This window comes from Occallatibacter riparius (assembly GCF_025264625.1).
GTDB classification, from domain to species: domain Bacteria; phylum Acidobacteriota; class Terriglobia; order Terriglobales; family Acidobacteriaceae; genus Telmatobacter; species Telmatobacter riparius.
Window position 1 is genome coordinate 230,686 of record NZ_CP093313.1, and the last position, 115,343, is coordinate 346,028.

At 61.0% G+C, this 115,343-nt stretch carries 76 protein-coding genes and 1 tRNA gene (2 of these 77 only partly in view); 40 read left to right on the forward strand and 37 right to left on the reverse strand.

What is annotated here, in order from left to right; genetic code table 11:
• Positions 1-720, forward strand: the 3' portion of a protein-coding gene (locus MOP44_RS00830; RefSeq protein ID WP_260793998.1) for a phosphotransferase enzyme family protein. Its footprint begins 384 nt before the window's first position; 720 of the gene's 1,104 nt are visible here — the last part of the coding sequence; the start codon falls outside the window, past its left edge; its stop codon occupies positions 718-720.
• 115 nt (positions 721-835) lie between these two features.
• Positions 836-1,609: a Bax inhibitor-1/YccA family protein gene (locus MOP44_RS00835; RefSeq protein ID WP_260793999.1), complete on the forward strand. Its 774-nt coding sequence runs from the start codon at positions 836-838 to the stop codon at positions 1,607-1,609.
• A 78-nt stretch (positions 1,610-1,687) separates the two neighbouring features.
• Here the strand turns inward: MOP44_RS00835 and MOP44_RS00840 are convergent, their stop codons facing one another.
• Complete coding sequence (locus MOP44_RS00840; RefSeq protein ID WP_260794000.1) at positions 1,688-2,473, reverse strand: DeoR/GlpR family DNA-binding transcription regulator; 786 nt, start codon at positions 2,471-2,473, stop codon at positions 1,688-1,690.
• Between the two features lie 287 nt (positions 2,474-2,760).
• Between MOP44_RS00840 and MOP44_RS00845 the strand changes: the two genes are divergently transcribed.
• Positions 2,761-4,446 (forward strand): amidase, encoded by a 1,686-nt coding sequence (locus MOP44_RS00845; RefSeq protein WP_260794001.1) that lies wholly within the window; start codon positions 2,761-2,763, stop codon positions 4,444-4,446.
• 48 nt (positions 4,447-4,494) lie between these two features.
• Here MOP44_RS00845 and MOP44_RS00850 read toward each other — a convergent pair whose 3' ends face one another.
• Both MOP44_RS00850 and MOP44_RS00855 read right to left on the reverse strand, forming a co-directional pair.
• On the reverse strand, positions 4,495-6,702 hold the full coding sequence (locus MOP44_RS00850) for a xanthine dehydrogenase family protein molybdopterin-binding subunit (protein ID WP_260794002.1): 2,208 nt from the start codon (positions 6,700-6,702) through the stop codon (positions 4,495-4,497).
• An 11-nt stretch (positions 6,703-6,713) separates the two neighbouring features.
• A complete protein-coding gene (locus tag MOP44_RS00855) occupies positions 6,714-7,202 on the reverse strand; it encodes a (2Fe-2S)-binding protein (RefSeq protein ID WP_260794003.1) in 489 nt (162 codons plus the stop codon).
• A 252-nt stretch (positions 7,203-7,454) separates the two neighbouring features.
• Between MOP44_RS00855 and MOP44_RS00860 the strand changes: the two genes are divergently transcribed.
• From MOP44_RS00860 to MOP44_RS00870, 3 genes are all read left to right on the forward strand, one after another.
• Positions 7,455-8,036: a hypothetical protein gene (locus MOP44_RS00860; protein ID WP_260794004.1), complete on the forward strand. Its 582-nt coding sequence runs from the start codon at positions 7,455-7,457 to the stop codon at positions 8,034-8,036.
• Positions 8,037-8,062: 26 nt separating this feature from the next.
• Positions 8,063-8,545 carry an aminoacyl-tRNA deacylase gene (locus tag MOP44_RS00865; RefSeq protein WP_260794005.1) on the forward strand — a complete coding sequence of 161 codons (483 nt, stop codon included), beginning with the start codon at positions 8,063-8,065 and terminating at the stop codon, positions 8,543-8,545.
• Between the two features lie 78 nt (positions 8,546-8,623).
• Complete coding sequence (locus MOP44_RS00870) at positions 8,624-9,085, forward strand: YbhB/YbcL family Raf kinase inhibitor-like protein (protein WP_260794006.1); 462 nt, start codon at positions 8,624-8,626, stop codon at positions 9,083-9,085.
• Between the two features lie 69 nt (positions 9,086-9,154).
• On the opposite strand, the gene rbsK is transcribed toward MOP44_RS00870, so the two are convergent.
• From rbsK to MOP44_RS00895, 5 genes are all read right to left on the reverse strand, one after another.
• Entirely contained in the window at positions 9,155-10,084 is a 930-nt protein-coding gene (gene rbsK, locus MOP44_RS00875) for a ribokinase (protein ID WP_260794007.1), read from the reverse strand.
• 8 nt (positions 10,085-10,092) lie between these two features.
• Complete coding sequence (locus MOP44_RS00880) at positions 10,093-11,085, reverse strand: GRP family sugar transporter (protein WP_260794008.1); 993 nt, start codon at positions 11,083-11,085, stop codon at positions 10,093-10,095.
• 61 nt (positions 11,086-11,146) lie between these two features.
• Complete coding sequence (locus MOP44_RS00885) at positions 11,147-13,930, reverse strand: ATP-dependent helicase (protein WP_260794009.1); 2,784 nt, start codon at positions 13,928-13,930, stop codon at positions 11,147-11,149.
• A gap of 97 nt (positions 13,931-14,027) precedes the next feature.
• A complete protein-coding gene (locus tag MOP44_RS00890) occupies positions 14,028-14,987 on the reverse strand; it encodes a Nif3-like dinuclear metal center hexameric protein (protein WP_260794010.1) in 960 nt (319 codons plus the stop codon).
• Positions 14,988-15,016: 29 nt separating this feature from the next.
• Positions 15,017-15,850: a Nif3-like dinuclear metal center hexameric protein gene (locus MOP44_RS00895; protein ID WP_260794011.1), complete on the reverse strand. Its 834-nt coding sequence runs from the start codon at positions 15,848-15,850 to the stop codon at positions 15,017-15,019.
• 152 nt (positions 15,851-16,002) lie between these two features.
• On the opposite strand from MOP44_RS00895, the gene MOP44_RS00900 reads away from it, so the two are divergent.
• From MOP44_RS00900 to MOP44_RS00925, 6 genes are all read left to right on the forward strand, one after another.
• Positions 16,003-16,383 (forward strand): CidA/LrgA family protein, encoded by a 381-nt coding sequence (locus tag MOP44_RS00900; protein ID WP_260794012.1) that lies wholly within the window; start codon positions 16,003-16,005, stop codon positions 16,381-16,383.
• Positions 16,380-17,069, forward strand: coding sequence for an LrgB family protein (locus tag MOP44_RS00905; protein ID WP_260794013.1), 690 nt, complete (start codon positions 16,380-16,382; stop codon positions 17,067-17,069). Before MOP44_RS00900 ends, MOP44_RS00905 begins: the two co-directional genes overlap by 4 nt.
• A 142-nt stretch (positions 17,070-17,211) precedes the next feature.
• Positions 17,212-18,807: a DHA2 family efflux MFS transporter permease subunit gene (locus MOP44_RS00910; protein WP_260794014.1), complete on the forward strand. Its 1,596-nt coding sequence runs from the start codon at positions 17,212-17,214 to the stop codon at positions 18,805-18,807.
• A 17-nt stretch (positions 18,808-18,824) separates the two neighbouring features.
• On the forward strand, positions 18,825-19,412 hold the full coding sequence (locus MOP44_RS00915) for an LOG family protein (protein WP_260794015.1): 588 nt from the start codon (positions 18,825-18,827) through the stop codon (positions 19,410-19,412).
• Positions 19,413-19,423: 11 nt separating this feature from the next.
• Positions 19,424-20,236 carry a sulfite exporter TauE/SafE family protein gene (locus MOP44_RS00920; protein WP_260794016.1) on the forward strand — a complete coding sequence of 271 codons (813 nt, stop codon included), beginning with the start codon at positions 19,424-19,426 and terminating at the stop codon, positions 20,234-20,236.
• A 54-nt stretch (positions 20,237-20,290) separates the two neighbouring features.
• Positions 20,291-20,746: a DUF971 domain-containing protein gene (locus MOP44_RS00925; RefSeq protein ID WP_260794017.1), complete on the forward strand. Its 456-nt coding sequence runs from the start codon at positions 20,291-20,293 to the stop codon at positions 20,744-20,746.
• A 101-nt stretch (positions 20,747-20,847) separates the two neighbouring features.
• Here the strand turns inward: MOP44_RS00925 and MOP44_RS00930 are convergent, their stop codons facing one another.
• Positions 20,848-21,348, reverse strand: coding sequence for an SRPBCC domain-containing protein (locus MOP44_RS00930; RefSeq protein WP_260794018.1), 501 nt, complete (start codon positions 21,346-21,348; stop codon positions 20,848-20,850).
• A gap of 29 nt (positions 21,349-21,377) precedes the next feature.
• Positions 21,378-21,701: an ArsR/SmtB family transcription factor gene (locus MOP44_RS00935; RefSeq protein ID WP_260794019.1), complete on the reverse strand. Its 324-nt coding sequence runs from the start codon at positions 21,699-21,701 to the stop codon at positions 21,378-21,380.
• A gap of 357 nt (positions 21,702-22,058) precedes the next feature.
• Between MOP44_RS00935 and MOP44_RS00940 the strand changes: the two genes are divergently transcribed.
• The 3 genes from MOP44_RS00940 (at position 22,059) to MOP44_RS00950 (ending at position 26,619) form a co-directional block, all read left to right on the forward strand.
• Positions 22,059-22,538, forward strand: coding sequence for an Hsp20/alpha crystallin family protein (locus tag MOP44_RS00940; protein ID WP_260794020.1), 480 nt, complete (start codon positions 22,059-22,061; stop codon positions 22,536-22,538).
• Positions 22,539-22,721: 183 nt separating this feature from the next.
• On the forward strand, positions 22,722-25,352 hold the full coding sequence (clpB, locus tag MOP44_RS00945) for an ATP-dependent chaperone ClpB (protein ID WP_260794021.1): 2,631 nt from the start codon (positions 22,722-22,724) through the stop codon (positions 25,350-25,352).
• 307 nt (positions 25,353-25,659) lie between these two features.
• Positions 25,660-26,619: an IS110 family RNA-guided transposase gene (locus MOP44_RS00950; protein ID WP_260794022.1), complete on the forward strand. Its 960-nt coding sequence runs from the start codon at positions 25,660-25,662 to the stop codon at positions 26,617-26,619.
• A 187-nt stretch (positions 26,620-26,806) separates the two neighbouring features.
• On the opposite strand, the gene MOP44_RS00955 is transcribed toward MOP44_RS00950, so the two are convergent.
• The gene (locus MOP44_RS00955; RefSeq protein ID WP_260794023.1) at positions 26,807-27,370 is read right to left on the reverse strand and encodes a glutathione peroxidase; all 564 of its coding nucleotides are present in this window, start codon (positions 27,368-27,370) and stop codon (positions 26,807-26,809) included.
• 514 nt (positions 27,371-27,884) lie between these two features.
• On the opposite strand from MOP44_RS00955, the gene MOP44_RS00960 reads away from it, so the two are divergent.
• Positions 27,885-30,437, forward strand: a complete 2,553-nt coding sequence (locus tag MOP44_RS00960) for an FG-GAP-like repeat-containing protein (RefSeq protein ID WP_260794024.1) — start codon at positions 27,885-27,887, stop codon at positions 30,435-30,437.
• A 35-nt stretch (positions 30,438-30,472) separates the two neighbouring features.
• Positions 30,473-31,384, forward strand: coding sequence for an SCO family protein (locus tag MOP44_RS00965; protein WP_260794025.1), 912 nt, complete (start codon positions 30,473-30,475; stop codon positions 31,382-31,384).
• A gap of 9 nt (positions 31,385-31,393) precedes the next feature.
• On the opposite strand, the gene MOP44_RS00970 is transcribed toward MOP44_RS00965, so the two are convergent.
• From MOP44_RS00970 to MOP44_RS00980, 3 genes are all read right to left on the reverse strand, one after another.
• Complete coding sequence (locus tag MOP44_RS00970) at positions 31,394-33,283, reverse strand: hypothetical protein (RefSeq protein ID WP_260794026.1); 1,890 nt, start codon at positions 33,281-33,283, stop codon at positions 31,394-31,396.
• Between the two features lie 156 nt (positions 33,284-33,439).
• Positions 33,440-35,926 (reverse strand): endonuclease MutS2, encoded by a 2,487-nt coding sequence (locus tag MOP44_RS00975; RefSeq protein WP_260794027.1) that lies wholly within the window; start codon positions 35,924-35,926, stop codon positions 33,440-33,442.
• A gap of 60 nt (positions 35,927-35,986) precedes the next feature.
• On the reverse strand, positions 35,987-36,388 hold the full coding sequence (locus tag MOP44_RS00980; RefSeq protein WP_260794028.1) for a hypothetical protein: 402 nt from the start codon (positions 36,386-36,388) through the stop codon (positions 35,987-35,989).
• A 462-nt stretch (positions 36,389-36,850) separates the two neighbouring features.
• Here MOP44_RS00980 and MOP44_RS00985 point away from each other — a divergent pair, with 462 nt between their 5' ends.
• The 3 genes from MOP44_RS00985 (at position 36,851) to MOP44_RS00995 (ending at position 39,472) form a co-directional block, all read left to right on the forward strand.
• A complete protein-coding gene (locus MOP44_RS00985; RefSeq protein WP_260794029.1) occupies positions 36,851-37,831 on the forward strand; it encodes a hypothetical protein in 981 nt (326 codons plus the stop codon).
• A 148-nt stretch (positions 37,832-37,979) separates the two neighbouring features.
• Positions 37,980-38,792, forward strand: coding sequence for an FRG domain-containing protein (locus tag MOP44_RS00990; protein WP_260794030.1), 813 nt, complete (start codon positions 37,980-37,982; stop codon positions 38,790-38,792).
• Positions 38,793-39,001: 209 nt separating this feature from the next.
• A complete protein-coding gene (locus MOP44_RS00995; protein WP_260794031.1) occupies positions 39,002-39,472 on the forward strand; it encodes a hypothetical protein in 471 nt (156 codons plus the stop codon).
• A 144-nt stretch (positions 39,473-39,616) separates the two neighbouring features.
• On the opposite strand, the gene MOP44_RS01000 is transcribed toward MOP44_RS00995, so the two are convergent.
• Entirely contained in the window at positions 39,617-42,496 is a 2,880-nt protein-coding gene (locus tag MOP44_RS01000) for a putative Ig domain-containing protein (protein ID WP_260794032.1), read from the reverse strand.
• A gap of 235 nt (positions 42,497-42,731) precedes the next feature.
• On the opposite strand from MOP44_RS01000, the gene MOP44_RS01005 reads away from it, so the two are divergent.
• From MOP44_RS01005 to MOP44_RS01015, 3 genes are all read left to right on the forward strand, one after another.
• Positions 42,732-43,892: a hypothetical protein gene (locus MOP44_RS01005; RefSeq protein ID WP_260794033.1), complete on the forward strand. Its 1,161-nt coding sequence runs from the start codon at positions 42,732-42,734 to the stop codon at positions 43,890-43,892.
• Positions 43,893-44,129: 237 nt separating this feature from the next.
• Positions 44,130-44,732, forward strand: coding sequence for a hypothetical protein (locus MOP44_RS01010; protein ID WP_260794034.1), 603 nt, complete (start codon positions 44,130-44,132; stop codon positions 44,730-44,732).
• Positions 44,733-45,000: 268 nt separating this feature from the next.
• Positions 45,001-45,159 carry a hypothetical protein gene (locus tag MOP44_RS01015; protein ID WP_260794035.1) on the forward strand — a complete coding sequence of 53 codons (159 nt, stop codon included), beginning with the start codon at positions 45,001-45,003 and terminating at the stop codon, positions 45,157-45,159.
• Between the two features lie 71 nt (positions 45,160-45,230).
• On the opposite strand, the gene MOP44_RS01020 is transcribed toward MOP44_RS01015, so the two are convergent.
• Entirely contained in the window at positions 45,231-49,922 is a 4,692-nt protein-coding gene (locus MOP44_RS01020) for a 2-oxoacid:acceptor oxidoreductase family protein (protein WP_260794036.1), read from the reverse strand.
• 403 nt (positions 49,923-50,325) lie between these two features.
• The gene (locus MOP44_RS01025; RefSeq protein ID WP_260794037.1) at positions 50,326-50,712 is read right to left on the reverse strand and encodes a hypothetical protein; all 387 of its coding nucleotides are present in this window, start codon (positions 50,710-50,712) and stop codon (positions 50,326-50,328) included.
• 364 nt (positions 50,713-51,076) lie between these two features.
• Here MOP44_RS01025 and MOP44_RS01030 point away from each other — a divergent pair, with 364 nt between their 5' ends.
• Positions 51,077-51,850 (forward strand): SDR family NAD(P)-dependent oxidoreductase, encoded by a 774-nt coding sequence (locus MOP44_RS01030; protein ID WP_260794038.1) that lies wholly within the window; start codon positions 51,077-51,079, stop codon positions 51,848-51,850.
• A 196-nt stretch (positions 51,851-52,046) separates the two neighbouring features.
• The gene (locus tag MOP44_RS01035) at positions 52,047-53,984 is read left to right on the forward strand and encodes an alpha,alpha-trehalase (RefSeq protein ID WP_260794039.1); all 1,938 of its coding nucleotides are present in this window, start codon (positions 52,047-52,049) and stop codon (positions 53,982-53,984) included.
• Between the two features lie 78 nt (positions 53,985-54,062).
• Here MOP44_RS01035 and MOP44_RS01040 read toward each other — a convergent pair whose 3' ends face one another.
• The 6 genes from MOP44_RS01040 to MOP44_RS01065 all read right to left on the reverse strand — a co-directional run bounded on the left by MOP44_RS01040 (position 54,063) and on the right by MOP44_RS01065 (position 64,713).
• The gene (locus MOP44_RS01040; RefSeq protein ID WP_260794040.1) at positions 54,063-55,739 is read right to left on the reverse strand and encodes a Gfo/Idh/MocA family oxidoreductase; all 1,677 of its coding nucleotides are present in this window, start codon (positions 55,737-55,739) and stop codon (positions 54,063-54,065) included.
• A 181-nt stretch (positions 55,740-55,920) separates the two neighbouring features.
• Complete coding sequence (locus MOP44_RS01045; RefSeq protein ID WP_260794041.1) at positions 55,921-56,304, reverse strand: YidH family protein; 384 nt, start codon at positions 56,302-56,304, stop codon at positions 55,921-55,923.
• 52 nt (positions 56,305-56,356) lie between these two features.
• Positions 56,357-57,505: a butyrate kinase gene (gene buk / locus MOP44_RS01050; RefSeq protein WP_260794042.1), complete on the reverse strand. Its 1,149-nt coding sequence runs from the start codon at positions 57,503-57,505 to the stop codon at positions 56,357-56,359.
• A 286-nt stretch (positions 57,506-57,791) separates the two neighbouring features.
• On the reverse strand, positions 57,792-59,291 hold the full coding sequence (locus MOP44_RS01055; RefSeq protein WP_260794043.1) for a GAF domain-containing SpoIIE family protein phosphatase: 1,500 nt from the start codon (positions 59,289-59,291) through the stop codon (positions 57,792-57,794).
• A gap of 5 nt (positions 59,292-59,296) precedes the next feature.
• On the reverse strand, positions 59,297-59,683 hold the full coding sequence (locus tag MOP44_RS01060) for a response regulator transcription factor (protein WP_260794044.1): 387 nt from the start codon (positions 59,681-59,683) through the stop codon (positions 59,297-59,299).
• Positions 59,680-64,713: a GAF domain-containing protein gene (locus MOP44_RS01065; protein ID WP_260794045.1), complete on the reverse strand. Its 5,034-nt coding sequence runs from the start codon at positions 64,711-64,713 to the stop codon at positions 59,680-59,682. Before MOP44_RS01065 ends, MOP44_RS01060 begins: the two co-directional genes overlap by 4 nt.
• A gap of 310 nt (positions 64,714-65,023) precedes the next feature.
• On the opposite strand from MOP44_RS01065, the gene MOP44_RS01070 reads away from it, so the two are divergent.
• On the forward strand, positions 65,024-66,589 hold the full coding sequence (locus MOP44_RS01070) for a hypothetical protein (protein WP_260794046.1): 1,566 nt from the start codon (positions 65,024-65,026) through the stop codon (positions 66,587-66,589).
• A gap of 12 nt (positions 66,590-66,601) precedes the next feature.
• Here MOP44_RS01070 and MOP44_RS01075 read toward each other — a convergent pair whose 3' ends face one another.
• Both MOP44_RS01075 and MOP44_RS01080 read right to left on the reverse strand, forming a co-directional pair.
• Positions 66,602-67,834: a DUF1501 domain-containing protein gene (locus tag MOP44_RS01075; protein WP_260794047.1), complete on the reverse strand. Its 1,233-nt coding sequence runs from the start codon at positions 67,832-67,834 to the stop codon at positions 66,602-66,604.
• Between the two features lie 13 nt (positions 67,835-67,847).
• A complete protein-coding gene (locus tag MOP44_RS01080) occupies positions 67,848-69,824 on the reverse strand; it encodes a DUF1800 domain-containing protein (RefSeq protein WP_260794048.1) in 1,977 nt (658 codons plus the stop codon).
• 277 nt (positions 69,825-70,101) lie between these two features.
• Between MOP44_RS01080 and katG the strand changes: the two genes are divergently transcribed.
• The 10 genes from katG (at position 70,102) to MOP44_RS01130 (ending at position 96,651) form a co-directional block, all read left to right on the forward strand.
• A complete protein-coding gene (gene katG / locus MOP44_RS01085; RefSeq protein WP_260794049.1) occupies positions 70,102-72,336 on the forward strand; it encodes a catalase/peroxidase HPI in 2,235 nt (744 codons plus the stop codon).
• Between the two features lie 267 nt (positions 72,337-72,603).
• Complete coding sequence (locus tag MOP44_RS01090; RefSeq protein ID WP_260796717.1) at positions 72,604-73,476, forward strand: ABC transporter ATP-binding protein; 873 nt, start codon at positions 72,604-72,606, stop codon at positions 73,474-73,476.
• Positions 73,477-73,486: 10 nt separating this feature from the next.
• Positions 73,487-77,074 (forward strand): ABC transporter permease/M1 family aminopeptidase, encoded by a 3,588-nt coding sequence (locus MOP44_RS01095; RefSeq protein ID WP_260794050.1) that lies wholly within the window; start codon positions 73,487-73,489, stop codon positions 77,072-77,074.
• Between the two features lie 614 nt (positions 77,075-77,688).
• On the forward strand, positions 77,689-78,720 hold the full coding sequence (locus MOP44_RS01100; protein WP_260794051.1) for a DNA recombination/repair protein RecA: 1,032 nt from the start codon (positions 77,689-77,691) through the stop codon (positions 78,718-78,720).
• A complete protein-coding gene (locus tag MOP44_RS01105) occupies positions 78,717-80,225 on the forward strand; it encodes a DNA polymerase Y family protein (protein ID WP_260794052.1) in 1,509 nt (502 codons plus the stop codon). Before MOP44_RS01100 ends, MOP44_RS01105 begins: the two co-directional genes overlap by 4 nt.
• Positions 80,218-83,433 carry a DNA polymerase III subunit alpha gene (locus MOP44_RS01110; protein WP_260794053.1) on the forward strand — a complete coding sequence of 1,072 codons (3,216 nt, stop codon included), beginning with the start codon at positions 80,218-80,220 and terminating at the stop codon, positions 83,431-83,433. Before MOP44_RS01105 ends, MOP44_RS01110 begins: the two co-directional genes overlap by 8 nt.
• A 646-nt stretch (positions 83,434-84,079) precedes the next feature.
• Positions 84,080-85,453, forward strand: a complete 1,374-nt coding sequence (locus MOP44_RS01115; RefSeq protein WP_260794054.1) for an efflux RND transporter periplasmic adaptor subunit — start codon at positions 84,080-84,082, stop codon at positions 85,451-85,453.
• Positions 85,453-88,686, forward strand: coding sequence for an efflux RND transporter permease subunit (locus tag MOP44_RS01120; protein ID WP_260794055.1), 3,234 nt, complete (start codon positions 85,453-85,455; stop codon positions 88,684-88,686). The genes MOP44_RS01115 and MOP44_RS01120 overlap by 1 nt, the downstream gene beginning before the upstream one ends.
• A complete protein-coding gene (locus tag MOP44_RS01125; RefSeq protein ID WP_260794056.1) occupies positions 88,683-90,092 on the forward strand; it encodes a TolC family protein in 1,410 nt (469 codons plus the stop codon). Before MOP44_RS01120 ends, MOP44_RS01125 begins: the two co-directional genes overlap by 4 nt.
• A gap of 1,174 nt (positions 90,093-91,266) precedes the next feature.
• A complete protein-coding gene (locus MOP44_RS01130) occupies positions 91,267-96,651 on the forward strand; it encodes an FG-GAP-like repeat-containing protein (RefSeq protein WP_260794057.1) in 5,385 nt (1,794 codons plus the stop codon).
• Positions 96,652-96,875: 224 nt separating this feature from the next.
• On the opposite strand, the gene MOP44_RS01135 is transcribed toward MOP44_RS01130, so the two are convergent.
• Positions 96,876-96,952, reverse strand: a tRNA-Pro gene (locus tag MOP44_RS01135).
• A 345-nt stretch (positions 96,953-97,297) separates the two neighbouring features.
• Here MOP44_RS01135 and MOP44_RS01140 point away from each other — a divergent pair.
• On the forward strand, positions 97,298-97,798 hold the full coding sequence (locus tag MOP44_RS01140) for a hypothetical protein (RefSeq protein WP_260794058.1): 501 nt from the start codon (positions 97,298-97,300) through the stop codon (positions 97,796-97,798).
• A 312-nt stretch (positions 97,799-98,110) separates the two neighbouring features.
• Here the strand turns inward: MOP44_RS01140 and MOP44_RS01145 are convergent, their stop codons facing one another.
• From MOP44_RS01145 to MOP44_RS01155, 3 genes are all read right to left on the reverse strand, one after another.
• Positions 98,111-98,473: a hypothetical protein gene (locus MOP44_RS01145; RefSeq protein WP_260794059.1), complete on the reverse strand. Its 363-nt coding sequence runs from the start codon at positions 98,471-98,473 to the stop codon at positions 98,111-98,113.
• Between the two features lie 660 nt (positions 98,474-99,133).
• Complete coding sequence (locus MOP44_RS01150) at positions 99,134-99,895, reverse strand: glucose 1-dehydrogenase (protein ID WP_260794060.1); 762 nt, start codon at positions 99,893-99,895, stop codon at positions 99,134-99,136.
• Positions 99,896-100,251: 356 nt separating this feature from the next.
• Positions 100,252-100,545 (reverse strand): c-type cytochrome, encoded by a 294-nt coding sequence (locus MOP44_RS01155; RefSeq protein WP_260794061.1) that lies wholly within the window; start codon positions 100,543-100,545, stop codon positions 100,252-100,254.
• 393 nt (positions 100,546-100,938) lie between these two features.
• Here MOP44_RS01155 and MOP44_RS01160 point away from each other — a divergent pair, with 393 nt between their 5' ends.
• Positions 100,939-101,874: a DUF2971 domain-containing protein gene (locus MOP44_RS01160; RefSeq protein ID WP_260794062.1), complete on the forward strand. Its 936-nt coding sequence runs from the start codon at positions 100,939-100,941 to the stop codon at positions 101,872-101,874.
• 597 nt (positions 101,875-102,471) lie between these two features.
• On the opposite strand, the gene MOP44_RS01165 is transcribed toward MOP44_RS01160, so the two are convergent.
• From MOP44_RS01165 to MOP44_RS01180, 4 genes are all read right to left on the reverse strand, one after another.
• Entirely contained in the window at positions 102,472-104,277 is a 1,806-nt protein-coding gene (locus MOP44_RS01165; RefSeq protein ID WP_260794063.1) for a M20/M25/M40 family metallo-hydrolase, read from the reverse strand.
• A gap of 347 nt (positions 104,278-104,624) precedes the next feature.
• Positions 104,625-105,242 carry a hypothetical protein gene (locus MOP44_RS01170; protein WP_260794064.1) on the reverse strand — a complete coding sequence of 206 codons (618 nt, stop codon included), beginning with the start codon at positions 105,240-105,242 and terminating at the stop codon, positions 104,625-104,627.
• 533 nt (positions 105,243-105,775) lie between these two features.
• Positions 105,776-105,898: a hypothetical protein gene (locus MOP44_RS01175; protein WP_260794065.1), complete on the reverse strand. Its 123-nt coding sequence runs from the start codon at positions 105,896-105,898 to the stop codon at positions 105,776-105,778.
• A gap of 90 nt (positions 105,899-105,988) precedes the next feature.
• Positions 105,989-106,606 (reverse strand): TetR/AcrR family transcriptional regulator, encoded by a 618-nt coding sequence (locus MOP44_RS01180; protein WP_260794066.1) that lies wholly within the window; start codon positions 106,604-106,606, stop codon positions 105,989-105,991.
• A gap of 109 nt (positions 106,607-106,715) precedes the next feature.
• Here MOP44_RS01180 and MOP44_RS01185 point away from each other — a divergent pair, with 109 nt between their 5' ends.
• Positions 106,716-107,159 (forward strand): DUF6640 family protein, encoded by a 444-nt coding sequence (locus MOP44_RS01185; protein ID WP_260794067.1) that lies wholly within the window; start codon positions 106,716-106,718, stop codon positions 107,157-107,159.
• A 10-nt stretch (positions 107,160-107,169) separates the two neighbouring features.
• Here MOP44_RS01185 and MOP44_RS01190 read toward each other — a convergent pair whose 3' ends face one another.
• The 4 genes from MOP44_RS01190 to MOP44_RS01205 all read right to left on the reverse strand — a co-directional run bounded on the left by MOP44_RS01190 (position 107,170) and on the right by MOP44_RS01205 (position 113,945).
• Complete coding sequence (locus MOP44_RS01190; RefSeq protein WP_260794068.1) at positions 107,170-107,487, reverse strand: hypothetical protein; 318 nt, start codon at positions 107,485-107,487, stop codon at positions 107,170-107,172.
• A 296-nt stretch (positions 107,488-107,783) separates the two neighbouring features.
• Positions 107,784-111,125 carry an alpha-mannosidase gene (locus MOP44_RS01195; RefSeq protein ID WP_260794069.1) on the reverse strand — a complete coding sequence of 1,114 codons (3,342 nt, stop codon included), beginning with the start codon at positions 111,123-111,125 and terminating at the stop codon, positions 107,784-107,786.
• A gap of 156 nt (positions 111,126-111,281) precedes the next feature.
• Positions 111,282-112,682: a S53 family peptidase gene (locus MOP44_RS01200; RefSeq protein ID WP_260794070.1), complete on the reverse strand. Its 1,401-nt coding sequence runs from the start codon at positions 112,680-112,682 to the stop codon at positions 111,282-111,284.
• Positions 112,683-113,315: 633 nt separating this feature from the next.
• Complete coding sequence (locus MOP44_RS01205; RefSeq protein WP_260794071.1) at positions 113,316-113,945, reverse strand: response regulator; 630 nt, start codon at positions 113,943-113,945, stop codon at positions 113,316-113,318.
• Between the two features lie 285 nt (positions 113,946-114,230).
• Between MOP44_RS01205 and MOP44_RS01210 the strand changes: the two genes are divergently transcribed.
• A protein-coding gene (locus tag MOP44_RS01210; RefSeq protein ID WP_260794072.1) for a tannase/feruloyl esterase family alpha/beta hydrolase crosses the window boundary here: on the forward strand, positions 114,231-115,343 show its 5' portion. The gene runs 438 nt beyond the window's last position; 1,113 of the gene's 1,551 nt are visible here — the first part of the coding sequence; it begins with the start codon at positions 114,231-114,233; its stop codon lies beyond the right edge, outside the window.

Sequence of the window (115,343 nt, forward strand, 5' to 3'; positions counted from 1 at the left end):
CAGATTGAGAGCGCGGAGCAGTGCTTCACGGTGGCGCGCGCGTTCGGCGATTTTCAACTTCAGCTCGCTTCCCTTCCCTTGCCGCGTCTGCACGACACCATTCCGGGCTTTCACGACACGCCGAATCGCATCCGCACTTTGGAGCGGGCGATTGCCGCCGATGCTGCCGGTCGCGTGAAACTCGCGGGGCCGGAGATCGATTTCGTGAACGCGCGTCTGGCGTTGGCGCGAGTGCTTCTGGATCGGGACATGCCCGAACGCGTTACGCACAACGACACCAAAATCAATAATGTTCTGCTGGATGCCGGGACGGGCGAGGCGGTCTGCGTGATTGATCTCGATACGGTGATGCCGGGGCTGGCTGTGTATGACTTTGGCGACATGGTGCGTACGGCGACCTGCCAGGCGGCCGAGGACGAGCGGGACCTCGGCAAGGTTCACGCGCGCTTCGACTACTTCGAGGCGCTCGCGCGCGGGTACCTGGCGGGCGCTGGTGAGATGCTCACACGAGATGAGAAGGAGTCGGTCACGGCGGCGGGAAAGCTAATCACGTTCGAGCAGGGGGTCCGCTTCCTCACGGACTATCTGGGAGGCGACACGTACTATCCCGTTTCCCGCGACAGCCACAATCTGGATCGCACGCGGACGCAGTTCCGGCTGCTTGAATCAATCGAGGCCCAGGAACGTCTAATGGAACAGGTGGTTCAGTCACTCATATAAGTTGAGTGCCTGGGTGCTCGGGCAGCGAACAAATGCCTATGGCACTAGAATGAAAGATACGGGGTTGCGATCCTTAACGGGATCTGCAATGCCTTGGAAACACGGAGCTTACAAAATGCCTTTGTTGAAGACCTCGAATCCGGCCCTTGGTGAGAACACATTCCGCAACGCCGGCGGCGGCTACGGCGGCGGACTGATCGACGCGACAGCGCGGATGACCCTCAGCGGCACAGTGAACAAGACCGGGCTGCTGCTGATTCTGGCGTTCGCCTCGGGAGCGTGGACGTGGTTTAAGTACCTTTCCGCTGGAAATCCGGGCGCAGTTGGTGGGCTGATGATGCTGGGCGTCTTCGGCGGGTTTATCTGCGCCATGGTCACCATCTTCAAGAAGGAATGGGCGCCGGTGACCGCGCCGCTCTACGCGCTCATGGAAGGCCTGTTTCTGGGCGGCATCTCGGCCATGTTCGATCAGCGCTACCCGGGCATCGCGATCCAGGCAGTGGGCCTGACGTTCGGAACATTGTTGGCGCTCCTGCTGGCTTACAGCGCACGCATCATCAAGGTGACGCAGAAGTTCGCGCTAGGTATTGTCGCGGCGACGGGCGGCATCGCGCTGTTCTACTTCGCGCAGATGATCCTGGGCTTCTTCCACATCCAGTTCCTCTCGAGTGTGAACGGCTCGGGGACGATCGGCATCCTGTTCAGCCTGTTCGTCGTTGCCATTGCCGCTCTGAACCTGGTGCTCGACTTCGACTTCATCGAGCGCGGCGTGAACTACGGTGCGCCCAAGTACATGGAGTGGTACGGCGCGTTCGGCATCATGGTTACCCTGGTGTGGCTGTACCTGGAGATTCTGCGGCTGCTGGCCAAGACGCGCAGCCGCGACTAAGCAGCCAGGTGGCTCCATTTCAAAAGCCTGCGATCCGGTTCGGTCGCAGGCTTTGCTGTTTCTGGACGTTGTTTAGGCTTAGACGCGGACGACCTTGATTCCAAGCTTTTCGAAGGGAGTCACGGCTTCCTGCGTGGCTCCTGAATCTGTGATCAGCACCTGAACCTCATTCGCCGGACAGATAAACGCGGGGCTGACTTTGCCAAGCTTGCTTGAGTCGGCCGCGATGATCACGGACTTGGACTGCTTGATCATCTTGCGATAGACGAGAGCTTCGTCCGCCTCCAGCGAGGTGGCTCCGCGTTCAGCGTCGAAGCCGGTGACGCTGAGGAAGACCTTGTCCATGTACATGTTTTCAAGGAAGTTGAGCGCGGCGTTTCCGCAGAGCGCGAAGGACCACGCCCACAGAACTACGCCACCGGTCAGGTAAGTGCGGATGGCGGTCTGGTTGCAGAGCTCCATGCCGATGTTGATGGCGTTGGTCACCACCTGGATCTGGTCGCGATGGCGCAGGCTGCGGCCGATGTGCGTTGTGGTGGTGCCGGCCGAGAGGCCCACGGTTTCGCCTGCCTCAATCAGCTCGGCTGCCGCGAGGCCGATGCGGCGCTTTTCGTCTGCATGGCGCTGCTCTCGGGCGAGAAATGAGCTGTCATAGCGGAAGGGCTCGTAGAGCAGGGGCTCTACCAGCTCCGCACCCCCGTGGGTGCGGCGGATGAGACCGCGCGCCTCAAGACGCGCGAGATCGCGGCGGATGCTTGGCGCGGACGATCCCGCGACGGCCAGCAACTCCTCGATCGTCGCCGATCCGGAGCGAAGCAGGTACTTCACGATTTGCTCGGAACGGCGAGTTATCGATTCGGACATGATGGCTCTGCAGCGTTCTCCCTCGAAATAAAGGCCTTCAGGTCGGCGCTTGAATCATACATGAGCGTTGCCGTTTCGATCGATCTCTTTCAATGAAGTGATCATTTTCGTCGCAATTTGACAGGCTGGAGCGGCCGGAATGGGGTTGGCAGCCTTGGCCTGCAGCCGGTAGATTCGGATTCAAGCTCCCTGATTTCTGAATTCATCCGAGTTGAGGGTACAGTCAGTTGACGAATCGAAAAAGGCTTAGAGGCGTCGTTGCTTGCGCGGTTTTGTCCGCTGGCTTTATGACGTTCGCGCAGAATCCGAGAGTGGCGGAGGCGGCGTCCGGCTCCGACATGGATCGCGATCTGCTTGAGGTTTCGGTTCCGCAGCTCGAGCAGTTTTATAGCGGACATCGATATACCGTTACCCAGGTTGTGAACTGGTACATCGCGCGGATCCGGCGGTACAACGGGGTGTATGGCGCGATTGAGGATCTTGATGTGAAGGGCGCGCTGGAGACGGCCGCGCGGCTGGATTCGGATGGGAGCTCACCGGCGAATCGCGGACCGCTCTGGGGCGTGCCCATCGTGATCAAGGAGAACACCAGCGTTGAAGGGCTCGTGACCACGGATGGCTGGAAGGGCTACGTCATTCCGGGGCATGAGTTTGTGGCTCCCAAAGACGCGACGATTGTGGCCAAGCTGCGTGCAGCCGGGGGGGTGATTCTGGGCAAGACCAATATGCCCGATTTTGCGGCGAGCGACACGAACCGCAGCAGTTCTTATGGGCGGACCGGGAATGCCTATGATGTGCGATTCAGCCCGGGTGGGTCGTCGGGCGGAACCGTCACTGCGGTCACTGCGAACATGGCGTTGCTGGGGAATGGGACGGATACGGGCAACTCGATCCGCATGCCAGCGGCGACCAGCGCCGTTGTTGGGGTGTTTCCTACGCGCGGGCTGGTCAGTATTGCGGGGATCGCGCCGCTGGATTGGCTGCTGGACAACACGGGGCCGATCGCCCGGAATGTCACCGATGCGGCGATTGCACTGACGGTGATGGCTGGACCTGATCCGCTGGACCCGGCGACGGCCGAGTCCAAGACGAAGGCACAGCCGGGACCGTACACCGAATACCTGAAGACGGATGCGCTGAAGGGAAAGCGGTTTGGCGTTCCGGCTTTCATCCTGGCGGGCGCGGGGATTCCGTTCCAGGGGATTCCGGCGGGGGAGAGCCGCGAGCAGGCGGCAGAGGATCGCCGGTCGGCCGAGATTCCGCTACGGCCCGAGACACGCGCGGCGTTCATGAAGGCGATTGAGGCACTGCGGGCAGCGGGTGCGACGGTGGTGTTCGATGACTCGATTCTTCCCGGCAGTTTTGCGGAGACGGCTTCGCACATCGGCACGCTGCCCTACATCCGCGAGGGCACGGAGAAGTACCTCGCCGAGTTTGGGCCGGCTCAGTATCGGTCGCCGGAGGAGTACGAGCGGGCGCTGGGATCGCCGCTGCCGCCGGTCATCATCGGCGGAGGCAAGCCAGGGACGCTGACGGTGGATCCGCGCCCGGTGGTGAAGCAGCAGCGGTTCGAGGGCAATCCGCAGGCGGAGGCAGATGTGCTTGGGCCGCGGCGGCGCGCGCTGGCGATGTATGACGAGACGCTGGACCGGATGCACCTGGATGGGTATGTGTATCCGGCGATTCAGATGCCGCCGCCAGATGAGACCTTGCCGCAGGACGGCAGGATCAGCGAAGGCCCGCACAGCGATACGAGCTGGGTGAACATGCTGGGCGTGCCTGCAGTGGTGGTGCCGGCGGGCTTCTACGAGAGCGGGCTGCCGTTCGGGCTCGAGATTTCAGCGAGGCGGTGGCGCGACGGCGATCTGCTGGGCTGGGCGTATGCCTTCGAGCAGGCGACGCACCTGCGCAGGCCACCGGTCCTGGTGGACAAGGGACTGCTGCCGATCAATCCCTTGCGAGTCGAACGATAGGCCTGCGGCATGTTGCGGCTCAGCCGCGATCAGCCGCACCGCAGGTGCTTACGCGAAGCTGAAGCCGCTCCTTGTGATCGGCAGGTTGCGTATGCGCTTGCCCGTGGCCGCGAAAATGGCATTGCAGACCGCTGGAATGACCGGCGGCATGGCCGGCTCGCCCAGGCCGGTGGGCGAGTTATCGGTGATCCGCCACGAGATGTGCATCCGCGGAGCCTGGCGCATGCGGGGCCAATGGTATTGCGTGAAGTTGGTCTGCTCGACGCGGCCAGCGGCGAGCGTCACCTCCACATTCATGTGGCCGATCCCTTCCATGATGGCGCCTTCGACCTGGGCGCGCGCGCCCGATGGATTGATGATCTGGCGGCCTACGTCGCACACGGCCCAGACCTGGTTCACGCGGACGCGGTTCGCCGAATCGACGGTGACCTCGGCAACTTCGGCGCAATAGCCCAAATGGCAGGAGTAAGCCGCGATGCCCATGCCAGTTCCCTTCTCCCGCCGGCGATTGCTCCAGTTGGATTCTTTGGCGACCTGCTTGAGAACTGCGGCGAGCCGCTCGGGCTTAAATCCGTTGTTGCCGCCGGATTGGGGCTTGGCGGCCAACAGCTCCAGTTGAAGGTCGAGCGGATCGCGGCCGGCTGCGAGAGCGACTTCATCGAGGAAGGACTGCCCGACAAAGGCATAGGCGTTCGCTCCCGGAGCGCGCATGGCCCCCGTGCGCAGCCAGAGAGGCATGGCGGAATGGCCAATGAGGTAATTCGGCACGCGGCCCGACGGGAACTCGTCGCCGCCGATGTCGCCGCTGGGGCAGGTCTGCTTGCCCTGTCCGTAGGTGACCAGATGCTGCTGCCAGGCGACGATCTTGCCCTGAGCGTCGAGACCAGCCTTAAGTCCGTGCCAGCCGCCGGGACGGTAGGCATCGTGGGTGAAGTCGTCTTCGCGCGACCAGAGGACCTGCACGGGCGCCTTGACCTCGCGGGAGATCCAGGCTGCCTCCGTCATATAATCGTTCATGAGACGACGCCCGAAGCCACCGCCGGCGCGGACGAGGTGGATGGTGATGTCGGTCTCGGGGATTCCGAGCTGATGGGCAACAAGCTGACGCCCGCCGCTGGGGGTCTGGCTCGTGGTCCAGATTTCGAGCTTGCCGTTTTCGAACTTCGCAGTGGTGTTCTGCGGCTCGAGGGTTGCGTGGTTCAGGAAGGGATAGGAGTAGGTCGCCTCGATGGTTTTGGCTGCGGACTTGAGTGCGGCAGCCGGATCGCCATAGGTGCGGATGGTGTGGTCAGGAGCCGCGGTGAGCAGCTTCTCCGCCTGGTCAGCGAAGGCCTTGCTGCTCATGGAGGGAGCAGAGTCTGAGCCCGCGGCGAAATCCCAGTCGACCTTGAGCGCTTTGCGGGCTGTGTGCGCCTGCCACCAGGTGTCGGCAACAATGGCGATGCCCGGTTCGAGGCCGGGGTCGCTTTCGACGACAGCGACCGGCTTCACCTTTCCCTCGACCACAAAGGCGTGGTGCACGCCGGGCATGCTGCGGATCTGGTCCAGATTGGCGGACTTGACCTTACCCGCGAAGACCGGACACTTCTGATAAACCGCGTACAGCATCCCGGGCAGTTTCACGTCGATGCCGAAGATGGGCTTGCCGGTGAAGATGGCGTTGTTGTCGATGCCGGGCAGGGGCTTGCCGATGATGCGGTAGTCCTTGGGGTCTTTCAGCTTGAGTTGCGAGGCGTCGGGCAGAGGGAGAGCGGCCGCGTCCTGCGCGAGTTCGCCATAGCCGAGCGAGCGGTTCGATGATGCGTGGACCACTTTGCCGGCCTTGGTGGAGCACTCGGTTTCGGGAACGCTCCACTTGCGCGAGGCTGCGGTGATCAGCAACTGGCGCGCGGCTGCGCCGACGTGCCGCAACGGGTCCCAATTGAGCGGGGTGGACATGGAGCCGCCGGCAAACTGCGGACCGAAAGCGGGCTCATTGAGGCCGGCTTGCTGGACGCGCACCTGGGACCAGTCGACGTCGAGCTCTTCGGCGATCAGCATGGGGAGCATGGTGCTGACACCCTGGCCGATCTCGGGGTTCTTGGACTTAATCGTCACGGTTCCATCAGCGTGGATCTCGAGGAAGGCGCGCGGCGAAAGGCCCGCTCGTGGGGATTGCGCAGCGGCGAAGGCACCGGTGAGGGGCTTGTCGTAGAGGCCGAGGGCGAGTCCGCCGCCGGCGAGAGCACTCAACTGCAGAAAGTGGCGTCGGTTCATGGAATCCTCCCTCAGTCGCGCAATGTGGCTTGCAGTTGATCCGTGGTCAGCTGACCGGCGGCGCGGTGAATGGCCCTGCGGACGCGCGCGTAGGTTCCACAGCGGCACAGATTGCCCTGCATGGCGGTGTCGATCTGCTCGTCGGTCGGCTTGGGGGTGCGCTCAAGCAGCGCGACGGCGGCCATGATCTGGCCGGACTGGCAGTAGCCGCATTGCGGAACGTCGACCTCGTGCCATGCCTTCTGGATGGGGTGGGTGCCGTCGGGCGAGAGGCCCTCGATGGTGGTGATCTTCGCGTTGGCGACGGCGGAGATGGGCGTGATGCAGGACCGCACCGGGCGGCTGTCGACCAGGACCATACAGGACCCGCACGAGCCCACGCCGCAGCCGAACTTGGCGCCTTTGAGGTCGAGATGATCGCGAAGGACCCAGAGCAGGGGCGTGTCTGGCGACGCATCCACCTGAACTGCCTTTTGATTCACCGTGAGCTTGAGAGACACGCGCCCTCCTTCAGCCGCGGCAGCGCGGCGATTCTCCGAGTCTCGTCAACCCAACCCCGTGAAGGCAGTGATGTGCATCACGACGGCCCCGCCCGGCCCTCCGTCTCATCAAAAACTCGCGTGCTGCCTCGCAGACCGTGATGAACGTCACTGAACGGTTGCCGCTTTGGCCAAGAATGTTTGTGCTCGTCTTTCGCACGGAGGAAGTGCCGTCCAGCGCATAGAGCCGCGACCATGCGGATCGGAGGAACGATGATCACTGCTTCGGAATTGCACGAGGGCATGGCGCTTCGCATCGACCACCAGATCTACAAGGTGCTTGACGTCGCATCCCGCGCCGGTGCGGCCAAGATGAGCGGCAACGTTCAGGCCAGGCTCTGCAATGTGCACAGCGGACGTCTCTGGGACCAGCACTTCCGTCCCCAGGAGCGACTGGAAGACGTAGCATTCGAAAGACGGAACCTGGAGTTCCTCTACAGCAGCGGCGGCACATGTGTGTTTCAGCGTCTCGACACCTTCGAGCAGGTTGAGTTCCCGTCCGCATCGCTCGGCCTCGCAGAACAACTGCTGCCTCCAGGAACCGAACTGATCGGCGAGTTCGCTGGCGACGAACCTGTCAGCGTACTTCTTCCCAACACCGTTGAGGCCCGCATCGCCAGCACCGCTGCGCCAGCCCGCGCGCAGCCCGATTCAGGAACGAAGGAGGCATCGCTCGACAACGGCCGTCACATTCAGGTTCCCCTCTTCATAGCCCCAGGCGAACTCGTCACCATCGACATCCGGACCGGCCGGTACGTGGAGCGGGTCAGGACACAACGCAAGAAGGGCACTTAAACACGCAGACTCGAAAGAGGTAGAGTATGGCGCTCGCAACTTTGACTGAATACCTCGACCGAAACAACATCCAATATGAGCTCATTCCGCACACGCCGGCCTTCAGTGCACAGTGCATCGCTGGCCTGGCGCACATTCCGGGAAAGGAGCTCGCCAAGGCCGTCATGGTCGTCCTCGACGGCAATCTGGCGATGGCAGTCCTCCCGGCCAATCTGCGCGTGGATCTCTTCACCCTCAAGAAAGCTGTCAACGCGGAGTATGCATCGCTGGCAGCGGAGGAAGACTTTTACGATAAGTTTCCTTACTGCGAAACCGGAGCGATGCCTCCATTCGGCAATCTCTACGGCATTCCCGTATATGTTGAGGAGAGCCTGACCAAAGACACTGAGATCGCATTCAACGCGGGCACCCATCGCGAACTCATGCGCATGGCATGGCGCGATTATGAGAGATTGGTGTCACCGAAAATCATGTGCTTCGCTGCCGGGCACCACGTTGAAGCAGCTTGAAGCATTGAGCCTAAGTAAAGGCGGCGGATGGACCAGGTTGGCACTCCGCCGCGCAGCGGACAAACAGGAGGCTCAACCATGTCATTCACAGTTCGGACGGATGCATTCGGAAACGGCGCCGCGATTCCTGCGAAGTACACGTGTTCAGGCGCGGACGTATCGCCGGCGCTGCAATGGAGCGACGCGCCGGCAGGGGCGAAATCGCTGGCACTTATCGTCGATGACCCGGACGCGCCGGGCGGCACATGGACGCACTGGGTGCTGTGGGATGTGCCTGCGCAATCCGGCGGGTTGCCAGAGGGTGTTCCGCCTGAGGAGTCGCTGCCTGGCGGCGCGCGTCAGGGCAAGAACGACTTCGGCAAGGTGGGTTATGGCGGGCCGTGTCCGCCGCCTGGCAAGGCGCATCGCTACTTCTTCCGGCTCTATGCGCTGGACAAGGTGCTTGAGTTGATGGCCGGCAGCGAGCGCCCCGACCTGGAAGACGCGATGAAGCGGCACATCCTGGCACAGGCGGAGTGGATGGGGACGTTCAAGCGGTAAAGCAGGGAACAGGCAAAAGCGATCAGGGAACAGAAGGCAACGGCCGTTGCCCAAATGGCTCATTACGAGTCAGTGAGCCTGCAAGAGCGTGTTCACTTCGGCCTCCGTGGGCATGGCGGGCTGCGCTCCTGCGCGCGTGACCGACACCGCCGCTACGGCCGCGCCGAAGCGGACTGCCTCCTCGATCGCCATGCGCCGCATCAACGCTACGGCCATGCCGCCGTTGAAGGCATCGCCGGCGGCGGTGGAGTCGACTACCTTTACCTTGAAGCTTGGAACCATGCGGCGGAGGCCATCGCGAGTGGCGATGAATGCGCCGCGGGCTCCCATTTTGATGATGACGTTGGCGGGTCCCTTGGCGAGGAGATCTTCGGCACATTCGCGCGCGGCGGACTGGTTGAGGTCGCGATTAGGGATGCCGCGCAGGGCGCACGCTTCAGTTTCGTTAGGTGTGAGATAGGTGACCTGGCGCAGAATTTTGCGCGACAACGCCCGCGCGGGAGCGGGATCGAGCATAAGAGGAACCTGGAGGCGCTGGGCGAGGTCGCACAGGTGCTCCACGGTTTCGAGCGGTGTTTCAAGCTGAGTAAGGATGATGCCGGCGGAGCGAAGCTGTGGAAGGCTGGCGTCGAGATCGTGCGGGGTCAGTGTTCCGTTGGCACCTGGAATGACGGTGATGCTGTTCTGGCCTTTGCGGTCGACGGAGATCAGCGCGACGCCGGAGGCTGTTCCGGCAGCCGTACCTACGGAGCGCACGTTCACACCGGCTTCGCGCAGGCCCTGGCGCAGTCGCTTCCCGAAGTCGTCATCGCCGACTTTGGCGATCATGCTGACTGGGTGACCGAGGCGGCCGACGGCGACCGCCTGATTGGCTCCCTTGCCGCCGTGAAACGTCTGGAAGCTGTCTCCGGTCAGCGTCTCGCCGGGCGCGGGGATTCTCTTAGCGGTTGAAACTAGGTCGAGGTTCACGCTTCCGACTACTACGATGGGACGGCTCATATAGGCACCTAGAAACTCACGATGGGGGCCATGGCGACTCCGCTGAGCCCGAGGAGGAAGAAGAGGAACATGAGGCCGATTAGCCTGCGCGCGGTGGGGGGCGCTCCGGCGAACTCGCGCCAGACAAAGACGCCCCAGATGGCCGAGACCATGGTGGCCCCCTGGCCAAGGGCGTAGGCGGCGGCGGGGCCAACCATCTGCGCATAAGAGGCGACGAAGTTCGAGATCATGCCGATGCCCCAGATGATGCCGCCGAGCAGTCCCCAGAAGTGAAACGCACCGCTGCCGCGGAAGTAGTCGCGCATGGCCACGGGCTGGCCGGAGATGGGCTTGCGCATGAAGAGGTAATTAACAGGGATGGTGCACGCCAGAACGCCGAGCGAGAAGACGAACGCGACAGCGTAGGGGCCGAGGTGATTCTCGCCGGTGGTGGCTTTGGCAACGAAGGGGTAGAAGAGGCCCATGCCGGTTCCGCCGAGCAGGCTCAGCAGTATCCCCTTCCGGCTCACGCTGAGGTCCTTGACCAGCCTGCGATAGGCCAGCGCATCGAGAACGATAGCGACGATCACCAGCGCGATTCCGCCAAACAGCAGCAGCGGATTCCCCTTGGGCAGAATGATGTAGTTGAGTACCGATCCGATGACCAGCGCGAGCCCGATGCCGATGGGGAACGCAACCGCTAGCCCGGCCACGGCGATGGCCGCGACAATCAGGATGTTGGCCACGTTGAATACCACGCCGCCCAGCACAGCAAACAGCAGGTGCTTGCCGTCAGCGGAGCGGAGGTTGGCGATGAAGCTGTCGGGGCTTGCGGGGTCGGTGTTGCCCATGGTGAAGCCGAGGATGAGCGCGATGAGGACGATGCCGAAGACGTAGTCCCAGTAGAAGAGCTCGAAACGCCAGCCTTTGGCGAGCTTCTGGGTGTTAGCCCAGCTTCCCCAGCAGATCATGGTCACGATCATCATGAAGAGCGCGACCGGGTACAGGCTTGGAATGTACATGCGCAGGTTTCCTGAATGCGAGAAACAGGATACCTTAGCTGCGCGGCAGGGCGCCGGTGCCTCAGATCTTCTCGAGGTTGGCGAACTTTTCCATCAGCTTCTTCATGCCGTGGCGGGTGAACATCACGGTGACCTTGGCGTCGTCGCCTTCGCCCTCGCGCATCAGCACGGTGCCTTCGCCGTACTTGGAATGACGCACGCGCTGGCCTTTGTTCAGGCCACTCGCGCCCTTCGCGTCGGGGATGTCCATCTTTGGCCGCGCAAAGGAACCAGCCTTCACTACTCCCTTGCCGCCGAAGAAGCGGGCGATGTTGTCGATGGAGTCGGCGTTCTTGGGCGCCGAGCCGGGCCCGCTGCGGGTATTCGCGCTGACTCCTTGACTGTAGGTGAGGCGTGGCCTCTCCTGGCTCTCGTTTTCGTAGTCGAAGTGGCGGTCGCCATCATCGTCTGATCCGCGGCGCTGGCCGTACGAAGAGCGCCCATAGGAGTAGCTCGCGCCTGCCCAGGCCTGCGCGCGGGGGCTCAGGTTTTCAATAAGCGGCGGAGGAACTTCTTCGAGGAAGCGCGATGGGATGCTCTGCTCGGGCGCGTCGTTGCCATAGCGGCGGCGATACTGCGCCCGGGTCAGCACCAGCGTATTCATGGCGCGGGTCATGCCGACGTAGCAGAGGCGGCGCTCCTCTTCGAGCTCTTCGGGATTGTTCAGTGTGCGCGAGTGCGGGAAGAGTCCCTCTTCCATGCCGGCGAGGAAGACTAGCGGGAACTCGAGGCCCTTGGCAGCGTGCAGCGTCATCAGCGTCACGCGTGCGTCGGGATCGAACTGGTCAGTGTCGCTGGCCAGCGCGGCGTGATCGAGGAACTCGGCGAGCGTCTCGCCACGAACCTCGGCGTCGTGCGCGGCGTTGGCGAGTTCCTTCAGGTTTTCAATCCGGCTAAAGGCCTCGGGCGAGCCTTCGGTTTCGAGGGCCTTGATGTAGCCGGTGCGGTCGTTCAGGAAGCGGATCAGTTCGGGGAGGGTGGCGGCTCCGCCCGGTGCGCGGAAGCCTTCTACGGGTGCTTCGCTGCCGGCATCGCCACCGTTCGACGGCGCAGGACTGACCTTCGAAACTTTTGTGGTCCAGCCCGTGGATGCAGATGCAGGCTTCTCCTCCTTAACTTGCTTTGGCATCTTGAGGAACGGCTTTTTGGGCTCGGCTGCGAAAGGAGAGAAATTGGAGAGATTGAGCAGCGACATTTGATCTTCGTTGCCGCCGAAATTGAAGTCGACTGCCTCGGCATCGGCTACGGCTTCGTTCTCATCCGCGCTCAGCTCGGTATCCGCGGCTCCGAAGGAGAAGTCGGTGTCGGCGTCTTCGTCGTCGCTTTCTGCGATGTCGGCGGATAGCTTGCCCGCGAAGTCGGGGTCCATCATGGCTTGCGCGTCGGTGATCAGGGTGCGGAAGGAGTCGAGCGCCATGAGTGCGCGCGTGGGGATCAGCTTGTTCTTAATGGCCGCGGCGACCGCTTCCCATGTGGAGGTGCCGGTCTCGAGCGCGAGCCGCTCGAGCGTGGCCAGCGTGGTGGCGCCGATGCCGCGGGCGGGCGTGTTGATGACTCTCTGCAGCGCCATGGAATCGTGCGGATTCCGCACTAGGCGCAGGTAAGCCATCAGGTCCTTGACTTCAGCGCGCTCGTAGAAGCTGAATCCGCCGACCATGGTGTAGCGGATGTTGTAGCGGCGTAGTGATTCTTCCACCAGGCGCGACTGCGAGTTGGTGCGGTAGAGAACGGCGCACCGGCCCTGCTCGCCCTCTTCGTTGTTCTCGCGGAGGAATTTCTGGATGCGATCTGCGATGAACAGCGCTTCGTTCTCGCCGTCGGGCGCTTCGTAGTAGCCGATCAGCGATCCGCCCTGGCGATCGGTCCAGAGTTTTTTGCCCTTGCGCCGCAGGTTGTTGGCGACCACTGCGCCGGCGGCTTCAAGAATGTTCTGCGTGGAGCGGTAGTTCTGCTCGAGGCGGACGATCTTGGCGTTGGGGAATTCCTTCTCGAAGTCAAGGATGTTCTTGATGTCGGCGCCGCGCCACGAGTAGATGCTCTGGTCTTCATCGCCTACGGCGCAGACGTTCTGTGCCTCGCCTGCCAGGAGCTTCATAATTTCGTACTGCGGGCGGTTCGTGTCCTGGTACTCGTCGACGAGCAGGTAGCGGTACTTGCGCTGATAGCGCTCGCGTGTTTCGCGCGAGACCTTCAGGAGCCGGACCGTCTCAAGCAGCAGGTCGTCGAAGTCGAGGGCATTGTTCTTGCGCAGATCAGCCTTGTAGGCTTGGTAAATATGGGCGATGCGCTCGCTGTTGGGATCCTTCGATGCGAGGTAGAACTCCTGCGGATCGACCATGTGGTTCTTGGCCCAGGAGATGCGGCCGAGCACCGTGCGCGGGGTCAACTGCTTGGTGTCGATGCCCATGCGCCGCATGATCTGCTTGACGATGCTGGACTGGTCGTTCTCGTCGTAGATGGCGAAGCTGCGCGTGAGGCCTTCGCCGTTGACCTTCAGTGCCTCGATATCGCGGCGCAACATGCGCACGCAAAGCGAATGAAACGTGGAGATGAGCGGCTTCTGCAGCGATGCGTGACCGATCAGGCGGTCGACGCGCTCGGCCATCTCCGCGGAGGCTTTGTTGGTGAAGGTGACGGCGAGGATGGAATCGGGCGCGATGCCCTTCTCCGTGATGAGCCAGGCAATGCGCGCGGTAATGACGCGCGTTTTGCCCGAGCCTGCGCCGGCAAGGATAAGGAGCGGCCCTTCTGTGGCTTCGACGGCCTCGCGCTGTTGGGGATTCAGTTTTGCGATGAGCGATGACAAGAATACAAATCCGGAGGGAAAAGCCCTTCCTCCAGTTTACCTGTTGGCGAGTTGTCGTGCTTTCTACTGGTTCTCAGGGCCAGTCTCCCGATTGAGACTAGACGGATTTCTCGGGAAGGACCCAATATGGGTCGCCGGAGGAGATGAAATCGACGGGGACTTCCGGGACCAGCGGCCCGAGCCATGCGGGCGCATCCTGCTCGCCCCACTCCTCAAAGCGCTCATGGTTTATGGCGATGAGGCCCTTGGGGTGCGGCAGGCCCAGGCTGATGCCATCGCGGAGGTAGGGGAAGGCATCGCAATCCTGAGCTTCGCTCATCAGGACGACGTCGCAGGTTTGCAGGGGCTTGAGGATCTCGACGAGTTTGTGTGCGCCGAGTCCGACGCGCTTCACGGGCAAGTTCGGATCTCCGATGACCCGCATGCTGGGAGAGTCAAGCGAGCGCGCGACGTGCCGCGCCACATCTTTTAGCGGGGCCGGCGGGATTTCGAAAGCGATGGGGATCATCTGCCCTTGCACCGGGACGATGTAGTTTTGCCAATCGAGCCTGGTAATCAACCCTTGCATGATGGGATCGGGTTTGAGCATGTGCTGATGGTCATGAAAACGCCAGACCACAAGGTTGTTCTGTTCGCAAAAGCGCCGCTTGGCGATGAAAACAGGGTCTGTTTCGAGGGAGCCTGCGACCTCAAACTGTTTGTCGTGTTGCAGCGTGCCGACGTCGTCGATGTGGTCCCAGAACATTCTTTCGTGCGTGATGACGAAGTTCTTCTTCGCCTGGACCGCTTTCTTGAGGACGTCAAAGGTGGCCTGAAATGTGAAGGCGATGCCTGTGACCGGCGTGGCGGGGGCACCGTACTTGAAGCCGTCTGTCGGCCTCCAGGGAAAGTTGGTGGGCCACTTGATTCCGTCAGAGTCCATCTTCTGCATGATGCGTTGCACGATTTGTTCCGCGGTCAAAGAGCCCGATGCGGAGGCGTATGCGCTGGCGAGCGAGCACTTCAACAACATTGCGGCGCCTGCCCCCTGGCTAAACATCCTGCGAGAGATTGGCATGTCGGATCGTCTCCTTCAGCGCGCGAGTTTCAAGCAAACCAGCACAGTTCTTTGGGACGCGATTGAACCTCGATGGGCATCCCCGGCAACACGGTCTTGAGCCAATTCGACATCTCAACAGCGCCGGGGTGATCGGAGATTTCGTAGCCGACTTCGACAAGGCTGATGCTGCGGCCTGATGTGATGGCATCGCGAATATAGGTGGTGCAGTGGTCGACTTCCGGCGTCGCTCCGGTGAGAATGCAGTCGACTGCAGGGTCTTCGAGCGCATGGCTCAAGACGAGCGTTGGATACGAGAAGCCGTGAATGACCGCGACGCGCATGACCGGCTGATCCGGATCGCCCACCATCCGCAGCATCTTTGCGCCGAGGCGTGCGGAGGCATGCTCGGCGAGGCCTCTGAGGGTTGTCCGGGGAACGTTGCAGAACGCTGCGGTCCACTGGTCGGCCGGAGCGCCGACTTCGGGTTGCCAGCCGAGTTCTTTGGCCAGAGCGTTCGAGAACCATTTTGGGCGGGCTGTGTCCCAGAGAGCCGCCAGGCGAATGATGATCAGATGATTGTCTTCGATGAGCTGCCGCTTGGCTTTGGCAACAGGATCGTCCACCAGCGCGTCGGCGAGGCCCGCGGCGAGATACTCGCCAAAGAGATAAAAGGGATGCTCGCGGCAGAGGATGCAGTTCTTCCCGGTGGCCACGGCAAGGCGGATTGCGTCTATGGAGGGCTCGTTCGCAACAAGGATGCCTGAAACCGTGTCGTCGTCGCTGCCGGTGAGAATGCCTTCGTACTCAGCATCCTTGTGCCGCTCACCGAGCGCCGTGTGGATTCTGTTGACCAGTTCGAAGCTTGTCGTCGTCGGCAACATCGGATCATCCTTGTCGTCATTCCTGCCTGCAAGAACGTTGCAGCGATGATCTCATGGAGATAATGCCTGAGTCTGCTAAGCACGCCATTGAGAACGAGAAGCGGGTGTCCCGGGTCACTCACCTTTTGAGACCTGGGATGGACAATGGAAGCATGTTCGACTGCATGCGAGGCCTGGCGATCATCGTCGCGATCTTTCTCATCGGCACATGGCTGCACGATCACGGAGTGCCCATTCCTGGAGGCGTGCTGGGGCTGCTGCTGTTTTATGGAGCGATGCTGACGGGTACGATCAAGGTGCAGTGGGTAGACCGCGGGGCCGGGCTGCTGCTGCGGCACATGGTTCTGCTGTTCGTGCCGCTGACCGTCGGGCTGATGGACCTTGGGCCGGTGCTGTCGCGCCAGGCGCTCGCGATCGTAGCGAGCCTGGTTGCCAGCTTCCTTGCCGTGCTGCTGACCACCGGTCTTCTCGCCCGCTGGCTTCTGCGTCCCGCAGTGCCGGAGCCCGCCGCGACGACGGAGGCGGTGCAATGACACTGAATTTGCTCGCGCATCCGGCGGTCAGCGTCGGTCTCACCATCGCTTGCTACTGGATCGCGCTTAAGATGCACGAGCGCTGGCGCTGGATTCCGCCGATTCTCGTAGCGTGCGTTCCGATCATCGCGCTGCTGCTGATCGCGCATGAGCCGTATTCCGCATACAACCACGGCGGCAATCTCCTGACCTGGTGCCTGGGGCCGGCCACCGTGGCGCTCGCTGTGCCGATGTACCGCAATGGACTGGCCCTGCGCAGTTCGCTGCCGCGGATGGCGTTGATCGTATTCATCGGATCGCTGGTGGGTATGGTGACCGCCGGGGGCACGGCCTGGCTGCTGGGGGCGCCGATGCCGGTAGTGATGTCGGCTGTGCCCAAATCCGTGACTACGCCGATTGCTATTGAGGTGTGCCGGCAGCTTCATGGGATCCCGCAAATCACGATTGCGATGGTGATCCTGGCAGGCGTATTCGGAGCCAGCTTCGGGCCGTTTCTTCTGGGACTGTTCGGGATCTGGGAGAACCGGGCTGTGGGAGCGGCGATGGGAACAGCGTCGCACGGAATCGGAACGGCGAGCCTGGTGCGCCACTCGGAGATGCAGGCTTCTGTGTCCTCGTGGGCCATGGCGGCTGCGGGAGTCTTCACGTCCCTGCTGGGCGCGATTCTCGCGTTGTTTCTGCGCTGACGCGCGGTGAATTCCGGCATCCAAGACGGACACGGCCGAGAAGTGACGGTCGCCACACCTGCGCCGGTCACGCGCCCCTAAACTGGAAGATGGGGATGGAATCAAATCTCGGCAATTGGCGCTGCTCCGCGGACGGCCTGGCGTGAGCGCTACGACTCAGATTGCCGCGCCGGAACAGGCGCAATGGACGCCCTCTGCCAACCCGTGGGCCATCGCCGCCGCGGTGATGACCGCGACGTTCATGGTGGTGCTGGACTCGTCGGTGGCCAATGTCGCCCTCCCCCACATCGCGGGCAATCTCTCAGCTTCGAATGACGAAGCCACGTGGGTTCTGACGAGCTATCTAGTCTCGAATGCCATCATGCTGCCGGCCACAGGGTGGATCTCGCGCCGCATCGGGCGGAAGCGGCTGCTGATGCTCTCGATCCTGATCTTCACGGGCGCATCGATGTTGTGCGGAGCGGCGATCACCATGCCGATGCTCATCGTCGCGCGCATCCTGCAGGGCATTGGGGGCGGTGGGATGCAGCCGCTCGCGCAGGCCATTCTGCTGGAGAGCTTTCCGCCGACGCAGCATGGGAAGGCGATGGCGGTCTACGGCACGGGCATTGTGGTCGCTCCGGTCATCGGGCCAACTCTGGGCGGTTGGATCACCGACAGCTACTCCTGGCGCTGGATCTTCTATATCAACCTGCCCGTCGGCGTATTGGCGTTCTTTCTGGCGGGGATGTTTGTCGAGGATCCGCCGTATCTGAAGGCCGCGTTTCGAGGCGCTATCGATGCGCTGGGCTTCGGGCTGATGGCGCTGTGGCTCGGGACGCTGCAACTGGTGCTGGACAAGGGGCAGGAGGCGGACTGGTTCGAGGCCGACTGGATCCGGTGGACGCTGGCGGTGTCGGTGATCGCGTTCGTGGGCTTCATTGTTCGTGAGCTCAAGGTGCGCGAGCCCATTGTGCAGTTGCATGTGCTGCTGAATCGCAACTTTACTGTCGGCACAATCGTGACTGGTATCTACGGGTTTGTTCTGTACGCTTCCACTGCGTTGTTGCCGTTGTTTCTGCAGACGCTTCTAGGCTACTCGGCGTTTGATAGCGGGCTGGCTGTGAGTCCGCGCGGCTTTGGCTCCATCGCGTCGATGATTGTTGCGGGCATGATCGCCAGCCGCATCGACGGGCGCTGGATGCTGATGTTCGGGTTCTTCGTTTTCGGCGTCTCCACTCTCATGCTGAGCCGGCTCAACCTCGGCATCGGCATGGCATCAGTGATCGTGCCCAACATCCTCAACGGCTTTGCGGGCGGATTTGTCTTCGTTCCGCTGACCACGATGGCCATGGGGCGGTTGCAGCGGCAGGAGATCGGCAACGCTGCCGGCATCTACAACCTCGTCCGCAACATTGGCGGCAGCGTGGGCATCGCCACGGCCACGGCGCTGCTGGTGCGCCGCAGCCAGATCCACCAGAACTATCTGGCGGGAAGCATCTCCGCAACCGACCCTGTGGCGAACGGGGCAGCCGCCGGATTTGCGAGCGCGATGCACTCTGCCGGCGCCGATGCTGTGACTGCCCACCAGATGGCTCTGGGCGCGCTCTATCGCAGCCTCCAGCAGCAGGCGCTGCTTATGTCCTACGTCGATGCGTTCCGGCTGCTGGGCTATCTGGCGCTGCTCTGCATCCCGTTCATTCTGCTGTTCCAGGCGGTCCGCAAGCCGACGGGGCGCAGCATCAGCATCGAGGAGTGAGCCGCTATCCTGAATCCATGGCTGCTGATCATGTCCAACCCCGTGTCGCCGTGTACTGCGGCTCCTCCAGCGGCTCCGATCCTGCTTATATGGCCGAGGCCGAGGCGCTTGGCGCAGGTATCGCTGCCGCTGGATTAGGTGTTGTGTACGGCGGTGCGAATATCGGACTGATGGGTGCTGTCGCCGACGCAGCGCTGGCCGGAGGCGCTGAGGTCGTCGGGGTTCTGCCCGAGTTTCTCGCGGGACGCGAGATTGCGCACACAGGCCTCACGCGGCTTGAGACGCCGGCAACGATGCACCAGCGGAAGGCGCGCATGGTGGCTCTGGCCGATGCATTTCTGATCCTGCCGGGCGGCTACGGGACGCTGGATGAGCTGTTCGAAATTCTGACATGGTCGCAGCTCAGGATGCACGCCAAGCCGTGCGTCCTTATCAATACCGCGGGCTACTGGGATCCGCTGCTCGCCTTTGTCGACAAGATGGTGGACGCGGGGTTTCTGCCGGTCCGGAGCCGCGGGCTGATGCTGGTAGCGCCGGATGCGCAGACCGCAGTCGAGATGATCGTCACACAGCTTAGATCGTTCGCGCAGGAATCGAGCACCTAGAATAGAACCAAATGCTCGACCTGGCCGCCGCACATCCGATCTTTCACTGGCGATCTGTGTGGCTGATTATTGCGGCATTCATCGCAGGCGTGCTCAACGCTGTCGCTGGAGGGGGCTCATTCTTATCCTTCCCTGCCCTGCTCGGAACGGGAATCCAGCCCGTGCAGGCGAACGCCACAAATACCGTGGCCCTATGGCCGGGGCAGATCACATCGATTGCGGCTTACTGGGAAGACGTGCGAAAGAACATGCGGCTGGTGTATCCGATGGGGCTGGCGGGTCTGATCGGAGGAACCGGTGGAGCGATCGTACTGCTCATCACGCCGCAAACGACGTTCATGAAGCTGGTTCCGTGGCTGCTGCTCATTGCGGCCACGATCTTCGCTTTGAGCCGGCCGATCACGCGGTGGCTCGACCGGCGGGCCGTCGCCCGCCACCAGCGCGCCGGAACCGAGCCGCAGCCCCCGCGACGCCGGCTGGTCTTCCTGTGCACAGTAGTGGTCTGCTTCTACATCGGCTACTTCGGGGCAGGCGCGGGGTTCCTGATCATTACTCTGCTATCGGTGTTCGGCGTTGAGGATATGAACGAGATCAACGCCCTGAAAGTGGTCTCAACCAGCATGGCGAATGGCGTGGCGTTCCTCATCTTTGTGGTGAGCGGGAATGTGGAGTGGCGCTACTGCCTGATGGCGATGGTGGCCTGCGCCATCGGCGGATATACTTCGGCCCGGTTTGCGCGGCTGGTGCCGCAGCAGGTGCTACGCGCCATGGTGATCGTGATCGGCTTCGGCATGGCCGCGTGGTTCTTCTGGACGACGCGCTGAGGCCTTGCGATCCGGCGGTCAGGGTGTCATCGGGATTCACAGTAAAATAGAGGCATGAGTCACGAAGGCATCCGCTTTTCCAGCAAGGAAGACATGGCGCGCGAAGCTGTGGCTGACCGGCAGCTCTCGCGCGCGGCCGTAACTCCAACCAAGGTGCGGGTGCTGATCACCGAGGGCAAGGGGCTGGAGATCGAGTGGTCCGACGGCCACCGCTCCGCGTGGAACTTTGGGTGGCTGCGCAACGCATGCCCCTGCGCCACCTGCAACGAGGAACGCGAGCAGCAGGGCCGCAAGCCGGGCCAGCCGAAAAAGAAGGCGGCCGAGCTTCTGCCCATGTATGCGCCGCCGGCCAAGCCCACGAGCGCGCAGGCGGTGGGACGGTACGCGATCCAGTTCAACTGGCTTGATGGGCATAACTCGGGAATCTATTCGTTTGACTTCCTGCGACGGCACTGCCAGTGCAGCGAGTGCAAGTTCGAACGCGGCGAAACGGCCGGAGCGCCCAACTAGCCGATCCGCTCCCTGTTCGCACCGTTTCTGGTGCAGAAAGTCGAGGCCGGAGCGTAGAGCTCCGGCCATCTTGTTTTCGGCGCTTTGCTGGAGATTGGTGGTCAGGCGGGCACTGCGCTGGTCTGGCTGAGGAGGCCTTCGAGCCGCACGTAGCCAGCTTCCATGCCGTGCTCCATGCCGGAGGCGAGCATTTGCGCGCGAGTGGCGGCGTCGGGAAGGGTCATGCGCATGGTCATGAGGGTCCCGTCGCCATCGGCCTCGAAGGTGGTCTCGACATGGTTGTCGGGAGTGGGGCCGGGAAGCTGGGGAAGGTGCATGCGCTCTACGTGCACAAGCCTGTGGAACGGCTCTACAGAAATGACTTCGCCGGTGATGTAGAACCCCTGGCCCTCCTGGCCGTTGCTCCACTCGTAGCGGATCTTGCCTCCGGGGTGGTTCTCGCTGATGCAGACGGGCATGGTCCAGCCGTCGGGACCAAGCATCCACTTCTGGATCAATTCAGGTTCGGTGTGGGCACGGTAGATCGCCTGGGGTGGGGCGGCGAAGCGGCGGGTTACGACCACGTGCTGGTCGCCTTCGGTGGTGAGTGTCATTTTGCTCATCGGGATCTCCTCTGGTTTGGGTGGGAATTTCATTCGGTGGTCTTGATCTCGCTAAGGACCTGATCGAGGCGTGCGTAGTTTCTTTCGAGGGCGGGTCGCAGCATGGCGAGCCAGCGCTCCACAGAAGCGAACCCCGCGGGGGAGAGCCGGCAGGGGCGCCTGGTTCCTTCGGCGCGGCGGACAATCAGGCCCGCGTTCTCGAGGACTTTGAGGTGGCGGGACACGGCGGGCTGGGTCATCCGGAAGGGCCGGACGAGTTCCATCACGGTCTGCTCGCCGGTGGCCAGGCTTGCGAGGATGGCACGGCGGGTGGGGTCGGCCAAGGCTGCGAAGGTGTGGTCGAGCGTTTCCATAACTAATTACTTATATAACATATTAGTTATTTAGTCTGTCAAGCTAATTTTGAGAGCAGCCGAGGAGCGATTCGGATTCGCGCGGAGTCGCTCGTGAGCGTCCGGACGGCGCGATGGTGGCGATTCAGCGTTATAAAGCAGCTCTCCTGAGCTGATATCCTCCCACGATTCCGAGCGTAAATAGAAGATAACAATAACGTAAGAAGATTTTCTATTTTGTGAGCGAAAAGCACTCATATTTTGTGCATCGATTGTGCTATAGTTCTCATCAGATTGAGTGCAAGGCTGAAGTGAAGCCCCGGAAGGCGGCCTCCGCAGCCGCAATCGAAATTCAAAAGCATCTGGAGGAACACAAACATGGCAATCACTCGTTGGGATCCGTTCCGTGAAGTCGTCGCTCTGCAGAACCGCATGAACTCGCTTTTCCGCGAGATGAACGAGAGCGAAGGTCCGCTGACGACTGCCAGCTTTGTGCCGGCGGTCGATATATATGAGGACACCAAGAAGGTCGTCCTGAAGCTGGAAGTGCCGGGCATCGAGGAGAAGGATCTGGACATCCGCGTGGAGAACAACACGCTGACGGTCAAGGGCGAGCGCAAGTTCGAGAAGGAAGAGAAGGAAGAGAACTTCCACCGGATCGAGCGTAAGTACGGCAGCTTCTTCCGTTCATTCACGGTGCCCTCGACGGTAGACGCCGAGCACATTGGCGCTACCTATAACGCGGGCGTGCTGAAGCTGGAACTGATGAAGAAGCCCGAAGCGCAGCCGAAGCAGATCAAGGTAAACGTGGGTGGCGCGCAGAAACAGGAAGAGCCGGAGCTGGTAGGAGCGCGGTAATACGAAACCAGTGGTCAGTGGGCAGGCCACTGAGAACTCGGGCGCCGGGCGCACTCTTGGGGTGTTCCCGGCGCGTTCGTTTGTGCATCACAAAACTTGAATCAGAATCTTTTGGGACAAACGCTTCCCCCGGGGCTCCGATAGGAACAAGCTAGGAGCTGAGCTGGAAGCGAGGAGTTATACATGGCTATTCGTTGGGAAAAGTTGACGGTCAAATCGCAGGAAGCGATGCAGCAGGCGCAGCAGCGGGCGGCCGAGCTGGGCAATCCAGAGTTGCAGCCGGTGCACCTTTTGCTGGCGCTGATGGAGGACCGCGAGGGCGTGATTCCGGCGGTGCTGGGCAAGATCGGGGTTCCCATCGAACGGCTCGAGAGCGATCTGCACGCGGTTGAGCAGAAGCTGCCTCGCGTTTCGGGCGCCTCGGCGCAGCCCGGACTGAGCCAGGCGCTGAACAAGGCGGTGGACCAAGCCTTCAAGGAAGCTGCGAACTTCAAGGACGAGTACATTTCGACGGAGCACCTGCTGCTGGGGATTGCCGGGCAGAAGGGCGATGCAGCGGGGCAGGCCCTGATCGCGCTCGGCGCGACGCGCGACGCGATTTTGAAGGCGCTGACGGCGGTGCGTGGATCACAGCGGGTTACGGATCAAAATCCTGAGAACAAGTTTCAGGCGCTGGAGAAGTACGCGAAGGATCTGACCGAGTTGGCGCGACGCGGGAAGCTCGATCCGGTGATTGGGCGCGACGAGGAGATTCGGCGCGTGATCCAAGTGCTGAGCCGGCGCACCAAGAACAATCCGGTGCTGATTGGCGAGCCGGGCGTTGGCAAGACCGCCATCGTCGAGGGGCTGGCTCGGAGGATCGCGTCGGGCGACGTCCCAGAGATTCTCAAAGACAAGCGCGTGATCTCGCTCGATCTAGGTTCGATGCTGGCGGGCGCGAAGTATCGCGGTGAATTTGAGGACCGGTTGAAGGCGGTGCTGCGCGAGATCGAGGAGTCGAATGGGCAGATTGTTCTGTTCATCGACGAGCTTCATACGCTGGTAGGCGCGGGTGCCGCCGAGGGTGCGATTGACGCGAGCAACATGCTGAAGCCGCCGCTGGCGCGCGGCGAGCTGCGCGCGATTGGCGCAACCACGCTGAACGAGTATCGCAAGCACATCGAGAAGGATGCGGCGTTGGAGCGGCGTTTCCAGATTGTGTTTGTGGGCGAACCGAACGTGGAGGACACGATTGCGATTCTGCGCGGACTGAAGGAGCGCTACGAGGCGCACCACAACGTGCGCATCAAGGACTCGGCGATTGTGGCGGCAGCGACGTTATCCCATCGATATATCAGCGACCGTTTCTTGCCGGACAAGGCGATTGATCTGGTGGATGAGGCGGCGGCTTCGCTGGCGATCCAGATTGGCAGTGTGCCGGTGGAGATCGATCAACTGGAGCGACAGGCGACTTCGCTGGAAATTGAGCGGGCGGCGCTGAAGCGCGAGACGGATGCAAACAGCCTGGAACGGATGGAGGCCGTGGAGCGCGAGCTGGCCGCCCTGCGTGAGCAGATTACGGCGCTGCGCGCGCGGTGGACGCAGGAGCGCGATGCGATTACGCGCATCAGCGACTTGAAGAAGCAGATTGAAGCGTTGAAGTTCGAGATGGAAGAGAATACGCGGCGCGGGCAGTTGGATCGCGCGGCGCAGATCCAATATGGCGACCTGCCGAAGCTTGAGCGCGAGCTGGCGCAGTTGAACGCCACGCAGGACAGCATCAATTCCGGCGAGACGCAGCGCATGCTGAAGGAAGAAGTCGAGGACGAGGACATCGCCAAGATTGTGAGCAAGTGGACGGGGATTCCTGTGAGCCGCATGCTCGAAGGCGAAGTGAAGAAGCTGGTGAAGATGGAAGAGCGGCTGCGGGACCGCGTCATTGGGCAGGACGCGGCGTTGACGGTGGTGGCAAATGCGATTCGCCGTTCGCGCGCTGGGCTGAGCGATCCCAAGCGGCCGATCGGATCGTTCATCTTCTTAGGGCCGACGGGCGTGGGCAAGACCGAAACGGCACGTGCGCTGGCGGAGTTCCTGTTCGATGACGAGCAGGCGATGATCCGCATCGACATGAGCGAGTACATGGAGAAGCATGCGGTGGCGAGGCTGATTGGCGCGCCTCCCGGATATGTGGGCTACGACGAAGGCGGCCAGTTGACCGAGGCTGTGCGCCGGCGGCCGTACTCGGTAATTCTGCTGGACGAAGTCGAGAAAGCGCATCCGGACGTGTTCAACGTGCTGCTGCAGGTGATGGACGATGGGCGGCTGACCGACTCGAAGGGACGCACGGTGGATTTCAAGAACACGGTGCTGATCATGACGTCGAACCTGGGCGCAGCGCTGTTGACGGCGGAGACGCTGAAGACGGAGCACGACTTCGATATGGCGCGCGAAAGCGTAATGCGTGTGCTGCGGGAGCACTTCCGGCCGGAGTTCCTGAACCGCGTGGACGACATGGTGATCTTCCGTCCGCTGGGTCATGCGCAGATGGATCAGATTCTCGATCTGCGGATCGAGGAACTGCAAAAGCTGCTGGAAGACAGGCAGATTTCGCTGGAGCTGACGACGCCGGCGAAGCAGTTGATCCTGGCATCGGGATGGGATCCGGTGTACGGTGCGCGGCCGCTGAAGAGGGCGCTGCAGCGCATGGTTCAGGACCCGTTGGCAATGAAGATCCTGGACGGCGAAGTGCTGCACGGGTCGCATGTGCGGATCGATGTGGATCGGCACGCGAACCAGTTGCACTTCGAGCCGATGGGCCGGGAGATGATGGCCTAGCACCTGCAGTGCGGCCACTGCGCTTCGGCACCTGCGGTGCGGCCACTGCGGCTTCGCCGCCATTCGTGCCCAATTAGCGGCGTCAAATAATGAAGGCCTCGGAGGTATCCCTTGTATCTCTGAATGAGCGGCAGTTTCGGTGAGACTGTTGCAGTGGGGGAGCCGAGGCATCGGCTCCCCCGCGGGCGGGCGGCTCCCGTACGTCCCCAGGTGATCGCTCACCGTCCCGGAGCATAGGGACCGCTGCCCAAGTCACGTACGACCGAACAGTCGCACGATCTCATTCGAACATACAAGGCAGGTTATCGTGACACAGATGGTTTGTGGCGTAGATGTTGCTTCCGAGTCCCTGGAAGTTCGCATTGGCCAGCAGGGTGCGGCAGGGTCTTTCCCCAACACCCCCGAAGGGATTATGGCGCTGGGCGCCTTTTGCCAGGCACATCAGGTTGAAATGGTGGCCATGGAAGCCACCGGCGGGTACGAACAACTGGCGTTTGCGCAGCTATCGGAACAAGGCCTTGCGGTGGCCATCGTGAACCCGCGCGCGGTGCGCCAGTTCGCTCAGAGCATGGGCTCACTGGAGAAGACCGATCGCATCGACGCCGCCATGATCGCCTGGTACGCCGAAGTGAAGAAGCCGCAGCCAGCCTGCCTGACGCCGCCCGGCCAGCAGCAGTTGCGGGCGCTGGTCACGCGTCTTCGCCAGCTGACCGATGTGCGTACGGCGCAACGCAACCAGCAGCGGTTGGTTACCGATCGCGCCGTGCAGGTTTCCTTCGCCAAGTTGCTGGCCTTCGTTGCCCGCCAGATCCGCGATCTGGAGCAGCGCATCGCCAGGCTGATCGAGCAGGACCCGCTGTGGCGGGAACTCAACCAGGCATTTCGCACCATCAAAGGCGTGGCCGACCGCACCGTGGCGCGGTTGATGGCGGAGATGCCGGAGATCGGCCTGCTGTCCAACAAGACCGTCTCCAAACTGGCCGGGCTGGCTCCTTTGGCCAACGACTCGGGAAAGCAGCAGGGCAAACGCGCGGTGCGGGGAGGACGCGCCGCGGTGCGCGACATCCTCTACCTCGTGGCTGGTGTGGCGGGCCGCTTCGAGCCGGACTTCACCGCCTTTCAGCAGCGCCTCCGCGCGGCCGGCAAGCCGCCCAAGGTCGTCCGCATTGCGCTCGCCCACAAGCTGCTGGTGCGGCTCAACGCCAAGGCCCGCGAGGTGCGCTGTCGGCTGGCGCTTCAGACCACTTCCTCCCGGGCTTGCGCCTGAACATGCTAATCTCCCACTCGCCGTAGCCGCTCGGTTGTGGGAAAGCGGGAAACGCGCTCTCTGCGTTTTCCGAGGCGCAGCGCGCCGTCTTTTCCAGCAACCCCTCCATGAACCCTTGACAAATCAGACAGTCGCTCCGGGGCCTTGTCTTTTTTGCCGTGACCGCATCAAGTGCGCAGGCCCTTGCCTATTTCGCGAGCGTCGATTCGATGGCGGAGGTGACTTCGGCGGAGTCGGGGGTGGTGGCGGGCTCGAAGCGGGCGACGATGTTGCCGTTGCGATCGATGAGGAACTTGGTGAAGTTCCACTTGATGTCGCCGCCGAACTTGGGATCCTGCGAGGAGTCGGTGAGGTACTGGTAGAGCGGCGTCTTGTCATCGCCTTTCACCGAGACTTTGGACATCATGGGGAAGCTCACATTGTATTTGCGGGAGCAGAAGGTCTTGATCTCCGCGTCGGTGCCGGGCTCCTGCTGCATAAAGTTGTTGGCGGGCACGCCGACGATAACGAAGCCGCGGTCCTTGTACTTTTCGTAGACCGACTCTAGGGCGGTGTATTGCGGAGTGTATCCGCACTTGCTGGCGACGTTGACGAGCAGGACGACCTTGCCTTTGAAGCTGCCCAGGTTCACCTGGTCGCCGTCGATGGACTTCATGGTGAAGTCGTAAATGTTTTTGCTCTGAGCTGAAGAAGAAACCGCCGAAGCGAGGGCGGCGAGGCAGAGAATCAGGGTCAGGATCAATTTGCGCATAGCGATCTCCTGGGGACTGCAGTGACTTGATCATACGGGCCACGGCCGGGAAGATTGTCAACGAATTGTTGCGAAGCGGAAGGGCGCTTGATAGCGCGGTATTCGTGGCCCAATTATTCGAGTCTGCTCGAATCGAATGTGCACAAGACTGCGCGACCGCGATGTGAGATGTGCACTGCGTCCGTGCGGTGGCCAACTTCGTCTATCGATGCTGAAGGGGCGAGCATGCAGAGACATGCTAACCGTCTGCGCGGCGCTGACTCTAAGGAATGAGATCGCACGGTCGTCTCGTCCGTTTGGTTGGCTTGTAACTCCCGCAGAGGAGTGAGCAAGGGCTAGACCGGAGGATGCAAGACCCGCATCACCAAATTCCCTAACTTGATGTAGATACAGTGACGGGCCGCTGCACGGTGCCGGGCCGTCTTCTGGAGGTCGGTACGTGCACGCCCCGCGCTCGAAGCCTATCCCTGTCCCCAGGAAGGCCGTCGCTCAAATTTGCGCTTTCATACTTCTGTTGAATCTTCTTGTTCCAGTTCTGCAGGCGAAGGAGCCGAACGGAGCGCTCGATCTCGGCATCATCGTGGTACCCACCATGGCGGATGCGCAAAAGGTGTTAGGGCAGTTGAAGGCCGGTAGCAACTTCGCAGTATTGGCGAAGGAAAAATCGACCGACGCGACTGCAAGCGATGGCGGCTACCTGGGCAAGATGGAAGTGAGCGAGCTTCGCAGGGAATTGCGCGATGCAGTGCAGGGGCATGCGCTGGGAGAGCTTACCGGGATTGTGCACCTGCCCTCGGGCTTCGCGATTCTGAAGGTTCTAGCGGCTCCACCCACGACGGAGGATCTGAATCCCAAGCGGATCTCTTCCCTTCTCTCGACCGGAGCCATTCGCCTGGGCGCGCAGGTCTCGGGCTTCATTGAAGCTGATACGGCGCTGCTGGACTATGCGAAGCCGGCCGATTGGAGCCGCGATGTGGGTACGGTCTGCCAATTGCGTCAGAAATCGCTCACCAATGCGCAGACAAGCCTGGCCGACATACTGAGTTCGCCAGAGGAGATGCGCGCGCACAACTTCGGACCTCTGGAACAAGGGCAGGCGCACAGCGCGCTGGCGCAGTTGTACGAATACGACGCGCAGATGGACAAGGCAATCGCGGAGTGGGATGCAGCCTACGGGTTGGCAGTTACGGAGGCTCCGGGGTACGTTCCGAATCTGCAGGAGAGCCTGGGCGTGTCGTACCTGCATCGTTCGGAGCTGGAAAACGATATCTACGCTGGATCGCGGGATCTGGATATCTTTCCGCCGCTGCATCCGGGCATGAGTTACGAGCACACAGAAGACTCGAAGAAAGCAATCGAATACTTCACAAAGTATCTCGAGCAAACTCCGAATGACCTGGAAGTTCGGTGGCTGCTCAACCTCTCTTACATGACATTGGGCCAGTATCCGGCCGGAGTGCCGGCGCGGTTCCTGATTCCGGAGAGCGATTTTCATTCGTCGGACAGTATTGGCCGTTTTGAGGACGTCGCTCCCGCGGCTGGCCTCAACGTCATGCGCGCGGCGGGCGGCGTGATTACCGATGACTTCGACAACGATGGTCTGCTCGACATCGTGGTGTCGAGCATGGATGTGTGCGACCCCATCCGCTTCTTCCACAACAATGGAAACGGCACATTCACAGACCGCACGGAACAGGCCGGCTTGATGAATCAGCTTGGCGGGCTGAACGTCATACAGGCCGACTACAACAACGACGGCTGCATGGACCTTCTGATCCTGCGCGGCGGGTGGCAGTTTCCGCAGAGAAAGTCGCTGCTTCGCAACAACTGCAACGGGGCCTTCACCGATGTGACCGACGAGAGCGGACTGGGCGCCGCGGAGCTGACGGCAAGCCAGACCGGGGTCTGGGCGGACTTCGACAACGATGGTTACCTCGATCTGTTCGTCGGAAACGAAGGCTCCGGTACGCAACTCTTCCATAACAACGGAAACGGAACCTTCTCACAGATCGGACACGCGGCTGGCATCGATCACACCGCGATGAGCAAAGGCGTGACCGCGGCTGACTACGATCACGACGGATTTGTAGATCTCTATGTATCGAATCAAAACGGGGCCAATGTCCTCTACCACAACAACGGCAACCTGACCTTTACCGATGTGGCCAGGCAGGCGGGCGTGCAGGAACCGGCATTCAGCTTCGCGGCGTGGTTTTTCGATTACGACAACGACGGCTGGCCAGACCTGTGGGTGAACAGCTACGTGGTGTCGATGGACGAGGCGCTGAAGACGTATGTGGGAGGGCCGCGCAATGCGGAGGGGCTCAAGCTGTATCGCAACAAGCATGACGGCACGTTTGAAGAGGTCTCGAAAAAGGTAGGCATGGACAAGGTGTTCATGACGATGGGATCGAACTTTGGCGACGTGGATAACGATGGCTATCTGGATATCTATCTCGGAGTTGGCCAGCCTTCGTACGCTGCCCTGCTGCCGCACGAGCTATTGCGGAACAAGGAAGGCAAGGCGTTTGTCGACATTACCGAATCGTCGGGCACAGGTGAGTTGCACAAGGGCCACGGCATTGCGTTCGCCGATCTGACTCGGCAGGGCCGTGAGGACATTGTGGCTGAGATTGGCGGCGCGGTAGTGGGTGACAAGCACACCATGCGCGTGTTTGCTGCGCCGGCTAATGCGAACGACTGGATCAACCTTCGGCTGTTAGGCGTGAAGACGAATCGCGAAGCGGCGGGCGCTCAGATCCAGGTCACAGTGCGGAACGGCGATGGCGCGCCGCATTCGATTTATCGCACGGTGGGGCAGACGAGTTCGTTCGGCGGCAATCCGCTGGAGCAAAACATTGGATTAGGCCCTCATGCAAAAGACGTGAGCATCGACATCTTCTGGCCTACGAGCGGCACGCATCAGCACTTCACGCACGTGCCTCCGAGGCAGCATCTCGAGATCAAGGAGTTTGCCACTACCTATGCGGAGCTGAAGGAGCACTCGTTCCGGTGGCGACAGGCTCCGGCGACGGCGCTCGCTTCGGCGCAGAAGAACGCCCATTGATCGCGATGTTTTGTCGCAACGAGAGGATCGGCAAGATGCGGAGAATTGGCCTGGGTGTCGCGATATCGGCTCTCCTGATTGCGCAGGCGCGAGCCGCGGATGAACACGCTGTGCAAGGAATCCTGCTGCAAGTGGATGCCGCGAAAAACACAATCGTGGTTTCGTGCGATGCGATTCCGAATTACATGGACGCGATGGAGATGCCGTTCACCGTGCGCGAACCCGATGAGCTAAAGAGGCTGACGCCGGGAACGACTATCCGCTTCACCATGGTGGAAGAGAACGGCCGGGACTATGCCGAGCATGTGAAAACCGTCGCGGTGACCAATTACGAATCCGAGCCGACGACAGCAGGACGGCTCACAATCTTGCATCGAACGCTGAATCCGGCGGCAGCGGCGCGGATTGTTCAAGTGGGAAAGCCTGTACCGGATTTCGCGCTGACGGACCAAGCCGGGCAGACCACTAATCTCTCGCAGTTCAAAGGCAAGGTGGTGGCGCTCACCTTTGGATATGCGCGCTGCCCCAATCCGAATTACTGCTTCCGGCTGTCGAATAATCTCGCGCAGATCAAGCGGCGGTTCCAGTCGGTTGTGGGGCGCGACCTGATGCTGGTAACAATCGTGGTCGATCCGGCGGAGGACAGGGGTAAGGCGCTGGAGGGCTACGCCGACACATGGAGGGCCGATCCCGCAGCGTGGCGGTTTCTCACCGGTTCAGTTGCCGACGTGAAGGCAGCGGCGGAGTTGTTTGGCATGAACTTCTGGAGTGATGAGGGTTTCATGACACACTCGTTCCACACGGTTGTGATCGACCGCGAAGGCAGGCTGGCTGCGAATCTGGAAGGCAATCAGTTTTCAGCAGATCAGTTGGGCGATCTGGTGGAGACGGTGCTAAACCGGCCGGATGGAGAGAACAAGGCAGAGAGGTCGGCGGCTCATCCGTAGGAAATCTAGTTACGGGCCGATCTTTCCAGTGTTGTTGGAAACAGCGCCCCCGTCTACATTGCGCGGAGAGTCAGTGGGTACGTCGAAGAGCTTGATTTGAGAGCCGGACAGCACGGCGAGCTGCGATCCGTTGGATGAGAGCGCATAGCTGGTGCGGCTGGTGACGGGCTCAGTGACGATGACGGAGAGCAGCCGCTTGCCGTCCTCCGCGCGATAGACGCGGACTTCTTCGGATTCGAGATCGGAGCTGTCGAACTCGAAGGCATCGAGATCGCGCGCAGTCTTCACAGACTTGAGCGCGAACCTGTGACCGTTGCCGGCTACTTCAATTCCGAGTTGAAGCGGAGGCACGGTTCCGCGCAGCATCAGCTTGCCGTCAGGACGCAGAACGCGGTACTCCATGCCTCCGGTCCTGTTGGTGCAAGAGGTGAGGAAGAGCAGGTCGGGCGCGAGGCTCGAAAGCCGCGGCGTGCACATCGATTCGAAGCGTGCCAGTGTGGCGGACTTATCTTCCCACGTATTCAGCGCCAAGCGATAGCCGGTGCTCGAATGCGCGAGGATGCGCACCTGGCCTTCATTAAGAAGTGTTGGCGGCATAAGGCCGGTCACGGTGCGGGTCCTGGCAATGACGTTGAAGTCCTGGTCGACGACAGCGATGTCGATGTCTTCTTCGGGTTCCTGGGCCAAATCGTCGCGCAGCTTGGCGTGGAGTTCGGGCGAATGGCGCTCGCGAATCGTGGCGAGCGCGATCAGCTCTCCATTGGGAGAGGGACGAAGAAACGCGAGCGGGCCAGCGAGGGCAAGCGTGCGTTCAGCTTTAAGGCCCGCACCATAGACACGCAGTTCGTCGCCGACGTGAACGAGGATGTGTGCAGGATCGAGCTGCCAGATGTAGCGCTGCCGATCGCGAATCTCCCAGTCGACAACGCGCAGCACGGCGCGGCTGGAGACGTCCATAAGGACCGCGCGGATCTTGCGGCCGCCGATGCGATCAGGGCCGCGCCGCACGAGTCCGCGGGAGTTGAACGTGAACAGGAGCTGATCGCCGCCGAGCCACGCCAGCGCCTGATCGTCGTCGAGCTCCTTCATGGATTTCCGGGTGCGCGGGATATACCCCACCGGGTCAAGCGAGATGGAAGCGGCAGTAAGGCCCTTAAGATTGGCAGCTTCGTCAGGCAAATCGACGCTGCATCCAGGGGGCGCGCATGTGCGCAGCGTGTCTTCCGGGATCGGATCAGGTGCGGGAGCTGGCGGGGCCGGCTGCTTGATGTTTGCTGTGATGAGGGAGGTGCTGGCTCCAGGCTCGGAACGGGGATGCGGGAGAGCAGCGGAATCTGCTGTTGCCGGTACGGTGACAAAGGCCTCCGATGCGGGCATCAGCAACATTTGTGTGAATTCGGGCAGAGACACATCGCCGCGCGCGGAGGAGACTACCGAGCTTTGCTTTGGCCCTTTGCCCACTTCGAGTTTGAGTCGAAGACCGTAGACATCGCCAGGACGGACGTTGGCTTTGGAGGGAAAGTGATGGATGACGCCCGCAAGGTCCACGTTACCGGTGTGCAGCTCTCCTATCCTGACCTGATGGGCGACCACAGCAGCAGGCACCTGGATCTGGATCTCGGGAACCGAGGCGAAGTCAGGCGGCGGCGAAGCCAATGCGACGAGGGCCAACGGAAATGAGCCGATTTCTTTGCCGCCGCACTGCGCTCCGTTGAACGAGATGGCGAGAGTGGAGCCGTCGTGGCCCTTGCGCTCGAGGGCCTCGACCGTTCCTTCGAGGATGGCGCCCTGATGCAGGACGCAGCCGGGTCCGGTCCAGTCGGCCGTGACCCTGGCAAGGATGGTTGCGCCGACGGTCAAATTACGGACATGGGCCTGCTTCAGGAACTCAGCCTGCACGGGCCTATGGCCGGGTGTGGCAGGCGCTTGTGCAAACGCCGTACTGAGGAACAACGCTATCAGGCCGGCTGTAGCCGATCGTAGTTTTGAAACTGCTCTCATTATGCCCGCGATCCCTGGGGATACAGACATTGTGCCATTGCTGAAGATAGAAGGCTACTGCCGGAGTTCCACGACCGTCGCTCCCTGGCCGCCTTCATTCTGCGGGGCTTCGGCGATGGTGGCGACGTGCGGATGGGATTTCAGGAAGTCTCGGACGCCTCGGCGCAGGATGCCGGCGCCGTGTCCGTGAATGACGCGGACGCGCGGAAGGCCAGCAAGGAATGCGCGGTCGAGATACTTCTCCAATTCATCGGTGGCTTCGTCGACGGTGCGACCGATGAGGTTGATCTCCATGCGCATGTCGTCGGAATTGGCCGGGATGACGGAGACGTGCACGCCCTTGGTGCGGCGTGCGGCGGCGAGCGGATCAGCGCGCTCGGCTGTTTGCGGCTGCGCTGACTTGACAACTTCTGCTATATCGTCGCGTTTGACGCGCATCTTGATGGGGCCAAGCGCGACTTCGAAGACATCCTTCTCGACTTCGCGCTGAATGGCAGCGATTTTGCCGCCCATCGACTTGAGGCGGACCTGGTCGCCGGCGGAGATGTGGCGAACGATGTGGGGCTGGGCGTTGGCGTCGCCTTGATCGGCGCCGGTGCGGTGGGCAACAACGGTTTGGTTGAAGCTCTCCTGGAACTCGCGGCGCATGCGGATGATGCGACGTTCCGCTTCTTTCGAGAGCTTCTGCTGCGCGGCGCGGTCTTCAATGGCCTTGACGTTTTCGCGCATCTGGAACTCGAACTCTTTCATGAGCGAGTCGAGTTTCTTCTCGAGATCGCGAACGCGGTTGCGGATTTCGACGTCGCCTTCGCGGTCGAGCCGTGCGCGCTGCTGATTGAGCAGGTACTGCTCGGCTCTCGTTTTTTTCTTGGACTCGTCGAGTTCTGCCAGTTCCGAGTGTAGGCGGTCGAGAAAGCGCGCGATGTCGACTTGCTGCGAGCCGAGACGCTGCCGCGCACCGGCGATGATCTTCGCGTTCAGGCCGAGGCGCTCTGCGGTTGCGATGCCGGCGGATGCACCGGGCACGCCGAGACGAAGCTGGTAATTCGGAACCAGCGTGACTTCGTCGACGCCCGCGGCGGCATTGAGCACGCCCGCAGTGTTGGCTCCGTAAACCTTGAGGGAGGTGTGATGCGTGGAGATGAGCGACCACGCGCCGGCGTCGAGGAAGAACTGAGCGACCGCGACAGCGAGAGCGGAGCCTTCTTCCGGGTCGGTGGCGGAGCCGAGTTCGTCGAGCAGAACGAGTGAGTTCTGGTCAGCGAGGCGCGCGAGGCGGTCGAGGTTGGTGATGTGCGCGGAGAAGGTCGACAGCGCCTCTTCGATGGATTGAGCGTCGCCGATGTCGGCTAGGAAGGCGTCGAAGATGGGGAAACTTGCCGCGCCTGCGGGCACGGGGATGCCCGCCTGCGCCATCATGCTGAGCAGAGCAACGGTTTTGAGGGTGACGGTTTTGCCACCAGTGTTGGGTCCGCTGATGATGAGCTGGCGATGCTCGCGTGTGAGCTCGAGCGTGAGCGGCACGACGGCGGTGTTCTGCTTCGCGCCCTGGGCTCGGAGGCGCTTTTCAAGTAGCGGATGCCGTGCGCCCTCAATGTGAAGGCGATCAGCGCTGATCGTCGGGGCAGCGCAGTCGTAGTTCCGCGCAAAGCGCGCGCGAGCCTGAAGGCTATCGACTAGTGCGAGGACGCGCGCGCCGTCGACCAGAGCCGTTGCATATCCGCCGACCTGGCGCGTAAGCGCGACGAAGATGCGGTGGATTTCGGCCTGCTCCTCTTCAAGAAGGCGGACGAGTTCGTTGTTCTGTTCGATGGTTTCGAGCGGCTCCACGTAGACGGTTTGGCCCGATGAACTGGCGCCGTGGACAACACCGGAGACGCGGCGCTTGAGTTCGCTGCGAACGGGAATGACGAAGCGATCGCCACGAATGGTGATCAATTCATCCTGCGTGGCTCCTTCGCCGGAGAGGCGGCGGAGCGCCGAGCGAAGGCTCTCCTCAATGACGCGCTGCTGGCGCTCCTGTTCGCGGCGAATGCGGTGCAGCTCGGGCGATGCGTCGTCGGCCAGCGAGCCGTCGGGGAGGATCTTACGCTCGATGGATTCGGCTAGTGGACGAAGCGAGATCGTCAATGTCGCAGAAAGCTCGGAGAGCCCGGGAAGCTTGCCGGCCAGTCGCGCCGATGGCTCGCGCAGAAGCGACTGCCACGCGGCGATGTCGTGAGCGATGCGCGCGATGGATTGCAACTCGGCAGCTTCCAGGGCCGCCTCGGGAATCTGGGCCTTGGCGGCGAGCTGCGTGGGATCGAAGAGGCCGCCGAGCGGGATTGAGACCTGCTCCTCAAGCAGGAGCCGGACCTCGCCGGTGAGCTGGTGCTGGCGGGTGATCCAACCTTCATCCGTCGAAGGCTGCAGGTCGACGATGGCGACACGGCCCACGGGCGATGATGCGAAGGTGGAGACCAGCGCGAGCAGAGGCTCCCACTCGAGGGCGTGGCGATCGGCGTGGGCGACAGGAGACGGGATGGGATCGAGCAACGGCATGACTGCTTCTCTTTTATGGTGACACGAGACAGGCAGGGATCAGGGATCAGCCGTCTTAGATCAGCGCATGGTCACGGATTCGCGGCGGGATTCCAATCGCGGCGGCGCGGAGAGATGGCTCGCGCTCAGGACCTCCTGCAGGACGTCTTCAATCGCATCTACGGCGGAACGTACTGAATCCGTGGCTTCAGGGTTGGCATGGTAGGTCACGCACTCAATGGCCTGAAGCGAGTTGCGGATGCGGTCGTTCATCCAGCGGATCGTCTCGAAGCGGTGGACAATCTCCAGGCGGCGTCGGCGGATGGAGATCTGCCAGCGGAACGCCACAGCGCACGTGATCGCGCCCGCCAGAAAGCTGCCGACGATGCGGACCGGTCCGCTGTCGTGGAGCCAATCGTCATAGATGAGCCACTGAAAGAAAATGGCCAGGCCAAACACGGTGAGCCCTGAGGCGAAGGACACAATCCAGATAGCGGATCGCGAGAGGATAGCTCGGGTCAGGGGAAGACCAGATTTAGGACTCATGCCGGTGTGCTCAAGGTAGCGAGGAAATCTAGCGGTACGCCTATTAGGACTGGGCAAGCGCGATTTTCGTTAGGGAGCTGGGCGGCAATCAGCGGTCGGGGACGAGCGAGCGAGGACGGTAGTATTTGCGCGATGCTAGGCAAATTTACCTCTGGAAGAGCTGGGCACGCGACCGCCGCCAAGCCGAAATGCGGGCGTCGGCCTCTCCCGGCGACCTGCTGGCGGGTGCGTGGCTATCGTCCTAAAATCAGCGGCTTACGCGCAAATCGAGGAGCTGCCAGAGCAGAGTAGCTCCTGATTTGCACCGCAAAGCAGCCCTTTTGGCCAGTTCGGTCATCGAAGTGCATCCAATTTAGCGTAAGCATCTTTCGATTCACCTAAATGACGAGGCACGAAAATATGAAGCACGCAGGTTCGATGTTGCGCTGGGGCGGTGCGCCCGTTCTGGCTTTGGTGGTTTTGGCGCTCTCGGTTGGATCAGCTCTGACAGGCTGCCGTTCGCAGCAGGAAAAGGCTCTCGACGAAGCAAAGAAGCAGGCTGCTGCAAGCGGCCAGCCACAGCAGGTGGTTTCAGTCGATAAGGACGGCACCACCACAACCACCGTGATACAACCGGCGGCGCAGGGACAGACCCAGCCAACCATTACAACAACAATGGCGCCCGCACCAGCTGGGCAGCCGAAGCCCGCACCCATGGCTCCGAAGGTATCGCCTGTGGCGTATCAGTCGGATCCGGCGCAGCAACTGGCCGACGACATCGACCAGTCACAGCAGCAGAAGCCCTCAGCGGGACAGGCTGCCGGTCAGCCTGCCGGGCAGCAGGCTCAGTACGCGGGGCAGCCCACGCAGCAGCAGGCAGCACCCGCACCGGTGACGATTCCAGCCGGGACTTCGTTGGCGATCCGGATGGATCAGGCCATCAGCGTGAAAACTGCGCGTCCGGGCGATCGGTTCACGGGCGAGGTGGTGAATCCGGTGGCGGATGGATACGGCAATATCATCGTTCCCAAGCTCACGCGGGTGAACGGCGTGGTAGATGCAGCGCACAAGCGCGGACATTTCAAAGGCGCGTCAGTGCTGGAACTGCGGCTGACCTCGATGAACTTGGACGGACATGAAATGGCGATTGAGACGCGTGACTTTGCCCAGAGCAAAAAGGGCAAGGGCAAGCGGAGCGCTGCGATGATCGGCGGCGGCACAGGGCTGGGCATGTTGATTGGCGGCGTGGCGACCGGCGGAGCGGGCCTGCTGTGGGGCGGCCTGGCGGGCGCAGGCGCCGGAACCGCAGCCGCAGGGCTTACAGGCAATCGCGACCTGGTGATTCCTGCCGAAACGGTCGTGCATTTCAAACTCTCGCAGGATGTAGTGGTGCAAAAGTAAAAAGACGGCTTCACCTTCTCTGCCTTTAACAGCCGGCTCTCCCTTGTGGGGGCCGGCTTTTTTCGTTGTGCAAGCAATCCTGCAACGCGGTGAACTTCGTGATATCGTTTCGGGCAACTATCCTGTCGCTGCTTGAGAGGCACTGATTATGGAAGAGCACCGGGCGCGGTCTGTTGCGGAGCTGGTTAGAAAGGCATGTGAGATCCGGGATAACTGGATTGAAGGACCGAATTACTTCGATCCATGGTTTCGCGGACAAGCGAAGGCGAGCTGGCGTCTGGAGCCGAAGATCTTCCGGCTCGACCTGCTTGCCGTAGAGGATGAGATCCGATCGGAGTTCGAGCGGCGCGCTTCGCAGTACTCGTTAGAGCCCGTGCCGAAAGATGACTGGGGCTGGCTCTTCCTGATGCAGCATTATGGTGCGCCGACAAGGCTCCTGGACTGGACAGATTCAGCGCTGGTTGCTCTGTTCTTCGCGCTTAACTCGGATGAGTTATACCCGAAGGACTGCGAAGATGCGGTTGTGTGGATGCTGGATCCGTGGTGGCTGAACAAGCGCGTGCTCGGATCTGACTCCATTCTGCTGAAGAACTTCCGCGGATCGCATGAGTATCTCGCGTCGCCCTACACCAACATCAACGACTTGCGCGATACCGAGATCAAACGCACCTTGCCGGTAGCCATCGACCCGCCGTTTCTCGCGCGGCGGCTTGCGGTACAGAGAAGTCACTTCACTGTTTTCGGCTCTGAGGGCGATGCTCTGGAGAGTCTCTCGAAGGAAGACGACGCGCGCATGGTGAAGATCAAACTCCCGAAAGAGTGTCTTCCGCAAATGCGAGCCGACCTGCTGACCGCAGGTATTTCGGATACCACGATCTATCCCGATCTCCACGGTCTGGCGACTGAGTTGACTCGCTATCACATCGGCACGTGGCCACCGACTCCGGTGGAGGGATGCTGACGAATGACGCCGGAAGCGGTTCAAGCGCACACTTCGCGCTGAGCTGCCGACTCAGTCGGGAGATGAGCCGCTCCACACGAGATAAGACCGCGCTGAATCACTTGACGCGGCGGAGTGCGCCAAGTGCGGGTACACTCGGGTCTCTGAGGCCGCTCTTCCCTGCTGCCCTGTGGCGGCATCCGGCCTAATACCGATTTCAAAGAGGCTTTATGAGTGCGACCACGATGGCTGTGCCGATGCACAGGAGCGGATTGCTGGCGCCGATTCTGATTGGCGGGCTGATTGCCGGGACGTTCGATCAGATCAGCGCATTTGTGACGATGGGACTGCAAGTTCCGCGCGTGGTGGCAGCGGGCCTGGTAGGGACATGGGCCATCAAAAGCACCAGTGCGTGGGTGTGGGTGCTGGGGTTGGTGCTGCATTTCGTTGTGGCGTTCGGCGCGGCGACTGTCTACTGCATGGCGAGCCGCAGGCTGACGTTCCTCAAAGAGCACTTTGTGGTGTGCGGCATGTTCTTCGGCATCGCGGTGTTCCTGGTCATGTACCTGGTGGTAATGCCGCTGTGCGCGTTCCACTACGTAGGGCCGTATACGCTGCGCACCCTGATTCAGGGAATCCTGGTGCACATGGTGCTGATCGGCCTTCCGATTGGGATGAGCCTGCGGTGGTTCGGGGAATAAGGCAGGGAACAAGCAACGCGGATCAGTGAACAAAGGGCCGAACTCGGGCGAATCGCTGTTTGCGAGAAAAGATGATGAATGAGTTGGCTTCGAAGGCCCGGGTCTCCAACGGTGGGAGACCTGGGGCGCCCGGCGCAAGGAACCTCAGTAGGGCGCGACGAAGACCTGATACCCCTTCACATAGACGACGTTGGATCCGGCGACCGCGCCAACAGCAGTGGTAAAGTCTGGGCCATTCACAGGTGGCGCGGTCCAGACTTTGGCTCCTGTTGCAAGGGAATATATGGCGTTGGTTCCCGCGTCGTAGACCAGACCGTTCGAGGTGAAGTATGGATTACGCATTGGAGGAAACGAGGTGCCGCCAGGGATGACGGACAGCACGTTACCTGCGGGATCGTAGATGCTGCTTCCGGTGTAGGTGAAGTATGAGTTGCCAGTTGGCATGTAGTTTGCAGCCAGAAGGTGTGTGTCGTCGATCCATCCTTCAGGGAAAGCTGGAATCGCCCCTTGCAGAGTATCGTTGCTCCAGAGGGTGGCACTCGGTGCGGCGGTATAGTCCGAGGTGACAATCCCCGGGTAGGAGCCGCTAGCGGCTGCAAAGTTCGGTCCATCAGGCGAAAGCACAATCGGGCCTTGTGTGCCGGTATCGGACCAGATGATCGGAGAGCCGCTGGATGGCGTGACCTGGCGTGAGGGCGTAATCGGCCCCAACACTTGTCCGAGGGTCTGGCCGGATCCGGAGAGACTGTATCCCACCAGGAACGGGGTATTGTTGGAATTGAACGTGTAAGGGAAGGTCTGAATGATCGATTGCGATGGGAGGGAGTAAAGGTTCAGGGTTCGGTCAGTGTAATACTGGTTCCCGAAAGCAAAGGCGCTTGCGGCCAGAACGCTGCCGTCAGAGGAGAGTTGAACATTACCGCTCCAAAAGTCGATTGCCCCCTGCTGCGTATCGCCGGCGGAATTGAAGAGCAGGATCTTTCCAATCGAGGTGGCAACGGCGATATGGCTGGAGGATCCAGCGATGCTGGTGATCTGACCATAGCCAAAATACCTGGGCGTGGTGGCGATGGAAGCGCCGTCAAGGAGGAGGCCCCACCCGCCTGCGACGATCCACTGACCGTTGGGATTGGCTCCAAACGATGTCAAATATAGCATCTGATCCGGCAATGTGTAGTCCGTCGCGGAAGGACTTGCACCGGAGAGGTCAATCAATTTCATCTCGGGAGGTCCGTACTCCAGTGCGGCCAGATAGGATCCCATCGGAATAATGCTGGAGTAACCGAAGGAGTAAGTGGCGACCGGCGTAGCATTACCGATGGCGTAGACCGAGAGACCCGTTACCGTGGTGGACACGCCGTTTGTTATTGAGATCCAGTTTCCCTGGCCGATGAGTTGCTGGGTGAGTGGATCGTATGGCGACGGAAGGTTCATGAGACTCTGCTGGACAACGGCATTGCTGTAGACCCACACAGTGGCGCCGAGATTCGTGAGGAACCTCTGGCCATCGAGGAACCACGAGGTGAAGGTCCCGTTGAAGGGCGCGCTGACGGTGGAAGCGCCGCTGGGGACGGAATCGGTCTCGATGACGTTCTGGCCGGCCGGGCCGAGGGCGACTTGAAGCCGACCCGGCATGGCCGAAACGTTGGCCAACGTGTAATTTCCCGGGAGTGTGAATTCCTCCGATCCCGTGCTTGACCAAACCGTGAGCCCTGTAGTTGAGCCACTGCAGATATAACTTCCGTCTGTGGCCAGTTTGACCCAAGTCGCGCCCCCGATGTTAATGCTGGCTATTAGCTGCCCGGTGCTGGCCGAATAGACACTGAGCACGCCGTTCATCGGTTTGTCCGATGTCTGGACCACTGCAACCTCGCCGGCCATGTCGCTCTGGAATACGAACATGCCTGGTCCTGGGTCGAATTGACGCTGACCTGCTGCAACCACCTCCCCTGTTCCGTAGTTCCAAAGAATCCACATCGCTCCGTCGTCGGTGAGAACGCGATCGGTGGTGACGTGAATAGCAGTAACGCCTCCCTGATGTCCGGCAGTGAGAATGGAATGCGCGGGGCTGCCGACGACGATGGAAAGGGTGGCGGTGGTGGAACCGGTGGAGTTGGAGGCGGTGACTGTGTAGCTGGCTTTTGAACTGAGCACCGTGGGAGTTCCGGAGATGACGCCGGAGGACGAGTTGATGGTAAGTCCGGCAGGCAAAGCGGGGCTGATTGAATAACTGCTGGCAGTTCCGGTGACCGTGGGGGTGTCGGGCGTGATGGCGGCGCCTACGAAGGCCGTGATGTCTGTTTGCGAATAGACCAGTTTGGACGGAGCCGGGATGAGCACCGTTATAGAGAGAGTGGCGGTGGCGGAGCCGGTGGAGTTGGAGGCGGTGACGGTGTAGCTGGTCTTCGGGCTGGCTGCCGTCGGGGTTCCCGAGATGGCGCCCGTAGAGGCGCTGATGGCGAGGCCGGCAGGCAATGTGGGCGAAATGGAATAGCTGCTGACAGTTCCGGTGACCGTGGGGGTATCGGGTGTGATGGCCGTGCCGACGGTGCCGGAGATCGCGGTCTGCGGATAAACAAGATTCGAAGGCGCAGGGATGAGCACCGCGATGGAGATGGAAGCCGTAGTAGAGCCGCTGGAGTTGCTCGCCGTGACTGTGTAGGTAGTTTGGGCGCTGGTTGCCGTCGGGGTTCCCGAGATGGCGCCGGTAGAGGCGCTGATGGCGAGGCCGGCAGGCAATGTGGGCGAAACGGAATAGCTGCTGACGGTTCCGGTGACCGTGGGGGTGTCGGGTGTGATGGCCGCGCCGACGGTGGCGGAGATCGCGGTATGCGGGTAAACCAGGTTCGAAGGTGCCGAAGGAGGGGGTGGCGGAGCCGTAGAGCTTCCGCCTCCGCATCCGGCAATGATAACCAACAGCGCGAGCAGCGCAAATCCGGCCGTGGCCAACGCCCCGGGGGAAATAAAGGACGCCTGGTCGAAAAACTGCCGCGCCGGCGATCGAAAACAGCCTTTCGAAACCATATCTTCCCTCCGGGTCTCTAAGGGCCCATTTATATGCGCTAAGGCGGCTCGCAAACAGGGGGAAGCGGCCAACCGGACTGCGAAACCCTCTAAATGCCAATGCAGGAGAGACCACCGACGATGTTAGCACGCTCACTGAACGGCATATTCAGAGCAGCTGTGGGACCAAAAGAAGTATTCTAGCGGCGGAAAACGCGCTTGCCTCATGCCGGTCCTCTCTCTAGAATCGGCGGCAATGAAACTCTACATGCGGCAGGAGTACAGGGCGACGCGCAAGGAGCCGTTCGGCGCGATGCTGCGCCGCATTTACGAAGGGCTGAGCCAGGGCGGAGTGCCGGTGCTCTACCGGTTCACATTTGCCGATCACCTGGTGCCCGGCATGGTGTCTTCCGTGGCGCGCGCAGTGAAGAAGTTTCCGCATCTCGCGCCGCTGGTGACCACGGAACCTGTTGCGCCACGACTCAAGGAGAAGCTTCCTGAAAGGACCGGGCCGCCCGCAATCATCGGAGATGCGACCACGCTGGAGTTCCCGCAGCTTGCGGAACTGGCTGACGGGCTGCCGCGATCGCTGCCGTTTCGCGTAGCGGACGTGCGCTTCTACACAGATCACTTCGGCAAGGCGCCTGCCCGGGTGATGGCGGGAACATCCACGGCTGACGCTCTGCTGCACGGGCACTTCAACACCGGCATGCGGGCCAGCGATTCGTGGTGGGTGAACGGACGCGATCGTCATTTGGGCGCGGCCTATGTTGTGGATGTGCCGGAGGGCAGCCGCAATGCGCCGTTGCCCGGCGGCGCGCTGGGCGCGTTTCTGACAACGCTGGGTAAGCCGCGAACGGCCGCGCAGTTTCCGATTACGGAGAGCGAGGAAGGCGAAAAGGTCGTCGTCAAAGGCAAGGCGGAGGCGCCGCCGGAGCTGGTCGCGCTGGCAGCACGCCTGCGGGAGCGAATGCCCGAACTGATTGCCGGCGCGCGGATGCCGCATGTGATCGAGTCGGCCCGCGCGGAGCACGCGCAGAGTCCGCTGAAGCCGGCGCTCGAAAAGCACTTCAAGCCGATGGGCTATGCGTGCAAAGGTGGATCAGGGATCTTCACGCTGCGCCGGCGCACCGCCGGGAATCACGTTGTGGAGGTGAATCTGGATGTTGGCACGTGGAGCCGCAGCCTGACGGGGCACTTCCACGTGTATATGCCGGACTTCCAGCTTCGGCTGCCGATGCCTGCGTCGGCTGAGCTGCACGCGCGCCAGTGCGACGTTGGAGATGCGGAGCGCTGGGAAAAGCTGGTGGAGAACATGGCCGCGTTTACGGCGCATCTCGATCGCGAAGTTGTGCCCGAGGTGGAGAAGGTAGCCGGCCCGGCGCCGTCGTGGTTTGAGGCGCCGGAGATGCGGTGACGCGGATTGCGTCGGTTTTGTTGTATGCGGCAAGGCTAATTGAGATCAGGGGCTTGGCCGGATGTTCCAAAGCCTCCGAACGCGGAGGCCCGGGGTAGCCGGTTTCCAGCATCGTTAGCCTTGAAATGCTGCGCTAACCAATCTAATCTCCTGAGATAACAAGCTCACCCAGTTGACCGGCATCATTCATCAATCTTCCCGGAGCTGCGTTCGATTCTTCGAGAGGAGAGGCAGACTATGAAGCGATTGTTGATATTGGTTGCCGCAGCGGTTCTGACCCATCCATTTGGAACTGCCCAGTCAAAGAAGACCGTAAGCTGCAAAGTCCAGGGTTTTGCAGCAAAAAACCATCGCGCCATGGGACCTCACAAGGCACCTACCGATGGGTCGTGCAAGGTTCATCAGAAAAACGGATTCCCGATGCCCGACCCCGGTTGCACACCAGGCGCGATCAATCCAACCGTAACGTTGGATGTGCTGAAGTCCTCGAATTTTGCGACCGGCTGCATTCGCAATAAAGTCGAATCCGAGGACGCCAAAGGTGCGGCCTATGCATGGTATGCCTTGCTGGCTCCATCCCACAACAAGGGCGCTACTCAGACTTGCGAACTCGACCATCTGGTGCCTCTGGAGCTAGGAGGCGGCGACTCGATGGATAACATCTGGGCGCAATGCGGTCCCAGCGGCGTAGTTCTGAAAGAGCGCTATTTCAAACAAAAGGACGAGGTCGAAAGATACCTTGCGGGCCAGGTGAAGGCGGGAGCTATGGACCTCAAGACCGCGCAACGAGCCATCGCCAAGGACTACACCCAGTTTATTGAGGCCGCAAAGCATCACTGACGTGTGGTGGTCGTTGCGAGTGAAGGAAGGGCGGAGGATAGCCACGTACGAGAGGCGGACAGGAACAAAGGACGCGAGCCATTCACCTCCGCCGTTCTGTGGAGAAAATATGCGAACTTCTGTCGAGAAATGACGCCAGTACTCATGGGAGAATTGCCAATTGATGGGTCCGAGCAGGAAACACACCGTCGGAGAGATTCTCTTCGCCACATTATTCGGCATGATAGCGGCCATATTCGGAGCCGTAGCAGCATTCATCGGAGCAATTATGGCGGGCCCGTTGGTGTTCAAGAGCGATGAAGCTGCCGCTTGGTCCGGGATATCTCTCGGGTTCCCCGCCGCCACGATCTGCGCGATCGCGGCTTTCATTCTGACCTGTCGCTGGGTTTTGCGCTACGGAGAGACGAAGAAGACTGGCCACGATTAAAGCTGTGTTGGCCATATAGACGAAACGGCGGATCGAGTGATCCGCCGTTTGTCGTTTATGTTGTGTGACGCTTACGCCTTCGCAGGCACCAAATTCCCCAGCTTCTCCTGCAGCATCTCGTGGGCGTTGGCGAAGAACTCTTCCTTCGAGATCTTGCCGGCGTCCACATCCGCCAGGATTGCCTTCTGCGCTTCGTACTCGCGATTCTTGATGCCGGCCTTGGACTGCAGCATGCGCCAGGACTTGCGGCGCTCGACGCAGAACATGACCAGCTGGCGGCTCAGCGCGCGGTATTCCTTCTTGCCGTCGCTTTCGAGCGTAATGTAAACGCCGAAGTCAGGAATGAAGGCGCGGTGCTGCGGGTCGAGATAGCGGCGGTAGACACAATCCTGTTGCGTGATGCGCACCAGCATGTTGTCGAGCGGGATAAGCTTCTCGGCCTGCTCCGCCTTGATCTTGCGCAGGTGGTTGCGGAATCGGGCTTCCGTGGTGCACCAGTGCGCGACCGTGTAGCGGCGGGTTTCGCCAGTAACCTTGTCCTTGGTCTCGTACCAGTCGAGTTCCTTAGACGGGTTGCCGGTGATGTCGAGCGCCTCGCCGTAGGTCTCGCCCTTGCGCGGATCGAAGACGAACTCCGGCACGCCGCGCGAATCGCGAACGCGCTGCGCCTGGTGGAGCGCCATGTCGTCCGCCACGCCGTGCTCCGGCTGGCAGGTGGTGAATGCCTGCAGGAACATGGTGCCGCGATACTCGAGGCCGTCGAGAATTGCACGGTAGAGCTTCGGCGCATTCGCCATCGAAACCTGAGCGATGAACGGCGAGCCGTGTCCAGCGAGGAAGGTCTCTGCGACCGTCTTCTTCTCAGTGTTCTTGCCCTGCGTCGCGGGTCCGTAGACGTTCATGTCGTTGCCGCCGAGCATGGGGGTTGAGTCGGAGTTCTGACCGCCGGTGTTCGAGTACACCTGCGTGTCGAGCATCAGAGCCTTCACGTTCGGCCGGTTCTGCAGGATGACCTTCGACATGTTCTGGTAGCCGATGTCACCCATGCCGCCGTCGCCGCCGACCACCCAGACCTTGGGCAGTTCGACGATCTCGTCGTCGGTCATCAGCGCATCAGTGAAGTGCGTGAAGTCGTAGTACTCGCGCTCGCTGATGCCATTGCCGGCCAGGATGTGGTCGGTGAGGCGCTCAGGGATAACAGAGCGGCGCGCATGGTCGACGATGAAGCTCTCACCCATGAGCCAGCCCACCGTGATGCCGTCCTGGAAGAGCGAGTTCATCCACGGATAGGGGTGTGGGTTGTTGGGCGAGGTGGAACCATAGACCGTGTTGCAGCCGGTGTGCGCGGCCATGGCCATAACAGACATGCCGTTGGCGAGGCGGCCGTCGACGGGCTGCAGGCTCTTGTGATTGAAGGCTTCAGTGAGCAGAACCGCGGCGAGAGCTTCGACCAGCTGCGCGTCAGTGATAGCGCCGTTCTTGGCTTCGTGCGCCGCGATGCGGCCCTTGGTGTCGGTGGTGTCTTCGCCGCCCAGGCCCAGGATCAGGTGCGAGACGGCCAGGCGAAGGGCTGCGTAGTGTTCGGGGTTCGAGGCTTTAAGCGCTTCCAGCTTCGCGACGCCGGTCTTCTCGAGCTCGCCAGCCTTGGCTACAAAGCGATCCGACTTCGCGTGGTAGACGGGACGCATGTAGGCCTCAGTGACCGCAGCGATCGAACGCAGCACGCTCTTCTCGCCGCAACCGGCGCAGGCACCGTCACCCGATACCAGAGCGTCGTAGTTGCTGCGAACCATGAGCATATTGCGCAGCGTGGCGGTCTTGGAGTCGGCCGGATTTGCGTTGTTGTAGAGGCCAAGGTACTTCTGCGAGGTATCGGAGAGCAGGTTGAGGAAGGCCGTGCCGGTCTCGTGCTCGGCATTGACTTCTTCGGTCTCCTGCACCATGCGCAGGGCCTGGTGGTCGCCGCAAGCGGTGACGCAGGCCGCGCAGCCCTTGCAGAGGTCGCTGACAAAGATGGAGAAGATGCCGCCGGAGCCAGGAGCCTTGCGCTCAGGCGAGGAGAAGATGGCGTTGACCTTCTGATAGGCCATCGGCACCTTCGCAATGATGTTGAAGAACTGCGTCTTCGATTCGGCGCTGAAGCCGTCAAGCGACTCGGTCACTTCCTTTATGATGGTGGGCAGCGGCGTGCCCTGCTTGATTTCGGCAAGCATGCGGGCGCGGGTCTGCTTTTCGATCTCCGGCAGCGCGTCCAGCATCTTGCGGCGATCATCAGCGCTGGAGATATAGCGAGTAACAGCGGTCGACAGCAGCGTGCGCAGGTCCTGCGAAGTGTTGGGCAGCGCCGTGTCAGGACATACCGAGATGCACTCCATGCACTGTGTGCAGTTTTCAGGGATGTAAAGCGGTGTCTCGCGGCGCGCAACGTACTTGGACGCCGTATCGCCAGTGGCTGCGGCAATGACGCCCATGGCCGAGAGCGGCGTAGCAGGCTGGTCGTAGCCAAGCCCGGCGCGGAACTCGGCGTCGAAGGCGGCAATGGTCTGAATGGGCGGGCGAGCAGCCTGGCCCTCGGGAGCCGGCGTGGAGCGGCAACCGCCAACGGTGCATCCTGCGCCTGCTTCAGCGAAGGCCGGGACGGGTTCGAAGATGGGCAGCAGCGCATCGCCGCGCAGCGAAGAGTGATCGCGCGCTTCGATTTCGCCGATGTTGATCTCCTTCACGCGCTCGAAGCCTTGCTCCATCACTTCCATGTTGGACTTGACGACAGCTTCGCCCTGCTTGCCGAACTTCTTCACGTACTGCTTGTAAACCACGTCGCGATACTGCTCGGGGGTGATGCCGTATTCCTCAAGGAGGGGGCTGACCGAGAAGAATGCGCCGAGGAAGGCATTGCCCTGCATGCGGAGCTGGAGGTCGGCGCGGTTCGTCGCCTTGCGGGCGATGTCGAAGCCGGGCAGCGTGAACACGCGAATCTTCTTCTCGATGATCTGCTTGCGGGCCCACTTGGGGAGATTCTCCCAGGCGCGCTCGCCCTCGGCGTCGGACTCCCAGATCAACGCGCCGCCAGGCTGGATTCCGTCGAGCGGGTTGGTGTGGGTGAAGGCCTTGGGATCGCAGCACAGAACCGTAGTCACGTGGCGCAGGTCGCAGTTCACGCGGATGCGCTCAGGAGCGGCAACCATGAAGTAGCTGGTCGGCGCGCCCTTCTTCTCAGAGCCGTACTTGGGGTTGGCGCTGACGTGGATGATTTCCTTGGGATTGCCGTACTCGTCTTCGACCTTGTCGCGCTCGTAGAGCAGGTCGTTCAGATCGCCGATGATGGCGCCGAGGTTCTTGCCGGTGGTGATGGCGCCCCATCCGCCGATGGAGTGGAAGCGCACCGCGACTGCGCCCTTGGGCAGCAGCGAGGGCATCTCGTCGGCGACCACGGCATAAGGGTGATCGATGCCGAGAACGATGAAGTTGTGTCCGTCCTGTGCGGAGTGGCCATCCTTGCGGTGGCGACCCTCGACGGCAAACTCGTATGCGCCGATGATGTGCTCGGGGCGGAAGTCGCGCGAACCCAGGCCATAGGTGCCGCCGATGATGTGCGGCACTTCCTGAAGCGAAATCTTCGGCAATCCGGGCGTGTCCTGCACGGCCTTCGAGAGCGCAGTGCGGATGTCCTTGCCGAGCGGGTTGTCGGGCGAGAGCGACTCGTCCGTGCGCTCCAGGATGATGACGTTCTTCTTACCGCGCAGCGCTTCGATCACGGCGGCCTCGGGGAACGGACGGATGACATTGATGTGAATGGAGCCGACCGAGGCATTGCGCGTCTGGCGCAGGTAGTCGACCGCGGCCTCGATGTTTTCGGCAGCCGAGCCGAGCGAGACGAACACGGTCTCGGCATCGTCGGTCTTGTACTTCGTCACCAGGCCGTAGTAGCGGCCGGTCAGGTCGCCGAAGTCCTTATAGGCGGCCTCGAGGAATCCGAGAATCGGCTCAGAGAAGTTATTCCTGCGCGCCACCACGCCCTGCATGTAGTGCTCCTGGTTCTGGACCGGGCCGAGCAGGACAGGGCTGGTGAGGTCGATCATCTTGGGAACGCGGCGGCGCGTTGGGCCAAAGAGGGTGCGCTGGGCTTCCGTGGGGCAGTCGATGATGTCATCGGGCGCGCCCAGGTACTCGCGGATCAGCTCGGACTCGTGCTTATAGAAGGTGCGCTCGAGGTGCGAGGTGAGGAAGCCGTCCATGATGTTCATGCCCGGCGTGAGGCTCAGCTCGGTCACACGACGGAGGATGAGCGACTGGTCGGCCGTCTGCTGCGCGTCTTTGCCCATCAGCATGATCCAGCCGGTGTCGAGCGCGCCGTAGATGTCGTCGTGGCCGCAGTGTACGTTCAGGGCGTGCTTGGTCAGGGCGCGGGCACCCACTTCGAGCACCATCGTCGAACCCTTGCCGGGGGCGTGGTAATACTGTTCGACGCCGTAGACGATGCCCTGTCCGGAGGTGAAGTTCACCACGCGCTTGCCGGTCACGGAGTGCGCAATGGCGCCGCCTTGGGCCGCGTGCTCGCCTTCCGTCTCAATGGCTATGGTGTTGCCGCCAAAGACGTTAAGGTGACCTTCCGCATAGGCCTGCTGGAAGAGCTCGCCGCCTTCCGTAGAGGGCGTGATGGGATAGAAAACGCCGGCATCGGCAATGCGGGTCTCGGTGTAGTAGGAGACGAGCTGGTTTCCGTTTGCAGTGACCCGGATCCCGGGATAGCGAGCTTTCGTCATTGGTAATTCCCCTTTTGCGTTCAAGCTGGCAGAACTGGGCCGCGACGGTGGAAGTCCATTCTAGTTTTGGACTCCTGCAGTCCGCAACGGACGCTCGTCCGAATTGGACATTTCTCGGGCCGTCGAATCTATAGGTATTAGCAGCAGTGTCTCACCCGGGCTCTATATATTGAGAGTTCGACTCCGGCGGCGCCGCCAAAGGTTGGCGCGGCTGAATTTCCTCCCCGCGTTTGGAGCGGGTTGGGGGAGGAGGTGGCCGAAGCGTCGGGGAAGAGGGGAACTCCCGCATACAAGCCTATGAAAGTAGTATGCGCCCGGAGAATGAGACTCAGTACCGCAATATAAAACATAATCAACTAACGGCCCGCAGCGATGGTGGAAGCAGATAGAGAGGGCGTCGGCTCTATTCGCTTCCGAGCGTGCGCGCCCGGGCAATGACGCGATCGCTGTTCTGGATGAGTTGCTGCGAGGTGTGAATCGTTTCCATGGAAGTACGCAGCATGTCCTGAATATCAAGAATCAGGTGCACAGCCCGTCCAATATGTTCTTGGGTAGAACGCCGCAGGTCACGCATGACGGCCTCCATGGCTTCGTGGACAGAGGCGTCCTGCGTGAGTTCCAATCCGAATGCTCCAAACTCCGGCACGGGTCTGACGGTTGGCGGAGGATTCGCGGCATTACCAGGGAGGCAGGCCTCCGCGAGAAATGCAGCAGGATCAGAGCGAGGGACGATGGATTCGCTGGTGCGGTCGCTTGCCCGCGCCAGCTCATAGGCGAGCTGGTCTTTCATGGGGAGTCTCCGATCGGGCCCGGATGCTCCGAAGCCGCGGTTGCTGTGCGGGGCCGGAGGAAGGCAGCCGCTCTGAAGAGCGCGGATTCCTATGAGGGAGGCAAACGAGGATTCCGAGTCCCACAGCGGGCTGGCACGGCATATTCCGGGGAGGTTGCCGGGATTCGGCGCGAACGGACTCGCGCAGCTCCTCTATCCGGCGACGATCGGAGACCCCGGAGAATTCAGGGAGGGGTTAGAGCAGTGCCGTTGCTGCCTCGGATGAAGACTCCAACACCCATTCTACGCTTATCGCAAAGCGCGCGCGTGCAACGCTACGTGCGGCATGTATGCTGGGTGCGATTCAAGAGGAGACGCGGAACGAATGAGCGAGACGCAGTGGGCGCGGTATCCGAGCCTGAAAGATCGCGTGGTGCTGATTACGGGCGGAGCAACCGGAATCGGGTCGGCTCTGGTGCGGGCATTTGCACACCAGGGCGCGCGGGTGGCGTTCTTCGATGTGCAGGATGAACCGGCAGTAGCGCTGCGCAATGAGCTCTCGGTTGCGGGATGCACCGCCCCGCTCTACCTGCACTGCGACCTGACCGATGTGGCTGCGCTGCGCGAAAGCGTGGAGCGCGTACTGGCCGCGACCGGCACCGTCGACGTGCTGGTGAACAACGCGGCCAACGATCAGCGCCATGCCACCGAAGAAGTGACGCCGGAGTTCTTCGACCGGGGGATTGCGATCAATCTGCGGCCTCAGTTCTTCATGATTCAGAGCGTGCTGCCGGCAATGAAGAAGGCCGGGCGCGGTTCGATCATCAATATGAGTTCCATCTCGTGGATCATCCCCACCACGGGGCTGCCGGTGTACATCGCGGCCAAGGCGGCGATCGTCGGACTCACCCGCACGCTGGCGCACGAACTCGGGCCCGAAGGCATTCGCGTGAACGCGGTCCTGCCGGGCGCAATTGCCACCGAGAAGCAGAAGCGGCTGGTGTATACGCCGGAGTATTCGGAAGAGATTCTGTCGAACCAGGCGCTGAAGCGGCAGATCGAGCCAGAGGATGTGGCGCGGCTGGTGCTATTCCTGGCGAGCGACGATTCCAGTGCGATCACCAATCAGAGCTATGTGATCGACGGTGGCTGGGTGTAGCGCGGCAGCCGTCAGCCCTGTCAGCCTGTGGGTGCGGGTGCTGGCTTCGGGTTTGGCGCGGATTCTGAGTTGGTTTGTCGGAGCAGAGTTTTGTGAACGGGCACGACTTTAGTCGTGCCGCAAAACACCTATAAAGACCCTCCGGGGCTTTAGCCCCCGTCCGGGCACATCGCGTAGTGAGAGAGGATCGCGATTGATGAAGAGGATGATGGAGTGCGTTTGGTCTGTGCTCATCCTGGGCGCTGGCTTGGCACGAGCACAGGTGATGTCGCATGTTGCGCCCGGACAGGTTGATACACGGCGCTCGTCCGAGTACGGGCAGGTGCAGCAGCGGCTGGCGCGCGGATGGAATACGTGGGATGCGCACAGCGTGGCCACGCAGGTTCTGTTGCCCGAGCGGCTGGCGATTCATGTCGGCATGAAGCACAACTCCACCCTGAACGGCGATGCGTTCCTCGGCGATGCTCTCATCGGCCGCCTGGACAAAGATGCGGAAAAGGTAACTCCCGGGCTGCATGCGTGGGATGGGAGTTATACGCGTGCGGATTATGAGTGGAAGGGGCACAAGTGGCGCGTGGAGAGCGCGCATGACGGCGATGACCTGGTCATGCTTGTCGAACCATTAAGCAAGATTGAGCATGGATTGCCGCCGACCTTCGTGATCTCAGCCAATTTCCTTTGGAACAAGCAGGGCTTTGTAGAGCATGTGTCGGATCACCTGGCCGCGAAGACGGGGGTTGAATCTATTCCGATCTATCTGGCTCGCGAAGCTTACGCCTCTGAGGCTTCGGAGAAGGTCGTGAATGTCCCGGTCGAGGGAGCCTACTTTGCAACAAACGAAAGCTTCGTGGGAATCAGCACCGGCAAACAACGCACGATGGAGGAGATAAGAGCAGTTCTCAGGAAGCAATGGGATTCGTACCACGACTCCCTCAAGGCCGCTGGCGCAAACGGTCCGCTCCTCGACGCGATTGAAACCACTCTCGGCTGGGACACCATCTACGAACCCGAGAAGGGGCGCGTCATTTCACCCGTCTCGCGCGTGTGGAGCGTTGGGTGGGGCGGCTATGTCCTCTTCGACTGGGACACGTTCTTCGCCGCCACCATGGCCGGCATCGGCGACAAGGACCTGGCCTACGCGAACGCTCTCGAAACGCTGCGCGAAGAGACAGCGCAGGGATTCGTTCCGAACTATGCGCGTGCCGGCGGATGGAAGAGTTCCGACCGCAGCGAGCCGCCGGTGGGCGCCATCACGGTGCTTGGGCTCTACGACAAGTTTCACGACCGCTGGTTCCTCCAAGATGCGTTTGAGCCGCTGCTGAAGTGGAATCGCTGGTGGGCTGAGCATCGCGATATGCAGGGCTATCTGACACTAGGCAGCGATCCCGAAAACCAGCCCCGCAATCTCGACGACGGATCGGTGGGCACGTGGCAGGGAGCGGTCTACGAGTCCGGCCTGGACAACAGCCCGATGTACGACGGCACCACATACAACGAGAAGACACATCTGCTGGAGTACGGTGACGTGGGCGAGATGAGCCTCTACGTCGCCGATTGCGATGCGCTTGCGACAATCGCCGAGACGCTGGGCAAGACGGCCGAGGCGAAGGAATTGCGCGAGCGCGCGGACAGGTATCGCGCAAAACTCAAGACCATGTGGGACGACAAAGCGGGCATCTTCCTCAACGTGAATCTGCACACGGGAGAGAAGAGCCCACGGCTCTCGCCGACGAATTTCTATCCGCTGCTGGCGAAGGCGGCTACTCCGGAGCAGGCTGCGCGCATGGTGAAAGAGCACCTCATGAATTCCGAGGAGTTCTGGGGCGAGTACGTGATCCCCTCGATCGCGCGCAACGATCCGGCGTTCAAGGATCAGCAGTACTGGCGCGGGCGCATCTGGGGCCCGATGAATTACCTGGTCTACTTAGGATTGAAAAATTACGACGTACCCGAAGCGCGCAAGCAATTTGCAGAGAAGTCGTATGCGCTGTTTCTGAAAGAGTGGAAAGAGAACGGCCATGTGCATGAGAACTACAATGCGATCACCGGCACCGGCGACGACGTCGTCTCGAGCGATCGCTTCTACCACTGGGGCGCGCTGCTGGGCTATGTGGAGTGGATGGAGAAACAGTGAGCCGTCGAGCCAGTAGCCGGTAGCCTGTAGTCGGCAGCTGCCAACGCAAGCTACGGGCTACTGGCTACTGGCTGGCTTTCAGTGGCTGTTGGCTTCGCTCTCCGCCTTGAACTCGTCGTAGCTCTTTGTGCCTTTGGCTAGCTCCGCCGGCAAGGGCGCATCTTCGTCGAGATCGAGGCAGCGCAGCACGCCGGGGTGCTCCTCTTTGTAGCTGTATCCGCTCTCGGGGCACACCATGATGCCATCTTCGTTGGGAAAGTCGAGGCGATGCCCATGGCGGCTCATCCAGCCGATGCGGCGCGCCGGATTGCCCACCATCAGGCCGTAGTCAGGCACATCCTTTGCGACGACCGATCCGGCCGCGATGAAGCTATATCGGCCCAGCGTGATTCCGCAAACCACGGTCGCATTCGCACCCACCGTGGCGCCGCGGCGGATAAACGTCTTTTCGTAAAGCGAATGCCGGTTCACCTGCGAGCGCGGATTGGTCACGTTCGTCAGCACGCACGAGGGGCCGAGGAAGACATCGTCGTCGATGTGCGCGCCTGAATAAATCGAAACATTGTTCTGCACCTTGACGTTGTTGCCGATGACCGTGTCACCGGCGACCTGGCAATTCTGACCGAAGATGCAGCGCTCGCCAATTTTGGCTCCCGCAAGTATGTGTGAGAAGTGCCAGATGTTTGTGCCCGCACCGATCTCCGCAGGTTGATCAACGATCGCAGTCGGATGGGCGTAGTAGACGGGCTTTGCAGGCTCGGCCGCCTTTGCTTGCGGTTTCGTGGTTTGCGGCCGGCCGAGGGTCAAAGCTTCCTGGCAAGCGCGCAGCACGTTGAGCACGCGTAGGCCCTCCGCTCCGTCAGTGAGCGGCGCCCTGCGCGACTCGATCGAATCAAGAAACTCCTGGCACTCGTTGCGCAGGGGCTCTTCTTTTGGGAGTGGCACGGCTACCGCGTCCGACTTGACAGCCGTGGGCACGCGATCCTTCCACTCAATCTTGTGCGGATAGAGCACGAGCTTCTCCGCGGCGGTGTCATCAAACACCGCCATTTGCGCGGAACCGACGACGACCAGGCGCTGCTCCTTCACCGGGTGCAGCCATGAGACGAAGACGTGCGCGCGCACTCCGTTGGCGAAGCCGAACTGCGAGAGCGTGACATCCGGAACATCGGAGTTGAGATAGCTGCCCCCTTCGCAGGAGACGGTCTGCGGCTCTTCTCCCAGCAGGCCGAGCAGCACGCTGATGTCGTGCGGCGCGAACGACCAGAGGATGTTTTCCTCGGCGCGAATTTTGCCGATGTTGAGGCGGTTGGAATAGATGTATTCGACGCGCCCGAGATCGCCGTTCGCCACCAGCCGCTTGAGTTCGCGCACGGCCGGGTGGTACTGCAGAATGTGGCCGACCATGAGGATGCGCTTGTGCTCGGCAGCGATACGCACCAGCTCCGCGCCTTCCTTCACGTCCAGCGCAAGCGGCTTCTCGACGAACACATCCTTGTCGGCGAGCAGGGCGCGTTTGGCCATCTCGTAGTGGCGCACCGCTGGCGTGGCGAGGACCACCCCTGCGATTTCGGAATCGCCGAGTACTTCGTCGTAGCTACCGGTAAAGTCGACCCCGGGATACTTCGCGCGCACAGCCTCAAGCGCGGCGGTGTTTTCGTCGCACAGCGTGCGCAGCGCGCCGAGTTCGAAGAAGTTGCGGGCTAGATTCTTGCCCCAGTATCCATGCCCTACGACGGCGACATTGGCGGCCACGGTGTCTCCCTGGTGGAGGATTGATTCCGAGGGAAAGGGTAACAGAGGAGCACCTGATCCCCTGTCCACCGTTTTCGAGTTTTGCTGCCAGTTCGTAGCGATCTCAACCAGTTCCACGGCGGTTCTTGGCGCGGCCTTCTCCGTACGATTAATCGCGACTGGAGATGATGCCATCGAGTGGTCAAGGGATGAGGCCGGGCCATCGCACGGTAAGCAGATAGACCGCCATGGCGAGGCCCATGAGCGCGAGGAACGTGGCGATGGCGATAACAGACGCCGAAGAACTCAGCTTCGGTGTCTGGTTAGCATCCATCTGCCGAACGATGCGCACGTGCCGCCACGCGGAAAGCGCGCTGACCAGGATGCCGGCAGCGATGAGGATGGTGCCGATCCAGAGCGAGACACCCGAGGATGGCAGAGGCCGCGTGCGATCGAGGAGCCCGAGCTGTTGCAGGAAAAGGCCGAAGCGGGCGACAACAAAGCCAAAGCCCATGAGCGCAAGCCCGGTGCGGAGCCAGGCGAGAAAAGTGCGTTCGGCGGCAAGATAGTCGCGGGGTTCGGCCATGGGCATCCTTGGCAAAACGAGATATGAGCCTTAACTACATTACTGCAGGCGCTCACTCCAGCCCCAGCACCAGTACTTCCCTGCCCTTCCGTTCCGCATGTCCCGGATGAAACACCTTGGGCTCCTCTTCGCCGTCGAGGACGCGGAAGACGCCTTCGGCCAGAGCCAGCAGTTCGTCTTCTCCGGGATAAACGGTGACGGGAGCGATCCACTCGACATAGCCGCGGAGTCGCGAGACGAGCCGCTCAGAGTGCGCCATGCCGCCGGTGAGCACCACGGCGTCCACACGCCCCTCGAGTACCGCGCCCATCGCTCCGGCTTCCTTGGCGATCTTGTAGATCATGGCATCATAGACGGCCGTCGCATCTGCATCGCCAGCGTCAGCGCGGTGCTCGATCTCCTGCAAATCCCGTGTTTCCAGATACGCATACAGCCCGCCTTCGCCGAACACAAGGCGGTCGAGCTGCTTCTCGTTGTAGCGGCCGGAGAAGCACAACTTGATGAGTTCGCGCACCGGGAGCCACCCCGAGCGGTCGGGGCCGAATGGGCCCTCTTCGGGCGTGTTCTGGTCGATCATGCGGCCGCCGCAATGCGCGGAGACCGTAATGCCGCTGCCGAGGTGAATGACGATGAGGCGGAGGGCAGCGTAGGAGCGTTGCTGGTCCCGTGCAAAGCGGCGCGCCACGGCCTTGATATTGAGGGCATGCCCGATGGGCGATCGCGTGATCTGCGGCAGGCCGGAAAACCGCGCGCACGGCTGCCACTCGTCCACCGTGACCGGATCGACAATGTAAGCGCGAACGCCAATCTCTCGAGCAAATGTGACCGCGAGAACCGCCCCCAGGTTCGAGGCGTGCTCCCCCCGTCGCGCGGCCCGCAGTTCCTCGACCATCTCGTCATTCACTTCATAGGTTCCGCACTCCATGGGCGGAAGCAGGCCGCCGCGCCCGGCAAAGGCGGCAAAACCGTCCAGCGGATAACCCACCTGCTGAAGCGCGTTGCGGATCACTCCCGCACGAAAATCTGCCTGGGATAGCGCTGACCAGCCGCGAAAGTGCTCGAGCTCAGCGTCCGAGTGGCGGATGGTCTGGGTCCAGTCGCACTCCGCCGAGCCGTGAGCGACATTGCGGCGGAAGACCCCCACCTTGGTGGAGGTAGAGCCCGGGTTGATGGCAAGCACGCGGCTGGAGACTTCCGTCACGCGAGATTCCTCGAAGAGCAGAACGAGTGTACGCGAGACATGCGCGCCGCGAGGTGGCGTAGATCACACGACAGCGATGATGCGTGAAGCCGGGAATTGGAAGAAATTTCGACCAGGTTGTCACAAAATCAATCAGATAGCCACATTGGGACAGTTAAATTACTTTTCCTTAAATTATTGAAGGGCCGGTTCGATGCATCGCGGGAAACAGAGGGCCCGCGTGGTATCGAACCGGCTTGTTCTCGATAAAGTTCGGCAACCGTCACAACTTCATCGCGACAAATTCTCAGGCCGTGGTCTCGCACTGGTCGTCTGCGGTCTGCACTGGCTCCGCTACTTCGTCCAGGCGGATTGTCAGCACGGTAATGTCATCCTCCTGCCCGTAGCGGCGCGCAATTTCCGCAATCTGCGCAGCCGGCTCGCGCGCGAGCTCCGGCAGGCGCGCAAAGCCGTAGAGCTCGCCCGTAGCAGAGCGGGCCTCGGGAACGCCGTCCGACATAAGCACCATCTGCTCCCCAGGATCGAGACGCGCCAGCTTCGTTTCATAGTTCTGATCGGCAACAAGTCCCAGCGGCAGCGCGGGCGCGGTTTCAAATTCCTGCCCATCTATATAAGGCGGAATGTGCCCCGCGTTAGCCAAGGAGAACTCGCCGTTCGGTTCGATGCGCACGCAGAGCGCAGTGGTGAAGCCCAACTGCCCCTGCGCCACCAGCGCATTGTTGAGCGCACCCAGAATGTCAGCCGGCTCCGCCGAAGTCTCGCGTCGCAACGCACCGAGAATGAGTGCGACGCGCATCGCAGCAGTCAGCCCTTTGCCCGAAACATCCCCTACGATGGCGATGAGCGAACCGTCCGGCGTTGGATACACGAGGTAGAAATCCCCTCCAACTTCGCTCGCCGGCACATAAACAGGTTCGACTTGGAAGCCGGGTATGGAGCGGGATGCTCCCTGCAGCAGAAGCTGCTGCACCGTGCTAGCCGCCTGCAGCTCGGCTGCGTAAGCGGCACGATGGCGCGCGGCTTCAACCATCTCGGCAACCAGCAGCGCATTATCAACAGCAGCCGCAGTTTGCAGCGCAATTGTATTCAGCAGCTTCAGGTCGGGCGAGGAGTAGCACGCGCCAGGACTTTCGCTGCCGAGGACGATGGCGCCGCGGATGTTCTCGCCGGAGCGGAGAGGGGCGCAAAGGACCGCACTGCATGTGTGGCCGGGATCGATGATGCGCAGGTCGGAGCCGCAATCGTTGACGATCTCAGCAGAGCCTTTCGCAAGAACAGAAGCGACGAGGGGAAGCGGGTTGGCGCAGGCGTGATTACCGAAGGTCGCGATGGGCTCGAGGGCCCCGTTGCTGTTGTGGAGATAGATGACGCCGAATGTGGCCTTGATCAGGCGCTGCGCCTGGTCGAGCGCGCACGACGCGACGGCCGGCAGATCGAGCACCTGCGCGAGTTGCTCGGATAGCTGTTCAATCAGATGGACTTCTCTGTAGAGGTGGAGTACCTCAGAACCAAGCGAACGACTTTCGATTTCCTTCGACAACAGATGCTGAACGAGCGCAGCAATCGGCACTGCATGTACCGCCAGCCCCGCGACGTATCCGGCAGTCGCATCTTCGTGCACGATGCGAATGCGCGACTCGACATCCTCCCTCGCGATGCCAAGCAGCACCAACCCGGATGGATCGGTAACGTGGACATCGCTGCCCGTGCTCTCAAGGAGCGCCTGCACAACCGCGTATGCGGGAGCGCGTCGCCCGAGGAGAGACTTCAACGTAAGAGCAGGCATGGGCGTCAGCTTGCAGCGAGACCCAGGGCTTCGCGGGCGTTGGCAATCAGCGCGTCAGGGTCGAACGGCTTCGTCATATAGAGATCGGCGCCTACCTCGAGGCCACGGTTGCGATCAAACTCCTGCCCCTTCGCGGTCAGCAGAATGATGCGCACATGATTCCAGCCCATCTCCTTCTTCACAGCGTGGCACACATCAAAGCCGTTCATCTTGGGCATCATCACATCGAGCAGCACGAGATTCGGCTCCTCGGCGCGAATAGACTCCAGGGCCTCTTCGCCATTGGTGGCGGTGAACAACTCCACGCCATCGCATTCAAGGTCCTCCAGCGTCTGCTGGATCAGCATACGAAGGTGCGGTTCATCGTCGACAATCAATATTTTCTTGTTCATTGGTAGATGAGGAAGAGAACGTTCTCCATGCCTTTCTCGAAGCGCAGCGCGCGGACGGCTTCGTTATTCGAGAGCAGCGAGTTGAGGATGATGATGTCCGGTTTGGAATCGACCGCGCGTGCGACAAGGTCGGGCCCATTCGATTCGGTGACCTGATAGCCGCGCGTTTCAAGAACCTGCGCCAGCGTGCTGACAGTGGACGCATCCTCGTCCACAACCATGACCTTCTTGCGCGACTTGCCCTGATCGAGAAGGGTGTCCATCTCCTGAAAGAGCGAACCGGTGTCAATCGGCTTCGTGAGATAGCGATCCACGCCGAGACGGAAACCTCGCTCGCGGTCTTCGAGAATCGACAGAATGATGATCGGCACGTGCATGGTCTCGGGGTCGTTCTTCAACACCGCGGCCACGTCGAACCCATTCATCTCCGGCATCATGACATCGAGAATGACAAGACCGGGGATCTCTTCCCGGATGAGCGCGAGAGCCTTGCGGCCGTCCTCAGCTAGTCGCACCGCGTAGCCGGCTTCCGTAAGCTCCTGTTGCAGCAGCGTGCGAATATTCGGATCGTCGTCAACAACCAGTATGGATTTCGAATGCGTCTGCTGGTTGGCGACCGTATCGCGCAGGCGACGCACGATCGCTTCGATATCGACGTTCCGCCGGATCGGCAGCAGATCCAGTTGCTGCGGCGAGTCTGTAATCGGCAGCGTGAACGAGAAGGTGCTGCCTTCGCCGATTGCCGACTCAACCCAGATGCGGCCGCCGTGGTGCTCCACGATCTCCTTGCAAATCGGCAGGCCAAGGCCGGTTCCCTTAGGCTTGTCGGTCAGCGTGTCGCCCACTTGCTTGAATTTCTCAAACACCTTGGGCTGATCCCCCGGCGCGATGCCGATGCCGGAATCCTTCACGCTCACCACAATCTCGCCGTCACGCCGATGGGCGGAGCATGTAATTGCGCCCGACGGCGTGAACTTCACAGCATTCGAGATTAGATTGATCACCACCTGGATAAGCCGGTCGTGATCGCCGTTGATGTCGGGCAGGCTCTCGTCAATCGAAGTCTCAATCTTGAGGCCACGCGCTTCAATCAACGACGACGTCGCCGCGACGGCGCGCTCCACCACTTCCTTCACCGAGACGCTCGCCATGTTCCAGGTGAACTTGCCCGCTTCAATCTTGGCGAGGTCGAGCACGTCGTCGATCAGCTTCGTCAGGCGCTCGCCTTCGCTTACCACTACGTCGAGATTTTCGAGCACCTGCCGCTTCGACTGCGCGATCTTCGCATCCGACTCGGCGATCATCGGGAAGAGCCGCTCGTGCAGCCTGCGCCGGATGATCTTCGCAAAGCCAAGCACCGACGTGAGCGGCGTGCGCAGTTCGTGGCTCACAGTGGAAAGGAAGCTGCTCTTTGCGGAGTCGGCTTCTTCAGCGGCGGCGCGCGCTGCCTGCGCCTCTTCGAATAGCCGTGCGTTGTGGAACGTCACGCCAACGGCGGACGCGATCGTTGAAAGCAGTCGCTGATCAGCTTCCGTGAAGCGGCCTTCCTGCTCCGTGGTCTGCACGCTTAGCACGCCGATCATCTCGCCGCCCGACGGAATGGGCACACCGAGAAAAGACGCGGATTGACGGCCAATGCTTTCGATGCCCAGACGAGCGCGATTCCTGTCCATCTCCTCGTTGATCAGAAGAGGCTCGCCGGTGCGAATAATCTGCGAGGTCAGGCCAGAGCCGAATGGCCGCGATTGCGCCGCCTCTTCGCCATACGCGTACGGGAAATGCAGCATCATCGTAGCGCGGTCGAGAAGCGCAACGTATACGATCGGCGCCTTGAAGAGCTCCCGCACCTGCTCGCCCACAAGTTGAACCAGCCGGTCGCGATCGAGCTGCGTTGAGAGCGCGTTGGTGATGTGATTGATGGTCAGCAGCTCGGCCGCGCGCTCGCGCACGGCGCGTTCCTTGTCGGCAATCACCGTGTAGGCGTTGGCATTATCCAGCGCGATAGTGGTGTAAGACGCAAGATTCGAGAGCAGCCCGAGATGCTGCTCGGTGTACGCGTTCTTGCGGAAGCTCTGCACGCTCAGCACGCCCAGCACGCGATCCTGAGCGATGAGCGGCAGATAAATCATCGAGGCAGGCGGCTGTGCCTCGCTGCCGTCCTCGAGTACGCGAGCCCCGTGCGAGTACTCGGAGATGTACTTCGAATACTCCGCAGCAACATCATTGATCAGGATGGGCTTCCGATGATCGATGCACCACACGGCGAACTGATTCTTGTCGGCAGTGCTGCGCGAGTAAGGCGCGTAGCGCTTGCCGCTTTCAATCGCGAGCGTGTAGTCGATCAACTGCTTTTCCGGCTGATAGAGACCCACGCCGAAAACGGTCGCATCCACGATCTGATTCACACGCTCATATAGCTTGAACAGAATGACGTTGAGATCGAGCGACGCGGTGATCTCGCGGCCAATCTCGCTGAGCAACTCGATGCTCTCCTTCTGTGCGCTGATCTCCGCGGCCTGCGCCCGTATCTCGCTGGTGCGCTCTGTGACCGTAGCCTCAAGCGCGCGAGCCTGCGACTCAAGCGCTTCCGTCTTGCGCCGCGCCTTGTTGCGTTCATGCCGAATCACAAGACGCCAGAGTGAAATCGACAGCAGCAACCAGAGAATTGCATAGATGATGTAAGCCGCAGTGGTCCGATACCACGGCGGAGCGATGACGAATGCGAAGGACCCTTCCTGGCCATCGCGGCCATCGTAAGCGCGCGAGCGCACGCGCAGCACATACCTGCCAGGACCAAGGCTCGAATAGTTGGCGTCGGTCTGCTTCGACCACTCGGACCAATCCTTGTCCGCGCCCTGCAACATATATTGATAGGTCGTCGCCTTAGGATTCGAGAACGTCAGCGCGGCGAAGCTGAAGTGCAGCGCGTTGGTTCCGGCCGGCAGGCGCAGGTTTGATCCATCGACACTGGTCCCGCCGAAGATCGTCTGCTTGCCCATCGTCACCTGGCGCACGACCGTTGGAAACGCCGCCCCCTCTCCCCCAGAAGCGCGCGGCACAAAATGCGCAAGCTTCTCTCCGGTGATCCAGACCCCGCCATCCGGTTGCGTGTAGAAGATGAAGACGCCCAACTGGGTCAGCGGACGGTAGCTGGCTTCGTCGAGCTTCCACGATCCATCTTTCTGGCGATCGAAGGCAGCAACTCTACGACCCTCGAAAGAATTCGTGACGGACCAGATGCGGTCTTTACCATCCGGCTGCACGCCTGGGCTGAAAACCGGAGTGTCGAGCGGCAGCACAAAACGGTCGTCAACCACGAACTTGTGTGCCGCCTCATCCCAGCGGTACATATGCTTTGAACGCTGCACGCTCACATACATCGTGCCGTCGATCGCCTCGGCATCGGGAATGCCCGCCGGAAGTCCCGCCGCGGCGCCGAGGACATCCGCGTGCGAATCGCGCATTCCAGTGGGCGCCATGTGAATGCGAAGCACCTTATCGGCGGCCCCGCTCACCCACACGTCCCCGTGCGCATCCTCCATCATGTTGCGCGCCTCGAAGATGACCCCGGGCAGCCTGCCTTCATCCACCCATTGCCCATTGGTCCAGTGGAAGGACTGGACGCCGTCAGAGTGCCCAACGAAAAGCCGCATTGGGTCCACGTGCGACTGGCCGATGAAGTAGCACTGCTCCGCAAGGCTATGCAGGTTCGGGAAGACCGGCACCATTTGGTCCCCAACAACACGTGCGACCCCCTCGCTGGTGGCGACGAGAAGTTGTTCGGGAGCGCGCCCGGCAGGGTCTTTGAAGTCAACAAGCGTCCAGCCTTGCGTAGCCCCGTGGATCGCCTGCACCGTGGGCCGGTGCGTCTGCGGGTCGAGCACGACACGTGCCAGCGCCGAGTTGCCCGACACCGTAGTGGCGTAAACGGTGCCCTGAAAAAGATTGAAGTCCTGCACGAACCCGTTGACATAGATGGAGAAGGTCCCCCCCATCTGCACGCGCGAGACGCCGTTATCACTGCCGATCCAGAGCGCGCCTTCGCGGTCTTCGAAAGATGAGAGAGCATCCGAAGTGAGGATCCCCTCGGCCACGTCGATCACGCGGCGCAGGCTGCCATCATGATTCAGGACCACCGCTCCACCATTCAGCGTATTCACGCAAAGCGCGCCGTCGTGCAACTGAGTGGAGACGTAGAGCCTATTCTTCTTTAGGTAGTCGTCTGCGGCCGTGTGGAAAGGCGTCGACTTCTGGCCGTCGTAAAGGCTGAGCAGCCCATTGCGTTCAGAGACGATAATGCGCGTGTCATCGTAGGGATACAGGAAGAGCTTGATTGAATCGCGGTAGGCATCGCCGCCCGGCACAGCGCGCAACTCGTCCCCGACGATCTCCTCAAGGCCGATTCCCTTCTGATCCGTGTAAACATGGCCGCGCACCATCGACAGCGCCTGAAACTGCATAGTGCCATCGGGCCGCCAGACCTGCATGCGCTTGCCGTCCCAGCGGAAGAGCCGCTCGAAGCTGCGAAAGAAAACGCCCTGCGGCGTTACGACCGTCTGCCAGACGTCAGTGAATGCGCGGTCGGCCTGCGGAATCTGATCAAGAAGCGACACGTACTGAAGCGTGCCCGTCGAGTCGGGAGCAAGATATCCGAAGTTCGCATTGGCTCCTACCCACACGCGTCCAATGTCATCCACGGCGAGCGAACGTACCACGCTGGAACCGAGCAGGGTCTTGCGCCAGGTCACGCCGTCGAACTGCATCACCACGCCGTCCGATGCGCCAAAGTACATGACGCCGCGCTTGTCCTGCGCCATGGTCCAGATCTGCCCGGACCCGTTGTAGTCCTTGACGGTGTAGTTCTCAACCACCGGGATGCCCGCGCCAATATTGGGAGCGCCGCCGGCCTGCGAGTCGGCATACAAGAGCGCGGGCGCAAGCGTGGCGAGACCCAGCAGCGTGACGGCGAAAGACGATTTTCGCAGACCGAGGAGCACGTTTGAGCTCAAGCGGAATACCTGTACTGCCAAAGCAGCTGATCTTCAGTTGTGGGGAAGGGGGAAAAAGCTTTGAGGAAGCGTATCACGCGGGTGAAGTCCAGGCAATGAACTTTTGGGGCACGCAGGCCACCGGATCTCCCCTCTTCTCTTTGGGTTTGCCGCTGGAGCGCTGACCGAATCCAAGCCTTGCCCCGCTGCGTTCTGGCATTTTTCACAGTTTTGCCGAGCGGCCATTCCGCCTACGCTTCAGGCAATAGAGGAACGGAAAAATCCGTCGGTACAAACGCTGAGTGGGACTTTTCTCACTTGATCTTTTGCAGGCTCAGCGAGGGTCTCGTCGATGGGTAAATGGGCTCGATCGAACAAGGTGATTCCATATTTAGAGATCCTGGTTCTGGGCTCGGGGCTCGCTCTCTCGCTCACAGGAGCGGCGCAGGACGGCCCACATCCGGACCCGCAGATCGCCCAGGCGCAGGTCAGCTCAATCCCTGTGCCTGCTCCGGGAAATGCGGACACCGTCGATCTGCCGATCCGAACTCCAGCTATGTCCGCGGACCGAAATCTGGATTCAGTGGAGAGAGGCTCGCGCGCGGGATTACACCCGGGCATAGCCGCCGTTTCAATTCCAACTCCACAACCTGCGCCGAACTTCCAGTTGCGCAGTACGCTGCGGCAGGAGTTCGAATACCTGATGGTGGAGCACGGCTTCCGCCTCATGCAGGACCCCGATCTCCGCCGTCAGCTAATGCACGACCCCTTCTTCCATAACTACTTCGCTTCGTTTCACGGATACGATCTGAAGCGGTGGGGAGACGGCGACGATTTTCTGGTCAACGATATCGCTCACCCCATGCAGGGCGCGGTCGCCGGATGGATCTTCATTCAAAACAGCCCCAACAGCAGAAACCGGGTCATAGGAAAAGACCCCCAATACTGGAAGAGCCGATTGAAGGCGCTGGGCTGGGCCACCGCGTACGAGGTGCAGTGGAAGATCGGGCCGCTCAGCGAATCCAGCATCGGCAACGCCGGCGGCTGGTCCTACATCCCCGGCTGCGGCATCCTGCCCAAGTGCATCAACAACTCGAATTTCCCTCCGCCGACCAACAACACCGGACTCTCCGACTGGATCATCACACCCGTGGTTGGAACCGGCTGGATCATGATCGAAGACACCGTCGATAAATACCTCGTAGGCAGAGTCGGGGAGAATCATCGCCGCTATGCATACATCCTGCGAACCGGCCTCGAACCCACCCGTACATTCGCGGGCCTGTTCGCCGGCGAACTGCCATGGAACTCACGCTGGGTGGAGAGGCGCGCGATGGAGAAGCAGCGCGCTTCGATCCACACGATCGCCGTCGAAGACTCGTGGAGAGCCAACCGGCGAAGCACCGGCTTCCACTTCGTCAATGTGAACCTGCCAGGGGTAGAGAACGGCTGCGTAGCGTGCAGGCAGAACTACCAGGGCTTCGGCGTTCCCTACAGCGCACGCCTCTTTGAGCACGTCTACTTCGACAGCGAAGTGAATTTCTTCCCCACTGGTGCTCATCGTGGTGGCCCCAGCGTAGAAGGCTTGTTTGGAATGAAACTCGGCGAACAGGCAAAGCGCTGGGGCGTCTTTGCGAAAGTCCGGCCCGGCTTTATCTACTACCAGAAAGCCTGGAGCGGCGGCCAGAATCCGAAGTTCACTGGCTTGAGCCGCTTCGCAATGGACGTCGGCGGCACATTCGAGCTCTACCCCACGTCCCGCTCCGCAGTGCGCTTCGATATCGGAACAACCCTGGTGCGCTACCTGCTCGATTATCCGAACCCGAAAATCTCTCCCATCGGGAGCATCATCTCGACGGACTACTACGCCACGCAGGGCAACATGCAGTTCGACGCGGGATACCGCATCCGCTTCTGAGTCGCACGCAGCCTAAACCACGCCGACAACCGGCTTCGCCCCAAGCCGCGCGCCCGGAAACACCGCCTCAAGATTACCCGGTCCGAGCGTCTTCGTCAGAACCTCACCTAACACCTGGCGATAATCGGTCGTCAACGCCAGGTCGCGCCCCTCGTTCAATTGCTCTTTCGCCAACCCTGGCCACTGGCCGTGAACGCGTCCGCCCTTCACGCTGCCGCCCAGCACAAACATCACATTGGCGTGACCATGATCCGTGCCGCCTGTGCCATTCTCATGCGCGGTCCGTCCGAACTCCGACATCGTGACGAGCGTGACATTCCCCGCGTCGTCGCCCATGTCCTGCCAGAACGCCGCAATCGCCGCGCTGAAATCCCGCAGCCTGTTTGCAAGCTGTCCGTTCACAGCGCCCTGGTTCTGATGCGTGTCCCATCCCGAAACATCCGTAAACGCCGCCTCCACACCAAGGTTAGCCTTCAGCAACTGCGCAATCTGCTTCATGCTGTTGCCAAACTCCGAGTTCGGATACGCGGCGCGCGGCGCATATTGCGCGGGATTCGCCGCCCGCAGCATCTTCATCGCATCGAACGTCTCTTCGCCCGCAGCGCGGAAGATCCGGTCTCCACTCGCGCCATACATCGATTCGAACGCCGACGCAGCAGGCACCGCCGAAGCAACGCGCCCTCCCACTGAGAAGCTGTTCAGATTGCTCAGCGCAATCGCTGGTATCTTCCCCGCCAGCGTCCGCGGAACCTCCGCGCCCAGCGCCACCGCACGAAACGCCGTATGCTCCTGCCGATGCCTCACGTCCTCAGCCTGCAGCGCGCGGTTCAGCCACCCATCGTCCGTGAGCTTCACCCCCGGCGTACCCGACTCCATATAGTCCTGCGCATCGAAATGCGACCGCGTTGAATCCGGCGAACCCACCGCGTGCACAATCGCCAGGTGCCCCGCATCGTACAGCGGCTTGAAAGCGGCCAGCGCGGGATGCAAACCGAACGACCCGTCCAGATCCAGCACCTCGCGCTGCGGAATCGCGATGTTCGGTCGCATCGAATAATAGTTCTTCTCCCGGTACGGCACCACGATATTCAACCCATCCGCGGCGCCCCGCTGGAAAATCACGACAACCCGCCGGCCAGGATTTGCGCCGGCCTGCGCCAGCACTGAACGCACCAGGAACTGCGGAAGCGCCGTCGTACCGGCCAGTGCCAATGCGCCCCTGTGCAGAAAGAATCTCCGATTCATCTCGCCTCCCCGCTCACCTGCGCTGAAACTCCGGACTGCCCAGCAGCAGTCCCGCTAATGCTTGCTCCTGCGCACTGCTTGCCGGCGCCCGCGGCGCGCCATCGTTCACCGCGATCGTTGTTGGAGCTGCCGAATTCGCTTGCGCCTGCTGGTCCACTGAAGCCAGCAGAGCCGTCCGCGTCGCGTCACTCAATCCGCCCGGGACAACAAGGCCTTCCAGCCGCGCCTCTTCCTCGTGGACATCGCCCGCACTTGCAGTGCTTGTCCACGCCACCTGCACGCCTTTCACCCGATTCGAAGAAAGCTTCAATGCGAAGTTCATCCGGTTCGCGAGCGCGCCGGTTGAAACCCAATCCGCAGCGTCTTCTTTATATCCCGTCGGCGGAACGCAACCGTAGAGTGGCATCCCCATCTCGCGCAGCGCCTGAATCAATGGCCGCATCTCTTCTACATTTGCGTTGCTTGCTCGCAATGCCGACACAACAAACTCCAGCGGCGTCTTCACCTTCGCGCGATACGCATCCTCCGACCAGAACTCAGGAGACCGATACAGCGTGCGCATCACAGCAGCCATGTCGCCATCGCTTGCCATGTACGTCTTCGCCATCCGGTCTACCAACGCCTGCGACGGATCATCGCTCACAAACCGCACCGCGAGCTTGCGCGAAAGGAACTGTGCCGTAGCCGGACGCGTCGCCAGAAAGTGGAGCAGGTCGCGCCCTTCCTGCTCGCCGTGCTCCTTGAACTTCTTGCCCATCACCTTCTTTGTGCCTGGCTCATGCCGCCGCTCCTCAAAGCGGAACCCGCCGGCGCGCTGCGGCTGGTCCACCGTCCACCCCGTCAGGATGCGCGCGGCCTGCACCACATCCGCCTGCGTGTATCCGCCGTTCACGCCGAGTGTGTGCAGTTCCATCAGCTCGCGCGCATAGTTCTCGTTCAGTCCCTGGTCTACTTTCTTCTTATTCGGTTTGCGATTGCGCGCCTCATGCGCGCGCTCTGCGGCAAGCGAATCCGGCCCGATGCTCTCGGCGTTGTCCAGGTACATCAGCATCGCAGGCGAGTGCGCCACCGCTTCCAGAAGATCTTCGAAATGTCCCAGCGCTCTGGGCCGAATGACATCCCTCTCGTAGCTCACAAGTTGATACGGAGTCGCCTCGTTCTTGCGCAGAAACACGTTGAAGTGATTCAACCAGAAGTCGGTCATCACCTCCTGCAACTGGGCGCTCGAATAGATATCGCGCGTCAGCCGCTGCGACATCAGCTCTTCCACAACGGTCCGCTCCGGCGCTTCCAGATCGCCCAGCGTCTCCCGCATCTCCGGCGTGAACCCGGCGACCAGCGCCAGCTTTTCCGGGCCACTGAGTCCTTTCATGAATTGATCGAGTTCCGTCCCCTGCATCGCCATCAGCCGCAGCAGCCTGTCGCGCGGCTCCAGAGCCATCAACGTTCGCGTCTCCTGCGGATCACGAAATGCAGCCGTCTCCGCTTTCGGATTTTCCGCCATCATCCCGTTCTCCGCGGTCGGCGTAGTCGCACTAGGATTCGCCTGCGCCTTCTCCTCTTTCTTCAGCGCCACGCGCGCGGCCTGGTTTGCGTAGACGGTATGCAGAACCCCGTGCTCCGGCATCGTCAGCTTCCCGTTCGCCACCTGCCTCATCACCGCGTTGTTCGGAAACCGCACCAGCAGCTCCGCCGGACTCAGCCGCATGGCTGGATACTCCTTCAGCCGTTCCTCCATATCCCGATTGTCGATTGTGCCGGGATGCAGTTGCTGCTCAAACCACACATCCAGCCCCTGCCCACGCACAGCGTCCCGATCGCCGGCCCGCGGCCCAAAGGTGAACCGGTTCAGCGCATGCAGAATGCGCTCGTCTCCCTGCATTGCCTTGTGATACTCCGGCCGCGCCTTCGCGTCCGCCGCGGCCAATCCAGGCATGGGGAACGCCAGAAGAATACACAGCAACCCTGCGAGAGGAGACCTGACAGACATGGAAACGACTCCGGGAGGGGGAATAGCTGGCGTGACCCGCCACTTTGTCGGACGGCATCCCAATACAAAAGTTGCGACAAACCTAACCCCTTTCGCAACACCGTAGTCAAACCATCAGTAGCAAACGCACTCCGGGGCGCGCTGAGAGCCGCGCCCTATTTTTGTCCCTGTTTCGATTGACCAAACCTATCGACACAATTGACAAGATCACTCATTCAAATCGTCGCCCGGCTCCTATACTGATTTGGCTACTCAACGGCAGCCAATAGGAGGCTTTATGTCTGGCGAATCTCAATGCCCTTTTTCCGGTGGAGTGATCAAGCATGCTTCGGCGGGTGCAAAGGGCAACCGCGACTGGTGGCCGAACCAGTTGAATCTCGGAATCCTCCATCAGCAGTCCTCGCTCTCAAACCCCCTGGACGAGGAGTTCAACTACGCCAAAGAGTTCCAAAGCCTTGATCTGGATGCCGTCGTCAAGGATCTTCACGCCCTCATGACCGACTCCCAGGACTGGTGGCCGGCCGACTTCGGCCACTATGGCGGCCTCTTCGTCCGCATGGCCTGGCACTCCGCCGGAACCTACCGCATCTACGATGGCCGGGGCGGCGGCGGACGGGGCTCGCAGCGGTTCGCCCCCCTTAATAGCTGGCCCGACAATGCCAACCTCGACAAAGCCCGCCGACTCCTCTGGCCCATCAAGCAGAAGTACGGCCAGAAGCTCTCCTGGGCCGACCTCCTGATCCTCGCCGGAAACGTGGCCCTCGAATCCATGGGCTTCAAGACCTTCGGCTTCGGCGGCGGACGCGCCGACATCTGGGAGCCCGAACAGGACGTCGACTGGGGCCCCGAAACCACTTGGCTCGGCGACCAGCGTTATAGCGGCGAGCGCGAGCTGGCCAATCCGCTCGGCGCGGTTCAGATGGGCCTCATCTACGTGAACCCCGAAGGCCCCAACGGCAACCCCGACCCCGTCGCCGCCGCCCGCGACATCCGCGAAACCTTCGCCCGCATGGCCATGAATGACGAAGAGACCGTCGCCCTCATCGCCGGCGGCCACAGCTTCGGCAAAACCCACGGAGCCGCCCCCGCCAGCCACGTCGGCGCAGAGCCCGAAGGCGGAGACATCGCCGATATGGGTCTCGGCTGGAAGAGCACCTACGAGTCCGGCTACGGCACCCACGCCATCACCAGCGGCCTCGAAGTCACCTGGTCCAAGACGCCCACCAAGTGGAGCAACAACTTCTTTGAGAATCTCTTCGGCTACGACTGGGAGCTGACTAAGAGCCCCGCCGGAGCCCACCAGTGGAAGCCAAAAGGCGACGCAGGCGCGGACCAGATCCCCGACGCCTTCGATCCCGCCAAGCGCCATCAGCCCTCCATGCTCACCACCGACCTGGCCCTGCGCTTCGATCCCGCCTACGAGAAGATCTCGCGCCGCTTCCTCGAGCATCCCGAGGAGTTCGCCGACGCCTTCGCTCGCGCCTGGTTCAAGCTCACCCATCGCGATATGGGTCCGCGCTCCCGCTATCTCGGCCCCCTCGTTCCCAAGGAAGCGCTGATCTGGCAGGACCCGGTCCCCGAAGTCGACCACGAGCTGATCACCGACAAGGACGCCGAAACCCTCAAATCCGAAATCCTCGCCTCCGGCCTGTCCATCTCCCAGCTCGTCTCCACCGCATGGGCCTCCGCCTCCACCTTCCGCGGCAGCGACAAGCGCGGCGGCGCCAACGGCGCGCGCATTCGCCTCGCCCCGCAAAAGGATTGGGAAGTCAATCAACCTGCTGAGCTGGCCAAGGTGCTTTCCAAGCTCGAAGCCATCCAGCAGAAATTCAACTCATCCCAAAAGGGCGGCAAGAAAATCTCGCTCGCTGACCTCATCGTTCTCGGCGGCGACGCAGCCGTCGAATCCGCTGCGAAGAAGGCCGGCCACGAAGTGAAGATCCCCTTCGCTCCGGGCCGCACTGACGCCACGCAGGAGCAGACCGACGTCGCTTCCTTCGCCGTGCTCGAGCCCAAGGCTGACGGCTTCCGCAACTACGTCAGCAAGGGCTGCGAGAAGTACGCCTCTGAAATGCTGCTCGACAAGGCGCAACTCCTTCGGCTCACCGCGCCCGAGATGACCGTCCTCATCGGCGGCCTTCGCGCGCTCGGCGCCAACCACGGCAATTCCAAGCACGGCGTGTTCACCAGCCGCACCGAAATCCTCACCAACGACTTCTTCGTGAACCTGCTCGACATGCACACGAAGTGGGCGAAGTCCGACAAGGACGAAGCTGTCCTTGAAGGCCGCGACCGCAAGTCCGGCGAGCTCAAGTGGACTGCCACCGTCGTCGACCTCGTCTTCGGATCGAACTCCCAGCTCCGCGCCGTTGCCGAAGTCTACGCCAGCAGCGACGCGCAGCAGAAGTTCGTCCACGACTTTGCCGCCGCCTGGAGCAAGGTCATGAACCTCGACCGCTTCGACCTCACCGTCCCTAAGGTCACCGCGGAAGCCGAAGCCGTCGCCGTCTAATTACTAGCCTCGTCCTGGTCCCCGCAGCCGCTGCAAGGCCCCGGGGATCAGGACAGCCTATTCCCTATTCCCTATTCCCTATTCCCTCCTGAAGCGTCCAATCCGACCTGTCACAATTCCGTCGCCCTCGCTGCAATTGCTTGCTAGGCTCTATGTACCGTTTATTCCCCTGAACGGGCCCGATCCAGCCTGAGGCTTGCGCCATCAATCTGCGCTCACCTCAGAAATGCAGTTGCGTCCCGATTCTCGTTGGAGGATGAGCCAGTGATGGAGCTTCGGATTGCAGACCTCAACAAGGTCTACAAAGGCGGCGTGCGCGCGCTCGACAACGTCAACCTCACCATTCCCCAGGGCCTCTACGGCCTGCTCGGCCCCAACGGCGCGGGCAAGTCCACGCTGATGCGCACCATCGCCACTCTCCAGGAACCCGACTCAGGCTCCATCCAGCTTGACGGCCTTGACGTGCTCCGCTCCAAGGACGAAGTCCGCAAGGTCCTCGGCTATCTGCCCCAGGACTTCGGTGTCTACCCTCGCGTGAATGCCGAGGAGATGCTCGACCAGATCGCGCTCCTCAAGGGCATCACCAGCCATCGCGAACGCCGCGAAGTCGTGCACGAGATGCTGCGCCGCGTGAACCTCTGGGAGCACCGTCGCAAACGCCTCACCGGATTTTCCGGCGGCATGCGCCAGCGCTTCGGCATCGCGCAGGCCCTCATCGGCAATCCCCGCCTGCTCATCGTCGACGAGCCCACCGCCGGCCTCGACCCCGGCGAGCGCAACCGCTTCTACAACCTCCTCGCCGAAATCGGCGACAACGTCATCGTCATCCTCTCCACGCACATCGTCGAAGACGTGATGGAGCTGTGCAGCAACATGGCCATCATTCACCTCGGCAAAGTCCTCTTCGCCGGCTCGCCCGACCGCGCCGTGCACAGCCTCGAAGGAAGGGTCTGGCGCAAGTCCATAGCGCGCGACGAAGTCAAGGACTACACCGAGCGCATGCACGTCATCTCCAACAAGCTCGTCGCCGGCCGTCCGCAAATCCATGTCTTCGCCGATTCCCTCCCCGACGACGGATTCGTTCCCGTGGCTCCGGATCTCGAAGATGTCTTCTTCGCCAGCCTTGCTGGCCTCAACTAGGAGGGCGCGCATGTTGCATTTCTTCTGGTTCGAAGTCCGCTACTGGCTGCGCTCGGTCATGCTCTGGGTCTTTACGGCCATCGTCAGCTTGCTTACGCTGCTGCCCATGAGCACAGACCAGGTCCAGGTCGGCGGCGCCATCGGCAACACCTTCCGCAATGCCCCCTACGTCGTCGAACAGTACTACTCCATCTTCTGGTTCATTACGCTGCTCATGGTCACGGCCTTCGCCAACTCGGCCGCCGCCCGTGAATTCGCCTACAACATGCACCAGATCGTCTTCACCAAGCCGATCCGCAAGCTGGACTTTCTCATCGGGCGATTCCTCGGCGCAGTCGTCATATCCACCATCCCCATGCTGGGAATCTCCCTCGGCGCGCTGCTCGCAAAAGTCATGCCATGGGCCGATGCCGACCGCTTCGGCCCTGTGGTGTGGTCCGCACACCTGTCCGGCATTTTCATCTTCGCGCTGCCCAACACCCTCTTCATCGCAGCCATTCTCTTCACCATCGCTGCCCTCACCCGCAGCACCGTGGTCTCTTTCCTTGGAGGCCTGGGTCTTCTAGTAGCTAACGTCGTTGCCGGCGTGCTCACGGACAAGCTCGAAAACGAAAAGCTTGCCGCCATGGTTGACCCATTCGGCAACAACGCGTTTGCGCTGATGACCAAGTACTGGACCGTCGCCGATCGCAACACGCATGCCCTCGGCCTAACCGGTCTTCTCCTTTGGAACCGCCTCATCTGGCTCGCCGTCGGCATCCTCATCTTCGCGTTCTGCTGCTGGCGCTTCAGTTTCGCCGAGCGGCAGGCCCGCGCCTCCCGCAAGAAACTCGACGATTCCGACGCCATAGCAGCCATCCCTAGTCCCGCGATTCGCACCACCGTCACGCTGAACTACGGCGCAGCCGCGCGCTGGCGCCAGCTTCTCGCTTCCATCCGCATCGAGTACCGTCGCCTGCTCAAGACCGTCTCGTTCATCGTGATCACGTGTGCCGCGCTTCTAAACAGCGTCGGCGCACTCATCTTCAGCGCTCGCCAGGGATTCGGCCTCACAACCCGGCCGGTCACCTATGCGCTGCTCCAGATCATCGCCGGAACCCTCTACTTGTTCCTCGTCGCACTGATCACGTTCTTCGCCGGCGTCCTCGTCTGGGAAGAACGCGACGCCCGAACCGACGAAGTCTCAGACGCCCTTCCCGTTCCCGAGTGGCCTTCGTACGTCGCGAAGTTCATTGCCCTGATCACCGCGTTGGCCACCATTCAGGTCGTGGTGATGATTGTCGCCATCTGGGTCCAGGCTGCGGACGGCTATACGCGCTTCCAGTTGGGCCTTTACATCGAGACACTGCTAGGCCAGGATCTCCTCCGCTTCGCGTTCCTCGCGGCCCTCGCCTTCCTCATTCACGTTCTCTCGCCCAACAAGTACGTAGGCTACTTCGCCTTCATCGGTGCGGTCGTCGCCAACACCTTTATGTGGCGGCCGCTGCACGTCGGCACCCGCATGGTCCAGTTCGGCAGCCTGCCGGCAATGACCTACTCCGATTTCTTCGGCTATCAGCCCTGGATGAAGGGTTGGACCTGGTTCGCCATCTACTGGATCCTCTTCAGCTGCCTCGTAGCCGCTGCCACCATCCTGTTCTGGCCGCGCGGCAAAGACCTCCGCTGGAAGGCCCGCCTCGTCCACGCGCAGCAGCGCTTTCGCGGCCCCGTCCGCGCCCTGTCTCTGCTGGCTGCCGTTGCCTTCATCGCCGTCGTCGGCTGGGTCTACTACAACACTGAAGTGCTGAATCAAGTGGAAAGCAATAACGACACTCTCCAGCGCCAAGCCGACTACGAGAAAAACTACAAACGCTTCGAACACCTGCCTCAGCCGCGCGTCACCGATGTCCACTACGACATCGCCATCTATCCCGCAACGCGCGAGCTGGTGATGCGCGGGTCCGAGCAGATCAAGAACGAAACCGCCGCTCCCATCGACGCGCTCCACCTATCCCTCGACCGCAACTTCACCTCCACCGTCGACATGGCCGGCATGCAGCTTGCCCAGGATGACAAGCGCCTCGGCTATCGCATATACAAGCTCACCACCCCACTCGCCCCCGGAGAAGTCCGCACCCTCAACTTCGACGTTGAGTCGCATCCCAAGGGCTTCGAAAACACCCTCACCATGACCGGCGTCGTCCAGAACGGCAGCTTCTTCAACTCCAGCTCCGTGCCCCAGATCGGCTACCAGGAAAACAACGAGCTCACCGATCCCAACGATCGCCGCCGCTTCAAGCTGAAAGAAAAAGACCTGATGCCCGAGCTCGTGCGCAACTGCACCACTGGCTGCATGGACTCCTACATCAGCAACAACTCTGACTGGGTCAACGTCGACACCATCATCAGCACCAGCGCCGACCAGATGGCCATTGCGCCCGGCTCTCTCCTCCGCCAGTGGCAACAGGATGGCCGCAATTTCTACGAGTACAAGCTCGACCACTTCGCCCTGAACTTCTACTCCTTTATCTCTGCCCGCTACCAGGTGCAGCGCAGCAAGTGGAACGACATGGACGTGGAGGTTTATTACCTCAAGGAGCATCCCTGGAACGTCTCCAAGATGGTCAGCTCCATCGAGAAGTCGTTCGCCTACTACACCACCAACTACGGCCCCTACTACAACAAGCAGGCGCGCATCGTCGAGTTTCCGCGCGTCGCTTCGTTTGCGCAGGCCTTCCCAGGAACCATGCCCTACTCGGAATCCATCGGCTTCATCGCCGACATTGAAAAGCCCGACGACATCGACATGGTCTTCTACGTCGTCGCCCATGAGATGGGCCACCAGTGGTGGGCGCACCAGGTCGTCGGCGCCAACATGCAGGGCGCAACGTCGCTGTCTGAAACCCTCGCCCAGTACTCCGCGCTCATGGTGATGGAAAAGCAGTACGGCCCCGACACCATGCGCAAATTCATGCAGTATGAGATGGACAATTACCTGCGCTCGCGCGGCACGGAGCGCCTAAAGGAGCGCCCCCTGATGCGCGTCGAAGCCAGCCAGGGCTACATCCACTACCGCAAGGGCAGCGTGGTCATGTACTACCTCCGCCAGATGATCGGCGAAGACGCCATCAACCGCGCCCTCCGCAAGGTACTCGCGCAGTATCGCTATGCGCAGCCGCCCTACCCCACTTCCTGGGCGCTCGTGGACGCGCTGCGCAGCGAGACCCCCCAGCAGTACCAGTACCTGCTCAAAGACCTGTTCGAAGACATCACCCTGTTCTCGAACCGCACCACCAGCGCCACCGCCCACAAGCGTCCCGACGGCAAATACGACGTGACCGTCCAGGTCGAAACACACAAGTACACCGCCGACGCCAAGGGCGCAGAGCAGGAAATCCCCGTCGACGACTGGATCGAGGTTGGCGCGCTCGCCGCTCCCGCCAAGGGCGACCGCTACGGCAAAGTTCTCGTCCGGCAGCAGGTCCACATGACCGGCAAGGGAGGAACCTACACCTTCGTCAGCTCATCGGTACCCGACAAGGGCGGCATCGATCCCCTGCTTCTCCTCGTCGATCGCGTCCCCGACGACAACATGAAGAAGGTTGATATCGTGCCCTAGGCAAATCGGGCTGCGCCCCAAACTGTCTCAACAACGGGGTTCACCTCAAATCCTGTCAAGCCCCCTCACCTGTGGAAAAACGACCTAAGCCACACAATCCACTCATTACAAAATGTGGAAAACTAATTGCGAATTACTGATCGAATCTGCCATACTAGATATAGAGAAGAAAAACGAAACGCCCCCGGTCACGGTGGGCGTTTTCTTTTGACCTAGGACAAAGGGCGAACAAGGGGGGATGTTGGTATTAACTGATCAGGCACTGTGTTTACCTATAAATTAGCTACCCCTCCCCCTGTTTTTACTTCTCCCTATATTCGCCTAAATTGCAATCAAGCCAAACATAAGATTAGACATATTGATATTCTAAATTCCATAGGCCAAAAAACAGCTCGTTGCAACAAGCAATGCGCATTTGTACTCATCAGTAAACACCCTTCAAAACCCCACGCCCGTCAGTCCGGACGTGCCGAGTCTGAGTTCCTGGATGGGCCTGCTTCTAAATTTTTTATCTCGCATCCCTTCTAACGCTTACCGTCAAAATGCACTAACTGCGATGCAATCGACCGATTGCATCCGCGTCACGGTGGAGCGAATATAAGGCGAAGATCGCCATGCCCTCCGCCTCCACAGTCCGGCGCCAGATCGAAGCGGCCCTCTCCAACCGCATCCCCTCCGCCCTGACTCCCGCCCCGATCGTCCGCCAGTTTGCCCCAACAGGCGTTGATGCTGTCGACACCCTCCTAGAAGGCGGCCTCCCTATCGGCGCCATCAGCGAACTGGTCGGCCCAGCCTCCAGCGGACGCACCTCTCTGGCCCTCTCCTTCGTCGCCGCCCGCACGCATGCCGGCAGCGTCTGCGCCTGGATCGACGTCTCTGACGAGTTCGATCCAGAATCCGCCGCGGCCGCAGGCGTCGATCTCGCCCGCATCCTCTGGGTGCGCTGCGGAGTTCGCCCCCGCAACGACCAGGTCGCGGCACCGGATTTCCGCCTGCCGGAAAAATACCTGGTCCCGCCGCCAGCAAAGAAAGGCCTCCACGGCGGCGGCTTCGGCCCCCATCCGCGCACCGAAGCCAAAGGCCTTTCAGAAGCAGTAGGCGAGTTCCTGCATCCCGAGGCGATCTCTCCTCGATGCGCTGAACCGCAACGCCGCCCCAAAACAGAGCGAGAACCCGTTCCGCCCGTATCTCCGCAGCCGCATCCAAAATCCGGCTTCCGCGCACGAACCGAAAAGCCCTGGGCGCGCATCGAGCAGGCCCTGCGCGTAACCGATCTCGTGCTCCAGGCAGGCGGCTTCGCTGCCGTCGTCCTCGACATGGCCGGCATCGCGCCGGAGTACGCCTCGCGCGTTCCGCTGGCCACATGGTTCCGTTACCGCGCCGCAGCCGAGCGCACGCAGGCAAGCCTGCTCCTGCTCACGCAGCATCCCTGCGCCAAGAGTAGCGGCGAGCTGCTGTTGCGATTCCAACCCGGCGAGCCATCTCGCGATGAAGCAACAGTCTTTACTGGAATCCATCACCGTGTAGAAGTGGAGCGCCGCCGATTCACGCAAGTGCCTTCCAATGTAGTGTCGATTCGCAAGCCTCCGCAGCGCGAAACCGGCGCAACCTGGCGCAGCAAATCCACCTGGGCAGGCGCGCAATGAACGAGCGTTATGCCTGCGTCTGCGTGAAGGAATTTCCGGCACAGGCCCTTTTGCGTCTGCGCCCCGAGCTGCGTGATCGCGCCTGCGTGGTCATGCAAGGCAACCCACCACTCGAGCAGGTGTGCTCGCTCAACAACAAAGCGCGCACGCTGGGCCTGATGCGCGGCATGACTAAAGTCGAAGTGGAGACGTTTCCGCGCGTAGCTCTGCTGCCGCGCTCAACCGATGAAGAGGCCGCAGCAAAGGCTGCGATTCTCGAATGTGCCGGTGTCTTCTCGCCACGCGTCGAAGCGTGCGGCAATGAGTCCATGTTTCTCTGCGTAATCGATATCGCAGGAACCGACAAACTCTTCGGGCCCGCAGATGTGCTCGCAAATAATCTCCTCTCGCATCTGCGCAAGTTGGAGATCGCTGCCTGCATCGCCATCAGCAGCAACTTCCATGCAGCACTCGCAGCGGCAAAAGGACTCACCGCGCGCAAACCCGTTCAGGTGATTCCCGCAGGCGGCCATGAGAGTGACGCGCTCGCAGCACTGCCGCTTTCAGTCCTCGATATGACCCCGGAGCAGGCGGAGACGTTTACGCTCTGGGGAATTCGCACTTTAGGCATGCTGGCTGATCTGCCTGAAAAGGAGCTGATCGCGCGCATGGGTCAACCAGGCATGCGCCTGCGCCGGCTTGCGCGTGGTGAAATGCCGCATCTCTTAGAGCCCGTCGAACCGGAGTTCACGCTTGCCGAACGGATGGAACTCGACTCGCCTATCGAAGCACTGGATGCACTTCTCTTCGTTGCGAACATGATGCTTGAGCAGTTGATCGTGCGCGCAAACAGCCGCGTTCTCGCACTGGCTTCGGTCACTATCACATTGAAGCTTGAGGGCGGCGCGACACATGCACGCACTGTCCGCCCCGCACTGCCCACTAATGATCGTGCATTGTGGCTCAAACTTCTTCATCTGGATCTCGAAGCGCATCCACCGCAGGCTGCCATTTTGGCGGCATCCCTCGAGGCCGAACCTGGAAACACAAGCAAGGTGCAGCTGGGCCTGTTCTCTCCGCAATTGCCTGAGGCTTCACGGCTCGACGTCACCCTTGCCCGCATTCGCGCCATCGTCGGCGAGGAAAATGTAGGCCGCGCAGTCCTGAAGGAGACGCATGAAATGGACGCGTATTCCATCGAACCTTTTCAACTTCCTTCTTCAAAACCCGCTACAGTTTCGAATTCCTCATCGCGTTCGGCTGTCCGTCGTCTGCGCCCGGCTGAAGAAATCTTTGTGACATCCAACAGCCAGCAACCAGCAGCATTCGTCTTTCGCGGCACTCACTATGCGGTGGAGCGCGCCTATGGTCCGTGGTTAAGCAGCGGCGAATGGTGGAAACAATCTTTGTGGGGATGCGAGCAGTGGGACCTTATCGCTCGCGCGCAAGACGGCGCAATGCTGTGCTGCTGCGTCGTGCGTGACGTCTTGCGCAATCAATGGCAGATGGCTGGTCTTTATGACTGAGCAGTACATCGAGATGCATGCCGCCAGCGCATTCAGCTTTCTGCAGGCAGCCTCCGCACCTGAGGATCTGATCGAACGCGCGGTGGCCATAGAAATGCCGGCGATGGCGCTGACGGATCACAACGGCGTATATGGCGCGGCGCGTTTTCATACAAACGCGGAACGGAATGACATTCGCGCCCATATCGGCGCGGAGATTTCCGTATCCAGTTTTGGGCCGCGTCTGACGCCTCCCGCATGGCTGCCGCACCAGCACATCACAGAACCAGCGCGCCTGCCGCTGCTCTGCGAATCGCGCGAAGGCTACCAGAATCTCTGCCAGCTCATCACGCAATTCAAAATGCGCGAGACGAAAAAGGGCGCTGGAGCAGCGACTTTTGACGACCTGAGCCAGTACGCATCCGGCCTTGTTTGCCTGACCGGTGGGGATGAGGGCCCGCTGGCCGCTGCTCTTGCACATGGCGGTGAAGATGCCGGGCGAGAAGTGGTCGAACGACTGATGCGCATCTTCGGACGCGAGAATGTCTACGTCGAATTGCAACGCCACCAGGAGCGCGAAGAAGAGGGTCGCAACCAGGCAGCCCTCCGTATCGCAAGTTATCTGAAGCTACCGGTGCTTGCCACCAACGGCGTACGCTATGCAACTGCCTATGATCGTGAAGTTCAGGACCTGTTCACATCCATCAACCATCATGTCGAACTCGACCAGGCCGGCCGGCTGCTTGCCCTCAACAGCCGGCGCTATTTGCGCTCCGCGCGTGAAATGGCAACGCTCTTTCGCGACATTCCCAGAGCGATCGAGAACACCATCGCTCTCTCTTCGCGGCTGAAGTTCCGGTTGAACGATCTTGGCTATGAGTTTCCCCGTTATCCCGTACCCGACGGCGAAACCATGGAAAGCTTCCTGCGCAAGCGTGTCGCCGAGGGCGTCGAGCGCCGCTATGGCAGAGCCAGCCGCGATCTGCTCAACCGCGCAAGGAAACAGGTTGAGCACGAGCTTTCTCTGATCGTGAGGCTCGGCTTCGAAGGCTACTTCCTGATCGTCTGGGACATCATTCGCTTCTGCAAGGAAAACGACATCCTCGTGCAGGGGCGCGGCAGCGCGGCCAATTCCGCCGTGTGCTATGCGCTGGAGATTACTGCCGTCGATCCTGTGGGAATGGATCTACTCTTCGAACGCTTCCTGAGCGAGAGCCGCAATGAATGGCCCGACATCGACCTCGATCTTCCCTCGGAAGAAAAACGCGAGCAGGCAATTCAATATGTATACCGCCGCTATGGCGAACTCGGCGCGGCAATGACAGCCAACGTCATTACTTATCGCAATAAGTCGGCTGCGCGTGAAGTCGGCAAAGCGCTTGGCTTTGACGAGGACACGCTGGGGCGCTTGTCGAGCCTCGTCGGGCAATGGGAGTGGCGCGGCAAAACCGACACCATGGCGCATTCCTTCCAGCATGCGGGCTTTGACACGCGCCATCCGCGAATCGCCAAATATCTTGAGCTTTCTATGCGCATCCAGAAGCTGCCGCGCCATCTTGGGCAGCACTCCGGCGGCATGGTCATTTGCCAGGGCCAGTTGAATAAGGTCGTTCCAATGGAACGATCGTCGATGCCGAACCGCCATGTCGTTCAATGGGACAAAGAAGATTGCGCCGATCTCGGCATCATCAAGGTCGACCTGCTCGGACTCGGCATGATGGCCGTGCTCAAGGATTGCATCGAGCTGATTCCTCCACACTATGGCGTTCAGGTCGATCTGGCGCATCTGCCGGAAGATGAGGAAGTCTACAAAACACTGCAAAGGGCAGACACGGTCGGCATGTTCCAGGTGGAGAGCCGGGCACAAATGGCGTCGCTGCCGCGCAACCGGCCTGAAAGATTCTATGACGTCGTTGTGCAGGTGGCGATTATCCGGCCCGGTCCCATCGTTGGCCAGATGATGCATCCATACATGCGCCGCAGGCAGAAGCGGGAAGAGGTCACGTATCCTCATCCGTCGCTCATACCGGTTCTGGAACGCACACTGGGCGTGCCGCTCTTTCAGGAGCAGTTGTTGCGTATGGCCATGACGGTTGCCAACTTTACCGGCGCGGAAGCCGATGAGCTGCGACGCGCTGTGGGGATGCGGCGTTCATGGGAGCGGATGAAAAACCTCGAATCGAAGCTTCGCGCTGGAATGAGTGCCAATGGCATCGACACAAAGACGCAGGACACGATCGTCCAGAACATCAGTTCGTTTGCTTTGTATGGTTTTCCTGAGAGCCATGCAGCGAGCTTTGCGCTCCTAGCGTATGCGTCGGCCTATTTCAAGGTGAAATACCTCGCCGCGTTCACTGCGGCGATTCTCAACAATCAGCCGATGGGTTTTTACTCTCCCGCGGTTTTGGTCAAAGACGCACAGCGTCACGGCCTGCGCATTAAGCCCATCGATGTGCAGATTTCAGACTGGCCCTGCACCATAGAGAACGAGGCCGATGGATCGCTCTCCGTGCGTCTCGGACTCGGCTATTCGAAGGGGTTGTCCAAGGCAAATGCTCAGGCAATTGTGGCTTCGCGTAATGCCGAAGGACCGTTCTGGTCGGCCGAAGATCTCGCGCTGCGCGTTCCTTCGCTCTCCAAAAGAGAGCTCACGCGGCTCGCTCAGATTGGAGCGCTGAACAAGCTCGATGGAATCCATCATCGGCGCGACGCGCTATGGCAGGTGGTGCGAGCCGGCAAGCCGGAAGGTCCACTGCTGCGGCAGCATAGCGACTTCTTGCGCGATCCCTCTGAGGCGCTTCCATTAGCCCCGATGAATATCGAAGAGCGTCTCGTGGCGGACTATGCTGGAACCGGCCTTACCGTCGGCAAACATCCTTTGTACTATCGCCGCGCGGAATTGCGCAGGCAGAACATCTTGTCTGCAGTTGAATTGCGGAATCGCGAGCACGGAGAATATGTGCGCGCCGCCGGCTGCGTCATTGCACGGCAGCGGCCGGGCACAGCCAAAGGATTCATCTTCATTTCAATGGAGGACGAGACGGGCATCGCCAATGTAATTGTCACGCCCGACCTTTACGACCGCGACAGGCTTGTTGTCACGCGAAGCAAGTTTCTGCTCGTTGAAGGTGTACTTCAAAATCAGGATGAAGTTATCCATGTAAAAGCGGATCGTCTGACCCCTCTGGCCGGCACGGCTTTTGAAGTGCGCTCGCATGACTTCCACTGACAGGCGGGTCTTGCAACCAAATGGATCCCGGTTCGTCTGAAATCAGTAGATGGTAGACTCGATACATGCGAGGTAGGTTTCACCTGAGCCGCCGTGGTCTCATAGTTCTTGGGGCCGTGCTGTGCTTCCTCGCTGCCGCGTTCGCCTTCGAGGCGAAGGTCGCCTGGTTCAGCCCTTCGGGAACCCCCGTCGCGCAGATTAGCGCCTCGAAGCTCCAGCCGGCTGACGCACCCAGGCTCATGGCGCAGGCTCTGGCCGCGCCCGCGACTACACAGCACTCACTGGCTGAAGTCCCTCTTCTGCTTGCATTTGCGTTACTAATATTCCCAATCGCGTGTTTCTACTTCCGCAGATCGATGCTTGACGGAGCAGAGACTCAGGCTTTCTCGGGCTTCTCTTCGCCACTTTTCCGGCGTCCTCCTCCACAATCCTAGATTCGTTCGAGCACTTAGCTCGCGGCAGGGTTCATTCACCCAACCGTTTCCGGCATTGAACCATGCGCCGGAACGGGCAGCCGACGAGCCGTTTTCGCGGTGTGCACAGTCCGAGCCGGGGCACTTCCCCTATGCGACCAGCGTCCGGACCCATTCGCCCCCTCCACACCATGACCTATGAAGCGAAAGCCGAGACAGGAGTAAGCCTCGCAATGCCTACGAACTATGAAAGAACCGCTATCCGGGCTCTTCGGAACTGCGGAGCGGTCGTCGCGACGGCCTTTGCCGTCATTCATCTCAGCGCCTGCCGCTCTCAGGGTGACGACAGCGCCAACGCACGCGCAGCATCTATCCCTGCGGCCCGCGTGGCCATTGCCCAGCGCGGCGACATCAGCCACGTCCTCACCTTGGCCGGTCAGTTCCAGCCTTATCAGGTGGTTGATGTTCACCCCAAGGTCTCCGGGTACATGCGCAAGATCAACGTCGACATCGGAGATATCGTCCACGAAGGGCAGTCCCTTGCGACTCTCGAAGTTCCGGAGCTGAAGGCGCAACTCCAGCAGACCGTCTTCCAGGTCGATCAGAGCAAAGAGGAGATCACGCGCGCACAGCACGAGATCAATCGTGCTGAAGCGCAGCACCAGGCCTTGCACGAACAGTACGTTCGCTTGCAGCAAGCCGGGCAGGGACATCCCGGCCTGATCGCAGAACAGGAACTCGACAACGCTCGAGCGGCCGATCTGTCGGCAGAAGCCCAGGCCGACGCAGCCCGCGCCGCCTTGGCCGGCGCCAAACAGCACCTCGGTTCCGCCCAGTCTGAGAACCAGCGCGTGCAGGCGCTGCACGATTACACCAACGTGGTCGCCCCAATTTCCGGCGTCGTGGTCTGGCGCTATGCGGACACAGGCGCACTCATCCAGGGTGGAACCAATTCGAATAGCCAGGACCTGCCGATTGTCCGGCTTTCGCAGAGTTCGCTGCTCCGCCTCCGCCTGCCCGTCCCGGAAGGTGACGTGCGCTATGTTCGCGACGGTGATCAGGTGCAGGTTCGCGTGGATGCCATCAACCGATCTCTCACGGGTAAGGTCGTCCGCTTCACGCGAGACGTCAATTTCGAGACCCGCACCATGGAGACCGAAGTCGACGTCGATAACAAGGATCTCTCCATCTCGCCGGGCATGTATGCCAATACGATGCTGCGCCTGGCGCACGTCGATAGAGTGGTCACAATCCCAATCGAGGCGATTGTTCTTCAGGGCAGGCAGCAGGTTGTCTATGCTCTGGACGATTCCAACCATGTTCACGTCCGGCAGGTGCAGGTTGGCATCGAGGGTTCGAAACTCGCCGAAATCAAAAGTGGTCTTCAACCAGGTGAGCGCGTCATCCTCGGAGGCCAGGAGAAATATCAGGACGGCGAAGTAGTCAGCCCTGCAGTGGCCGAGAGTCCGGCCTCTGAAACGCAGCAGGAAACCGGCGGCACGATCGATTTGAAAGCTGATCAGCCTGATGGTCGCACTGACTCCGAATCGCCCGCGCCTCCGCCTGCGAGCCAACCCGCAAAGCCCTCCAGCGGAGGTGCGCGGTAATGCCGAAGTTTGCTCTCAAATATCCATTCTTCATTCTTATGATCTGCCTGGTCGTTGCGCTGGTGGGCACGTTCAGCGTGCTGCAAATGCCGGTGGACCTGTTTCCGCAAATCGACATGCCTGTCGTAGTGGTTGCCACGTTTTACAATGGCATGCCTCCGCAACAGATCGAGTCCGACATTACCAACACCTTCGAACGCTTCTTCACGCTGGCTGCCAATGTTGACCACAGCGAGTCGCGTTCGTTGACCGGCGTCAGCTTGATCAAGATTTACTTCAAGCCTGGCACTGATCCGAACGTCGCGGTGAGCAACATCGCCAACCTCGCGATGGCCGACCTGCGCCGGTTGCCTCCCGGCACGCTGCCGCCCGTCGTGCTCGGCATGGATGCCTCCACGCAGCCCGTTTGCCTGGTCACCCTCAAAGGCCAGGGCCTCAACGAGACAAGTCTCAAGGATTTGGCCCAGTTCCAGGTGCGTAACCAGATCTCCAGCGTGCAGGGCGCATCGGTTCCGCAGCCATATGGCGGGACTTATCGACAGATACAAATTTACGTTGACCCACTCAAGCTCGAAGCCCACAACCTCTCGCTCAATGATGTCGTGCAGTCGGTCAACTCCTCCAACCTCATCCTGCCCGCCGGCGACGTGCGTATCGGCTCGAAGGATTTCAATATCTACGCCAACTCGCAATTCCCGGATGCGAAGTCGATGAATGCGATGCCGCTCAAAACGGTCGGCAATTCGTCGGTGCTGGTTGCCGATGTCGGCAAGGCTGTGGACTCGGGTGCTCTGCAGTACAACATTGTGCGCATCGACGGCCAGAGATCGGTGTACGTTCCCATCTTCAAGCAGGGCGGCAATTCCAACACCATCACCATCGTGAACGGAATCAAGGCCGCCGTGAAGAAGCTGGTCGACATTCCTGAGTCGCTCAAGACCGACGTAGTCTTCGATCAGTCGGTGTTCGTCAAGCTCGCCATCAGCAACGTGATCCGAGAAGCAGGTATCGGCCTGGTGCTCACGGGCATGATGATCCTGATCTTTCTGGGCAGCCCGCGCGCCACGGTCGCGGTGCTTCTGGCTGTTCCGCTGTCGATGGTCGTATGCCTGATGATCGACAACTATATGGGTGGCTCGATTAACACGATGGTGCTTGGCGGCTTGGCTCTAGTGTTTTCGCGGCTTATCGATAACGGCGTGATCGTGCTCGAGAACATCTTCCGCCACATGGAAGAAGGCGAATCCGTCTACGTTGCATCGGAGAACGGCGGGCAGGAAGTAGCCATGGCTGTGCTGGCCGCGACTTTCACCACGGCTATCGTGTTCTTCCCGGTCACGTTCTTCCACGGAGTCAGCAAGTACATCTTCACACCGCTGGCTCTGGGCGTGGTGCTCTCGATCTTTGCCTCGTATTTCTTCGCCATGACTGTGGTGCCACTCTACTGCGCCAAATTCATCAACGTCCATGACGAAGAAGGCGACCACAAGAACAAGAAGACTGGCTACTTTGCGCGGTTCGACCGCTGGTTCAACGCCAAGTTCCAGCGCATGCTCGACTGGTATGAAGGCTTGGCCTATCGGGCGATGAAGCGGCCGGCGTTCACGGCGGGCGTGATTCTGGGCGCTGTCGCACTGCTGCTTGTTGCGAGCTTTCCGTTCCTCGGCCGTGCCTACTTCCCGCGCACCGATCCGGGGCAGTTCGTAATTAATCTGCGCATGCCTGCGGGCACGCGGCTTGAGGTGAGCAACGATTACGTAGCCAAGGTCGAGGAGATCATCCGCAAGACCGTAGCTCCCGCGGACATGGACATGATCGTGTCCAACATCGGCGTCTATCCCGATCTATCCGCGATCTACACCTCCAACGCTTCAATGGATACTGCATTCGTGCAGACAAGCCTGAAGGAAGAGCACCACATCGGCAGCTACGAGTACATGCGCCGGGTGCAGCGCGAGGTCGAACGGCAGATGCCGGAACTCTCGGCCTACTACCAGGCCGGCGGCCTCGTGGACGCGGTCATCAACCAGGGCTTGCCCGCGCCCATTGACATTCAGATCCGGTCGCAGAACATGGACAAGTCCTACAATCTGGCAACTCAACTAGCGGCCAAAATCCAGGCCATGCCTAATGTTCGCAATGTGTATATCCCGCAGAGCCTGGATTATCCGGGGCTGGAGCTCAATATCGATCGCCAGCGCGCCAGCCTTGTGGGGCTGAACGCGAAAGAGGTGGTCGATGACGTGATCACGGCTCTCACTTCGAGCGGCATGGTCGCGCCAAGTTTCTGGATTGATCCGCACACCGGCAATAACTACCTGGTTACAGTCCAGTACGCCAACCACTGGATCAACCACATGTCGATGCAGGATCTTGAAAATATCCCGCTGCGTGCGAAACGCAATCCCGGCTTCACACCGGCGCAGCAGGCGCGGCAGGCCGGCGTGGTTCCAGCGGCGCTGGAGGGCGGCAGTTCCGGCGGCGGAGTCGTGACTCTCGGCTCCGTGGCTGACATTCACCAGATCAACACGCCCACCGAAGTCGACCACAACCAGATCCGCCGGGTGATCGACGTCTATGTGTCGCCCAAAACCGAAGCTCTTCAGGGCATCGGCAAGCAGATCGACAACTTGGTGGCGCACACGCAGCATGACAAGAACACCGTCCTGCAGGTGCGCGGCGCCGTAGTGAGCATGAACGAGTCCTTCAAGGATTTTGGACTTGGCCTCATTATCGCCGTGCTGCTGGTGTATCTGATCCTGATGGCGCAGTTCACATCGTTCATCGATCCATTCATCATCCTGATGGCCATTCCGCCGGGGCTGCTCGGTGTAGTCGTGTTCCTGATTCTCACCGGCAGCACGCTCAACATCATGTCGCTGATGGGAGTGATCATGATGACCGGAGTCGTGGTGTCGAACAGCATCCTTATCGTGGAGTTCTCCAACGTGCTGCATGAACGAGGACTGCCCCTGATGGAGGCTACGGTGCAATCGTGCAAGGTGCGCCTGCGCCCCATCCTGATGACCTCGCTCGCCACGCTGCTGGGCATGATCCCCATGGCGCTCGGGCTTGAAGCGGGAAGCGAACAATACGCGCCACTGGCCCGCGCCATCATCGGCGGCCTCGGTGTTTCCGTGGTGGTGACAATGTTCCTCGTCCCCGCCGTCTACCTGGCCATTCACGGCCGCCGCGAAAAGGATCAGCCTGTGGTTGAGGGAGGACTCGCATGAGAAAGCTCCTTCCCCTCACTCTTCTAGTGGCAACAACATGCGTTGGGCAACAGCCGGCAAGGCCGTTGCCCGACGCTCCGAAGGTCGCAGATTCCGCTGAGTTACTGGCGCAGGCCACGCCGCCTCCGGCGGGCTCGCGTCCCAACGGCCAGAACACTCCCCCTGCCGCAACACCATCACCGGCTAGCGCAAGACTTACGCTCGCTGAAGCCGAGAAGATGGCTCTTGCGCATAATCCGAACATAAGCATCGCGCACTTGCTGCAACTGGCGCAGACACAGGTCACGCGCGAGGTGCGAGCAGGCGAAATGCCCGATGCTGTCGCAAACCTTACGGCGGTGGGCGCACACGACAATAGCCGCATCACCGCGGGAGCTCTCAACAACCCCATCGTTTATAACCGCGCGGCTGGCGGGCTCACAGTCCGTCAACTCATCACAGATTTCGGGCGCACCCGCAACCTCGTCAAGAATGCGCAGTCCACCGCGCAGGCTCAAGTCGATACCGAACGCGCTACGGTTGAAGACATTACCCTGGCTGTCGATGAGGCCTTCTACCAGGCTCTCACCGCACAGTCTGTGCTTAAAGTAGCGCAGCAAACGCTCGCCGCGCGTCAGGCGACTGGCGAGCAAGTGGGCGCACTTACCCAGCAAAAACTCCGTTCGACGCTGGATCTCAGCCTTGCAGATGTGCAGGTCTCGCAAGCGAAGCTTCTGGTGCTGGACGCGCAGAACTCCTCGCAGGCCGCGATGGCGAGCCTCAATGCTGTCCTTGGCTCGGAGGCTGACCAGACCTACGACCTGGTTGACGAGACGCCGGCAAATCCCCAGGCGGCTCCAACCAACACTGAAGAACTTGTGCAGCTCGCTTTCCGCCAGCGCCCCGATCTCGCCTCGCTCGATGAGCGCTTCCTTGCGGCGAAACAATTCGCCTCAGCGGAGCACGATTTGATGCGCCCGACGATCTCTGCGCTTGCAACTGCGGGCGGCACGCCGGTGCGCGCCGACCAGATCCAGTCCTCCTGGTATGGCGCAGCCGGCGCTAACATCAGCATTCCGGTGTTCAACGGCTTTGAGTACTCTGCGCGTGCGAAAGAGGCTGATTTCCGCGCTCAGGCTGCGTCTGAGCAGGTTCGCAATCTCCGCGAAACCGTTGCCCGCGACGTACGCAGTGCCGTGCTCAACGCACAGATCGCGTTCCAGCGTATTGGCGTCACGCGTCAGCTACTCGACCAGGCAAACACTTCGCTCGAGCTCGCGCAAGCTCGCTACAAAGTGGGTCTGAGCGGCATTGTCGATCTCACCCAATCTCAACTCGCGCAAACGGAGGCCGAGATAGCCTACACCAACGCTCGCTTCGCTTATCAAACCGCGCTGGCTGCGGTTCGCTACCAGACCGGGCAATGATTTGAGTCGAAAACCGGCTTTTTTCAGAACAACTGCTCGGGGAGACGCAGCGTCGCAGAAGCCGCGTTCACCCCGAGCGAGGTTCACCACGGCGTGCTGCGCGCGAGTGAGATTGTGAGAAGTGAGGCGTCTTCACAGGCCCGCATCCTGAAATCTAGTCTATGAACCAGTTTTCATTTTTCGCGGCGTGGTGCGGACGCATCTAAGGTCCACAGGTCGAGTTGTGGGCAAACCGTGCCGACCTGTCACAGCAGTAGGGCCTGGGGTTTAACGATCATGCGACATCCAGGGTGCTTATCCGCACTCGGGATGCTCGTGTCGGAAATCAGCAAAATTTGACCCTTTCGCACGGGTGATTAGCCTCAGCGGGCCGGCTAACTCTGTGCCCAGAGCCTTCTTTCACGTGGGTGAACTATGCGTAATCCCTTTCGTGTGCACCACCCCATCTCTCTGACCGATGCAATAGCGGCGGTATTTCGGGCGAAGCCGAAGAGATCGCCTTTGGGAAAAATCCCTCTCGGTCCCGGTCCGGCATTGGACCGGGCGGACACTCCAGCCATGCAAGCGCCGAGGCTGGAGCTGGTCGAGGAATCCTGCTCATCCGAACCGGCCGTTCCTGTGAATTCCATGAACTAGCGGCCAGATCAGGCTTCAGCCTCGACTTCGCCTCAGGTGGCGAGCCGCATGCTCTGTCTCCGCCAAGTCCTATGAAGGATTGCGGAGCGCCGAAGGAGTTTGTCTAAGTGATTGGAATGGTCGGCCCTGGAGGACGATTTCAGAACTTTGCTGCGGGAATTTGAGGCGGCGTAGCAGCAGTTGTGTGGCGCTCTTGGGCGCCATCCCGCCGAACGGCGATCAAGTACATGTACGAGCACGCCCTTTCGGAGCGGCCATCATGCCGGAGTGGCGGAAGACGAGTATAGTCCCCGTCTGCACCTGGATTCTGTGTCCTAGGAGTTTTCTGTTCTCCGTCGCCGCTTTCGGGCTATGATGGGACGCGAAGTTCCCCCTTTCTATATATGTATGGGCCTGTCCTAAAATGGGTCCCTTCCCCGTTTCATGAGGTCGCAACCCGGTTCCCGAGGACACAATGTTCCATCCAAGCTTCCTGGTTCCTGCGTCGAAATTCAGTAATCGTTCCGCTCATCAAGCCCGGCGCGCAACCTTTGGACGCTTGGGGAGGCTGCTTGCTCTGGCCGCGCTGCTCGCCGTGCCGGCGGCCTATGCCGCGACGCCGACTACCACGACGCTGGCCATTACCGCTGGGGGAAGCACAGTGACCTCGGTCGCGCCCGGCACGGTGGTCACACTCACGGCCACGGTTCTGGCCGGATCCACGCCGGTGAGTCCCGGCCTGGTGAACTTCTGCGACGCCAATGCCGCCCATTGCACTGACGTCCACATCGTCGGCTCGGCGCAACTCACCTCCGCGGGCACGGCTGTCGTCCGCTTCCGCCCCGGAGGAGGCAGCCATAGCTACAAGGCGGTCTTTGTGGGTACGGCGACTTATGCGTCAAGCGCGTCCGACGCCGTATCGTTCAGCATGGACGGCGCTTATCTTTCGGCCACGAGCGTGCAGGCCACCGTGAATACCTCGGGGACCGTTTCAGCCAACATCGCTGTAGACGGGCTGAGCAATCGCGAGGATGCTCCGGCTTCGATGCCCACCGGAACCGTCAAGCTGGTGGACACCTCAAACGGCAATGCTGTACTCGCCACCCAAAGCGTAACCCCGGGCAGCAGCGCGTTCGGCCTGTCGCCCGTCGTGTCTGGGCAAATACAGCCCTACGCCGCGATCGCCGTACCGGCAGACCTCAATGGTGACGGAACACCAGATCTCGCCGTCGCATCCCAAAACGCGGTGTCTCTGTCGTATTACCTCGGAAATGGCGATGGGACTTTCACGCTTGCGGACTCGGTGCCCCTCGACCCCGGCGCATCCGGGTTCAGGACCACTATCGTGGCAGTCACGGCAGGCGATTTCAATGGCGATGGCATCGTCGATTTGGCGGTTACGATTCAGATGTATAACTACGACCCCAAGAACCCGGGTCCCTACGGCGCATTCGTTACGGTTCTGCTCGGAAGAGCCGACGGCCACTGGAATGGGGCGGGCCCACAGTGGTTCCTCGCCACCTTCAGTCAACAGGGGGGGGCGGGTGGTGCGACGGTGGCGGGAGATTTCGATGGGGATGGCAACATCGACCTTGCAGTCGCCAACGATGGCGGCGAGGTGGCGATCCTGCTGGGAAACGGGGATGGAACTTTCAGGACACCCTCCTACGTCTCCACAGGTGGCTCCGATCTCGCAGCCGGGCTATCGGTAGCTGACTTCAACCAGGACGGGAACCAGGATCTGGCGGTGATCACGGGAGGCAAGGTCCAGTTGTTGTTCGGCAACGGCTACGGCGCCTTCACACTTGGGTCTCAGTCTGCACCGTCGATGAACGATCTCGTTGGCATGACAGCGGGCGATGTGAACAACGATGGAGTTCCCGACCTGGTCCTCAACAACGCAAGTTATTCTGTTTTCCTTGGAAAGGGCGATGGCACGTTTTCGCCCGGCCAACCGATCGGTACGCCGGGCGTTAATTACGGAACCGGCCCAGCGGTCATTGCAGATTTCAATAATGATGGAATTCCGGATCTGGCTACGTCCGGCCAACACCAGGTATTTACCTTCTTTGGCGCAGGCGATGGGACATTCTCCCAGAGTGCTGACATCACTGACGCGAACGCCGACTATGTTCTGGGGAACGGGACGACAGATTTCAATGGAGACGGTGTGCCGGATCTCTTCACTACCCAGGCAGAGGTTCTGCTAGTTTCCTACCTAAAACAGTCGTCCGCATCGGCAACCTTCACAGTCGCGCCCGGAACCCACAATATCGTCGGCCAATATTCCGGCGACGCCACCTACACGGCGAGCTCATCACCTGTGGCCGCGGTGCAATTCACGATTCAAACGAGCATGTCGCTCACATCGAGCCTGCAAACAGCTTTGTTGACTCAGCCGGTAACCCTCACCGCCACACTTTCGCCCTATGCGGGGTATGGCGCCACCACCGACGGGCAGACCGTCACATTCGCAATCTCCGGCGGCGCAACGCTGGGCACTGCGACTCTCTCCGGCGGAACGGCGAGCCTCACGTTGTCAACCCTGCCTCTCGGCACATCGGCGATAACCGCGAGTTATGCTGGGACGGCTCAGTTTGGGGCCAGTTCCGCCACTACCTCCGTCACGGTGAACATGGGTAAGCCCACTCTTACATTGACGAGCAGTTCCTCGTCCGTGCTGCTGGGCCAGTCCGTGACGCTGACCGCTACCCTCAGCGGATACGCCGGAAACCTGGCGGGCGAGTCCGTCAAATTTTCCGATAGCGCCCAAGGAAATATCGGCACGGCCGTACTGTCTTCGTCTGGAGTTGCCAGTTTGGTCTGGCAGCCCTCTACGGCAGGACTGCACACGGCGGTAGCCGCGTACGCCGGAGACAGCAACAACCTGGCTTCCACCAACCAAATTCCGGTCAGCGTGCTTAAGCCTGGCCAGACGGCCTCAGCCGTTACGCTCCAGGTGAACGGCAGCAGCAATCCCGGCTCCTTACCGCAAGGCACTCCCGCCGTTCTCACCGCCACTGTCACATCCAGCGGCGCTCCTGTGGCCCCAGGCACAGTCCGCTTCTGCGACCTGCAGTCTCTGAGCCAGGTCTGCAGTAACCTTGCCGCGTCGCCCACCGCGCAGTTGAACGCCACCGGCCAGGCGACGGTCACCACCCGGCTTGGACCTGGCCCCCACAACCTCGTCGCCTACTTCACAGGAACCGCTACGGCAGTGAGCGCAGAATCCACGCCGCTCGCTTTCAGCGGAGGTCCGTATGCCGCACAGTTGATCCAAACATGCGACGACGTTGTATGGCAATGCAAGCCGTCGCTTCATGCCTTGGCGCCCACCCCGGTGCTGGCTCCCACAGGAAGTGTCGACTTCGTCGACCAGTCCTTCTCAAACAAGGTGCTGGGATCTTCGCCGCCGAATTCCTTCTTGGGGTTCCACTTCCAATTCACTCAGAAGTCCTCTTCCGCGGCAGGCACCAATCCCTTCTCCATCGCTGCCGCTGATTTCAATCACGATGGCTGGCCCGACGTGGCTGTTACCAACTCCGGCGATAACACCGTAGGCATCCTGCTGGGCAACGGCGACGGTACCTTCCAGCCGCAGGTGACTTATGCGGTGGGAGCGGGCCCCTTCGCCGTGGCAACTGGGGACTTCAACAATGACGGCAATCCGGACCTGGCCGTCACCAATTTCTCCGCGAACACGGTCTCAATCCTCCTTGGTAAAACAGACGGGACATTCCAGCCGCAGCGCACTTACGCCACCGGAGGCGGTCCTGTCGCCGTCGCCGTGGGTGATTTCAACTTCGACGGACAGCTCGATCTCGCCATCGTCAACAACCTCGACAACAACGTATCCATCCTCCTCGGCAAGGGCGACGGAACCTTCCAGCCGCAGGTGATCTACGCCAGCGGGGCGGCGCCCGACGCGATCGTAATTGCCGATTTCAATGGCGACCAGATAGCCGATCTGGCCATTGCCAACAACGGTGATAACACCGTGTCTGTCCTGCTCGGCATTCGCGACGGCACATTCCAGCCGCAGACGGCGTACTCCAGTGGAGGGACCAATCCAATCTCCCTGGCCGCTGGCCTGATGAGCATGGGCGGCGTGGTTGACAACAACATGGATCTCATTGTCGGCAACACCGGCGACGGCGCCATCACCATTCTTTTCGGTAAGGGTGATGGAACCCTTCTGGCGCCGCAAACCATCTACACGCAGCCTGCGGTCCAGGCCGTCGCGACGGGAACCTTCGGCATCCAGGGCCTGACGGATGTTGCGTTTGCCTCGTCCACCCAGAACGGCGTCCTCGCGGACAACGGCAACGGCCAATACTTTGCTCACGGTATAACCCAGTCCACGGCGATCGGCATCACCGCCCTCGCCGTGGCCGACTGGGATGGCAACGGCGCCAGCGATTTTGCCTTAGTTGGCAATTCCTCGAAAGCGATGATTGCTGTTTTAAATACTTCCTTTACGGAGTGGGATGGATTGTACGTCCCTCTCAGTTTCAGCCCCCCATCCGGAACCCATAAAGTGGTTGCCGAGTACGCTGCCGATTCCAACTATCCCGCCCTTGCTTCGGCGCCGTTCACATTTAACTTGAACCCCACTTCCACCAAGCTGACGCTCAGCGCCAACCGCAACCCATCCAACTATGGCGATGCGGTAACTCTGGCCGCAACGCTGACTCCCTACTCGTTTGGCAGCGTGACCACGGACGGCGAGACCATCAGGTTCTCCAGCGGCTCAACTGTCCTGGGGACAGGTACCCTCGCCTCCGGTGTGGCCACGCTGACCACGTCGAGCCTGCCGACCGGGGTTTTGCCCATCACGGCCACCTACACCGCGGATCAATTCTTCGCCGGTTCCACCGGGTCTATGACTCAAACCGTGCGCCCGCCTACGCTCACCGTAACGGCTAGCAATGCCACGCGCGTTTACGGCACTGCGAATCCCGCCTTCACGGTAAAGGTCACCGGCGCGTTGAACGGAGATACCTTCACCACCGGCGCTGCGACAACGGCCACGCAGACGAGTTCCCCCGGTACCTTCAACATCGTGCCCAGCATCTCCGGCTCAAGCATTTCCAACTACAACGTAGTCAAGGTGAACGGCACGCTCACCATCACACCGGCCAAGCCAGACATCGCTCTCAAATCAAGCGCCGGCCAGGTCTTCCCATCTACCCCGGTCACCTTCACTGCCACCGTGTCATCCTCTGCAGGCTCGCCCAGCGGAACAGTATCGTTCTACGACGGCTCCACGCTTCTGAATAAAGCAACGCTCGCTGCAGGCACCGCCACTTACGAAACCTCTTCGCTGGCTGTAGGTGTCCACACCATCACCGCGGCGTATTCCGGTGATAGCAACTTCACCACCATCGCCAGTCCTGCGGTCACGCAAACCATCGAGAGCTTCACCATCACGGTCCCGAGCGGCGGCGACTCGGCCACCGTTTCGGCCGGCGGTACCGCCACTTACAAGTTCAACGTCGCGCCACCCAGCGGAACCAAGTTCCTCTCCGAAATCAAGTTCTCCGTCACCGGCGCGCCAAGCGGATCCACGTCCAGCTTCAATCCAACGTCCATCGCATCCGGCTCCGGGGCCACGGACGTGACCCTGACGGTGAAGGTGCCCACCAGCGCCGCGGTCGCGCCCGCGCCCTCTCCTTTCCGAACGCGGGCTCTGCCCATTGCTCTTGGACTGCTGGTACTGCCGTGGCTACTACCTGTGCGGCGCCGCGCACGGAACTGGTTGCTCCCGTTGTTGCTCGTCGTGTTCGGCCTCGCAAGCCTGGGCCTGGTCAATGGCTGCGGTGGTGGCAGTTCAGGCGGTAGCGGTGGAGGCGGTGGCGGACAGCCGCAAACTTATAACCTCACAGTTTCCGCGACCACCGGTTCGCTCTCTCAAACCACCAAGCTCACCCTCACCGTGAACTAGCGTCAGGCGACGAATCGGCTATATCGGCGCGCAGATTCGATATTTCAGCGGGAGTCCAGCTGAAGCGAAGGTCACGCACCACAGCGACGATGTTTCCGGATAGATGAAAGGTGGGACTGAGCCTCAGCAATCAGTAAATGCTGAGGAAACCCGACGGCGTAAGTCTTTATCCTGCTTACAGAAAGCCGTTCGACCTGATTGTGAAAAGAGCGAAAAATGAAGAATGGTCGGGGAGAGAGGATTTGAACCTCCGACCCCCTGGTCCCGAACCAGGTGCTCTACCAGGCTGAGCCACTCCCCGACATGGTGGTGAGACGCGATCACAAAGGACTTGCCTGGTGTCTTTCAGTCCACTTGATCGGCTTGTTCAGTGTAACAGAAAGTGCGGGTTGCACGAGTGCGGCTGCGGTGCGGCCTCCGGCGCGAAGTGGCTGCGGGATTGTGAGTTCTTGCAGCTGGAGCAGATCTGAATCTGGATCTGAATCGCGGGCTAGACGGTTCGAGACTTCACGGCATCTGAGGGGGAGTAAAGCCTTTGATTGGGCTTTGCGCCGGAGCGCGCTGATGTCGCCGGAAGAACTTTCGAGACCGCAGATTGCGCGTTTGGCGGGACTCTTCAACGAACGAGACGCGAGAAGGATACGAGATGGCGAAGAGAGCAGAGAGCAGGAATATCGATTTCACGGACAGCTCGGTGCGGCAGGTGCGCGAAGGTGACGTTGCCAGCGAGGATGCGCTGGATCGGCTGGAGCAGATTACAGGCGGTGCGGACGAGCCGCTGGCTGTTCGCGGGGACCTGGCGCGGGAGACGGCGAAACTGGATGCCGAGACGGAAGAGGAAGTGGATGCGCTGAAGGTGAACCTGACGCAGGACGATGACAGCCGCCGGAATACTCGCTACGGGACGGGTGTGATTGCCGATGACGTAGCGCAGGCACGGATTGCGGGCGAGACTGAGGTGGGCGAGGACCTGGACGATAAAGGTGTGAAACCAGTGGTTCCGGGGCGGGAAGACACGAGCGCGCGCATTCGCCGGCGGCATCCGCAGACAGTGGCGCGGGCGCAGGATGTGGTGGAAGGGAACGTGGAGGAGACGCGCGAGGAGAGCCGGACCGATCGCAAGGTGGACGAGGGGACGGCGGCGTGAAAGGCAGGGATTAGGGATTAGGGATTAGTAAGGCAGCGGCAGAGTAATAGAGTGAGTGGCTTCCCGCCCCGCTAAGAGCGGGACGGGAAGCTGGTGTTCGCGATTCTTTAGGGATCGCGTTTTTGTTGGATTCGGGTGTTTACTGATCAGTATAAACACGTATTCGATGTTGAAACGACTTGTTTTGTAGCTATGGAATTCAGTATGTAGCTATCTATTCTGTATTGTGCATGTTGCGCAATTTTTGGCGAAGATAGGGAGAAGTAAAAACAGGGGGGGGGTAGCTAATTTTCTAGTAACCCCCATTACCTTTCAGTACCCCCTTTCGTCCAGGTTGCCGCCGGGGCCTGCACCTCCGGCTTCGGGGGCGGGTTTGGGCAGGGCGTTCATGGCGATCTGGGCGGCATAGAGGAGCTTGGCGCCCTCGGGTTTGGTGACGATTTCGAGTGCCATGGCGCGGCCGATGCAGGCGATGTAGGCGCAGACCGAGGTGCGGGCGGTGAGGTTGGGCAGGGCACGCATGAAGGCTTCCTTCGCCTTGTCGCGGGCTTTCCAGATTTCCAGGCCGCGGGCCTTTTCGGCTGCCAGGGTGTCTTCGTAGGCTGCGTTGCAGAGTTTGACGATGGAATTGAGGACTGTGGTGTGTGAGGCTACGCCGGTGGTGGTCGTGGTCATGTTGGGTTCCTTTTCCGTGGCACCTGCGGTGCGGCCACTGCGGCTTTCGGCGCCAACCGTCCTCAGGTGGATTTCTGCGGGTTTATGTTGAGTATTCCTGGCTGGTGGAGAGCCCCGAGTAGTGGGATGGAGTACGCGGAAACAGCGGGTTCTTCTTCGCTGCGCTCCTCAGAATGACAAATTGTGATGGTGGGTTTGGGTGCGCTCCGCTAAGAGCCCGGAAAAACAAATGCCCGCCGGTGCCGGCGGGCATTTGTTTTTCTTCCTTATATTTAGTATGGCAGATTTGAAGAGTAATCGGCAATAAGTTTTCCACATTTTCTAGTGATTAGATTCAGCGGGTTAGATCGTTTTTCCACAGGTGAGGGGGCTTGACAAGATTTTGGGGGGAGGCGGTTTTGGAGCGTGTCCCGGGGTTTTTGGAGGGCCTGTAATCGCGGCCTGGGACTTCCGCCAAAACTCCAAGTAACCGACAACTGCCTCACACCCTTTTCAGAGGCTCAGAGAAATGGGCACGGCCGTCGCGGGGGAACTCCCAAAATGCAAAGGCAACGGCAACCGCGGATCCCTCGGCTGCGCATCGGGATGACAGTTCTGTAGTGGAGCGAGCAGGTAACAGCAGGTCCTTCTGCGCTCAGGATGACAAAGTTGTGTTTTCAGTTATTGCGCGGTGAAGCCGCCGTCGACGGCGAGGGCGTGGCCGACGACAAAGGCCGCTCCGGGGCTGCACAGCCAAAGAACGGCCGAGGCTACCTCCTCGGCTGTGCCAAGGCGGCCGATCGGCTGCATCTTCATGATGTCTTTCATGGCATCAGGCTCCTTCGCGAGCATTTCTGCGACCATGGGCGTGTTGATGGTGCCGGGACATACCGCGTTGATGGTGATGCCTCGCGACGCATACTCCAGGGCCGCGCTTTTGGTGAGACCGATCACGCCATGCTTGGCGGCGTGATAGATGGCGCGTCCCGGGAGGCCGATGAGGCCGCCGATGGACGAGTTGTTTACGATGGCGCCGGAGCCTTGGTTGCGCATCTGTCGGAGCTCATATTTCATGCACATCCACACGCTCTTGAGATTGATGGCCGTCACGCGATCGAATTCCTGACTCTCTGCGTCTGCTGTTTCGATAGCGGGGCTTTGCACGCCGGCGTTATTGAACGCGGCATCAAGGCGGCCGAATTCGGCAACGGTCCTTTCGACCATCGCGCGGACCTGCTGCTCATTGGTTACGTCGCAACGAATGGCCATGGCTTTGTGTCCCTCTGCTCGCAGATCCTCCGCGGCCTTCTGCACGAGAGCTTCATCGCGATCGGCAAGAGCGACGGCAGCGCCCTCTTCCGCGAAGGCACGCGCGGCGGCGAGACCCATTCCCTGCCCTGCGCCAGTGACGAGCGCGACTTTGTTCTCGAACCACAGCTTCATTGGTGAACTCCTCTTATGTTCAAATCTCCGGGGACAGTTCCACCTTAAGCCCGATGGCCGTTTTTCCGGTTTCCCGATCGTGCCGATAGCTTGCCTGATCCTGCCGATTGTGAGGGGATGCGGCAAGCCGCGAGTTATTACTGGGGTGGCATTGTCAGATTCCCTGACGGGAATGACAGAAAGAGAAGCAACGGCAAAAACTCAGGCTGGGTGGGATGCGTGGTCTCCCACCCTTTCGCAAAGGCGCGAAAGGATGGGGCACGGGTGGTCGTGGGGACCTCTCAAAGAGCAAAGGCAAGAACGACCGCAGATCCCTCGACTGTGTCTTGAGATGGCACTGCTGTCGAGGGACTACATCAGAGGGTCTTGATGTAGTCGGCCAGGGCTTTGGCCTTCTCGGCGGTTGCGCCCGAGAAGTGCTTGTTGTGGGGAGCCTTCTTCGCGGGGTCACCCTTGGCGAGGAGGCTGGCGATGTCGTCGGCGCTCATGCTGGTTCCCTTGAGGGCCGGCCCCATCTTGCCTTCGCCGGCGGGGCCGTGACAGCCCGCGCACTTCGATTTGTAGACTGCGGCTGGATCCTTGGCCCAGGCTGAGGTGGAGACGAGCGACAGAGATAGAACGACAAGTCCGATGGCTAGTTTTTTGCTCATGGGAAGTTCGACCTCGGCTGTTATTGAAGCGCCGGGGAGGGATGGGAGGGGATTGGCAAAAGTGACAGGCGGCACCTGCGGTGCGGCCACTGCGCCTTCGCCGGCACCTGCCGTGCGGGCGACCGCGCCTTCGGCGCCATTCGAGGCTGGGTGGGGCCTGAGGTCTTCTGTCCTCGCGACGGAAAGGAGTCGCGAGGGTGTGATGGCGCTCGTGGGGCATGGAGCTCGAACCCGTTAGGATTTTAGGCTTGGCCTCCGGCGGAAACCTTGTGAGAATGGGCGATGTCAGGGATGGGCGAAACGGACTTGGAATCGATACGCTCATGCTTCGCTTCGGCAGGCAAGCCCGTCGCAATTAGACGCGGGGGGCCACTCATCTGAACAGGAGAGGGTATGGCGGAGATCACGGAGAATGCCTTCAACCCAACCACCGATCCTGGGAAGCTGAAGGGGTTCCTGGAAAGCATCGGATCCTTCAGCGAAGATCTGATCCTTTGGTTCAATGTCGGGCAGAAGCTCTACCACTACACGAATCTCGAGGGCCTGCTCGGTATCCTTTCTAAAAACGATTTGTGGCTCACACACGCACAGTATTGCAACGACGAACAGGAGCTGACGCACGGGCTGCAGTTGACGCGCAAGGTCATCGAGGAACAGGCCCAGGGCGCCGACCCCAAGCGCAAGAGTTATCTGGAAGAACTACTCAGCCTGCTAACAGAGCCCAAGCTTGATCCCGTCTACGTCTGCTGCTTCTGCGAGCGAGATGATCTGCTGAGTCAGTGGCGTGCTTACGCCGCAAATGCGACCGGCGTAAGCATTGAGTTCGAACCGGCGAACTTTTCGTATATAACGGGTCCGGACTGTCCTCCGACTGTGGGTCTGATGCGGTTTTGGAAAGTGTTCTATTCGCCAGAAACTCAACAAAAGATCATTCGAAGCGCGATCAATTACTATCCGTTTTTCGATCAAGCGGCGGCGCCCAGCGATTGGGCCAAATGGACCGCGGAGGCAATCCGCTTCTTTATTCCGACGTTCAAGAACAAGGATTTTGTAGGGGAAGAGGAGTGGCGCCTCATTTTCACTCCGGCGAGCGGAGGCCCTGTTAAACCTTCTTACCGGGTGCGAGGGGGGATGCTGGTGCCCTACTACAGCCTGATCGAGCTCTGTCGTCAATTGGGACTGCCTGACCAGAAACTTCCGTTGGCATCCGTGCGGATCGGCCCCAGTCCGAACAAGCGTCTGAATGCAGCGAGCGTGCGGATGATGCTGGACCGGCACGGCTACGAGTCCGCCCGTGTCGAGCTTTCGGATACTCCGTATCGTGGTTAAAGCACCTGGCACCTGCCGTGCGGGCGGCTGCGCCTTCGGCGCCGTTCGTGCCTGGGTTGGGGTTTGTGGCTCTTTGTCCTCGCGACGGAAAGGAGTCGCGAGGGTGAAGCGGCGCTCGTCGGGGCGTAAAACGCGAACGCGGACCTTGCGGTCCGGCACCTGCCGTGCGGGCGGCTGCGCCTTCGGCGCCGTTCGTGCCTGGTTGGGGTTTGTGGCTCTTTGTCCTCGCGACGGAAAAAGAGTCGCGAGGGTGAAGCGACGCTCGTCGGGGCGTAAAACGCGAACGCGGACCTTGCGGTCCGGCACCTGCCGTGCGGGCGGCTGCGCCTTCGGCGCCGTTCGTGCCTGGTTTGGGGGTTTGTGGCTCTTTGTCCTCGCGACGGAAAAAGGGTCGCGAGGGTGAAGCGGCGCTCGTCGTGGTGTGAAACGCGAACGCGGACCTTGCGGTCCGCTTTCCACGTTCTCTTTCTATTTGGGTACTTATTGGCCTGACTGAAGTCAGGCCCTGATTACAAAGCCATCGGTTCGTTGGTGGGAAGTCCACTCCCCGGTCCCCAGAAGCTAGGGACCAGGGGCACCCGCGTTACGCTCACTCCTCTACTGCTTCTTCTCGTCGGGGGGTGGGGGGACGGCGTTGGGGAAGATGCCTTCGAGGGGTTCGCGGAGTTTCTGCTCCTGTTCGGGGTTGGGGAGGGGCTTGCGCGGGAGCATCTGGTCGCGCTGGGCGGCGTTGTAGAGGAAGATGGCCTCCACAGTGGCGATCTGCTTGAGATCGGCGGCCTGGAGGCGCTCGTAGGTGTCCATGTTGGAGTGGTGGGTGCGGGTTTCGTAGTCGAGGTCGTCCTGGATGAACTGGAAGCCGGGGATGCCGACGGCGTCGAAGGAGAGGTGGTCGGTTCCGCCAGTGTTGCGGTTGGTGATGGTGGTGACGCCGAGGTCGCGGAGAGGGGCGATCCACTGGGCGAAGATGGGCGCGATCCCGCTGTTGCCCTGGGTGTAGACGCCGCGGATTTTGCCGGAGCCGTTGTCGACATTGAAGTAGCCGGAGATGAGTTTCTGCTCGGGCTTGACTTCAAGCGGACCGGCGGCGCGGCGCATGAATTCGGGCAGGGCTAGCTGGTCAGGCGCGGTGGAGGTTTTGGCCGAGCCGTAGTGGATGGAGCAGTAGCCCTTGGAGCCGAAGAGGCCTTGTTCTTCGCCGGTCCAGAGGGCGATGCGGATGGTGCGGCGCGGCTTGACACCGAGGGCTTTGAGGATGCGGACGGCTTCCATGGCGACGACGGTGCCTGCGCCGTTGTCGGTTGCGCCGGTGCCGGCGATCCAGGAGTCGAGGTGGCCGCCGACCATGACGACTTGTTCTTTCAGCTTGGGATCGGTGCCGGGGATTTCGGCGACGGTGTCAAAGCCGTGTTCGTGGTCGCCGGTGAATTTGGTTTGGACGTCGAGCTCGACGCTGGTTGGGACGTGGGCCTGGGTGAGGCGATAGAGGCGGCCGTAGCTCTCGATAGCGGCGACGATGACGGGGATTTCGACTTTCTTGTCGGCGAGGTAGGGGGTGCGGCCGAGGGTTGCGCCGTTGTCGTCAAAGAAGGTTCCGCCGGAGCCACCGCCGCGGCCACCGTCGCGGCTGGGCTCGATGACGGCGGCGACTTTTTCATCGGCGAAGAATTTGGCGATCTTGTCGATGCGGTGGCCGCGCTCGATGTAGGCGCGGATGCGGGCCTGCATCTCAGGCGAGAGGCCGGCGGCATTGGCGCTGACGGGGAATGCGGCGAGGTCTTCGAGTTCCTTGTCGGTGTAACGCTCGAAGAGGGCTTTATCGAGGGGCGGGACGTCACGCATGGCGCCGAAGAGAACGATTTTTCCGGCGAGCTTGCCCTTGTACTGATCGAAGTCTTTGTCATCGTCAATTTTGACGTAGGTGACTTCGGCGGTGATGGGGCCGCTGGTGGAGGGGGACCAGGGGGTGGCCTGGACGATGAGGACGGCAGTGTCCGGCGAAGTCATGCGGGCCCAGGTGTTGAGCTGCTGCCAGCCGAGGCCGAACTCGCCCCAGTCTTCGAGATGGGCGTTTTCGAGGCCGATTTTGGTGAGGGTGTCGCGGGTCCACTCGTTGGCTTTTTTGGCGTTGGGCGAGCCGGTGAGACGGGGGCCGATGCCGTCCATGAGGGCGGAGGCGAACTCCATGACGTGGGAGTGGTTGAGGCCTTCGTCGCGGATGCGCTGGTACATGGCGAGGTCGAGGGTTTCAGTGGCGGGCTGGACTTCGGCGTAAGGGTCGGTCTGAGCGGGCTCAGGCGCGGCTTTGGTCTTTGACTTGGCCTGACCCGATGCGCTGAGCGGGGCGTAGAGAGAGACAGCCGCGGAGAGGAGGGCCGCGGCGAAAAGGCGGAAGAGATTCATGTGTGATTGGCTCCGGAAAAGATGGGGAGATCTAACGCTGGAATTCTAGGTCAGCACCTGCGGTGCGGCCAACTGCGGCTTCGCCGCCATGTGGGCAGGTGTTGTTCTCAGCTTAGCGATTTCTTCGCCCTCGTTTGCGCTCAGGGTCAGGATGACGGATTTTTGGTGGAGAGGATGGCTCGGTGGGGTCGTGGTCTCCCACCCTTTCGCAGAAGACGCGAAAGGATGGGGCACCCTTGATCGTGCTGGAACTGACGCCGCCCACATCTCCAGACCGAAAAGACTGTCTGGAGATATGGGGCACCCGGCACCCGGGTTCGTGCGGGAACTCACGGGGGCAAGCGGCTCTAGTCGGACTTGCCGTCGACGGCGGCGGGGAGGTCCAGGGCTACGAGGGCGAATTTGGTTTTGCCGGTGTCGGCTGACTCAAAGCCTACGATGTGCTGGTGGCGGCGGGAGCCGGCCTTCAACTGGTAGCCGGAGTTGTGGCTGTAGTCGTGATCGTTGAATTTGAAGTGCTGGTTCTTGCCGTTGTCTTCGCAGGTGAGGCCCTCGCGGGTGGTGGTGGGGGTGCCGACGGGGGAGTTGCCGTCGCAGGTGATGACGTCGCCGTAGCGGCCCAGAGCATTTTTATAGAACGCGGTGACCTTCTCTTTGGAGTCGGCGGTCTGGTATTTGACGACGCGGACGCGCATCTGCCACTCGCCGAAGCCGAGGTGGACGTCGGCGGATTTGTCGTTCTTGCCGGGGCCGTTGACCTGGTCGGCGCCCGGGTAGGTGGGCAGGCCGAGGTCGGAGGCGGAGAGCTGGTCAGTATTAACGTGGACACCGCCGAAGGGGGTGTCGACCTGCACGGTTTTCTCCTGGCCGTTGGCGTCTTTGTCGACGCGGACCCGGCAGCCGGGGAGTGCCGCAACGAGGAGGGCAAGCGCGGCTGCGAGGGCGAGTTGGGATGCTGATCTCATGGGGTCAATGCCTCTGGGAGTGATTACGCCGGTAGGGCCGTAAAGGTTCCTTGGGGATTTATTCAGGAGTCTTTGTATCACTTTTGGCGGGTGGGGGGCGTCGCGCGGGGGCTTAAAAAGCTGCGGAAAACGCTCTTGTCAGGCGCGAAGGCGCCCGAACGATACCCCTCCAGGGGTAAAGCTCCAATCATTTTTGGCTTTTGGGCACGGCTAAACAGCTTGCCGAAGAAATCGAAATCAGGCCTTTTCAGCGAGGCAGCTTTGGCAGGGCCTAAAGGCCCAGGATCAACCAGTGGAGGGCATGCGGGCTGCCTGAAGGCAGCCCCTGATACAAGGCCTGTTCCGAATGTTTTTAAGCAAGCTGTAAAGTCATGCCCTTTCGCGTTTCGTGGCCAATTTGAGTTTTTCCGAAGCCCGTAAAGCCCCCGTCGATTTGGGGGAGCGGCGGGAGGGCCGCCTGAAGGCAACGCCTGATACGAAGCGCACTGCTGCGCGGGCGGAAGGCGAGGTACTCGTGGGGAACGAGTGAGGATTTAGTGGGCGTGGCCGTGTTCGTTGTGGGCGTCGTCAGGGCGGCTGCTGGTGGCGAAGAGGATCGACGCGAGGAAGGCGACAACGATTGCGGTGACGACGACGTAAGGGGAAGTGATGTCCATCGGGCGACAGGCTCCTTGATTTTTAGATTAGCAAAGGACGGTCGTCGGATGTCGGCGATGTGGCCACGGGAACGGATTGAGCGGCCTCGATCAGGTCGATTTTCGCGGGCCTCCGGCTTTGCGTTTGCGCAGCGCGAACCGTACCAGACGCCGGGTTTCGAGCTTGTCCGCGTGACCGAAGAGCAGAGTGGTGAATTGATGGAAGAACGAGGCCGCCATCAACAGGTGTGCGGCGGTCTTTGCGTCTACGTCGGGATCGATGCGTCCGAGTTTCTGTTCCCGCTCGATATAGGTGGCCAGCGTGGCGATGCCGCGGTGGGGTCCTTTTGCGGAATCGCTGAGGGACTGGCGAAACCGGATGAGGAGTTCGGACTCGGACATCAGGGAGCAAAGCATGGGAGTGACACGCACGTGGAAACGGCCGAGCGCATCGACCGCGTCCATCAGATTGCGCTCGGGCTCGCCGACGCCGACGTTATTCACCAAGCTGTGCAGTGGAACGAGCATCTCAGGCAGGCTCTGCTGCAAGACTTCGAGGACCAGCGAGAGCCTGTCTTTGAAGTGGACATAGATTGCGCCTTCCGAGCAGGGGACAGCCTCAGCGATTGCCCGGGTGGTCATTCCATTAAGGCCACGCTCCCGAAGAAGCTTCTCTGCTGCGATGACAATTTCAGTCCGGCGACTGGGCCGGCCTCGCTTGCTGGTCACTTTACCGACTCCTGGAGCAGTTTCGTGGTGTCATCTTGTGTCCGATGCAGGAATACTGCTAGTCTCGCATTAGTGAGTGAACGCTCACTAATACACAATAGGGGGCTGCATGAATAGGGGCGCGCTGGGCAGGTATGTTCTCACGTTCGTTCTGGTGGGCGGAGCGGCGATGTCTTTTCTATTGGATTGGAGCGCCAATCACTTGCTCAATCCACTGTGGCATCCGCATGCGCGTTACCACGGCGCGATTTTACTGTTCTTGTTTGCGGGAACGGCAGGGGTGGCGACCTGGCTGCTTTGGCGTCCTTCAAAGGAACGGCGGGTGGCATTCACCGTGGCGGCCTTGCTGTCGCTTGCATACTGGACGCCGTTTTTTTACGTCCCTTCTCTGCTGCCTCAGTCCTCCTATTGGGCGGGAATACCCGGCCATGAGCCACGCATAGGCGGGACGACTGTGTATCCGAATCTGGTGGTGGTGGGTGTCTTTGTCGCGCTCACCGCGCTTGGATGGGGTCTGGGATATTTCGCCGCGGAGGAAGGGGCGAAGGTGTGAATAGCTGCCTCTAAGTCAGCAGGCCCTTGACGCGTCCCCCTAGCGCTGACTGTGTCTGCTTGGCGGGGAAGAGTCTTTCGAGCCAGCCCAGGTCTGCATCGACCGTTACGTCCCTGTCGGTGACATCGACGAAGCCCTTGATCGGGTTGCTCATGAAGCCGACCTTCGCGTCGAAGGAGAAGTCCAGCCTGCTTCCGGTCCATTTGCGTTGCTCATTCACGATCTTGATGGGGATGTTGCCGAGGCCACGAAACAGGTCGTCGAAAGAGCGGTCGAGGTCCCGTACGATTTCTTCTTTGCGGCGGTTGTGGGATACGGTCACGCGCATAGGGGTCTCTTGCTTGGATGCGGAATGAGCCTTGGCTGGGAGGTTGCGCTCCGTTGGGGGAACAGTGCGGGGCTATCGGGAGAGTTGAAGCAGGTCCTTCACTCCGTTCAGGATGACAAATTTGTGGGGGAACGGACGGAGGGCCGGGTGGGGTTGGTGGTCTCCCACCCAAGCAGAGCTTGGATGGGGCATCCACTTCCGTGCTGGAACGCTGAGCGGCTGGGTGGGGTTTGTGGACTCCCACATCTCCAGACCGGAAGACTGTCTGGAGATATGGGGCACCCAAGTTCGTGCGGCTACTTCTGCGCGGCGACGTTGGGGTAGTCGACGCGGAGGGTGAGGATTTCATAGGGGTGGATGGGGGCTTTGACTACGTCGCCCTGCACGGGGATCGGTTGGCCCTCGGGGGCTTCCATCATGTTGGTGATGGTTGCGCCGGTTGCGCCGGGGGGGACGTGGAACTCTACGTCGCTTCCCTTCCCTGCCCACTCGTAGACGCGGAAGATCAAACCGTTGGTGTCTTCCGCTTTCTTGAGGGCGGTGAGAACTACGTTAGGCGAGCTGACGCTGGCGAAGGAGTGCTGCGCGGGCAGGGCGCCGGCATGGGCGGTGGTGACGACGGCGGTAAGCGGGTAGTTGTACTCGTAGCCGCGGCGGACGGTGTTGGCGTCTTTCCAGGTGCCGGCGTGCGGGTAGAGCGCGTAGCGGAAGTGGTGGTGGCCCATGTCGGCTTCAGGGTCAGGCCACTTGGGCGAACGGAGAAGCGAGAGGCGGAGGACGTTGCCGACGGCGTCGTATCCGTACTTGGTCTGGTTGAGGATGGCAAGGCCGTGCTTTCCGTCTCCCAGGTCAGCCCAGCGGAGGCCGGTGACTTCGAACTGGGCCTTCTCCCACGAGTTGTTGCGAGTTGTGGGGCGGTCGATGGTGCCGTAGGGGATTTCGTAGGTGGCGAAGGGGCCGCTGGCCGCGAGCGGGAAGGCGGCTTTGAGGAGGATGTGGGATTCGTGCCAGTCGATCTGGTTGTCGATGTCGACGGAGTCGCCTTCGGCTGAGAGGGCGAGATCCTGCACGAACTTGGACTGCTGGAAGTGGCGGGTTACGCGGATGTAGGGCTCGGCGGCTTTGACGAGCTCGACGGAATCAGCCTGCGCGATGGTCTGGGGGGCTTTGTCGAGGGTGCCGGGATCGATGTTCCAGGCGTCGTAGTCCTTGGGCGTGTCCTTGAAGAACTGGAGCTGGTTGCCGCAAGCGCCGGAGGCGAGGGTTTCGAAGCTGGACTTCTTGTCGTAGAGGCTGGTGATGCAGCCGGTGCCCTTGTCGACGGAGATGCGGATGGTGTCGTTCTCGAGGGTGATGGCGTTGCCGGCCTCTTTGGCGGTGGCGTCGGCGTGCTCGGGCTGGGACTTGCCGTTGCCGAGCCAGACCACCTTGTAGCCGAGGGCGGGGACGTGGAGGACGTGGAGTTTCACGTCGGCTGCGTCGGTGGCGGAGTCGGGGGTGACTTCGACGATCTGGGCGCCGTTGGCGGTGAGGCCGGACTTGCCGGACGCGAGATGGACGGTGACTTCGCCGGAGCGCTCCCAGCTAAGCGGGTTGTAGACGACGACGGGGGTGCCTTTGCCGTCGGTGTTGATGCGCTCGTCGACGGTGTCGAGGGAGGCGGCGCTGATTTCGTTGGTGGAGTAGCGGACTACGTCGTAGTCCTTCTGCGCGTCTTTGTAGATGACGCCGATGCCGGAGCCGGCGGCGAGGTCGTGGAACTGGTTGAAGAGGACCTTCTTCCAGTCTTCAGTGAGCTCATTGCCGGGGTAGGCGCGGCCCTCGGACTTGTCTGATAAGACCCAGGCAAGCGAGGCCCACTTCTCGGCGTTGAGCATCTGTTCTTCCGAGTCGCGCATGTTCTTTTTGTGGTTGGCCTGTGAGGTCATGACGCCGCGGTGGTACTCGAAGTAGAGCTCGGATTTCCAGGTGGGGATGGAGATCTTACCTTCGACGGCGGGGGGTGGGGTATAGCCCTTGGCGATGGACTGGTAGTTCCATTCGGGGCTCTTGTCGGCAACCTGCTTCTCGACGGAGGAGAAGAAGGGCTGGGCGAGGCCGAACTCGATTTTGGGCATGACCTTGGCGGGGGTGGAGGGGGTGCCCCAGTGGAAGCCCTGATCGAGGATGGCGCGGGTGGGGCCGCCGCCGTGGTCGCCGATGCCGTAAAGGTCCATCATCTCGCTCATGCCGGGGGCGCGATCGCGGGCCTGCACGGTGTCATGCGAGAGGCGGATGGGATCGAGGTTGTTGTTGGCGTAGTCGTGGGGGAAGTAGGTGAGGACCTTGGAGCCATCGGGGCTCTCCCACCAGAAGAGCTTGAAGGGGAGCTGGTTGGTGTCGTTCCAGGTCATCTTCTGGGTGACGAAGTAGTCGACGCCGGACTTTTTGTAGATCTGGGGGAGCTGCCAGGTGTAGCCGAAGGAGTCGGGGTTCCAGCCAATGCGGACGTCGACGCCGTAGTTCTGCTTATACCAGCGCTTGCCGACGAGGAGTTGGCGGACAAGGGATTCTCCGTCGGGCATGTTGACGTCGGGCTCGACCCACATGCCGCCGACGACCTCCCAGCGGCCTTCCTTGATGCGGGCTTTGATCTGGTCGTTGAGGTCGGGATACTTGTCGGCCATCCACTCGTTGTAGGCGGCGGCGGACTGGGTGTAGGTGTACTGAGGGTACTCGTACATCAACTGGAGCGCGGTGCCGAAGGTGCGCTTGACCACGTCGACGGTTTCGGTCCAGGGCCAGAGCCAGGCGGCGTCGATGTGGGAGTTGCCGGAGAGATGCCATGTAAAGGTTTGCATCAGGGGCAACAGGGTTTCGAGCTTCTGGTGCGAGGCTTTCAGGCTGGCGTCGAAGGCGGCCTGATTTTTGGCGTCGAGGGCCTTGGTGTCGACGGCGGCGATGGCCTGGTTGAGGGTCGCCATGGGACCTACGTCCGACTTGGCGAGCGACGGGACAAGGAGCGCGCCGGCGAGGAACTCGGTGCGGAGGTCGTCAGGGTTGGGGCGGTTCTCAGGGAAGTCGATTTTGAGGGTGGCGCCGCGGATGCCCTTGGTGTCGACGGTGTGGAGGACCTTGACGGCTACCGTAACTTTTTCGCCGGGCTTGGCGGAGTCGAAGAGGACGACGGGCTCGAGGTCATCGCCGAGAGCGACGCGGCGGCCGTTGAAGTAGAGGATCTCGGGCATAGGGCCGTTGGCGTTGGCGTGAAATTCGAACCAGATGCGGGCGCCGGTGAGGTCGTAGCCGTTGAGGGTGTTGGGGACTGTGTAGGTCTGGCGGAACCAGACGGCGTCATTGGGGGCATGGCCGGGGATCTTCTGCGTCTCCCAGGAGGAGTCGTCGAAGTTGGCGGCTTCCGCGTGCGGGACGTCGCCGGCGTGGGTCTTCCATGCGCCGTCAGGGAGATGGCCGAGGAGGGTGAGGCGGGTGATGACGGACTGTGATTCTTTGGGAAGCTTGCCGGCGACGCGGGCGACTTCGGCGGCGACGCGCTGTTCTTCAACGAGGGTCTGAGCGGGGAGGGTGGGAGGGTTGATTGCGGCGAACAGGCCAAGGGCCATGAGTGCGGCAGAAAAACGCTTGAAGGAGGATGTCATGTGTTTTCGTACCCCGGAAAAATCTTAAATGCCGGGGGGTTAAAAGCAGGGAATGGGAATAGAAAGGCAGCCGTTAGGGGTTGGTAAGGCAGGGGAGACATGAAAAGGCCGGGGGAACTGAGCAGTTCCCCCGGCCGGTTGTGAGTGGAAATCGATCTACTTGCCGTTTCTGCCGTTGGGCGAGCCGAGACCTGTGCAGAGGTCCCAATTCGCTGTGTCCCGGGTCGACATGTAGTAGTTGCAGAAGCCGTATTGAATGTCCTTGAAGGCAGATCCATAAGTGGTCGCGTTGGTGGAGGTGTTGTAGAGCCTTGTGAGCTCCACCTGGGTGCTGACCGGCCAGGAGGCATTCGCGTTGTTCGCATAGTTGAGGACGCCCGCCCAGACTGGCGCCGCTACGCTGGTTCCGCCGACGATGTACCAATCACCGTAGTAGTAGTAATCCTGCGGGAAGGTGTCGTAGACGTAGACGCCGGTATAGGGGTTGGCAATTGCGGCCACGTCAGGAGTGGCCCGCACTCCATTAGCAATGGCGTGGACTGCGGGAATGGAGCTCTGGAAGGAGGGCTCGGCTTCGACCGTGCTGCGGCCGCTGCCGCCGTCATCCCAGCCGATCTCGTACTGCAGGTTGCCGTTTGTGAGGCTGCGGGAGATGGTGGTACCGCCGACGGAAATGACGTAGGGCGAGGTCGAGGGCCAGATCGGCCCAGGCTCGTCACCGGCTGAGGCAGTGAAGACCACGTTTTTGCTATTGGCGGTGGCGAAGGTTGCGTCGTAGGTGGTCTGGCCGGAGAACTCGCTGCCGCCCCAGCTCATGGAAACTTCACCGTATCCGGTGGGGCTGGCACCGCAAGCGCCCGCTGTGGTGGTGAAATTGCCGCACTGCACGATGTTGATGGCTTCCTGAACGGCCGCCATGAGGTTGGTGTAGTTGTTGTCGTACGACTCTACGAGATAGATGTTGGCGTTGGGCGCCATGGCGTGTGCGTATTCGACGTCAAGAGCCGATTCCAATTCCCAGCCGCCGCTGGAGTCAAGCAGCGGGGTGTATCCGCCGGCATAGACGACGTGGAACTTGGAAACGCTGAAGGGCAGGCCGAACTGGGACGAGAAGTAGGCAAGGTCGGCTGCGGCTTCGGGGTTATCGAAGGCGTCGACGATGGCGATAGTCTTGCTGCCGCCCGTGGAAACCGCCAAGGAAGTACTGAGCGGATTGCACCCTGCGGTATAAGCGGCCAATGCATACCAGCAGGCGAGAGACCCAGGAGTCTCATACGGATATCCGCTGTAGGGCGGAGGGAAGAGCGGGTTGGCAGTGTTGCTGGGGGTGATGAAGCGAACGTTGGTGTGCGCTTTCTTTCCGGTGTCTGTGGGCGCAGGCCTGCTGCTGGCTGGGACGAGGACTTGTCCGGAGAGGCGGGCTGCGGAGTAGCCAGGGGTGGACGAGGTGACGGTACCGCCGCCGGCTTTGATCTGAGCGGTGGCAGAGGCAACGATCAAGCTAATGCCGAGGAAGGCGCCAGCGGCGAGGGCGCGGCGCACTGTGGAGAGCTGCATGGTTATTCCTCCGATGTGACTTACGGCCGTTTAGGTTCAGGGGCTGCGACGAGCAGTTCCCAACGGGGGAGGCTGGACGGTGGCCTAACGGATTCCAGGAAGGGCCACGGCCAATACCTGTCTATCTAACCGGTGGTGTGAGCAGGCAAAACGTGACACTGCAAGGCGAACGCCCAATTTATCCCTGCTCTATCCAGTTGATTCCGTGTCCTAGGAAAGCCGCTACAAGATGTACAGGGGGTAGAGGAGAAGTGTCAAGAGAATTTAGGTACTTATAAGTCCGGATTACGTGGGGATTTCCCGATTTTGAAAACCAGTTGACTTCTAAACGAAATGAGGGATGCGCGCGGTGAATTTGCGATTGGTTGGAGGCGGTGCGGAGGGTAGGCGGATCGCCGCCCGGTGCGGGCATGAGCGGGACGTTTGAACTTAGATATCGCTCTTTGCCCGCACTGCACAGAAGTGCCGTGGGGAGCCGCGTCTGATCTTTTTGGATCGGATTGATCTGCTTTCAAAGATAACGCGGTTATATGCGCAGAAGTATGAGAAGACGCTGATTTCTATGTAGGGTGATTAGAAAGGGACATGTAGGAAAAACATTACATTAGTAATTGAAGGTAACCAAACTACAACTTATTCGACTAGGTCATTGGTGATGGCATAGCGAATAAGTTGGGCGTTGCTCTTCATCTTCATCTTCTCAAGGATGCGGGTGCGGTAGGTGCTGACGGTTTTGACAGAGACGTGAAGGCGCGCGGCGATTTCGGTGAGGGGAATTCCGGCGGCGATCATGCGGAGGACCTCGTGCTCGCGGTCAGAGAGCATTTCGTGGGGAGGGGTTCCGGCAGGTTGATCGATGCTGGCGACGAGCTTTTCAGCGAGTGCGGGGCCGACGTAGCGACCGCCGCCGATGACCTTGCGGGCGGCAAGAGCGATTTCAGCAGAGGCACTCTCGTTGTCGATGTAGGCGGAGGCGCCGGCGCGCAGGCAGCGGAGGGCGAGTTGTGCGGCGGACTGCATGCTGGTCATGATGACGGGCAACCGGGGGTAGAGCCGTTTGACGTCGTGGAGGACGTCGAGGCCGGAGCGGCCGGGCAGGTCGACGTTGAGTACGACGAGCTGGGGTGCGGAATGGGCGAGGAGAGCGAGAACCTGGTCGCCGCTGGCTGCCTCAACGAAGACAGGGGAGGGCAACGCTTCAGCGAGGATCTCGCGAAGACCGCGGCGCATGACGGCATGATCATCGGCGATCAGGATGTTCATGGAAGTGTGCCCGCTGCATTGCCCGAACAGACGGCGGCTTGAGGAACAGCTTAGGGCGTATTCGGAAGTTCCAATTGTGATGGGCGTCACGTGTGGGGGCTGGTTGGCCGGGTCTTTCGACCGTATTGGCTCATTCGTCAGAGGATGTCCTCAGGCTGTGCTTAGTGCCAGCAACCAGCCTGAGGACGCGGGTTCCGCGGGATAGGACCGTTGGACCGGAGGGTAGCTGGTAGTTTGGGAGGGCACTGGTTATAGTTGGATGGTTCCAATGAGGATGACTCGACCATGATGAAATGTGGCACCTGGCTTGCGTTGGCGGCGGTTTGCTTTGTGTGTGTGGCGAAGGCGGAGGCGGCCGATGCATGCGCCGGGCTCAGCGATCTGAAGATTGACGGCGTGGAGATTACGAAGACCGCGGCTGTGCCGGCGGGCACGACGATTCCAGGGCCGTATCCGGGCTCTCCGGCGATTGGGCCGCTGCCGGCGCATTGCCGTGTGGATGGAGTGATCAATCGGCGCAAGGGCGTTGGCGGCGAGGAGTTCGGGATCGGGTTTGCGGTGGCGCTGCCGGAGAAGTCTGCGTGGAATGGCGACTTCATGATGCAGGGCGGAGGCGGCGGCAATGGCACCGTCGGGTATCCCACGGGCGCGAACAACGCGGGCGATAAGCCGGCACTGGTGCGCGGTTTCGCGGTGGCGAGCACCGACACGGGGCACAAGGCGAAAACAGGTGGGTTCGATTTCAACTTCATGCACGATCAGCAGGCGTACCTCGACTTTGCCTTCATGGCGAACGCCGAGGTTGCGGGCGTGGCGAAGCAGATCATCGCGCACTACTATGCGAAGCCAGCTGCGTATGCCTATTTTGTCGGCTGCTCGACGGGCGGGCGCGAAGGAATGATTCTTTCGCAGCGGTATCCGACGGTGTTCAACGGGATTGTGTCGGGTGATCCGGCGATGAGGACGGGACGGTCGAACCTGGCGATCGCACAGTGGATTCCGGTGGCGTATAACCAGGCTTCGCCGAAGGACGCGGCGGGCAAGCCGGAGTTGGACAAGTTTCTGACGGATGGCGATCGCAAGGTATTTATGGACGCGCTGCTGAAGAAGTGCGACGCGAAGGACGGCGTGGCCGATGGGATGATCTTCGATCCGATGGGCTGCGATTTCGATCCGGCTGAGGTGGCGTGCAAGGCGGGCGCGAGCGACGGGTGCATTGCGCCGGAGAAGGTGGCCGCGATCAAGAAGGCGTTTGCCGGTCCGAAGAATGCGTACGGGACGGAGATTTATCCGGGCTTTCTGTACGACACAGGCATCGTAGCGAAGGCGCCGATTTCGGGGCTGCTGAACATGGGCACACGCGGGATCTTCGGGCCTTATACGACGGCGACCGAGATC

Coding starts and splice junctions, on each gene's coding strand:
- MOP44_RS01055 (WP_260794043.1), bottom strand. CDS start 59,291: ATGCCTGCTCTTACGTTGAAGTCTCTCCTCGGGCGACGCGCTCCCGCA.
- MOP44_RS00985 (WP_260794029.1), top strand. CDS start 36,851: ATGAAGCACGCAGGTTCGATGTTGCGCTGGGGCGGTGCGCCCGTTCTG.
- MOP44_RS01105 (WP_260794052.1), top strand. CDS start 78,717: ATGAACGAGCGTTATGCCTGCGTCTGCGTGAAGGAATTTCCGGCACAG.
- MOP44_RS00940 (WP_260794020.1), top strand. CDS start 22,059: ATGGCAATCACTCGTTGGGATCCGTTCCGTGAAGTCGTCGCTCTGCAG.
- MOP44_RS00965 (WP_260794025.1), top strand. CDS start 30,473: ATGCGGAGAATTGGCCTGGGTGTCGCGATATCGGCTCTCCTGATTGCG.
- MOP44_RS00905 (WP_260794013.1), top strand. CDS start 16,380: ATGACACTGAATTTGCTCGCGCATCCGGCGGTCAGCGTCGGTCTCACC.
- MOP44_RS01010 (WP_260794034.1), top strand. CDS start 44,130: ATGAAGCGATTGTTGATATTGGTTGCCGCAGCGGTTCTGACCCATCCA.
- MOP44_RS00890 (WP_260794010.1), bottom strand. CDS start 14,987: ATGCCAATCTCTCGCAGGATGTTTAGCCAGGGGGCAGGCGCCGCAATG.
- MOP44_RS01170 (WP_260794064.1), bottom strand. CDS start 105,242: ATGAGATCAGCATCCCAACTCGCCCTCGCAGCCGCGCTTGCCCTCCTC.
- MOP44_RS01060 (WP_260794044.1), bottom strand. CDS start 59,683: ATGAACAAGAAAATATTGATTGTCGACGATGAACCGCACCTTCGTATG.
- MOP44_RS00920 (WP_260794016.1), top strand. CDS start 19,424: ATGCTCGACCTGGCCGCCGCACATCCGATCTTTCACTGGCGATCTGTG.
- MOP44_RS01200 (WP_260794070.1), bottom strand. CDS start 112,682: ATGCAGCTCTCCACAGTGCGCCGCGCCCTCGCCGCTGGCGCCTTCCTC.
- MOP44_RS01185 (WP_260794067.1), top strand. CDS start 106,716: ATGAATAGGGGCGCGCTGGGCAGGTATGTTCTCACGTTCGTTCTGGTG.
- MOP44_RS01035 (WP_260794039.1), top strand. CDS start 52,047: ATGAAGAGGATGATGGAGTGCGTTTGGTCTGTGCTCATCCTGGGCGCT.
- MOP44_RS01095 (WP_260794050.1), top strand. CDS start 73,487: ATGTTGCATTTCTTCTGGTTCGAAGTCCGCTACTGGCTGCGCTCGGTC.
- MOP44_RS01120 (WP_260794055.1), top strand. CDS start 85,453: ATGCCGAAGTTTGCTCTCAAATATCCATTCTTCATTCTTATGATCTGC.
- MOP44_RS00990 (WP_260794030.1), top strand. CDS start 37,980: ATGGAAGAGCACCGGGCGCGGTCTGTTGCGGAGCTGGTTAGAAAGGCA.
- MOP44_RS01150 (WP_260794060.1), bottom strand. CDS start 99,895: ATGAAGCTGTGGTTCGAGAACAAAGTCGCGCTCGTCACTGGCGCAGGG.
- katG (WP_260794049.1), top strand. CDS start 70,102: ATGTCTGGCGAATCTCAATGCCCTTTTTCCGGTGGAGTGATCAAGCAT.
- MOP44_RS01030 (WP_260794038.1), top strand. CDS start 51,077: ATGAGCGAGACGCAGTGGGCGCGGTATCCGAGCCTGAAAGATCGCGTG.
- rbsK (WP_260794007.1), bottom strand. CDS start 10,084: ATGAGCCGTCCCATCGTAGTAGTCGGAAGCGTGAACCTCGACCTAGTT.
- MOP44_RS00845 (WP_260794001.1), top strand. CDS start 2,761: ATGACGTTCGCGCAGAATCCGAGAGTGGCGGAGGCGGCGTCCGGCTCC.
- MOP44_RS01110 (WP_260794053.1), top strand. CDS start 80,218: ATGACTGAGCAGTACATCGAGATGCATGCCGCCAGCGCATTCAGCTTT.
- MOP44_RS00895 (WP_260794011.1), bottom strand. CDS start 15,850: ATGTTGCCGACGACGACAAGCTTCGAACTGGTCAACAGAATCCACACG.
- MOP44_RS00865 (WP_260794005.1), top strand. CDS start 8,063: ATGGCGCTCGCAACTTTGACTGAATACCTCGACCGAAACAACATCCAA.
- MOP44_RS01195 (WP_260794069.1), bottom strand. CDS start 111,125: ATGACATCCTCCTTCAAGCGTTTTTCTGCCGCACTCATGGCCCTTGGC.
- MOP44_RS01045 (WP_260794041.1), bottom strand. CDS start 56,304: ATGGCCGAACCCCGCGACTATCTTGCCGCCGAACGCACTTTTCTCGCC.
- MOP44_RS00915 (WP_260794015.1), top strand. CDS start 18,825: ATGGCTGCTGATCATGTCCAACCCCGTGTCGCCGTGTACTGCGGCTCC.
- MOP44_RS00850 (WP_260794002.1), bottom strand. CDS start 6,702: ATGAACCGACGCCACTTTCTGCAGTTGAGTGCTCTCGCCGGCGGCGGA.
- MOP44_RS01025 (WP_260794037.1), bottom strand. CDS start 50,712: ATGAAAGACCAGCTCGCCTATGAGCTGGCGCGGGCAAGCGACCGCACC.
- MOP44_RS01145 (WP_260794059.1), bottom strand. CDS start 98,473: ATGACCACGACCACCACCGGCGTAGCCTCACACACCACAGTCCTCAAT.
- MOP44_RS01005 (WP_260794033.1), top strand. CDS start 42,732: ATGAAACTCTACATGCGGCAGGAGTACAGGGCGACGCGCAAGGAGCCG.
- MOP44_RS00900 (WP_260794012.1), top strand. CDS start 16,003: ATGTTCGACTGCATGCGAGGCCTGGCGATCATCGTCGCGATCTTTCTC.
- MOP44_RS01125 (WP_260794056.1), top strand. CDS start 88,683: ATGAGAAAGCTCCTTCCCCTCACTCTTCTAGTGGCAACAACATGCGTT.
- MOP44_RS00955 (WP_260794023.1), bottom strand. CDS start 27,370: ATGCGCAAATTGATCCTGACCCTGATTCTCTGCCTCGCCGCCCTCGCT.
- MOP44_RS01205 (WP_260794071.1), bottom strand. CDS start 113,945: ATGAACATCCTGATCGCCGATGATCATGCCGTCATGCGCCGCGGTCTT.
- MOP44_RS01155 (WP_260794061.1), bottom strand. CDS start 100,545: ATGAGCAAAAAACTAGCCATCGGACTTGTCGTTCTATCTCTGTCGCTC.
- MOP44_RS01190 (WP_260794068.1), bottom strand. CDS start 107,487: ATGCGCGTGACCGTATCCCACAACCGCCGCAAAGAAGAAATCGTACGG.
- MOP44_RS00930 (WP_260794018.1), bottom strand. CDS start 21,348: ATGAGCAAAATGACACTCACCACCGAAGGCGACCAGCACGTGGTCGTA.
- MOP44_RS00935 (WP_260794019.1), bottom strand. CDS start 21,701: ATGGAAACGCTCGACCACACCTTCGCAGCCTTGGCCGACCCCACCCGC.
- MOP44_RS00840 (WP_260794000.1), bottom strand. CDS start 2,473: ATGTCCGAATCGATAACTCGCCGTTCCGAGCAAATCGTGAAGTACCTG.
- MOP44_RS01140 (WP_260794058.1), top strand. CDS start 97,298: ATGGCGAAGAGAGCAGAGAGCAGGAATATCGATTTCACGGACAGCTCG.
- clpB (WP_260794021.1), top strand. CDS start 22,722: ATGGCTATTCGTTGGGAAAAGTTGACGGTCAAATCGCAGGAAGCGATG.
- MOP44_RS01000 (WP_260794032.1), bottom strand. CDS start 42,496: ATGGTTTCGAAAGGCTGTTTTCGATCGCCGGCGCGGCAGTTTTTCGAC.
- MOP44_RS01015 (WP_260794035.1), top strand. CDS start 45,001: ATGGCGGGCCCGTTGGTGTTCAAGAGCGATGAAGCTGCCGCTTGGTCC.
- MOP44_RS01020 (WP_260794036.1), bottom strand. CDS start 49,922: ATGACGAAAGCTCGCTATCCCGGGATCCGGGTCACTGCAAACGGAAAC.
- MOP44_RS00925 (WP_260794017.1), top strand. CDS start 20,291: ATGAGTCACGAAGGCATCCGCTTTTCCAGCAAGGAAGACATGGCGCGC.
- MOP44_RS00870 (WP_260794006.1), top strand. CDS start 8,624: ATGTCATTCACAGTTCGGACGGATGCATTCGGAAACGGCGCCGCGATT.
- MOP44_RS01165 (WP_260794063.1), bottom strand. CDS start 104,277: ATGAATCTCTTCCGCCTTTTCGCCGCGGCCCTCCTCTCCGCGGCTGTC.
- MOP44_RS00975 (WP_260794027.1), bottom strand. CDS start 35,926: ATGCCGTTGCTCGATCCCATCCCGTCTCCTGTCGCCCACGCCGATCGC.
- MOP44_RS01075 (WP_260794047.1), bottom strand. CDS start 67,834: ATGAATCGGAGATTCTTTCTGCACAGGGGCGCATTGGCACTGGCCGGT.
- MOP44_RS01070 (WP_260794046.1), top strand. CDS start 65,024: ATGGGTAAATGGGCTCGATCGAACAAGGTGATTCCATATTTAGAGATC.
- MOP44_RS01175 (WP_260794065.1), bottom strand. CDS start 105,898: ATGGACATCACTTCCCCTTACGTCGTCGTCACCGCAATCGTTGTCGCC.
- MOP44_RS00860 (WP_260794004.1), top strand. CDS start 7,455: ATGATCACTGCTTCGGAATTGCACGAGGGCATGGCGCTTCGCATCGAC.
- MOP44_RS00880 (WP_260794008.1), bottom strand. CDS start 11,085: ATGTACATTCCAAGCCTGTACCCGGTCGCGCTCTTCATGATGATCGTG.
- MOP44_RS01160 (WP_260794062.1), top strand. CDS start 100,939: ATGGCGGAGATCACGGAGAATGCCTTCAACCCAACCACCGATCCTGGG.
- MOP44_RS00995 (WP_260794031.1), top strand. CDS start 39,002: ATGAGTGCGACCACGATGGCTGTGCCGATGCACAGGAGCGGATTGCTG.
- MOP44_RS01090 (WP_260796717.1), top strand. CDS start 72,604: ATGGAGCTTCGGATTGCAGACCTCAACAAGGTCTACAAAGGCGGCGTG.
- MOP44_RS01100 (WP_260794051.1), top strand. CDS start 77,689: ATGCCCTCCGCCTCCACAGTCCGGCGCCAGATCGAAGCGGCCCTCTCC.
- MOP44_RS01115 (WP_260794054.1), top strand. CDS start 84,080: ATGCCTACGAACTATGAAAGAACCGCTATCCGGGCTCTTCGGAACTGC.
- MOP44_RS00835 (WP_260793999.1), top strand. CDS start 836: ATGCCTTTGTTGAAGACCTCGAATCCGGCCCTTGGTGAGAACACATTC.
- MOP44_RS01080 (WP_260794048.1), bottom strand. CDS start 69,824: ATGTCTGTCAGGTCTCCTCTCGCAGGGTTGCTGTGTATTCTTCTGGCG.